Source organism: Pseudomonas sp. SWRI68, assembly GCF_014269165.1.
Lineage (GTDB): Bacteria > Pseudomonadota > Gammaproteobacteria > Pseudomonadales > Pseudomonadaceae > Aquipseudomonas > Aquipseudomonas capeferrum.
Window position 1 is genome coordinate 113,123 of the sequence record NZ_JABWRU010000010.1, and the last position, 103,817, is coordinate 216,939.

Here is a 103,817-nt window from a genome sequence, read left to right on the forward strand (position 1 = left end):
GGCCGTCGGCGCGCTCAAGCAGCTCCCGGGCCACAGGGTTCAGGCGCAACACGCTGCCCGTCTGGTCAAGCACGATGGTGGCCACCGATAAGCGGCTGATCGCCTGGGAGTACAGCTCACTGATGGACTCGCTGCGGTCGAGTAGGTTGTGCACGTGCATGGCCCGCCGAAGGTGCGGCAGGAACATCTCGCAGAGGGTGCGTTCGGCCGCGGAAAATTTCGGCGCGCTTTTCGGCCGGGTGATGCGAAAGCGCAGTTTGCCGCCATCGGGCGTGGAGATGTCGGCGCCCATGACATGGTAGATGTCCTGGCTGATGCAGTAGGTCTTGAAGTAGGCCGACCCCGTCCACTCGGCCTCGGTCATCAGGTCTTCGACGGTGAACACACGGTCCAGCGGCTGGTTGCTGAAGGGCGTGACCGCTTGCGGGTAGGCCCAGTAACTGACCTCGCCTTCGCCTTCGATGTCGCCCACCACAATCATCAAGCCCATGTCGGGCTGCTCGGGCACGCGCAAGATCAAGGTCACATAGTTGGCCTGGAACAGACCGCGGATGTGCCGCAAGGACTTGGCCATCAGCTTCTGGTCTAGCGCACCGTCGTAAAACTCGCCAATCAGCCGATCGTACTCATCAAGCTCCAGGCCCATTTCGGCCAAGGCTTGAACGCTCAAGCTGGCATTTTCCATCGCCCGTCTCCTCGCAGGGCACAGCCCAGGCCGTGCCCGTTTTTATTGTTATGATTCGAACACTTGCGCATGCGGTGTGCGGCCAGGCTTGGCCAGCACGAGGGGTTTACCCTGATTGAACCAGGCGGCCAATGCCGGCAGCAGGAAAATCGCCCCCAGCACATTGACCAAGAACATGAATGAAAGCAAGACCCCCATATCGGCCTGGAACTTCAGCGGTGCGAACGCCCAGGTGCACACGCCGATGGCCATGGTCAGGGCCGTGAACACCGCCGCTGTGCCGCGTTGGCACATGGCTTGGTAAAACGCCTGGCGCAGGTCGGCACCGGCAGCCATTTCGTGCTGAATGCGCTCATAAAGGTAGATGCCATAGTCCACCCCTACCCCGACCCCCAGCGCCATCACTGGCAACGTCGCCACCTTCAGGCCGATACCGAGCATGGCCATCAACGCATTGCACAGCACCGCCACGATCGCCAGCGGCACCAGGATGCACAGCACCGCCCGCAGCGAGCCGAAGGTCAGCCAGCAGAACAGCCAGACCGAGCCGAACAGCGCCACCAGCATCACCACTTCGGCATGTTTGACGGCATCGTTGGACGCCGCCATTACGCCGACGTTGCCCCCGCCCAGCAGGAACGTGATCTGCGGCACCTGCACCTGCGCAATGATGCGCTGGGCCTCCTTGACCACATGGGCCACGGTGGCGCCATCGTGGTCGGTGAGAAACACCAGAATCTGCATGTGCTGGCAGCCATCGGTCACCAAGCCGTCTTCGGGTACATAAGCCCGCGCGCCTTGGCTAAGGCCACGGGCCGAGCCCGGAATGGCCGCCCAGCGCGGGTTGCCTTCGTTGTTACCGGCAATCACGGTCTTGCCAAACCCTGCCACGCTCTGCACCGACTGCACCCCGGTGACGCTGCGCATCTGGAAGTCGAACGCTTCGACCGCGCGCATCACCGTCGGCGACAGGCAGGCCTCTTCCACACCTTGGGCCTGAACGAACACAGCCAATACATCCAGACCGATGGAGTAACTGCTGATGATGTTCGCGTTGTCCTGGTTGTAGCGCGATTCGGCACGCAGTTCCGGCGCCCCGGCGCCGATGTCGCCCACCTCCAGCTGCCGCGCCTTGACCACCGCAACACTCAGCAGCATCACGCTGAGCACCAGCACCGCCAGCGCCGGGCGTGGCTCGGCCAGCGCCGACAGCCGCCACCACAGCGGATGCCTGCCGTGTTGCTGAGCCTGCCCCTTGCGCAACACCGCCGGCTCCAGGCGCAGGTGCGAAATGATGATCGGCAGCATCAACTTGTTGGTGATGATCATCAGCATCACACCAATACAGGCTGTCACCCCCAGCTCATGCACGATGGGGATATCGATCAGCATGATCACGGCAAAGCCCAGCGCATTCATCAACAACGCCAGCGAACCGGGGATGAAGATCTTGCAAAAGGCCGACCGCGCCGCCTGCAGCGAGTCCTTCCCGGCCAGTACTTCCTGCTTCCAGGCGTTGGTCATCTGCACCGCATGGGAGACGCCAATGGAGAAAATCAGAAACGGCACCAGGATCGACATCGGGTCGATGCCCAGGCCCATGAGCGGCAGCAAGCCCAACAGCCACACCACCGGCAGCAGCGCCACCAGCAAGGCCACCACGGTCAGGCGCAGCGAGCGCGAGTACAGCCACAGCAACGCCCCGGTGATCAGGAAGGCGACGGCAAAGAAGCCGATGACCGTCATCAACCCCTCGACCACATCGCCCACCAGCTTGGCGAAACCGACGATGTTGATCTCGACCTGGTCGCTGGCGTACTTGGCGCGAATGGCTTCCAGGCGCTCGGCCACTTCAACGTAGTTGACCGCTTTCCCCGTTTGCGGGTCGATGTCCTGCAGGTCGGCACGCACCATGGCCGATTTCAGGTCATTGGCCACCAGGCGGCCCACTTGCCCGGAACGCGCCGCATTGCTACGCACCTGGGCCAGGTCTTGCGGGGTGCCGGTGAAGCGCGGGGGCACCACCACATCGCCAAAAAAGCCTTCTTCGGTAATCTCGATGTAACGCACATTGGCGGTAAACAGCGAGGTCACGCTCGCCCGGCTGACGCCATTGATGAAGAACACATCATCGGTGACCTTGCGCAGCGTCTCCAGAAACTGCGGGTTGTAGATGTCACCTTCGCCTTTCCACTTCACACTCACCAGAAAGCGGTTGGCGCCGGTGAAGTACTGGCTGAACGTGAGGAAATTGACCATGTACGCGTGGCGCACCGGGATCTGCTTGTTGAACCCAGGGTCGAGTTGGGTGTGCGTGGCGCTGTAGCCCAACCCCAGGGTCAGCAGCATGAACAAGGTCAACAGCAGTTTACGGCGAGCCAGCAGCAAGTCGGCGCAACGCTCGACCTTGCGTTCAACCCAGGAATCAACGCGCTTCATGTACAGCCCCCCGCTTGCCAAGGGCGGCAACGCTGTTACCGTTTCCCTGGAATACACCACGCTCACCGGCCACCAGCACCTGGTCAGCCCCCATGACAATGGCCGAGGTCAACGTCCCCAGACCGGGTTGACGATGAATACCGAGCAATCGGCCCTCCCCATCCAGCCGTACCATCGAGCTGCCCGCACCGACAATCAGCACACCTGCGTTGTCGGGCAGCAGCACATGGCCGTACAGCGGTTGGTTACTGCCCACCTTGAGGGCTTGCCACGACTGACCGAAGTTGTCGGTGACAAAGACATTGCCACGCATGCCATAGGCCACCCAGCGTTCGGCGCTCAGGCGCACCACGCCAAACAGTGAGCCGCTGTAGAAGGCAGGCAGCGGCTGCCAGTGCAGGCCGTTATCGACGCTGAGCATCACCAGGCCCTGCTCGCCCACCAGCATGCGCCGCCCGTCCGGGCCGCCATCCATGGCATTGAGGTGCGCGCGGTCGACAGGCAGCGCCAGCGCCTGCCAGCTGAGGCCCGCGTCATCAGAGCGATAGAACTTGCCATAACTGCCGAAGGCGAAGACCTGCTGGCCGCCAGCGGCCCACACACCGAGCAAGGGCTCGCCGGCATCGGCCTCGATATGCACCTCGTGCCAACTGCTGCCGGCGTCCTGCGAGCGCAGGATCAAGCCGTCCTGGCCAACCGCGATCAGTTGCTCGGTGTTCAGCGCTGCCAGGGCGGTCAGGGAGATATGCCGCTGCGGTTCAACAGTGGCCTGCTGCCAGCTGTGGCCGCGATCATCGCTGATGAGAATGGTGCCGCGCTCGCCGACCGCGACCTGGCGCTTGCCGAGGTTGAGCAGCCCGTTGACCTGCATGCGGCCAGTGTCGAGCTGGGTGTCGGCGATGCTCACGGGCTGGCGAGGCGTGAACGCCAAGGCAACCACCCCGGCGACCGTGATGCACACCAGATAGGCAATCAGCTGGCGCATGGGCGACTCCTTGCAGCAACATCCAGGCGCTCGACATTATCCATACGGCCCACCCTCTTCTTGTAATAGTGAATCAGCGCCCCGAGGTGCAGTGCGCGCAACGGGTCGTGACTGAGGTGTGTAGATAGTCCGTCTGCTTGGCTGCCGGTACATCGTCCAAATGGCCTAAGCCGGCGCCAAGCAGGCAAGTCCTGGTTAGCAGAGCCTGGTCAGCAGACCTCGAACAGCCCCGCCGCCCCCATGCCGCCGCCGATGCACATCGCCACCACCACGTAGCGCACGCCTCGGCGGCGCCCTTCAAGCAGGGCATGGCCGACCATGCGCGCCCCCGACATGCCGAATGGGTGGCCAATGGCGATGGCGCCGCCATTGACGTTCAGGCGTTGCGGGTCAATCCCCAAGGCGTCGCGGCAATGCAGCACCTGACAAGCGAAGGCTTCGTTGATCTCCCACAAGCCGATATCGGCGGCCGACAGGCCAAAGCGCTTGAGCAACTTGGGTACCGCCAGCACGGGCCCGATGCCCATCTCCTCTGGGGCGCAACCGGCCACCGCGATACCTCGGTAGATGCCCAGAGGCTGCAGGCCATGCTCAGCGGCCTGGGCGCGGCTCATCAGCAAACTGGCCGAAGCGCCGTCGGAGAACTGCGAGGCGTTGCCGGCGGTGATGAACTCGCCTTGCGCTACCCACTGGCCGTTCTTCCACACCGGCTTCAATGCCGCCAGGTCTTCGGCCCGGGTCGAGGGGCGGTTGCACTCGTCGCGATCGGCCAGCACCTGCTCGTGGCCGTCTGGCTGGCCCTCCTTGTCGAAGCGCAGCTTGTGCGCCTGTAGGGGCACGATTTCATCCACGAACAGGCCATCACGCTGCGCCGCAGCCGTGCGCTGCTGGCTTTGCAGTGCATAGTCATCCTGGGCGGCGCGGCTGATGCCGTAGCGGCGTGCGACGATTTCGGCGGTTTCGATCATCGGGATGTAGGCGCTGGGCATGCAGGCCAGCACCGCCTCGGACTGGTTGCGATAGGTGTTCTTGTGCTTGTTCTGGGTCAGCGACAACGACTCGACGCCACCGGCCACGACAATGCTCATTTCACCGGCGATGATGTTCTTCGCCGCCACGCCGATACTCATCAGCCCAGACGCGCACATGCGGTCCAGGGCCATGCCGGGCACGCTGTCAGGCAGGCCGCCGGTGTAGGCGCACAGCCTGCCGATGTTGTAACCCTGGGTACCTTGCTGCACGGCCGCCCCCATGATCACGTCATCGACCGCCCCCGGTTCGATACCGGCGCGCTCGACCACCGCACGTACTACATGGCCACCCAGTACCGGCGCTTCGGTGTCGTTGAACGCGCCACGGAAGGACTTGGTCAATGCGGTACGCGCAGTTGCAACGATCACTACGTCATTCATGCTCATGTTCAGGCTCACTCACTCGTGGGGTTGAAGGTGTAGCGGCTGATGGTGTCGACCACGCAGCCGGGGCGCTCGGCGCCCTCGATCTCGATACTGATGCGCACCACCACCTGCACTGCCGTACCGACCCTTTCGGCACTGACGACCTGGCCCTGGCCGCGTACCCGCGCACCCACCTTCACCGCTGCCGGGAAACGCACGCGGTCGGTGCCGTAGTTCACCCCCATGGCCAGGTTGTCGATGGCCATCAGTTGCGGCATGAACAGGTTGGCCAGGGCCAGGGTCAGGTAGCCGTGGGCGATGCAACCGCCGAACGGGCCGCTGGCGGCGCGCTCGGGGTCGACGTGTATCCATTGCTGATCGCCGGTGGCCTCGGCAAACAGGTTGACCCGCGCCTGGGTCATCTCCAGCCAGTCGGTCACGCCCAGGTTCAGGCCCTGGGCCGCCAGCAGCTGCGTGGCATTACTGAATCGTGTGCTCATGGCTTGCCCTCACGCCTGTTGTGAACTGACCGACAGCACTTCGCCGACCATGTACGAGGCGTAATCGCTGGCCAGGAACACCATCACGTTGGCCACCTCCCACACCTCGGCGGCGCGGCCGAAGGCTTCGCGATCGGCCAGCGTGGCCAGCAATGCTTCGCTGGCGGCCTTCTTCAAAAACGCATGCAAGGCAATCGACGGTGCCACGGCGTTGATGCGTACGCCGTACTCGGCGGCCTCCAGGGCACTGCAGCGGGTCAGCGCCATGACCCCGGCCTTGGCGGCGGCGTAGTGGGCCTGCTCCTTCTGTGCACGCCAACCGAGCACCGAGGCGTTGTTGACGATGGCGCCAGTACCGCGCCGTTCCATGTGCGGCAACATCGCGCGGGTCATGCGGAAGGTGCCGGTCAGGGTCACGTCGAGCACCCGCAGCCATTCCTCATCGCTCATGGCAGTGACGCGCTTCTGCCCCCCCAGGCCTGCGTTGTTGATCAGCACATCGACCCCGCCCAGGGCCTGTTCGGCGGCACTCACCAGGGCTTGCACCTCATCCTCGATGGTGACATTGCACAGCTGGCCATACACCGCCTGTAGCCCGGTTTCGGCTTTCAGTTGCTCGACCGCCTGCTCCAGCCGGCGGGGGTGCACATCGGAAATCATCAACGCCCGGCAGCCTTCTTCGGCGCAGCGCCTGGCAGCGGCATAGCCGATACCGGCACCTGCCGCAGCAGTGATGAGTACGGATTTACCGGCCAACAGCTGATGGCCGGGTACATAGGGAGGGGCTTGCTTCACGATGACTACCTCTGACGGAATACAGGTTGCCGACAGGTATAAAGCCCGAGGCCATCGGGCACATCGTCAAAACGGACGGGGGAAGGCATTGCGGGCTGGGTTCTGCAGCGGGCTGACGCACACAGGCGCGGGGTTGCCCCACGCCTGCACCTTTGGGGCTTCAGGCGCCCCAGACCTTCTGCGCCTTGGGCGCTTCGTGCAAGATGGCGGCAACCACTTCGCCCACCTCGCCGACCTGCCAGCGCGCGCCCTTGTCGCGGGTCACCCCGGTTCGCCAACCATCACCCAGGGAAATCCGCCCGCCCTGGCTCTCGAACAGCTGACCGCTGACATGCCCGGATTCAGCACTGCCCAGCCACACCACCAAGGGCGCGACGTTCTCGGCCGCCCAGGCATCGAAGCTGTCGTCGTCGGGCTTTTTGACCATGTCGGGCATGGCACTTTCAGTCATCGACGTGCGCGCCGCCGGGGCCAGGGCGTTGGCAGTGACGCCATAGCGCCCAAGCTCGGCGGCCTGTACCAGCGTCAGTGAGGCGATGCCGCCTTTGGCGGCGGCATAGTTGGACTGCCCGATCGAGCCTTGCAAGCCCGCGCCGGAGCTGGTGTTGATGATCCGCGCCGGTACCGGTGTACCGGCCTTGGCCAGGTCACGCCAGCGCCGCCCGAGAATATTGGCCAGGCAGTAATGCCCCTTGAGGTGCACGCGCATCACCAGGTCCCAGTCTTCTTCCGAGAGGCTGATGAACATGCGGTCACGCAGGATGCCGGCATTGTTGACCAGCACATGCACCTCGCCAAACGCCGCCAGCGCGGCGTCGACGATGTGCTGCGCGCTACTTAGGGTGGTGATGTCGTCATCGTTGGCGATGGCCTGGCCGCCCTGCGTGTGTATCTCCTCCACCACCGCCTCGGCAGCCTCGCGGCGGATGTCGTTGACCACGACATTGGCGCCCTCGGCGGCGAACGCCAACGCATAGGCGCGGCCCAGCCCGCCACCGGCGCCGGTGATAATCACGGTACGGCCTTCACAGATTGCCATGGGAGTGCTCCTGTTGCTGAGTGTTGGCGGCTTCAGAGCCGTTCGATGATGCTGACGTTGGCCTGGCCGCCGCCTTCGCACATGGTTTGCAGGCCATAGCGCCCGCCCGTGCGCTCCAGCGCATGCAGCAAGGTGGTCATCAAGCGTGCGCCAGTGGCGCCCAGCGGGTGGCCAAGGGCAATGGCGCCGCCGTTGAGGTTGGTGCTCGCCGGGTCGTAGTCGAGCTCCTTGGCCCAGGCCATGACCACCGACGCGAACGCTTCGTTGATCTCCACCAGGTCGATGTCGGCCATGCGCATGCCGGCCTTCTTCAACGCCGCGCGGGTCGCGGCAATTGGCGCGGTGAGGTGCCAGATCGGGTCATCGCCCAGTACCGACAAGTGATGAATACGGGCCCTGGGCGTCAGGTTGTAGCGCTTGAGCGCGGCCTCTGACACCACCAGCAAGGCCGCCGAGGCATCGCAGGTCTGGCTGGAGACGGCCGCCGTGATCGAGGGGTATTCCGGGCTAACCGGCTCAAGGCTGGCCATCTTCTCCAGGCTGCTGACACGCGGGGTTTCGTCGTGTGCCAGGCCTTGGCAGGCCACGATCTCGCGGGTGAAGTAGCCGGCATCGGCTGCTGCCAGCGCACGCCGATGGCTTTCCAGGGCGAACACTTCCATGTCGGTGCGGCTGAGCTGCCAGTGATCGGCAATCCGTTGCGCGGCGTAGAACTGGTTGACCGGCTGGCTGCCGAAGCGGGCCTGCCAGCCCTTGCTGCCCGAAAACGGGTCACTGAAACCCAAGGGCTGGCCGGCCAGCATGGCCGACGATATCGGGATCTGGGTCATGGTCTGCACCCCACCCACCGCCACCACATCCTGGGTGCCACTCATCACTGCCTGGGCGGCAAAGTGCAGCGCCTGCTGAGACGAACCGCACTGGCGGTCGACCGTGGTACCCGGCACATTCAGCGGCAGGCCGGCAGCCAGCCAACTGGTGCGGGCGATGTCACCGGCTTGCGAGCCGATGGCATCGACGCAGCCGAAGATCACATCGTCATACTCCTCGGCCGGTATTGCATTGCGCTCGACCAGGGCCTGCAACACATGTGCACCCAGATCGATGGCATGCACATCGGCGAGGCTGCCTTTGCGCTTGCCGGTCGGGCTACGCAGGGCATCGACAATATAGGCTTGGGGCATGGCTCATTCCTCGAAGGTGGCGCCCGGCCCAAGCCGGGCCTGATCGCTGAGTACATAGGCGGCTACGCGGGCCTTGTGGGTGGCGCGGTCACCCCATGACGGGTCAAGCGACCAGACGCGCTTCATGAACATCTGCAGGTCCACCTCCCAGGTGTAACCCATCGCGCCATGCACCTGGATGCCATGGCGCGCCGCCAGCCAACTGGCATCACAACAGGCCAGCTTGGCTTGCGAGACATACACATCGGCGCCCCGCTCGCCGTGGGCCAATGCGTAGGCGGCGCGATAAAGCGCGGGCTTGGCGAACTCGATCTTGCTGGCGATATCGGCCAGGTGATGCTTGACCGCCTGAAAGCTGCCGATCGGCTTGCCGAACTGCTTGCGCTGGGCCACGTAGTCCACCGACAAGTCAAGGATGCGCTGGGCCAGGCCAAGCAACTGGCCGGCAACCGACAAAGCGCCGCGGTTCAAGGTTTCGGCCCACAACACGCGGCCTTGCTCCCCCCCGATCAACAGCGTATCGGGGCTTGGCTGCCAGCTGACCTTTCCGAGCCGGCGCGAGGCATCGATACTGGCGTTGGCCTGCACATCCACCTGTGCACGCGGCACCGCATGTACCTCATCGCCGTGGGCAAGTATCAGCCACTCGGCCACAGGCGCATCGGGCACCAAGGGGTTGATCGGGTGCCCGATGGCCATGCGCACGCTGCCTTCGGCGATGCGCGGCAACAGGCTGGCTTTCACCGGGTGCTCGGCGGGCAGGCCGTTGAGCAGGCCGGTAACCACATAGGCGGTATCGGCCAGTGAATCGGGAATGGCGTAATACCCCAGCTCCTGGGTCATCAACGACCAGGCCACATCGTCCATGCCCAGGCCGCCGAACTGTTCGGGCACCGACAAGGCGGTCAAGCCCTGTTCGGCGATCTTGCCGCGCAGGTCGGCAGAACGGCCCACGTCGGTTTCCCAGATCTCGCGGAGCATCTCCGGCGCGGCTTCGGTCATCAGAAAACGGCTGATGGCCTCACGAAACGTGAGCTGATCATCGGTAAAGGTAAAGTCCATGGCCGGCTCCTATTTCGGCAGGCCGAGCATCCGCTCGGCGATGATGTTGCGCTGGATTTCGTTGGTACCGGCATAGATCGGCCCGGCCTGGGCAAACAGGAAGCCTTCGAGCCAGGCCCCCGCGACCGCTTGCGGGGCGCTGCTCAACAACTCGCCGTGGGCGCCGAGGATGCGCATGGCGGTGTCATGCATCTTCAGGTCAAGTTCGGACCAGACGATCTTGTTGATGCTCGATTCGGCGCCGATCTGCGCGCCACGGCTCAAGCGGCCCACGGTGTGGTAGGAGGACAGCGCATAGCCTTCGGCGCCCAGCCAGGCCTCGACCACCGCCTCACGGATGCTCGGGTCACGGTCTGCGCTTTCCCGGTTAGCGTGGTACAGCTGCACCAACTTGCGCGCCGTGGCCTGGAACCGCGCCGGCGAGCGCAACAGCAAGCCACGCTCGAAGCCGGCGGTGGCCATTGCCACCTGCCAGCCCTGGCCTTCTTCACCAATGCAGTTTTCCACCGGCACCCGCACGTCGTCGAAGAACACTTCGGCGAAGGTGTTCTTGCCGTTGAGTGCCTTGATCGGGCGAATGGTCACGCCCGGTGAGTCGAGCGGTACGGTGATGAACGACAGGCCATGGTGCCGGCTGGAGTGCGGATCGCTGCGGAACAGGCCAAACAGCCAGTCGGCGAACAGCGCCCGGCTGGACCAGGTCTTCTGCCCATTGAGCACGTAGTGGTCACCGTCGCGAATGGCCTTGCTGGTAATCGCCGCCATGTCCGAGCCGGCATTGGGCTCTGACCAGCCCTGCGCCCACATGTCGACGCTGGAGGCCATGCGCGGCAAGAACCGTTGCTTCTGCGCCTCGGTGCCAAACTCCATCAGGGTCGGGCCGAGCATCAACTGGCCGTTCTGGTTGACGCGCATCGGCGCATCGGCGCCGTAGTACTCTTCCTCGAAAATCAGCCACTCGATCAGGTCACATCCCCGCCCGCCCAAGTGCTTGGGCCACATGACCATCGACAGGCGATGCTCGAACAGCTTGGCTTCCCAGGCGCGGTGCTGCTCGAAGCCCTCACGGGTGTCGTAGCTGCCCAGGGGGCTGGTCGGCAGGTTTGCGGCCAGCCATTCACGGACTTCCTGGCGGAAGGCCTTCTGCTTTGCGGTATAGGCTAGTTCCATGGCGCTCTCTCAGAACTTCGCGTCGCGTTTTTCGACGAAGGCGCGGCGGGTTTCGGCGGAATCCGGGCTGGTATAGGCCTGCAGGGTGAAGCCCTGCTCCCAGCGGTACTTGTCTTCCAGGTTGCCGTCTTCGATACCGTTGAGGGCTTCCTTGGCAATACGGATCATCGCCGGGCTCTTGGCGGCTATCTTGGCGGCGATTTCCAGGGCGGTTTCGCGCAGTTGCTCGCGCGGCACCACACGCTCGATAAAGCCGTACTGCGCCGCCTCGCCCGCGCTGATCTTGTCGCCGGTGAAAAACAGGTAGCGCACCTTCTGCACCGGGAACAACCGCTGCAGGTGCGCACCGCCGCCCATGGCGCCGCGGTCCACTTCAGGCAAGGCAAAGCTGGCGCACTCGGAGGCAACGACAATATCGGCCGCCCCGGTGATGCCAATGCCGCCACCCAGCACAAAACCATGCACGGCGACGATGACCGGCACCGGCGTGCGATGCACCGCCTTGAACGCGGCGTAGTTACCGGCGTTCACCGCCACGATCCGCTCGGGGTGGGCATCCAGCTCCTTGATGTCGACGCCTGCGCAAAAGCCGCGGCCCTCGGCACGGATGACGATCACCCGCACCTGCGGGTCGTTGCCCAGTGCCTCGACGTGCCGCGCCAGGTCAAACCACTCCTGGCTGTCGAGGGCGTTGACCGGCGGTTTGGCGAGCACCAGTTCAGCAATGCCCGCCTCGATTTGTGTAGTAAATGCTTGATTCACGGTGGTTCTCTCCAAGGCTCAGCGGGGCAATTCAATTAACGGCTCAGGCAGGTCCTGGTCGCGATGGCGGGCCAGCAACGCCTCCAGGCACTGCTCGGCTTCCTGGACGATCTCGTCGATCACCTGCTGGCAAGTTTTCAGTTCGCCAATCGCGGCCGCGACCTGGCCACTGGGCAAAATGCCCTCGTCCGGCACGCCATCGATCATCGAGCGCTGCAACAGCACTGGCTGATTCGCCGCCATCACCGCCTGCGAGACCGCGCCAGGGTCCTCTGCCAGGGCCTGACGCAGCACCGACACCAGGTGCGCCAGGCTCATGCCGGTGTGTTGCTTCCACTTCCAGGCACTGCGCAGGGCAATGCCCAAGCGCCCAAGCGGCCCGGCCTGTTCCAGTCGGTTGATGTACGGGTTGTCGATCATGCGGTGGCGCATGCCATCGACAGCGGTGGTCACCCGCACCCGCTGCGGGTCGTTGACGTTGAGGTAGTGCACCAGGGTGGTCGAGGGCGTGGGCGAGTCTCGGCTCATCAGAAAACGCGTGCCCATGGCAATGCCCACGGCGCCTGCTGCCAGGGCACCTGCCAGGCCACGGCCGGTGGAATACCCCCCGGCGGCAATGACCGGCACCGTCACGGCGTTCAATACCTGCGGCAGCAGGATCGAACTGGGCACGCCCCCGGTGTGGCCGCCGCCCTCGCCGCCCTGGATGGTGACCATGTCTGCGCCCAGCGCCACGGCCTTGATCGCGTGCTTGAGTGCCCCCACGGTGGGGATGCACAGCACGCCGGCAGCCTTGAAGCGGGCGATGGTCTGCTGGTCTGGCCCACGGCCATAGCTCACGGCACGCAGGCGGTGGCGGATGGCCAGGTCGACGCACTGCGCGGCGTTTTCCTGGAACATGTGGAAGTTCAGGCCAAAGTTGCGGCTACCGGTGGCGGCAATCACCTTGTTGATCTCGCCCTCCAGGGCATGTGCGGCGATGGTGGCCCCGGCCAGAAAACCAAAGCCGCCGGCCTTGGTCGTGGCAATTACCAGGTTGGCATCGGCCACCCAGCCCATGGCGGTTTGCACAATCGGGTAACGACAGCCCAACGCGTCGGTCAATGGCGTGTTCATCCAGCGGCTCATGCCTGCTCTCCACTGGCAGCCTGCTTGTTGGCCTGGGCCATGGCCTTGGCATCGAAGCCGCCCAGCTTGTCGCCACTGAGCAGTTCATTGTGGGCATGGGCAAAGTGGTGCCAGGCAAACGCGGCATCCATCGCCGTACGCTTGCCCTGCAGGTCTTCGACGTGGTTGATCGCCTGCTTGGTCAAGGCCAGCCCCATGCGCGGCTGACGGGCAATGTTTGCCGCCAGCGCGTAGGTGCCCTGCTCCAGCTCTGCGCGCGGCAGCACCCGGTTGACCATGCCCATCTGGTAGGCGCGCTCGGCGCCCATGCGGTCGCCGGTAAACAGAAACTCCTTGGCGATGCGCGGGTTCAGCTCATAGGGGTGGGCGAAATACTCGACCCCCGGGATGCCCATGCGCACCACCGGGTCCTGGAAGAAGGCATCGTCGCTGGCGACGATCAAATCGCACACCCAGGCCAGCATCAGCCCGCCCGCCACGCAGGCGCCGTGCACCATAGCGATGGTCGGTTTGGGCAGTTCGCGCCAGCGCCGGCACATGCCCAGGTACACCTCCTGCTCACGTGCATACAGCTGCTCGCCGCCCGGCTTGTTGGTGTGGTCCCACCACAGGTGGGCGCGCTCGAACGGTCGGTTGATGTCACGCCCGGGCGTCCCGATGTCATGGCCCGCGGAAAAGTGCTTGCCCGACCCGCGCAGCACGATGACCTTGACGCCGTCATCGTCGACGGCCTGGCGCAGCGCCGCATCCAGCGCGTAGGTCATCTGCGAGTTTTGCGCGTTATTGAAGGTTGGCCGGTTCAGGGTCAGCGTGGCAATGCCGTCGGCCACGCTGTACAGCACCGGTTCTTGCGTTTCATAGACCGCGTGGTCTGCACGCTGGACGAATTCACTGTCAGGGCTGTTCATGCTCACCTCCCTCCCCTACACCTGACGGATGCCAGGCGGATTGCCCTTGATCGCCGCGCTGCGGTAATCGTGGGGGTCAAGCCGACGGATCAGGGCCAGTTGCGCAGGCGTCGGTGGTGCGGTTTCCATCAGCGCTGGCGACTTGAGCAGCGGGAAACCGGTCTTCTCCTGCACCTCTTCAAAGCTCACCCCAGGGTGCAAGGTGCGCACCTGCACCGCGCGTTCCGGCCCTTCGAAGTCCATCACGCAGAGGTCGGTGACGATGCGGCGGATATCCATCAGGTCACGGCGCACGCCCTGCGGCCAGCGCTCGGCCTTGAAGCCGACGCCAGACACCATGTCCACCTCGCCGCTGACGAATACGCGGGTGTTATGGTTAGGCACGAAGAACGAGTTGATGTGGTTGATGCTGTTGCCAGGCAGGCCACGCACGCCGAGCATGGCCGCCTTGGGCTGGTGATAGTCGCCCACGCAGGACAAGTTGCTCTGGCCCCACCGGTCGATCTGGGTCGGGCCGATCATGGCGTGGCGGCGCCCGCCCCAGACGCACTCGAACACGCGCTCGAAACTCAGGTAACCCGAGTACTTCGGCACGTAGTCACCGCGCGGCCCCAGCGGGATCGGCTCTTCCACCAGGAAGGCCTCACTGTCGGTCATCAGCAGTTGCGGGCTGTGGCTGAGCTTGGCCAGGCTCGCGCCCAGGCGCGGCACCACGCCCAGGCCCGAAGCCAGCCATTCCCCATTGTCGCGCCAGGCCTCGCTGGCGGCGACGATCAACAGTTCGGCGAGGGTGAAATCACAGGGGTTCGTCATGTTCATACTCCTCAGAACACCGGCAGGGGCAACGCGCCCATGCGTGCGGCACCGCCATTCTTGTCGTGATAAGCCGACTCGCCCGGAACCACGAACGCGTCGACATAGGCCTGCCAGCCCCCCGCCTCTGCGGCACTGGCTGCATACTGCTTGAGGTGGTTGAGGTCCCAGCCGTACTCGGGCTGGCAGCAGGTCGGGTGGGCGCCGAACGGTGCATGAATCACGCCGCTGACCAGGTAACGCTCAAAGGTGTTGCCGCGCGCTTGTTCGGCTGTCAGCTCCAGGCGCTCGTGCAGCTGCTCGCAGGACACGAAGCACTGTTGCGCGGCACGGGCAAACAGGTGATCGAAGTACGGGTCCGGGCCGGTCAGCAGGGTGTTGCCCAAGCGGTCGGCGACATTGACGTGGACAAAGGCCACATCCAGGTTCAGCGCCGGCATGGCCAGCAGCACTTCACCATCGGCATAGGGTGACTGAATGGTTTTCAGCGCAGGGTTGAGCGTTGTCACGTCCGTGGCCAGGCCGCAGCGGGTGGGCAGGAACGGCAGGCGCATGGCTGCGGCACGCAGGCCCCACTGGAACATGCCCTCATCGACCTCCAGCAGCTCCAGCCCGCCGGCTTCACGCGCCTTGCGGTAGTAAGGCTCCAGCGGGATGGCATCGAGCGTGGCAAAGCCGAACACCAGCTTCTTGACCTTGCCTGCCGCGCACAGCATGCCCACCTCGGGGCCACCGTAAGCCACCACGGTCAGGTCCTTGACCGCAGAGCGCAGGATCTCGCGCACAACGGCCATGGGCTTGCGCCGCGGGCCCCAGCCGCCGAAGCCGATCGTCATGCCATCGCGCAGTTGGGCCACCGCATCGGCCGCTGTCATTTGCTTGTTCATTGCGTATCTCCTTGCTGTTGGCCGACCGAAAAATCGTGCCCCCACACGCTCACGCGGGTGAATTCGAAGGCCGAGTGCTCGGCCCAGTCCACTTGCAGGCCGCCGTAGCCGTACTCCAGGTCGAAGCCGGACGGGGTTTTCATGTAGAACGAGGTCATGCGGTCATTCAGGTGCTGGCCGAGGGTGGCCGACAATGGCACCTGGTGGGCCTGGCGCCGGTCATGGGCGCGGCCGACCTCGGTCATCGAGTCGACTTCCACCATCACGTGCACACAGCCCGAAGGCACGGCGAACTCGGCCAGAGCCAAGGAGTGATGGCGGCTGTTCTGGCAGTGCAGGAAGTGAATGCGGATGGGTGCTGCCGCCGGGTCCGGACGGAAGTTGAAGATGTCCGACAGCTCGAAGCCGAGCACGTCCTTGGCAAAGGCCACGGTGGCGTCGAAGTCCGGGGCAGGCAGCACGGTGTGGCCCAGGCCCATGTCGCCGGTGAGAAAGCACGGCACACCTTGTGGCGACACGAACGGCAGGCAATCGGAGCGGTGGCCCCAGCTCAGTTCGTGGCGGTTGCCAGACGGGTCGACCACGCACGCCAGGGCTTGCACGCCACGCTGCTCAAGCTCGGCGGCGCTGCCGGCTTCCCAGTGCACGCCAGCCTCGTCCAGCGAGCGCAGCGCGGCGTTGAACGCGCGTTCGCTGGCCAGCTCCCAACCGGACGCCAGGTAGCCCGCCTCGGCGCCTTCGACGATCAACATGCGAAAGGGCCGCTCATCCATTTTCACGTACAGACCGCCGCCGGGTGCTGGCGTGACCATCATGCCCAGCACGTCTTCGGCATAACGTTGCCATTGACTGAGGTTTTCGATTTGAGCGACGAAGTAGCTCAGACCCCGGATATCCATCATGCCTTGCTCCCCAACGACTGGACCTTTGATGAAGTCCATTGTGCTGAGGGCAAGCCATTGCCTCATCGTCCGTTGAGACTAAGCAACTGATCGGAGTGGGAAAACAAACCGGCGCCGGGCAAAAGCAAAAGGGGCGCAGCGCGCCCCCGTGCCGTCATTGCCGGCGCCTACAGGTACAGGATCACCAGGTCATTGATGACCGAAGGGCGCTCGCTGCCGACAACGTGGGTGTTCACCTCCAGGGTCAGTTGCATGCCACGCTTGCCCTGCGCCACCTGCTTGACCCTGGCCCGCGCGTGGATCCGCGAGCCTGCTGGCACCGGTGCCGGGAAACGCAGGCGGTCGGAGCCGTAGTTGACCAGGGTGCTGAAGCCGGTGATCTCGAAGCCCAACGGCAGTTTCAGCCGCGACTGCAACACCTGCACCAGCGCACCGTGGGCAATGGTGCCGCCAAACGGGCTCTCCTTGCGGGCGCGCTGCGGGTCGGTGTGAATCCAGTAGTCATCGCCCGAGAGGCTGGCGAACGCGTCGATCAACGCCTGGTCGACAACGATCTCGTTGCTCCAGCCGGTGAAGGTTTCGCTGACCAGGCTTTGCAGTGCCGGCTCATCGTCCATGGCCACTTTGCGCACGGGGGGCGCTTCGGGGGTGGCTTCGGCGTGCACCTGCTGGGCGCCTGCCCAACGTTGCAGCGGCAATGGGTCGTTGCCCAGGCCGGTGAAACGCAGCAAGCGCGATCCTTGGGCATCGACTTCGGCAAACACGGGCTTGAGGCGCATGCCGACCTTGATCGCCTGCTCGTCCAGCCCCACCAGCGTGGTGTTGATCCGCACCCCTTCATCCAGCTCGACCACCGCCAGCATCTGCGGCATCTCATCGACGAAGTCCGGCAAGGTGGCAATCCGCGCCACGGTAAAGCTGTACAGGCTGGCGCCACCGCTGACCTCACGCCAGCTCAGGGCATGGCCCAGGCAGCGTGGGCAATGACGGCGTGGGTAGAACACCCAGTGGTCGCAGGCAGTGCACTGCTGGATCAACAGCCGCTGTGCCTTCAGGCCCTCCCAGAACGGTGCCGAAATCTCGGTTGGCACCGGCATTGGCTTATTGTTCGACATGCTGGTCATGCTCCCTGAAGAATCAACGCGGCCTGCTCGCTCATCACCCCACCGGTACCAGAGACATACACGCTGTCGCAGCGCTTGAGCTGCCGCTCGCCGGCCTCGCCACTGATCTGCGTCAGCGCCTCGATCACCTGCGACATGCCCCCCGCTGCCCCCGCCTGGCCGAAGCTGAGCTGGCCACCGTGGGTGTTCATCGGAAAGTCGCCGCGCCAGGTGAGGTCATGTTCACGGACAAAGTGCATGCCCTCGCCCTTGGCACAGAACCCGGCATCTTCCAGGGTCAGCAAGGCGGTGATGGTGTAGCAGTCGTAGATTTGCGCGGCATGCACATCGCCAGGCTTGAGCCCGGCCATGTCGAACGCACGACGTGACGCGGGGCCAATCGGGGTGTCGAGCATGTCCTTGGCATAGGAAGGCGACTTGAACGCCAGGTGTTCACCAAAACCGGTAATGAACGCCGGCCGTTTGCGCGCCCGGGCGGCCACCTCCTTGGAGGCGACGATCAGCGCTGCGCCACCGGCCACCGGCATGACGATTTCCAGAATGTGCAGCGGGTCGGCCACACGCTTGCTGGCCAGCACCTGTTCGATGCTCAAGGGCTGGCCGTGGAACATGGCCTGGGGGTTGGCCAGGGCATTGGTGCGTTGGTCGACCGCGATCTTGGCCAGCGCCTGCGGGTCATAGCCGTATTGCGCGGCGTAGCGCTGGGCGATCATCGCATAGCCGGTGTTCTGGCCCATGTGGCCGTAGGGCAGGTCGAATTCCGCCTCGGGGGCGCCAAACGCCGTGCTGTGCCCGCCGTAGCGCATGGCGCGGGCCATGGCGCCAGGGTCTTCATCCGGCCCCATCGGCGCCAGCCGTGCGGGGAGTACGCACAGTACCGCCTGGCACAAGCCAAGCTCGATGGCGGCAGCGGCGCGCCATACCATGCCCACGGAAGTGCAACCGCCGAGGTCGACCACTTCGGCGAAGTTCACGCTCAGACCCAGGTACTCGGCGGCCATGGCCGGCACGAATACCGACGCCTCGTGGAAATGCGGGCCATTGATCACCAGGCCGTCGAGGTCTTCGGCGCGAAGGCCCGCGTCTTGCAACGCTTGCGCGGCAAGATCGGCGACTTGTTCGAGGTGGAACATTCTCGGCGCGGTGGCGTATTTTTCTGGTTTGTACTGGGCGGCGCCTACAATCGCCGCATGACCTTTCAGACCCATGTATCCCTCGCTCGAAGGCTTGTGAATCAGGTTTTTGTTGTGGGGTGACGATGACACAGTTGGGGGGAGCCGGTAATCGTCCGTTTTGATTAGGGGAAGGTTGGGGATGGTGGGGGGGCTAACTGGGGTTCGCCAATGCATTTTCAGCGCCTGTGAGATCGAGCGCCGCCCCACTGCCCCCCAAGCCAAGCACCTCAGAAGCTGTACTTCACCGAAAACGACCCATAATCACGGTCCGCCAGTAAGCGCTTGACCGGGTCGGCATCCCCCAGGTAGCTGGTCACACGCAGCGCGACTTCCAGGTTGCCCAGGTACTTGAAGGTCGTCCCCACACTCAGCCGACGATCCCCCTGCAGCCCAGAAATGGTGCCTGCCATCGGCGTGGCCCCACTGAACACGTTGGAGAAGTTCACCGGCACCTCCAGGTCCCACCCTTCGAACACGCCCGGGTAACTGAACGACGCACCCACGGTATAGGCGCTGGCCGTCTTGCTACGCCAGCCCGATGCGGTCTTGTAGGTGTAGTCGTCCGACGGCTGCACCAACGGGCGCATGGAGGGGATCAAGCTGTTACCCAAGCCCAGCAGGTTCGGCGCCGCAGACGCCTCATCGACGCTGTCGACCCGTACATGGACGATTTCGGCAGTGAGCGACGTCTGGCTGGCCCACGGCCGGTCGCCGAGGATGCGGATGGCCGAAAGCTGCATCTGCTGGCCCTTGCCACGTGCCGGGGTAGGCCCCAGGCCGGTGTTGACCATCACCGGCGCACCGTCGCGGTACGACCACTCGGCCCCCACCTGGGTCTCGCCGATCTTGGTCGACGCACTGACACCGGTCAGCTTGATGTCCTCGAAGTAGGTGATCCGGTAACCGTCCGGGCTACCGAAAAACACGCCAGGCCCGGCCGGATTGACGCGATACCCCACCAAGGCAGTCGCTGGGTTCTTGTCGTGGTAGTTGACATGGAACAGCGACAGCTCCAATGCCTGCACGGGACGAAACCGCACCTGCACGCCCCACTGCCCGCTATCGCGCGGCTCATCGGTACCCCGGTAGTTGATCCGCGAGCCATCGGCCCCCAGGATAAAGTCGCGCCCCGGCCCGACCACATCGCTGGTGGACAGGTAGCTGCCCACCGGTGGCAGCTCTGTGCCCAGCCACTCGTACTGCACGTAGGCGCCAAAGCTCAGTTGCGGGTTGAGGCGATAAGACGCCGAGACCTGCCCGACCGGCAACAGCACTTCTTTGACCTCGACGCCCGGTTGCGCCGCCTTGACCGCATCGGACGGGCTCTGCACACCGCTTACGCCCGGATAGAACAAGCTCTCGCCCCAGGACTCGACATGCCGGCCCGCCTTCACATCGAGCATCGAGTCATTGGCGAAACGCCAGCCACCGAACACATAGGCATCGAGGAATTTGCTACGCCCGCCGCTGTAGTACTTGGTGTCGCTGGTGAACTCGTTGAAGTCACCGTCCTTGTTCACCGTGCCCGGCGAATCGTTGTCGTTGCTGCGGTGGTACACATCGTCATAGAAGGTACTGGCGCGCAGCACCGCACCGTAGTTGTCCTTGCGCAGGATCATCTCGGCCAGGGCGCCAATGCGGTTGGTGACCAGGCTGCCCTTGTCGAAGTTGCGGTCGCCGTCGTCGGCGTTCAGCGTCAACAGGTCCTTGTCCGGGCTGGCCAGACGCACCCCCAGGCCATAGCTGGTGGTCACGGTCCAGTCCAGCGTTGCACCGTTGTCGAACTCGATGGTTTCGCCCGCCCAGGTTGGCGTCGCCACCAGCCCCATCGCCACCACCAGCCCCGACAACGCGACGCCCGGAACGCGTGGGCCAGCACCTTTCTTGTTGTTTTTATTCGTCACCATGCCTCTCCCGTTTTACGGCCCAGTGGCCGCGCTTGAGTGCAACAACACCACGTCTCGTTCACCCGCTGCTCAGAGCTGCCCCAGCACAGGCCGAGCAACGGCACCCACCGGCGTGCGCCCGTAACGGAACACCCCGTCGATTTCTTCACGCCCCAATTGCCCCTGGGCAATCAGGTAATTGAGGTGCGCCAGGGTCTCGCCCAGGGCCATCAGTTCATCGAATTGCCCGTTCACCTTGGGGAACAGCACCGCCATCAGCTGCACTGCGCTGCGCGGCGCCGTGCAGGCGTCCAGCAGTTGCTGCAGATGCACCAGGTGGTGGTCACGCAATTGGTCAAGGCGCAGGTGCAGGTTAAAGAAGGGCCGCTCGTGCGCCGGCAGTACCAGCACGTCATCCGGTACGCCGCGCAACCCTTCGATGGAGTCGAGCCATTCACGCAGCGGGTTGGCATCCGGCTCGGTCACCTGCACGCAGACACTCGACGTGATACGCGGCAGCACCTGGTCCCCGGCAATCAGCAACTGGTCTTCGGCGCAGTACAGGCAGGCATGCTCCGGCGAATGGCCACGGCCAATGCGCACCTGCCAGCGGCGCCCGCCAATGTTCAGTTCGCTGCCTTCGCTCAAGCGGTGAAAACTGGTGGGCACTTGCGGGCGAAAATGCGCCGAGTTCAGCAACGGGAACAGCGCTTCGGTCTGCTCGGTGCTCAAGCCCGCCCTGCGGTAATGCTCACGAAAGGCCCAACTGCTGCTGGGGTCGTTGTTGGCACCGAGCTGGTGCATGGCCTGGTACTCACTGGCGCTCATGAACACCGGGCAGCGAAAGCGTTCGGTCAGCCAACCGAGCACACCGACATGGTCGGAGTGAAAGTGCGTGCAGATCACCGCCAGCAATGGCAGCCCGCCCAGCACCTGCTCGAACACCCGCTCCCAGGCGTCGCGGGTTTGCCTGTTATTGAGCCCGGTATCCACCGCGACCCAGCCTTGTGCATGCTTGAGCAGGTACAGGTTGATGTGATCGAGCCCGAACGGCAGTGGCATGCGCAGCCATAGCACGCCTTCGGCGACGGCTTGCACTTCACCGTTGGCGGGCGGCGTGGGCCACGGAAAGCGCAGCCCTGCACGCCATTCGTGGCCGTGCGCGTCGAGGCTACTCACGGGCATCACCGGCGAAGGCAGCCAGGCCGAGGCTGGCCAGTACATCGCTGCTGTAGGGCACGTAGCTGCGGCTGCTGTCGTCGCGGATGAACAACGGGTCGCTGAACGCCGAGGGCGCATAGCCCTGGCGCTGCAAGTCGACCTTGCGCAACTTGAAGGTGCTGGTCAGGTCGGCGGCGGCCGACACCCGCACGAACACCGGCGCGGCATAGCGCGGCAGGCGCTGTTCGGTCAAGGCATAGAACGCGGCCGGGTCAAAGCACTGCCCAGGCTGCATCAGTACTGCGGCCATGCCCGCCCGCCCCTCTTGGCCAGGCACGCGCACACCATAGATATTGATCAGTTCAAGGCCGGGGAAATCGCCCAGAGCGGCAGCGACCTCCTGGGTCGAGACGTTCTCGCTCTTCCAGCGGAAGGTGTCGCCCACACGGTCGACGAAATAAAAGTAGCCGTCTTCGTCATAGCGCAGCAGGTCCCCCGAGCTCCAGTAGGCATCACCCTCTGCGAACACGTTGCGACGGATCTTGCTGGCCGTCGCCTCGGCCGAGGTATAGCCCTCGAAACGACCGCCACCGATTTCCGGGTGGTCGATGATAAAGCCCAGGGCCTCGCCGACTTCGCCCACCTCGCACAGCTGGTAGAAACCCTGTTCGTCCCGTGGGTGGCTGTCGGTTTCCACGTCATAGCGCACCAGGCGCAGGTTGCTCTTGTCCCAGAACGGTACCCGTCCACAGGCACCCAGGTAGTTGTCGACGTTGACCAGGTTGGCATTGGACTCGGTCGAGCCCCAGCCCTCGAACACCTGGATATCACCAAAGCGCTGCACCCAGTGTTGCCAGGTGTCGCGTGAAAGCCCTGCCCCCAGCATGCAGCGCAGGCCATGCTCGCGCTCGTCCGCCACCTCAGGCTGGTTGAGCAGGTAGCGACAGATTTCACCGATGTACTGGAACACACTGATCTGGTGCTCGCGTACGTCCTTCCAGAACTCGCGCACGCTGAACCTGCGCCGCACAACGATTGCCGCGCCCGTCTTCAGTGCCGTGGAGGTCACCGAGGTGGCGGCCGCACCGTGGTACAGCGGCAGGCAGCAATAGAACACGTCGTGCGCCGTGGTTTGCAGGGTGACTTCCATGATGTCGCCCGTCGACATCCAGCGCATGTGGCTGTAACGCGCCGCCTTCGGCAAGCCGGTGGTGCCCGAGGTGAAGATCAGCAAGCTGGGCGTTTCTGCCGGCAGGTTGGCGCGCAGGTCACGCGGGAACGGCGTGGCCGGGGCGTTGGCCAAGGCCTGGCTCAAGCCCGTATCGAGGTTGCCCGGCAATGCCCCGGCCCAGGGGCGTTCGCTGTCCGCCGCCAACCACAGGGGCAGCGTCGGCAAGCCTTCGGTGGCGACAAAGTTGCCGAGCACCTCCTCGCCCACGATCACGGCCTTGGCCGCGATGGCGTGCAGCGCGTGCACCAGCGGCTGGCCGCTGACCTGGGTATTGACGAACCCCACCACCACACCCAGCTTGGCCAGGGCGAACCAGCAGCAGAAAAACGCCGGGCGGTTCTCCATGGCCAACGCACACACATCACCCGGGCGCAGGCCGCGGGCGTGGAACACATGGGCCAAACGGTCGGCCTCGGCGTTGACCTGGGCGTAACTCAGCCGCTGTTCGCCATAGATAATGAAGGGCCGGTCCGCATGACGCAGCGCCTGCTCTTCCACCCGGTCGGCCAAGGTGTAGCGGTCGGCCGGTTTGATCCGTGCGCTGGCCTCGGCCCGGCGATCAAGGATGGCCTGCGTCTGCTCGCGCGGCACGGGGCCGAACTCGACACTGGACCGTAGGCTGGCGTTATTGAAATTGTTCATCCCTACCTCCGAAAAACCGGCTGTTCATGCAGGCGCTCAGGCGTGATTCGGGTAGTCCGAATAGCCTCGCGCACCTTTCGTATAAAGTGTCTTGCGGTCGAACCCCGCCAGCGGCAGGCCTGTGCGCAGGCGTGCCACCAGGTCTGGGTTGCCGATGAAGTGCCGGGCAAACGACACCGCCACGCCCTGCCCTGCCTCCAAGGCAGCGGCCGCCGAGGGGCCATCGAAACCGTCATTGAGAACCAGCCCGCTGCGACTGTGGCGCCGCGCCAGGGCGAAGGCGTCCAGCTCGGCCAGGGGCGAGCGCATGATGTGCAGGTAGGCCAGGCCCAAGGGGTCGACGGCCCGGCACAAGGCAGCAGCGGTAGCGGCCGGGTCGGCGTCGCTGATGTCGTTGTAAGGGTTGCCCGGGCACAGGCGCACCCCCACACGCCCGGCACCGATGGCCGCGCTCATGGCCTTGAGCACCTCGACCGGGAAGCGCACGCGGTTCTCGACCGAGCCGCCATAGCCGTCGGTGCGTTGATTGCTGCCCGAGGCCATGAACTGCATCGGCAGGTAGCCGCTGGTACAGTGCAGTTCGACCCCTTCGAACCCCGCCTCACGGGCATCCAACGCCGCACGGCGGTAGTGCTCGATCACCAGGGCGATGTCTTCCGGTGTCATGGCCTGCGGCTCATCGGTGTCCACCAGGCCGGCACTGTCGCTGAACAGCTGGGTCCGTGCGCGTATCGCCGATGGCGCCAGCGTGCGCGCCCCGTCCGGTTTGTTCAGCCAGCTGGCCGCGCGGCCTACATGCATCAACTGCAACACCATCTGCCCGCCCGCCTCGCGCACAGCGCTGGTCACCTTGCGCCAGCCGGCAATCTGCGCGCTGTTGTAGATCGCCGGTGTGCGGCAATAACCCAGGCCATCGGCAGACGGCGCGGTGCCTTCGGCAATGATCAACCCGGCACTGGCACGCTGGCGGTAGTAGTCGACCATTTCGGCCGTGGGTACCGCCTGGTCGGTGGCACGGCTGCGGGTCATCGGGGCCATGACGATACGGTTGGCCAGCGCCAGCTCACCGAGGCGCACCGGTTCGAATAAAAGACTCATCGGGGGTCCTCAGCGCACGCGAATTTTCGGCGCCGAGGCGCCGCGTCGCAGGGTGGCCAGAAAGTGTTCCAGCGGGGCCGCAGCGGCCACGTCCGGCAGCTGTGCCTTGTCGGGGCGATGCGCCCAGAACTCGGCCCAGGACGGGAACAGGTCATGGAAGGTGCCGGCATAGGGCTCACGCCCTGGCCAGCGCATCTTGCGCTCGCCGATCGGCGGTTTGTTCAGGTCGCTGGCATACCAGTAGCACGGCAGGCGGCGGCGAAAGTACCAGCGGCCCTCGATGCGCTCGTAGTCATCCCAATAGAGCATTTGCATGGTGACCCACTCCGGGCCGGTCTCGTGCTCGTTCTTGGAATACACCACACCCACCGCGTGGTCGGCGTCGAGCAGCTCGATCAGGTGCTGGCCCAGGTGGTGCGAGGTGCCGCTGAACTGGCCACGCAGGGTGGTGTCGACCCAGGCCTTGAGGTGCGCACGCCCGACCTTCTCGCGGCCCACGCGGATGTCTTCGGCAAACAGGTTGACGTGTGCGTCGAGGTCGCGCATGTCCAGCGACAGCGAGTACTTAGCGGCCAGCTGGCGGATCTCTTCGATCGACTCGAGGCGCTCGATGCGTGCCAACAACAGGTTCGGCTCCATACTCATCACTCCAGCACCGTGTAGAGTTCCGAGCTGCGCCCGCCATCCACCGGCAGGCAGGCGCCGGTGATATAGGACGCTTCGTCACTGACCAGAAAGACGATCGCGTTGGCCACCTCAAGGGGCAGGCCCACCCGACGCAGGGGGATCAGCTTCTCGGTGTTGGCGCGTGCGCGTGCATCAGCGAGCATGCCCGCCGTCGCCGGGGTGTCGATCACCCCTGGCACCACCACGTTGCACCGCACATCATGGCTGGCGCCCTCGCTGGCGGCCGCGCGGCTGAAGTTGATCACGGCGGCCTTGGCGGCGGAGTAACCGGCCATGCCGGGGGTGCCGAACAGGCCACAGATCGACGCGATATTGACGATCGCCCCGCCGCTGTGAGCCTTCATCAGCGCCATTGCCGTGCGTGTGCCCCAGAACGTGCCGTCGACCGTGGTGCTGAAGTTGGCGTGCCAGTCAGCGCGGGTGGTGGCCTCGATCGGGCCCCAGGTGTAGGCCATGGCATTGTTGACCAGAATGTCCAGGCGCCCATGGCGCTTGGCAGCGGCCTCGATGGCGCCGACAAAGGCCTGTTCATCGCTGACGTCGGCCACAGCCGATTCAGCCTGGCCGCCGGCCTCGCGAATGGCACTGGCCACCGCGTCCAGGGGCGCCAGGGTGCGCCCGCACAGCACCACCTTGGCGCCTTCCTCAGCCATGCGCGTGGCGGTGGCAGCACCGATCCCTGAACCCGCGCCGGTAATGAATGCCACCTTGCCTTGCAGTCGTCTGCTCATGCTCTGCTCCCGGTTCAAATGAAGGCCATGCCGCCGTTGACGGCGAGGTTCTGACCGGTAATGAAGCTGGCGTCCGCGCTGGCCAGAAACACCGCCGCCCGGGCAATTTCATCGGTCTCGCCCATGCGTCCGAGGGGGATGGCCTTGAGCATGTCCTGCAGCCACTGCTCGGGGATGTCGGCCATCATTGGCGTGTTGGTAGGCCCAGGGACCAAGGTGTTGACGCGAATGCCACTAGCCGCCAGCTCCCGCGCCATGCTGCGGGTAAGCCCCATCACACCGGCTTTGGCCGCGCAGTAATGGCCCGGGCCTTCACCGGTCATGGCCGCCGTGCTGGAAATATTGATCAGCGCGCCCTGGGTGGCGTGCTTGTGCATCAGGCGCACGCCTTCGCGGCTGCACAAGAAGGTGCCCGTGAGATTGACGCCGATGACCCGCTGCCAATGCTCATCCGGGGTGTCGACCAGGGTGTCGACCGAGCCCACACCGGCGTTGTTGACCAGAATGTCCAGCCGCCCGAAGCGCGCTTCGATTGCCGCCATGGCCGCCACCACCGAGGCGCTGTCGGCGACATTGCAGGCCAATGCCAGGGCGTTCTCGCCCAGGCCTTCGACCGTTTGCCGGGCAGCCTGCAGGTTGATGTCGGCCGCCACCACCCAAGCGCCGGCCTGGGCAAAGCGCTGGGCGATCGCCCGGCCCATGCCTTGCCCGGCACCGGTGATCAGGGCCACTTTGTTCGCTAACTTCATCGTTGATCTCCCGCATGCCTTGGCTACCTCGATCGCCGGCACGGTAGGCCGGGCGGTCGAGCACGGGACAAATCATCAACGCTGGCCAACACCCCAACATCGTCCGATAAGACTACGCAGCGTCGTTTACCCAGCGCAGGGCACGCGGCTGGTCTGAATGGACGATGCAGGCGGCTGCAAGAAGTGCGAGGCTCCTGCTTACTAGAACAAGACCGGGAGCATCCGTTGTGAACTCATCGATCCGCGTCACCTGGCGCAGCCACTACGCACTGTTCGTGCTGGCCGTGATTTACATCTTCAACTACATCGACCGGCAACTGATGGCGATCCTGATCGAACCGGTCAAGGCCGAATTCGGCATCTCCGATACCGGCATCGGCCTGCTCTCGGGCGTGACCTTCGCGGTGTTCTACACCCTGTTCGGCTTCCCGCTGGGGCGGCTTTCCGACCGCATCGGGCCAAAACCGGTGATTGCCGCCTGTTGCATCGCCTGGAGCGTGATGACCATGGCCTGCGGCCTGGCCACCAGCTTCTGGCTGCTGGTGCTGGCGCGCATCGGCGTAGCCGTGGGCGAAGCCGGAGGCACAGCGCCTTCGGTGGCGATGATCTCGCAGCTGTACCCGGCGAAAAACCGCTCTACCGCGCTGTCCATCCTGATGCTCGGCTCCAGTTTCGGGGCAATCTTCGGCCTGGGTTTCGGCGGCTGGATCGCCCAGCACTATGGCTGGCGTTCGGCGTTTCTGATCATCGGCGTACCGGGCATTCTGCTCGGGCTGCTGCTGTGGCTGACGGTACGCGCGCCGAAAATCGCCAGCCAGGCGCAACTCAAGGTCGAAGTGATTCAGGAAGGCTGGGCCACCACCGTAGCCAAACTGATGGAAACCCCCTCGTTTGTCTGGCTGCTGCTGACCGGTGCTTCCAGCGCGATTGCCGGTTACGCGATCGGTACCTGGAGCCCCAGCTTTCTGATCCGCTCCCACGGTTTGAACTTGCAGGATGCCGGGTTCCTGGTCGGCGTGGTGGGCGGCACAGGTGCCACCTTCGGCACCTTGGCCTGCGGCATCATCTCTGACCGCATGGCCCGCCGCGACGCGGGCTGGCAAATCGGTGTGCCGTTGCTGGCCACCCTGGTCAGCATCCCGTTCGGCCTGGCGTACTTCCTTTGGCCTACCGGCATTCTGTTTCACCTGGGCAACACGCCGGTCCCTACTGCGTTCCTGTTCTATGCAGGCTTTGCCTTCTTCGGCACCTGGTGGGCAACCCCGTGCCTGGGCGCGGTAACCCACCTGTTCCCGGCCGCGCGCCTGGCCCAGGCCACGTCGATATTCGTCATGGCCATGACCTTGCTCGGGGTTGGCGTCGGCCCGCTGCTGATCGGCGTGCTCAGCGACTGGTTCGCCCCGGCCCTGGGCACTGAAGCCTTGCGCTATGCGCTGGCGACGTCGATATCAATGCTGATGCTTTCCACCGTATTCCTGGGCATGGCCCTGCCGCGCTACCGCGCTCGCATGGTGCAATCGGCAGCCCAGCCCGCCGCCCCTGAAACCGCAGTAACCGCCTGATGAATGGAGAACAGAAGATGTCAGAACAAGACCTACCGCTGCCCGTAGGCCACTTCGTCACCCTGGACAACGGCCTGCGCCTGCACTACCTCGACGAAGGCAGTGGCCCCGTGGTGCTGTGGTTGCACGGCAGTGGGCCAGGCGCCAGTGGCTACAGCAACTTCAAAGGCAACTACCCCGACTTCGTGGCCGCCGGCTTTCGCAACCTGGTCATCGACCTGCCCGGCTTCGGTCGCTCGGACAAACCCGATAACATCCAGTACGACCTGGACTTCTTTGTCAGTGCGGTGTCCGCCCTGCTCAAGGCCCTCGACATCCAGCGCTGCACCCTGCTCGGCAATTCCCTGGGCGGCGCCATTGCCATCGGCCTGGGCCTGGCCGAGCCCGCGCTGCTCGACAAGCTGATCCTGATGGCACCGGGCGGTGTCGAAGAGCGTGAAACCTACTTCAAGAAGATCGGCATCCAGCGCATGGTCGAGCTGTTCAATGCAGGCCCGCTGGACATCGACAAAATGCGCCAGATCATGAGCCTGCAACTGTTCGATGCCTCACAGCTGCCCGACAGCCTGCTAGCCGAGCGTGTGGCGGTAGCGGCGCATCAGCCGCGCTGCCTGTTCTCGACCATGATGGTGCCGAACATGACCGAGCGCCTTGAAGAGTTGCAGGTGCCGATCCTCGGTTTCTGGGGCACCAACGACAACTTCAACCCAGTGGGCGGTGCCATGAAAGTGCTCGACAACGCCCCCAACGCCCGCTTTATTGTGCTCAACCGATGCGGCCACTGGGTTCAGGTCGAACACCGTGAGTTGTTCAACCGCGAGTGCCTGGACTTCCTTCGCCACGCATGAGCCCTGTGCGGCAGCGACAGCCTGGTCGCTGCCGCACACGCTCGTTACCTCCAAGGGCTGAGATAACAATGACAAACTTGTCCCACTTGCTTGCACCTGGGCGAATAGGCCCGTTGCAGTTGCGTAACCGCCTGATCATGGCGCCCATGGGCTCCAACTATGCCGAGGCCGACGGCCACTGCGGCGAACGCATCCAGGCCTACTATGAAGCCCGCGCCGCCGGTGGCGCGGGCTTGCTCATCATGGGCGTGTGTGCCATCGCGTTTCCGGCCGGCACTGCCGAACCATACCAGGTCGGCGTCTCTTCCGATGCGTTCATCCCAGGCCTTGCGCGCCTGGCCGAACGCGTGCACAAGCACGGCGCAAAAATCGCCATGCAACTGCAGCACGCGGGCAAGAACGCCATACGCGACATGGCTGCAGGCCGGCCGTTGTGGGTGCCTTCGCTGCCCCCTGCCAGCAGCTCCGACATGATGCAGGCCCTGACCCCGGAAGAGCTGGCCTCGTTTGTCAGCGCCGTGCGCGGGCGCAAGGGCGGTATCGAAATGCGCGTGATGGACCAGGACGACATCGCGCAGATGGTCGAATGGTTCGCCGCCGCAGCCGAGCGGGCACAGCGGGCGGGTTTCGATGGCGTCGAGCTGCATGCCGCGCACAACTACATCCTCGCCGGGTTCCTGTCGCCGTATTACAACCGCCGCGAAGACCAGTACGGCGGTGTGTTGGAAAACCGCGCACGCTTGCTGCTGCAAGTGCTGGCCGCCGTGCGCGCCCGGGTCGGGCCCAGCTTTGGTGTGTGGCTGCGGCTGGATGCCGAAGAAATGCACACCCCTGGCGGTATCACCTTGGCTGACGCGCAGGCAGTGGCGAAGCTGGCCGAGGCCTCTGGGGCGGACGCCATCAGCGTGTCGGCGTATGCCGCCACCACCAGTGGCGTCGCCTTCACGCAAGCGCCGCTGGTGCAGAAACCCGCGGGGTTTCTGGAGTGGACAGCAGCCATCAAGCAGTGTGTGAATGTGCCGGTGATCGCGGTGGGGCGCATCGAGCCGGAGGTCGGCGAACAGGCAATTGCCACCGGCCAATGCGACTACATCGCCATGGGCCGCAAGCTGCTAGCCGACCCCGAGTTGCCCAACAAACTCGCCGCTGGCCAGCTGCAGGCTGTCCGCCCGTGCATCTATTGCTATGTGTGTGTCAGCCAGATCTTCATCAATGAACGTGTGAAGTGCGCAGTCAACCCGCAAACCGGTCACGAGGTCGAGCGGGTGATCAGCCCGGCCACCACCGTGCAGCACGTGGCGGTGGTCGGCGCCGGCCCGGCCGGCCTGGAAGCTGCACGTGTCGCCGCCTTGCGCGGGCACCGGGTGACCTTGCTGGAACGTGGCGAGCGCCTCGGCGGTACCTTGTTCTTTGCCGCCCTCGCCTACCCGGAAAACGGCCGCCTGCTCGACAACCTGCAGCACCAGGTCCGCCAACTGCCCATCGAGGTGCGCCTTGGCACCGCGGTGGATGCAGCGCTGCTGCGTGAGCTTGCGGTCGACCAGGTGATCGTCGCCACCGGCGCCCAGCGCGCAGCCCCCGACATACCCGGCGCCGACCAGGACCATGTGTGGAGTGGCGATGAGCTGCGCCGCTTGATGACCGGAGATCGCGCCGAGGCCATCGCCAAACGCAAACTGTCGCTGGCCCAGCGCGCCATGATGAAGGCCGGCAGCCTGATCGGCGTTACCGACAGCACCGAAGCCATGCAGAAGCTTTCGCATGTCTGGATGCCCCTGGGCAAGCGCGTGACTATCATCGGCGGTGGGCTGGTGGGGCTGGAGCTGGCGGAGTTCCTCATCGAGCGTGGGCGCCAGGTGTGCGTGCTGGAAAGTTCGAGCCACCTCGGCCGGGAACTGGCCATCGTGCGCCGTTGGCGGGTACTGCATGGCATTCGTGAACATGGCGGGCAACTGTTGACGGGGATTACCGTCACGGCGATTGAAGGCAACCGCGTGCGCTATCAAACGGCCGAGGGTGAAGCGGGCGAGGTGCGCGGCGATTCAGTGGTACTGGCGAGCGGTGCAATGCCGGATACCACCTTGAGCGATGCCCTGGGCCGTGCCGGTTTCAAAGTCGTCAGTATTGGTGATTGTGAGAACTTGGGTTATATCGAAGGGGCGATTGCAGCGGGTCACCGGGCGGGGCGCGAAGCTTGATCTCGTTAGTGTGGTGTTTCATTGGCACTTCTGAAACACCACACTAGGCTTGCGCTTCATCAAGCGCAGAGGGATGACGGGTTGCATTCGATATTTGTCGCAGTAGCGGCGTAGCGCTTCGGCGTCGTAGCCCGTGTCAGCAAGCAACCATTTACAGCGTTTGCGCGGGCGGCCACGTTGGGTTGACGGAATGCTGACTTCGTCCAGCAGCAGCTGGGCGTAATTGATGTCTGGCTTGACCGCCAGAGAGTAGGAAGCGCAACGCTATCCCGTTGGCGTCGCAGAGCATGTGGATTTTGGAGGCTCGGGGTACACGTACTGCGGTTGAGTCAATCATCACGTTTTTGCATGTCGATCAAACCTTGATGATTGAGCTTGAGGTGCAGGACGGGAAAGGGCCGCAAAGCGGCCCCAAATGTAACCGGTGCAGGCCCCGTTAACGCCCCATCGCCCGCGCCGCATCAGCGGTGTACATGTCCGGGGTGAACTTGGCTTCGTTGAGGACCGGCCCCTTCTTCGCTTCGTTGGTCATGCCGTAGCCGGTGTACTGGCCCGAGTTCAGGTCCATGAAGAACTGCGAACCCGCTTGCCAGGCGCTCATGTCCGGGTGGTAGTAGTAGTTGACCATCGCATGCTTCCACAATGCGCCACGGCTGTCGTAGTTGTCCGAAAGCACCGAGTTCCAGGTGTCCTCGTCGATGAACAGCACGCGCTTGCCATACACATGGCGATAGCCTTCTTTCAAGGTTGCCTCCAGCACCCACACCCGACGCAACTCATAGCGCATGTAGTCCGGGTTGGGGTGGTTAGGGGTCAGCAAGTTTGCGTATTTCACATCGCCGGCGTTGGGCTTGTACGCGTTGGCGGGTACGTAGATCTCGCGCTTGCCGATCAGCTTCCAGTTGTAGCGTTCGGGCGAGCCGTTGTACAGGCGGTCTTCATCCACGGTCATGGTGCCGTTGGTACCGATCATCGGTTGGTCGTAACCGTACCCGGGCAACTGCCGCACGCGCCGCGTCGAAGGGCTGTAGCTCCAGGCCTGGCGCGGGTTGGCGAGGAAGTTGTAGGGCTCATGCGAGATGCTTACCACACCATTGTCCCGGGCAGGCTTCAAGGTGGTGTTCCAGCTCATCGCCTGGACCGAGTCCTCGGTCTTGGGCTCGACCGTCGGTGAGTTGGCCTGCGACATGTTTCGCGCATGGGCACGCCCCCAGCCGATGCTGCCGTTGGGCAGTACCGACGCCAGGTCGCTGATCTTTTCTTCGGTATAGGCACGCGCCGGAAGTTGGTGATTCCACAGCAGCTCCAGCCCGTTCCTGGGGATCGGGAACGGCACCTGGCCGAGGCCTTCGATGCCCATGCCGTCGTCGACCAGCTTGGCATTCAAGGCGTTGTACTTGACCCGCTCGCAGACGTAGTCCGGGTAGCGGAAGTCGCGATGGCCTGGGTAGATGTTCATCTTGTAGGTGGTGGGGTAACGCTTGAGCAATGCCTTCTGCCCTTCGGTCAGGTGGCTTTCGTACTGGCTCATGTTCTGCGCCGTGATCACCAGGATCGGCTGCTCGTTCGCGTAGGGGTCCACCGGTTGATCACCGGAGAATTTCACATGGTTCCAGCCCGGCACTTCTCCCAGGTACTTACCGGTGTAGGGCGGGATGGTACCTTCGGCGTTGCCGGCTTTTTCTGCACCGACACAGGTGAGTTCCTTACCGAGCTTCGCCGCTTCTTCGGGCGAAACTTGCGCAAGTGCGTTGCCTTGCAGGCCGACATTGACAGCTAATGAAGCTACGAACATCACGCCTTTTGTTATTTTCATCGGGTGGCTCCTTCGCAGACCAGGACTACTGGGGTACTCCATTGTTCCTGATCTGCTGGGGAGAACATCGTCCGGAAAGACTACACAGTCACGCGCCGACCACCAATTGCCTGACCTGCGCCTTGACCAGTTTGCCCGACGCATTACGCGGCAACGGGGTGTACGCCGTATGGACCTCTGCCGGGACCTTGTAGGCTGCCAGGCGCTGGCCAATGAAAGTGCACACCTGCTCGCTGGAGGGCGGTGGCTGCAGCTCGCTGCGCACGACCAGCGCCAGGCGCTCACCCAAAGCCTCGTCGGCTACCGCAAAGGCGGCCGCTTCAAGCACCCCAGGCATCTCGCAGATACAGGACTCCACTTCACTGGCAGAAATCATCTCGCCGGCGCGGTTGATCATGTCCTTGGCCCGGTCGGTGATGAACAGGAAGCCCTCCTCGTCCAGATGGCCAATATCGCCGGTGTCCAACCAGCCGTCCTGCAGCGTCTCGGCGCTGGTCTGCGGCAACTGCCAGTAGGCCGTCATCAAGGTCGGCGAGCGCAACCAGATCAGCCCCGTCTGGCCCGGCGGCAGCGGCGACGTCGGGTGGGGGCCGATGCACACATCGACGATCGGCAGCGGCCAGCCGACCGAGTCAGGTTTGTAGACGAACTGATCGCCGCCCACCGCCGCGCAGATGCCATTGCTTTCGGTCAGGCCGTAGCCACTGCCGCTGATGGCCAGGGGCTTGCACTTGGTGATGTGCGACAGCAGCCGGCCGGACGCCGCCGCACCGCCCAGGCCAAGGCCGTACAAGCTGTCGCTGTCACGGCTGTCGAAGCGCGGCGAGCCGAGCAACTGCTGCATCATCACCGGCGCGCCATTGAACTGGGTGCAACGCTCGTCGCGGATCAGGTCGAAGGCTTTTTCCACGTCCCACTTGTACATCAGCAACAAGCGCCGGCCACTGCGCAGCGCCAGCAAGAACTGCGCATGCAACCCACTGACATGAAACAACGGCACCGCCATCAGGTTGGTCGGCGCCAGGCCGCTGGCGATCACCGCCTTGATCCGCTCGGGCGAGCTCATGGCGCAGAACGCGGCCTGAAACTCCAGCGCTGCCAATGCCTGGCAAATGGCCCGGTGACTGGAAAGCACACCTTTGGCGCGGCTCGTGGTACCAGAGGTGTAGAGGATCAGCGCAGGGTCATCCGGGGCGATGGTGATCGCTGGCAAGCTCAGCGCGGGGGCCTCGATCAGCGCCTCGAAACGCTGGCAGTTGGCTGGCAGCGGTTGCCCTGGCGGCATGCCGACCACAATACTGAGTAGCCGCTCTTCGAGCAGGTCGCCTGCCAGCAGCTGCTGGCGCTGTTCGTCGCACACCAGCACCTGGGCGCCGCTGTCCTGCAGGCCATGGAACAACTCGTCACGCAGCCCCCAGCTGTTGAGCGGTACACACACCGCCCCACAGCGCTGGATGGCGACGAACGCCACCAGCCACGCCGGCTGGTTGCGCATGGCGATGGCTACCCGATCACCTGGGCGCACCGCAAAGCGCTGCACCAGTTGCGCGGCCAGCCGGTCGGCCTGGTCAAAGAACGCAGTGAAGGTCAGGCGCTGCTGCTCCCATACCAGAAACTCACGCTCGCCGTGCGCACGGCCAATATCGATGGCCTCAAGCAGGTTCGCGGCCGCATTGCGAAAATACCGTACCCCACCCTCGGCCGCAGACACCACCTCGTACGGCGAGCCTGGGCCAATCAACTGCTGCCAGGTGGTACGCCACTGTTGCAGGTTCATTGTTCACTTCTCCAAAGACTTGAGGGCGCCATAGCGCGCGCACTGAAAGTCACTGTCACCCAGGCAGGCCTGAGCCACCCGAATGCGCTTGAGGTACAGGCCGACGTCCAGCTCGTCGGTGACGCCGATGCCGCCATGCATCTGCACCGTTTCATTGCTGACCTGCGCCGCGGTTTCACCGGCCTTCCATTTGGCCAGGCTGACCAGGCGGCCACGTTCGCTGGCGCTCAGCGTGCCGTCATCCAGTGCCGACAACCCGGCCATCACCGCGCTGCGGGCCAGCTGCAACTCCACGTACAAGCGTGCCGCCCGGTGCTGCAGGGCCTGGAACGAACCGATCGGCACATCGAACTGCACGCGGGTCTTGAGGTATTCCAGGGTCATGGCAAACAGCTGCTCGGCAGCGCCGAGCATTTCTGCCGCCAGGCACACCCGGCCGCGGTCGAGGGCTTCGTCCAGCGCTGCCCAGGCCGCGCCTGCGCTGCCGAGCAAGGCATCCTCGCCAAGGTGCACGGCATTCAGGCGCAGCCACGCGCAATTGCGTGAATCGATCAACGACAGCGCATTGGCCTGCAGCCCCGGCGTGTCGGCTGGCACCAGGAACAGGCTGATCCCCTGCTCTTCCCCAGCCTGCCCGGCCGTACGGGCCGCCACCAGGTAGGCATCCGCGCCAAGGCCGTCAATCACGAAATACTTGTCGCCATCCAGGCGGTAACCGCCCGGCACGGCCGTCGCCGCCAGTGCGGTGTGGGCCGGGTCGTGCCGTGGCTTTTCATCCAGCGCCAGGGCCAGGCGCCGCTCACCGCTGATCAGCGCCGTCAGCCACGGGTCCTGCTGCGCAGGTGAGCCCACCAAGTGCAGCAGCGACCCCCCCAGCACCACGCTGGACAACAACGGCGACGCCGAGAGGTTCTTGCCAATGGCTTCGAAAATCGGCCCCAGGCCCATGCAACCAAAATCCAGCCCACCCAGGGCCTCGGGAAACGGTATGCCAGTCCAACCCAGGCCAACAGCCTCTTGCCACACCTGCCGGTCATACCCCGGCAGCTGTGCCAGGTCTCGCAGCTGGCGCTGCGCCGCTACCGGGCTGCGCGCCGCCAGAAACTCATGGGCACTGTCGGCCAACAGGCGTTGCTCATCGCTATACACCAGACTCATGGTCAAACTCCCCTTAGGCGCTTGGCAGGTTCAAGACCCGCTTGGCGATCACATTCAACTGCACTTCCGACGAGCCGCCAGAGATGGTCAAGGCATAGCTGTTGAGCCAGCCGCGGGTAATCGCCAGTTCCTGGGCACTGAACGGCTCATCGGCAATACCCAGCGCGCGATAGCCGAGGGCGTCGAGCAGCACCTCGAACTTGTCGCGCTCCTGCTCGGTATGCACCAGCTTCATGATTGCCATCAGCGCGCTGGTGTCCCTGCCGGCCCGCCCCTCCTCGCCCATGCGCTGCACGGTCAGGTTGTAGGCGTGCTCGTTCATCGCACAGGCCTGGGCACGGGCGCGCAACGCCTGGTCGGCGGGTGCCTGGCTGGCGGGCAGGTATTGCTCGATCAGCGGCAGCAGGTGGAAATGCGTCGGCAGGCTGAACTCGCCGAACTTGGACATGGCCTTGCGCTCGTGCTGCAACAAGCGCTTGCCCAGGTCCCATCCGCCGTTGAGCGGGCCGATCAGCTGGCTTCGCGGAACCCGGACATTGTCGAAGAACACCTGGCAGAACGCCGACTTGCCGCTGATCAGGTCGATCGGCGCTACGCTGACCCCGGGGCTTGTCATGTCCAGCACGATCAGGCTGATGCCCTGGTGCTTCGGCGCCTTGGGGTCGGTGCGCACCAGCGCATACATCCAGTCAGATTTGTCACCGTAGGAGGTCCAGATCTTGGTGCCATTGATCACGAAGTCATCGCCCTCGGCGATGGCCGAGGTTTTCAGGCTGGCAAGGTCGGAGCCGGCATTGGGTTCGGAAAAGCCCTGGCACCAGCGCACTTCGCCGCGGCACATCGGCGGCAGCAGTGCCTGCTTCTGTGCCTCGCTGGCAAATTCCAGCAGCACCGGGCCGAGCATCCAGATACCCAGGTTGATTTGCGGCGGCCGGCACTTGAGCCTGCGCAGTTCGCTTTCGAGCACGGCGTTGTACTCGGCACCCAGGCCTGCGCCGCCGTACTCGACGGGCCATTGTGGGCAAAACCAACCTTTGTCGCGCATGCGCTCGAACCACACGCGGGCATCGTCGCTTGGGAAGTCCACTTGACGGCCGCCCCAGACGATCTCCCCGTCGGGGGTAGGCGTGCGCAGCGACGCGGGGCAGTTGGCCTCCAGCCAGTCACGCGTCGCTTGCCTGAATTGCTCGATTGCGCTCATTCGTTCACCTTGCAGGGACGTTATTGTTATTCATCTGGCGGTGGTTCAACGCTGCGCGCGTGGCATGCCCAGTCCAAACTGGGCGATCAACTCGCGCTGGATTTCATTGGTGCCACCACCAAAGGTCAGGTTCACCGAAGCCCGCACTTCATACTCCAGCTCACCCAGCAGGTAGGCGGCTGCTGAGCCTGCCCGGGTCAAGCCACTGGCACCGACGATGGCCGACAACTTGCGCAGGATCTCGATCGCCGACTCCGAGCCATAAACCTTGGTTGTCGACGCGAGCGCGACATCAACCCGGTCGCGCTCAAGGTCGGCGGCGATGCGGAAGTTGATCAGGCGCATGGCCTCAAGCCTGGCATAGCACTCTGCCAGATCACGCCGTACCCAGGCATGGTCGGTGGCACGCTGGCCCTGCTCGTCGGCGCAACGCGCCCACAGGTACACCCGGCTGAACAGGCTGACCACTTTGTCTGACCAGGCGCCCAGGCCCAGGCGCTCGTGATTGAGCTGCGCGGTGATCAGCTTCCAGCCACCGTGCAGCTCGCCCACCAGCATCTCCCGGGGGACCCGTACGTTATCGTAATACGTGGCCGCCGTGGGGTTCCCCGAGGTCGGGATCAACGTGCTGGAAAAACCCTCGGCCTGGGTGTCCAGAATCAGGATCGATATGCCCCTGTGGCGCGGCCGTTCGGGGTCGGTACGGGCGGCCAGCCAGATGTAATCGGCCGAGTCGGCGCCGGATGTCCAAAGCTTGCTGCCATTGACCAGAAAACCCTCGGCATCTTCACGTGCGCTGGTTTTCAGCACCGCCAGGTCGCTGCCGGCGCTGGCTTCGGAATAACCGATGGCAAAGTTGATTTCACCGGCGGCGATACCGGGCAGAAACTTCTCTTTCTGCAGCGCCGAGCCATGGGCCATCAAGGCCGGCCCGACCGTGCTGATGGTCACGAACGGCAGCGGCGCACCGGCAATATTGGCCTCTTCGAAGAAGATCAACTGCTCGGTGGCCGCGTAGCCCTGGCCGCCATAGGCTTTTGGCCAGCCTACGGCGAGCCAGCCGTCACGGCCGATCTGGGCGATGGTGCGGCGAAACAGCTCGCCGCCTTCGGTGCCGCGCATCTGCTGGCGCAGTTCGGGGGTCATCAGGTTCTGGAAATAATCCCGAACCTTCAGGCGCAGCGCTCGCTGCTCGGGGGTAAGGTCGACGAACATGGGGGCACTCCTCAAACCGCGCCGAGAATCAGGCCGCTGGTGGGCACGCCGGTACCGGCGGTGACCAGCACGTTTTCTACATCGGCCACCTGGTTCACGGCCGTACCGCGCACCTGGCGTACCGCTTCGGCGATGCCGTTCATGCCGTGGATGTAGGCCTCGCCCAACTGGCCGCCATGGGTATTGATCGGCAGCTTGCCACCACGGGCATGGTGGCCGGCGCGGATGAACGCCTTCGCCTCCCCGCGTTCGACAAAGCCGAACTCTTCCAGTTGCGGCAGCACGAAGGGGGTGAAGTGGTCATAGATGATCGCCGTCTGAAACGCGTCCGGGCCCAGCCCCGACTGGCCGTACAGCGCCTTGGCAACCACGCCCATCTCGGGCAGGCCGGTAATGTCGTCGCGGTAGTACGAGGTCATGACTTGCTGGCCGGCACTGATGCCCTGGGCGCCGGCCTTGATGATCACCGGTTTTTGCTTCAGATCACGGGCACGCTCGGCCGAGGTGATGACCATCGCCACCGCCCCATCGGACTCCTGGCAGCAATCGAGCAGGTGCAAGGGCTCGCAGATCCAGCGCGAGGCCTGATGCTCTTCCAGGGTAATCGGCTTGCCGTAGAAGAACGCCTGGGGGTTGCTGGCGGCAAAATCGCGCACGGCCACCGCCACCCGGCCGAAGTCTTCGGAGGTGGCGCCGTAAGTGTGCATGTAGCGTTGCGCGAACATCCCCACCCAAGCCGCCGGGGTATGGAAGCCATGCGGCATGTACCAGCCGTAATTGACGTTCTCGAAGGTCGGCGTCGAGGCGAAGCCATAGTTGCCGGTGCCAAAGCGGTACCAGGAGCGCTCGTTCATCGCCCGGTACACCACCACCACCTTGGCCACACCGGTGGCCACGGCCATCGCCGCGTGCATCACCGGCCCGCATGCCGCACCGCCGCCGTGCGGCACCTGGGAGAAGAACTTGACGTCCTTGCAGCCCAGCAAGCGTGCAATCTCGTACTCGGGCACCTTGTCCACCGAGTAGGAGCTGAAACCCTCCACTTCGCCGGGGTCGATACCCGCGTCCTTGAGCGCGGCCAATGTGGCTTCCATGGCAAGGCGCAGCTCGGTGCGCCCGGAGTGCTTGGAAAACTCGGTCGCGCCCAAGCCGACAATGGCGGCGCGCCCGGAAATCGACGAATGCATCATCTGTGTTGTCCCCGCGAATTAAGGCAGAACCAGCGCGACCGTGCCGGTCACGTGATTGCCCATGGAGTTCTTGCCCCGGAGGGTCACTTCCAGGCTGCGCGTCGCGGCATCCTGATGCGTCACTTCACCACTGAAGGTCATGCTGTCCCCGGGGTAGTTCGGTGCCCCCAACTTGATTTTCAGGGCACGAAACTGCACTTCGGGGCCGGTCCATTGCTCGATGAAGCGTTGCACCAGGCCATTGGTGGTGAGGATGTTCATGAAAATATGCGGTGAGCCCAGCGCCTGGGCCGCCTCCAGGTCGTGATGGCCCGGGAAGTAGTCACGGGTGGCAATCGCCCCGCCGGCAATCAGGCCGACGGTGATCGGGATCGTCAGCTCCGGCAGTCGTTCGCCGGGCTGCACGTCGTCAAAGCGCTTGGTGTTCTTCGAGGTCATATTTCCATCCCAAGGTGTCGTTTTCGTTCAGCCAGTCGCCAAGCTGCTCCAGGATCGCCGACGACCCTCCCAAAGCACTGCTCAGGGCGCGGCTCCAGTACAGGAACCGGTGAATCGGGTACGTCAGGTCAACCCCGATGCCGCCATGCACGTGTTGTGCGGTGTGGCCGATACGGTGCCCGGCCTCACACGCCAGGTACGCCGTGGCCAAGGCCTCGCTGGGGGCCGGCAGGCCCGCGTCGAGGCGGTAGCACAGCTGCCAGAGCGCGCTGCGCAGCACCTCCAGTTGCACATGGGTGTCGGCCATGCTCATTTGCACTGCCTGAAAGCTGCCAATGGCGCGGTCGAACTGCTGGCGCTCGCTGATGTAGGCCACCGTGCGGTGCACCTGCTCGGCGCTGACGCCCAGTTGCAACGCGGCCAATGCAGCAATCGCACGCGGCGCCAGCCAGCCCAGGGCCGCTTCAGGCAGCACCTGGCTGGCGCTGATGCGCACGCCCTGCAGGTGTACTTCAGCGTGCGCTTCGCCATGGGTCATCACCCCCGGCACCTTGCAGACACCGGCTTGAGACAGGTCCAGCAGCACCAGCCGCGGCTGCCCCAGCACCCGCGCCGGCAACAGCGCTGCCGCCGATTGTTCGGCCAGTGGCAGCGCTGCAACGCGCCCGCTCAGCTGCCAGTCAGGCCCGTCGGCCGTCGCCAGCAGCTCTATACCGCGCACATTGGTCAGGCCGTCGAGGGTCAGGCTCAGCAAACTGCTGGCCGTCGCCGCTTGCGCTACCCAAGGCGCCAGGGCCGCACCGCCGAATTCAGCCAGGGTGGCCGCCGCCAGCTGATGGCGCCACAGCGGCACCTGCGCCAAGGCACCGCCCTGGGCATCGAGCACCTGGATCAACTCGGTCATGCCCAAGCCACTGCCGCCGGCAGCCTCCGGGATGGCCAGTGCGTGCAGGCCGGTTTCGACACAGCTCGCCCACAGCGCTTGCATGTAGGGCTGCCCCGACAGGTCCCAGTCGCGCAGGCACTCGTCGGTGCAGTAATCGCTCATCAGGCTGCCTGCCATTTCGGCAATGGCGCGCTGGTCTTCATTGAGTTCGAAATCCATGCTGCCCCCTACTCTGCCAGTGGCCGGAACAACGGCAACGCCAAGTCGTCGTCGAAGGTCTGGAACTCGACCTGCACTCGCTGACCGATGCGCAGGTCTTCACGTGCGACCCCAACCAGGCCGGCGATCAGGCGCACGCCTTCGTCCAACTCGATCAGACCGATCGGGTTGGGGTGGTCGAACGGCGCCACTTCGGGGTAGTGCATGACCACGAAGGAATACAGCTGCCCCTTGCCGCTGGCCGCCAGGGTGTCCCATTCGAAGCTGTGACAGGCGATACAGACCGGCGCTGGCGGGTGGCGCAAGGTCGCGCACTGGGTACAACGCTGGATCAGCAACTGGCCTTGCTTGCAGCCGTCCCAGAAGTACCGGGTGTCATCGCTGACCCCAGGCTTCGGCCGCTTGGCCAGCACCGGCTCCGGTTGGGCTGGCTTGTCGGGGGTGTGCGCCTGGGCTGGGCGGAACTTGAACACCCGGAACAGCAGTTCGCCGACTTTCTCGTCACCGCTGGCCTGTTGTGCGTAGTAGTCCATGATCAAGGTGACAAAAAAACCGGTGCCCAGGCCGGTGGTTTTCTCATCGCCGACCGATTCCAGGCGCGTGGTGTAGTAGAGCTTCTCGCCCAGGCGCAGGTTGCGCTCGAAGGTCAGCTCGGAGTTCACCGCCACCACCGAGGGGTAGCCATAACGCTCGATCAGGCCGAGCACCTCGTAAGGGTTTTCGGCAGTCGACCCTGGGGCATAGTTGTTGATATGGAAGCCTTCCATGCACCAGATCTGCAGCATGGGCGGCGGTGCGACAATGCCGTCGTTGCAGCTGTTGGCTGCAGCCACAGGGTCGGTGTAGAGCGGGTTGTCCAGGCCGATGACTTCGCACCACTGGCGAATCATCGGCGCGTTGACCTCGTCCCAGGCATTGACACGCCCGTATTGGCGGCCGATCAGGGCGCGCACTTCGGATAGCAATTGTGGATCAGCCAAGTTCGTCTCCTGCGTGTTCTAAGCGGCGCCCACGACTGCAACGCCGACGTGGGTCGATCAGTGCGGCGCGACCTGCGCCACGCCGAGATAAGCCGGGCGCTCGCCGCCCCCGTGCAGCAACAGGTTGCAACCGCTGGCGTAACCGGCCAGGGGGGATGCGATGTACAAGCAGGCGTTGCCGATATCTTCGGGCGAGGCCATGCGCCCCGCCGGGATGCCGGCACTGACCGCCGCGATACCGGCATCGTCGCCGTAATGCAGGTGGGCAAGCTCGGTGCGTACCAGGCCCGGGCTGACCGCCACCACGCGCACCTTGGGTGCCCATTCCGCAGCCAGCGACTGCACCAAGGCCAATACACCGGCCTTGGCGGCACCGTAGGCGGCCGTGCCTGGGGAGGCGCGCAAGCCGCTGATGCTGCCGATGAAGACGATGCAGCCGCCGTCGGCCTGCGCCTGCATCAACAAGTTGGCCTGCTGGGCAACGTTCAACGGGGCAATCAGGTTGAGGCGGATCACCCCCTCATGAAACCGTGGCGAGGCACTGGCGGCCTCTGCCGACGGGCTGCCGCCGGCGTTGTTGATCAGCACATCCAGGCGCCCGTAGTCCTTGCGCAGGGTGTCGAACAGGCCTTGCAGCGCGGCCAGGTCGCGCACGTCGGCGGCGATGAAATCGGCCTGGGCGTGCCCCACGCGGGGCAATTGCTCGGGCGCTGTGCGGCCACACACGACCACCTTGGCGCCGGCCGCCAGAAAGCTGCGGGCAATGCCTGCGCCGATGCCTTTGGTACCCCCGGTGACCAACACCACCTTGCCTGTGTAATCCAGCCCCGCGTGACTGCTCATGGCGCATTCCTCAGCCTGTATTGAGCTTCACTCTAAGGGCAATGTGCGCCGCCCTCGTCGTCTGAACGGACGATGAAAACCGGGGGCGTGATCGCAACAATCCGCGCAACGGCGCCCGCCCGCTGGCGCCTTCTGCCTGAGGTTGACCATGTCTGACTCACTGAACGCGCCGGTACTGCTGGAGTACCCGGCCCAAGGCGTCGCCCTGGTGCGGCTCAACCGCCCGCACGCCACCAATGCCCTGAGCCTGGCGTTGCAGGCATTGCTGTCGCAGTACTTCAGCGAGCTGGCCAACAACAGCGAGGTGCGCTGCATCGTGTTGACCGGCGGCGACACGGTGTTCGCCGCCGGTGGCGACATCAACAGCCTGGCGGGGGTGGGGCCGATCGACATCTACCAGCGCCATACCGAGCGCGTCTGGGCACCGATCCAGCATTGCCCGAAGCCTGTGATTGCAGCGGTGTGTGGTTATGCCTACGGCGGTGGCTGCGAGCTGGCGATGCTGGCCGACATCATCGTTGCCGGGCGCAGTGCGCGGTTTTGTCAGCCCGAGATTCGCATCGGCATCATGCCCGGCATCGGCGGTACCCAGCGCCTGGTGCGCGCGGTGGGCAAGGTCAAGGCCATGCGCATGGCGCTGACCGGGCAGCCGATCACAGCCGAAGAGGCCTGGGTGGCAGGGCTGGTCAGCGAGGTGGTGGAGGATGACCAGGTGCTGGCGCAGGCGCTGAAGCTGGCCGAGGTGATCGCCGCGATGCCACCCTTGGCGGCCGAGCAGATAAAAGAAGTGATTCTGGCCGGGATGGACGCGCCGCTGGAAGCCGGCCTTGCCCTGGAGCGCAAGGCCAATGCCCTGCTGTTTGCCTCGCGCGACCAGCAAGAAGGCATGCGGGCGTTCATCGAGAAACGCCCGGCACGTTTCGAAGGGCGTTGAAGCCCACGGCAAGGGCGGCGCAACGCCGCCCTTGCCGTTTCAGGCACCCACTGCGTCGCGCAGCTCACCCTTGACCACTTTGTTCGATGCATTGACCGGCAATGCCTGGAAGAAGCGCACATGCCGCGGCACTTTGTAGTTGGCCATGCGCTCCCGCGCCCAGGCGATGAGTGACGGCGCGTCCAGCTGCTGGCCCTGGCGCAGCACCACACAGGCGCAGCCCACCTCCCCCATGCGCTCATCTGCCACGCCGATGACCGCCACCTGGGCAATGGCCGGGTGTTCGATCAGGCCAGCCTCGATCTCTGCCGGGTAACAGTTGAAGCCCCCGACGATGAACATGTCCTTGAGCCGGTCGGTGATCTTCAGGTTGCCATTGGCGTCGAGGTGGCCGATATCACCGGTGTGCAGCCAGCCGTCAGCGTCGATGGCCTGCGCGGTGGCCTCGGGGTCGTTGAAGTAGCCGCGCATCACATGGAAGCCGCGCAGGCAGATCTCCCCCGATTCGCCGGCGGACACCGGTTCGTTGCGCCCCGAGCGGATGCTCACTTGGGTGTCCTCGATCGCCCGGCCGCTGGTGCCCGCGATCACTTCTGCCGGGTCATCAGGGTTGCAGATGGTGGCCAACCCGCCGCATTCGGTCAGGCCGTAGGCAGTGGTCACCACGGCCACGCCGAGCTCATGGCGCATGCGCTCGATCAGCACCGGCGGTATGGTCGACGAGCCGGTGACGGCAATGCGCAGGCTCGACAGGTCGGTCTGGGCCAGGCGCGGGTGCGCCAGCATCGACAGGTACAGAGTCGGTGGCCCGGGCAGTACGCTGATGCGCTCGGCGGCAATGCGCTGAAACACCGCTTCGGCATCGAACACGGCATGCGGCAGGATGGTGGCGCCGGCCAGCAGGCAGGTCAGCCAGCCGGCCTTGTAGCCAAAAGCATGGAAAAACGGGTTGATGATCAGGTAGCGGTCGCCTGGCTGCAGGCCGATGACCTTCACGTACTGGTGAAAGGCGCGCAGGGTTTGCCCATGGGCGCTCATCACGCCCTTGGGTTTGCCGGTGGTGCCGGAGGTGAACAACAGGTCGGACAAGTCCCGTGGGCCGACCCCCGCCGCACGCTGGCGCGCCTGCAAGTCACTGACCGCAGCGCCTTTGGCAATGAACGCCGGCCAGTCCAGGTCTACGCCCGCACAGGCCTGCGCTGCCCCCAGCAACACCCGCTGCTGCAGGCTCACGGGGCACAGTGGCTGCAGCATTGCCGGGTAGTCCACACCCAGAAACTGCCCTTGCATCAGCAACACACGGGCCTCGCTGCGCAGCAGGATGTCGGCCGCCTCGGCGCCTTTCATACGCGTGTTGATCGGGACCAGCACCGCGCCGGCGCAATGCACGCCAAGCGCGGCGATCACCCAGTCGCGGCAGTTGGGCGCCCAGATGGCCACGCGGTCGCCCGCTTCGATGCCCAGGGCCATCAAGCTGCGGCACACCTGCAGGGCCAGCGCGGGCAGGTCACGGTAATCGGTAACAACACCCTGCTCCTCGATCGCCGCCCGGCCGGCGTAACGCTCGGCACTGGCGAACATCAGAGCGGGGATCGATAGGGGCAACGGGTCCCAGGTATTCAGGGTGCCTGGGGAAACGGAACATGCTGTCATGGTCACGGACTCGGCAGTCGGGTTATTCGGGGAAGAGCACGCGCAGATGCTCACTGCGGGCCAGCGACTGGCACGCCAGCGTCCAGCCCTGGTCAATTTCGTGGGGTTCCAGCGCGTCGTTGCGCAGCATCTCGACGGCGCCGCTTTCAACGGTGCACATGCAGGTGGCGCAAGCGCCGACCAGGCACGAACTGGGCGGCCTCAGGCCCGCACGGCGCATGGCATCGAGCAAGGTCTCGCCCTCGGCGCACGGCACCTCGAACTCCTCACCGTCCAGGCGTACCGAAAGCAGGCTGGTGGGGTGCGCGGTGTCGACGACGACAGGCACGGCAACCGCCCCCTCTTCGGGCAACGAGACAAAACGCTCCACATGCACCTTGGCCGCCGGCATACCGAGGGCCTGCAATGCGCTGACCGTCGCATCCATGAACGGCCCGGGCCCACAGATAAAGGCTTCGGCATGGGCAAACGGGCGTGCCAGCTCGGCCAGCTGGCTGGCCGACGGTATGCCTTGCACCGAGTCCAGCCAGTGGATCACCTGCAAGCGCTGCGGGTGGGCGCACGCCAGCAGCTTGAGCTGTTCGCGAAAGATCACCGAGGCTTCATCGCGGTTGGCATAAACCAGCAAGATCCGCCCGCTACCGGCCAACAACGCCGAGCGCAGGATCGACAGCATCGGCGTTACCCCGCTGCCGGCACCGAACAGCAGCAGGTCGGTGTCCAGCTGCGGCGGCACGAAGACACCGGCCGGGGCCAGCACCTGCAGGCTATCGCCGGCTTGCACGGCATCGCACAGCCAGTTCGAGGCGCGCCCGTCGCGAACCCGCTTGATGGTCACCCGCAGCGGCTCATCAAGCAGTGGGGTGCTGGACAGCGAGTAGCAGCGCGGTAACCAGCCGTCACCGCAGGGCACACGCAAGGTCAGAAATTGCCCAGGCCGGTAGCGAAAATGCGCGGCTTGCGCTTCAGGGAGTTCGAACTCCAGCGAACGGCTGTCAGCGGTTTCTTCAATTACGCGCGTGACGCGCAGGGTCAGGTAATTCAGGCTCATATCAGCGGCTCACGGCTGTGGACTGCGCTGCGCGCCACGGCAGCGGCCGCCGCCTGCCCCGCACGCCGTCCGGAAAACACACAATCGGCCAGCGACAAGCCGCTGACGTACAAATGCGAAGGGATACCGATTGCCGTACGGCCCGCCGCGAACAGGCCTGCGATGGCCTGCCCTTGCCCATCAAGCACGGCGCCGTTGTGCTCATCGACCTTGAGGCCGCCGAGGGTCAGCGCGCCCAGCGGAAACAGCGGGTTGCCCACCGAGATGTCGCAGGCATAGAACGGCCCCTGGTCGAGCACTTGCCGGCTTTGCGCAGACTTGCCGAAAGGGTCGCTGGCATCGCCGCGGGCTGCGGCGTTGTAGGCCTGCAGTGCATTGCGCAGTTCATCGCTGCGCATGCCGGTGGCCTGCGCCAGTTGCTCGATGCTCTGGCCCTTGCGCGCCTGCAACAGCATCAGCACCAGTGCTGGCAAGCTCTGGAACCACCAGTAACCGGAGAACAGCGCTTGCTTGATGGACTGCTTGCGCAAGCGGGCGTCGAGCACCAGCCATGCCTTGCCCCCCTGCTCTTCGCACAGCGGCTGGCCCAGGGTGGCGCCGTAGACCTCTTCGTTGACGAAGCGCCGGCCCAGGGTGTTGACCACGATGCCCTTGGGCCAGCACAGCGGCGGGTTGATGAAGCGCCAGGCAGAAACCCGCGCCAGGCGATCGGCCACGGCACCGACACTTAGCCCAAGGCGCAAGCCACTGCCGTCGCAGCCGGTGGCACCTACCTTGAAGTTGCGACGAAACTTCGGCGCATGCTGGCTGATCAGTTCGCGGTTGAAAATGAACCCACCGGTGCTCAACACCACGCCCCGCCTGGCCCGCACCAGCCGTGGCCTGGCAAAGGTGCGCTCGAGGTGGTGCAGGCGCTTGCGCAACGTGTCGCAGTAGCGCGGTGCGAAGTTTTGCAGACGCTCGGCACGTGCTGCCCATTTGCCGTGCAGCCGCGCCTCTTCGCTGCCAGCAGGCAGGCACCAGAGCTCCGCGCCCAGCACACAGCCGCTGCCATCGACCACCAGGCGCCGGGCCGCAGCCTGCACCTGGGCGCGCACACCCTCGCGCAAACATGCAGCCTTCAGGTGCGAATACAGCACCGCGCCGCACTGCCCCTTGCCCACGGTACGGTGGCCACGCGGGGCGGGTGGCAAATCACCGCAGTGCGAAGGCACCGTCTCATTACCGGAGTAATACAGAAAACAGCCATCGGGTGGGTACGAAGTCTTGCCACCGGGCGGCATGCGGTGGTCGTAAGGCGCACCCTGGTGCTCCAGCCACGCCAGGTTGCTGGCGCTGTCCTGGCAAAAGCGCTGCAAGGTGGCGTCCGCCACCACGCCCTGGGTCTCGTGCTTGAGGTAGGCGAACATCGCCTCGGGCGTGTCGTCAAAACCCGCAGCACGCTGCTGGCGAGTGCCACCGCCGGCATAGACTACACCGCCACTCCTGGCGCTGGCGCCGCCGCCGGTGAAGCGGTCGGCGACCAGTACATCAGCGCCCTGGGCGCGCGCTTCAAGGGCTGCGCAGGCACCCGCAGCGCCCCAGCCAATCACCAGCACATCACAGTGCTCATCCCAGCGCAGTGCCTCGGCATCGGCCACCTGCAGTGCGGGTTGGATATCGGTACAGGTTGATTTGTCAGCAGCAGACATGGCGAATCCTCACGCATGGGCGGCAATGTGCCTGGCCGCGATGTAACCGAAGGTCATGGCCGGGCCGAGCGTGCCGCCGGCGCCGGGGTAGCTGGTGCCCATGACCGACGCCGAGCAGTTGCCAATGGCATACAACCCCGGGATCGCTACGCCGTCCTGGCAAACCACCTGGGCATGCTCGTTGGTCAACAACCCACCCTTGGTGCCGATATCGCCGGCGTCCAGGCGCATGGCGTAATACGGGCCCTTGCTCAGCGGTGCCAGGCACGGGTTGGGTTTGACGTTGCTGTCGCCGTAATAACGGTCGAAGACGTTGCCGCCACGGCCGAATTCGAGGTCGACACCGCTTTGCGCGTAAGCATTCATGCGCGCCACGGTCTGTTGTAGCCCCGCTGCATCGACGCCGATCTGCCCGGCCAATGCCGCCAGGCTGTCCGCTTTGAAATACAAGCTATTGAGCCACTCCTTGCGCAAGCGACTGTCGGGCATCACCTGGGCCGGCATCAACGGGCCCATGGCGTAGTTGAAGCGAAAGTGCCCATCGAAAATGACCCAGGCCGGAATGCTCTTGCCGCCGCCCTGGTTGTCGCGGTACATGGCATCGACAAACTCCAGGTACGGCGCGGCCTCGTTGACAAAACGCAGGCCCCGCCCGTTGACCACGATGGCGCCGGGGAAGGCGCGCTCGGCAAACACCCCGCGTGGTTTGTCTTCGCCGGGTACCGCAATGGTCGGTGCCCACCAGGCCCAGTCCATCAAGGCGGTGGCCGCCCCCAGCGCCTGGCCGGCCTGCAAGGCCGCACCGGTGTTGTTGCCCGGTGGCGTGGCGCTCCAGTCGCGTTGGGTGGGTTGCGGCAGGTACTGCTCGCGCAGCGCCTGGTTCTGCTCGAAGCCGCCCGAACCGAAGATCACGGCATGCCGGGCATGCAGATCAAGGGCTTGGCCGTCACGGCGTACCTGCACACCGCTGACGCGGCCGTTTTCGGTCAACAGCGCTTCAAAGTCGGTGTTCAGCCACAGCGGTACCTGGCGGTCCATCAATGAACGGCGCAGCGAAGCGACCAACGCGCTGCCCAATGCCGCACGGCGGTCACGGCGGCCCTTGCGCCGCCACTTGAAGTCCAGCTTGTAACGCAGCATCAGCCCCACGATCAGCAAGCGCCAACCGAATGAGCGCGACATGACTTTATGGGCATGCCGGGCCGTCCAGGCCACCCGGCCCATGAGCAAGGTCGAAGGCGATGGCTTGCGCAGGTTTTCCAGCTCGTCGCCGAGCAGGCTGGTGTCGAACAGCTGCGGGTCTAGGGTGCGGCCGCCTTGCAGTGCGCCGGGCAGTTGCGGGTAGTAATCCGGGTACTTCTCGGCAACGGCGTAGCGCACATGGCTGCTCTGCTCCAGGGCATGGATCATCTGCGGCGCATGTTCAAGGTAGGCGCGCAAGCGCTTCTCGTCGCCGTGTTCACCCGTGGCGGCCTTGAGGTAGCGCAGCGCCAGGTCGACACTGTCGCGGCCGCCCTTGGCAGCAAAGTAGTGGTTGTTGGGGATCCAGATACCGCCGCCGGAAATCGCCGACGTGCCACCAAACTTGTCGCTTTTTTCGACGACCAGTACCGAGAGGCCCTGGTCGGCCGCAAACAGGGCCGACGTCATCGCACCGGCGCCGGAGCCAACGACGATCACGTCATAGTGGGAAGCAGGCTGAGCGTTAGCGTTCATTGTTGTTATGCCTTGGCTGTGTGATCGGATAATCCCGGCGCTGCGGCCAGGGGGCTGCGGGCACGGCTCACACGTAGGGGTCAGGGTTGGGCAGGCCCAGTTGCACCGCCCCCAGGCTGCGGCTGAAGGCCATGTAGTTGTTGGCAATGTGCCCGCGCGCCTGGTGCAGGTCGCGGAACAGCCTGGCCACCGGGTTGGTGTTGTACAGCCCGGACGCGGCCATGCAGCGCAGCAGCTCGTTGACTTTTTCGGCACAGATATTGGTCACATAGGAGGACTGGTAGCGGTACAGCAGACGGGTTTCGACGTCCGGGTACTCGCCCGCCTCGGCCAGCGCCAGCAGGTGCGCGTAGTTGCGCTCCAGCACCAGGCGCAGGCCATCGACGATGATCGTCGCCTCGGCCACCGTGGTTTGCGCCACCGGGTCGTCGGCCGTGCGCATGCCATGCTTGCCAATGTGTGCGGCAGCGTTGGCACGGAACTCGTTGATGGCCCCTTGCAAGGCGCCGATGGCCGATGACGACACGGCACGGGTAAACACCTGGGCAAAGGGAATGGCGTAGATCGGGTTGGTGTTGACCAGGCGCCCCGGTGTCGCCTCGAGGGTGCAGTTGTTGGTGCGCTGCACCCGGTGCGCCGGCACGAAGGCGTCTTCGACCACGATGTCGTGGCTACCGGTACCGCGCAGGCCCAGGACGTCCCAGTTGTGTTCGATGCGGTAGGCACTGCGCGGGATCAGGAAGGTGCCGTGCTCGGCGGGCTGCTCGCCGCTTGCCGGCAATATGCCGCCGAGGAAGCACCATTGGCAGTGTTCACTGCCGCTGGAAAACCCCCAGCGGCCGCTGATGCGGTAACCGCCTTCAACCGGCTCGACCTTGGCCACAGGCATGTAGGTGGACGAGATCAATGTGGCCGAGTCCTGGCCCCATACCTCGCGCTGGGCCTCGACCGGGTAGCGCGCCAGTTGCCAGGGGTGCACACCGATCACCCCGTAGATCCAGGCCGTGGACATGCAGCCTTCGGCGAGGGTCATCTGGATCTCGAAGAAGGTGCGCAGGTCCACTTCGTAGCCACCGAATGACCGCGGCTGCAAGGCCCGCAGCAAACCGGCCTGCTGCAGCTCGAACATCGTCTCGTCAGGTACCCGGAACTCTCGGTCCGCCTGCGCCGTGCGGCTTTTCAGCGCGGGCACCATACGCCGGGCGCGTTCCAGCAGTTCGACTTCTTCGGGCGTTTTTACTCGCATGCTGTCCATCCGTTCGTTCTCCCAATCTCGTTGCGCGGTTGCGCGGGCGGTGATTGATGATCGAACGCAGCAAACGATTATTCATCGTCAAAGCGGACTAGAGCACAGGCCTGGGGCGCCTTCCGTGGCACCGTCTGGTTACACCGGGGCGCGGCGCGCAGCCCAGGGGCGGTCCTGTTCCAGTTGCGAAGCCAGGCGCAGCAGCACGTCCTCGCCACCGAGTCGTGCGGTGAACATCATGCCCACCGGCATGCCGCTGTCGCTCATGCCCAGCGGCAGGGAAATCGCCGGTTGGCCACTGACGTTGGCGAGCACGGTGAAGCCGGCACTGCCCATGGCTTTTTGCGCATAGCTTTCGTAGGGCTGATTCAGCGACAGCTCCCCCAGGGCCGGGGTAAGGCCGGAGGTGACGGGCGACAAGATCACATCGAACCGCTCGAACTGTTGCTCCATGGCCATGCTGATATCTTCGAACGATTGCCGTGCGCGTACCACGCCCTCGCCCGTGACTTTGCTGGCGCGCGCCAACACGCCAAAGGTGATCAGCTCCAGGTCTTGCTGGCCCAAGGCTCGGCCGAGCGCTTTCTCACGGTCATTGACCATGGCCAGCAAGGCATTGCCCATCGCCGCACCATGGGCGCCAAACAACTGCTGGGGCGCAATGGGCAAACGCAGTTCTTCAATCTCATGGCCCAGGTCGAGCAATTGCTTGACGGTTTGTTCGAGCACCTTGGCAACCGCAGGGTCCAGCGCGGCACCGGTCATGGACTCGCGTACCAGGCCCACCCGCAAGCGGCCCGGGTCGCGGCCGAGCTCTTGCACATAGGGCCGTTGCAGCGGTTGCGTCCAGTAGGGGCTGCCAAGCTCGTGCCCCTGCCCGGCGTCGAGGAACAAGGCCGTATCCCGTACGCTGCGCGACACCACGTTGGCGACGCTGGCACCGAACGAGGCTTCCAGGCGCATCGGCCCGCTGGGTGTGCGGTAACGCGTCGGCTTTAACCCCACCACACCGCAATAGGACGCGGGAATACGGATCGAGCCACCGCCGTCGGTGGCATGGGCGACCGGAACAATGCCAGCGGCCACTGCGACACTGGAGCCACCGGACGAGCCGCCGGCACTCATTGCCAGGTTCCAAGGGTTGCGCGTTTGCCCCCAGAGCAGCGACTCGGTGGTGGTGGTCAGGCCAAACTCGGGGCTGGTGGTCTTGCCGAACGGCACCGCGCCGGCCGCTTCATAGCGGCTGATCAAGGTGCTGGTGACACTGGCCGGCGGCGCATCCTTGAACAAGCGGCTGCCGTTACTGGTGCGGGTGCCCTGCAGGAAGGTGTTGAGGTCCTTGAGCAGAATCGGCACCCCTGCCAGCGCGCCCTGGCTCAGGGTGCCCGCCTGGCGCCTGGCGGCAAGCAGCGCCTTGGCGTAATCATCGTGGCGCATATTGACCGCGTTGAGCTTCGGGTTGACCTGCTCGCAGCGCGCAATGGCCGCCGCCAGCAGGTCTTCGGCGCTGAACTGGCCGGCCTGCAGGCCCTTGACCATGTCCCAGGCGTCCAGGCCAAGGTAATCGCTGGCCGACAGGCCCGCCGCCCGAGCATCGGCAAAACGCCCCAGCAGCCCTACCCCCACGGCCACGGCACCGGCCTTGAGGACCTGGCGCCGCGGCCACACCTGCACGGCCCCCTCAGCTGCCAAGCCTGCACTGTCGCCGAGGGGCAAAGAGTTCTTTTCCATGTACTGAATTCCGCTTTTTTGTTGTGATTGTCATGTGGTCAGTGCACCTGCGGGCACAACCGCGCTCAGTCCGGTGTGATCTGCGCCACCATGGCTGCCAGAAAGTGTTCGCTGTACGGCGGCAACAAGCCCCATTCGCGGCGTGGGTCGTGCTCGGGCGCCTTGAGCACCGTGCGCATGTGGCTGAATTCGAGAAAACCTTCACGGCCGTGGTAATGGCCCATGCCAGAGGCGCCCACACCGCCGAACGGGGCGTCATGCAGGGCGGCATGCATCATGACGTCGTTGAGGGTGACACCGCCCGACAGGCTGTGCGACAGCACGTGCTGCTGCTCTTGCGGGTCAGTGCCGAAGTAGTACAGGGCCAGCGGCCGCGGCCCGGCGTTGATCCGGGCCAGCACGGGGTCGACCTCGTCATACGGCAGTATCACCATCGCCGGGCCAAAGATCTCTTCACGCAAGATCAGGCTGTCGGCAGGTGGGTCGATCACCAGTTGCAGCGGACGGCGTCGGTTGCCCGCATCGGCCGCTAGCGCGTAGGGCAGGCTCACCACGCGGGCACCGGCGCCCTGGGCCTGCTGGACCAGGTTTTCGACCCGCGCCAGGTGCCGGGCATTGACCACCGCGACCACATCCGGGTTGTCGCTGACCTCAGGAATCAGCTCGCGGTAGGTACTGGCAAACGCGTCGAGAAACCCTTCAAGCTGCTCACGCGGCACGTAGACCAGGTCCGGGTTGATGCACACCTGGCCACCGTTGGTGGTCTTGGACACGGCAATGCGGTACGCCGCCGTGGCCATATCGGCACTGCGCCCGACAATCACCGGCGACTTGCCGCCCAGCTCCAGGGTTACCGGCACCAGGTTGTCGGCGGCGTGGCGCATCACCGACTTGCCCACCTCGGTGCCGCCGGTGAACACAAGATGGTCGAAAGGCTGCGCGGTAAACGCCTTTGCCAGGTCTTCGCCACCGGTGACCACGGCCACTTCGAGCGGGTCGAACCAATCGCCTATCAGCTGGGCAATGAGCGCGGCGGTATGCGGTACCACCTCCGAAGGCTTGAGGATAGCCCGGTTGCCCGCCGCCAGGGCCGAGGCCAAGGGGCTCAGCAAGGTATACAGCGGGGCATTCCAGGTACCCAGGATGCCCACCGTGCCCTTGGGCTGATGCATCACCCAGGCCTCGGCGCCCAGTTGGTCGTACGGCGTGAAGACTTGCCGAGGCTGATCCTGCATCCAGCCCTCCAGGTGATCGCGCGCATGCTTGAGCGACCCCAGCGAACCCAACACATCGTTCATCAGTGAAAAGCCCTGGGGGCGGCCGCCAAAATCGGCATCCATGGCCTCGGCCAACGCCATGTGGTGCGCAACCAGCATGTCGATCACGCGCTGGATACGGGCCCGGCGCGCCTGCGCGCTAACGGCCCCTGCTGCGGCAAACGCAGCCTTTTGCTCTGACAACAGGGCCGACAGACCGTCGACGGATGAAATTGCACAACCCATTGGTGCCTCCTCAACTGTTCAAAGGCCAGCATGTGCGCGCTGTACCCACCATGGCCGCCCACCTCGACGCCCTCACCGCAAACTAGCCCCAGACCTGCGCCGGGCGCCTCGTCCATGTGGACGAGTAGGCCGCAAACGTTAGTCCATTGAGACGATGTAAAGCCCCGTAACGCTGGGAATACTGCAAACACGCACAACCACTCCATGAGGCCCATCATGGCAACGCCTGCCTGTTTCGACCCCCAAGCGTTTCGCGCCGCGCTCGGCACCTTTACCACAGGGGTGACCATCATCACCACTCAGGCTGAAGACGGCACGCCGGTTGGCATCACCGCCAACAGCTTCAACTCGGTTTCGCTCAACCCGCCGCTGGTGCTCTGGAGCCTGGCGAAGAATGCCAGAAGCCTGCCGGTGTTCAGCGGTGGCCGCCACTGGAACGTGCACGTGCTGTCCACCGAACAGGAATGCCTGTCCGGGCGCTTCGCGCGCCAGGGCGAAGACAAGTTCGCTGAAATCGAGCTGGACACCGGCATCAGTGCCGCGCCCTTGCTGCAGGACTGCACCGCGCGCTTTCAATGCCGCACCGCCTTCCAATACGAAGGTGGCGACCATGTGATCTTTGTCGGTGAAGTACTGGCCTTCGACCACAGCGACCGCGCGCCGCTGGCCTTCCAGAGTGGCCAGTACGCCCTGGCGATGCGCAAGCCGCGCAGCGAACTGCGCCTGGCCACCACCCCACCGCCGCCTGAATGCAGTTACACCGAAGACCTGCTTGGCTACCTGCTCGGCCGCTCGCACTACCAGATGCTGTATGCCTTGCGCCGGCTGTTGAAAAACCAACAGCTCGACGAGCACGCGTTCTTCATCCTTTCGACGCTGTGCATCCGCGACAACCTGAGCCTTGATGAAATCAACGCGTTCGTCGGCTACACCGGCCACGTGGTCAGCGCGTCGAGCATGCGCTTTCTCGAACGGCAGAACCTGGTGGCCAGGGAAATCGACGACAACCAGGTGCGCTATGTGCTGACCGCCGATGGCCGCGCCGCCTCACTGCAGGAAGTGGCACTGGCCAAGGCCGTCGAGCAGGACATCGCCGCGCGCCTGGGCGCCGGCGATGCCCAGGCACTCAAGGTGTTGCTCAAACGCCTGATCGCCACCTCGGACCCAGGCTTGCCGGACCTTTGGGCGCCACGTTGAGCCAGCCCCGGCAGCACCCCGACAGCCCCCTGCATTGAAAGGACAGCCATGAGCATTCTGCAACGTTTCAACCTCACCGGCAGTGTCGCCATTGTCACCGGCAGCGGCCGCGGCATCGGCCGTGCCATTGCCCTGGCCTACGCCGATGCCGGCGCCGATGTGGTCTGTAGCGCGCGGTCACTGGCCGATGTCGAAGCCGTCGCCGACGCCGTGCGCAGCCGAGGGCGCCGCGCCCTGGCGATCAGCTGCGATGTCACCGACAGCGAGCAGCGCATCGCCCTGGTCAGCCAGGCCCGCGAACAACTGGGGCGCGTCACCCACCTGGTCAACAACGCCGGCGGTGGCGGCCCGAACGACCCGCTGACGATGAGCCCCGAGGCCTTCGAGCAGGTGCTCAGCTTCAACGTCAGCGCCGCCTATGCGTTGTCCCAGCTGTGCGTGCCGCTGATGCGCGAAGCCGGCGGCGGCAACCTGATCAACATCACCTCGGTGGCAGCGCGCTATGCCCAGCGCCACTTCAGCGCCTATGGCACGGCCAAAGCGGCATTGACCCACCTGACACGGCTGCTGGCACAAGAGTTTGCTCCGCAGATCCGGGTCAATGCCATCGCCCCTGGGCCGATCCTCACCGACGCCTTGGCCGGCGTGATGCCGGCTGCCATGCGCAGCGCGATGGAAGCCAACACCCCGCTCAAGTGCCTGGGCCAGCCAGAGGACATTGCCGCAGCAGCCCTGTACCTGGCGTCGCCCGCCTCGGCCTGGGTCACCGGCAAGATCATCGATGTCGATGGCGGCGCCGACTCCAGCGTCTGGCCGGGCTGAGCCTCGTTGCCGCGGCTGGCGCAAGCAGGCTGGCCTTTCGTTCACTTGTCACAGAGCGACCTTTCCATGGATGCGCACCTGATTGAAGCCTTGGGCGACGAGTTGTTCAACGCCCTGCAAACACGCAAGAGCGTGGCACCGCTGACCCAGCGCCACGCCGACATCAGTCTGGACGATGCCTACCGCATCTCCCTGCGCCTGCTCGCCCGGCGTGAAGCCATGGGCGAGCGAGTGATCGGCAAGAAGATCGGCGTGACCAGCCGCGCCGTGCAGGAAATGCTCGACGTGCATCAACCGGACTTCGGCTTTCTCACGGACCGCATGCAGGTTGCCGGCGACAGCGACGTCAGCTTTGCCACCCACCGGTTGATCCAGCCCCGTGCCGAAGGCGAAATCGCCTTCGTGCTGGGCGACGACCTGAAAGGCGGCGAGGTCAGTGCAGACGATGTACTGGCGGCCACCGAGTGGGTGCTGCCGTGCTTCGAAATCGTCGACTCACGCATCGACAACTGGCAGATCCGCATTCAGGACACGGTGGCCGACAACGCCTCCTGCGGGGTATTCGCCCTGGCCCAGCAGCGCATCAACCCGCGCGAGCTGGACTTGGCCCAGGTTCAACTGCAGCTGTTCAAGAACGGCCACACCGCCGGCAGCGGCCTGGGCGCCGCCGTGCAAGGTCACCCTTGCAATGCCGTGGCGTGGCTGGCCAACACCCTGGGCAAGCTGGGCATCCCCTTTCGCAAGGGCGAAATCATCCTGTCCGGTGCCCTGGCACCCCTGGTGCCCGTCGCAGCGGGGGATTTCGTCAGCCTGTCATTGAGCGGCATGGGCGTGCTGCACCTGAATTTCGTGCCCTGACCCGCTCGCTTCAACTTCTTCTGATCGAGAACAATGCCATGCGCCAAAAGATCAAATGCGCCCTCATCGGGCCCGGCAATATCGGTACCGACCTGCTGTACAAGCTCAAACGCAGTGAAGTGCTGGAGCCGGTGTGGATGGTGGGCATCGATGCCAACTCCGAAGGCCTTGCCCGCGCCGCCGAACTGGGCCTGAAAACCACCAGCGACGGCGTCGACGGCTTGCTGGCACATGTCCTTGAAGACGGTATCCAGATCGCCTTCGACGCGACCTCCGCGTATGTGCACGCCGAAAACAGCCGCAAGCTCAATGCCCTGGGTGTGCTGATGATCGACCTGACACCCGCCGCCATCGGCCCTTACTGCGTACCGCCGGTCAACCTCGAACATAACCTTGGCCTGGACGTGATGAACGTGAACATGGTCACCTGCGGTGGCCAGGCGACCATTCCGCTGGTGGCTGCGGTATCCAGCGTGCAACCGGTGGCGTATGCCGAAATCATCGCGACGGCAGCGTCCAAGTCGGTCGGCCCCGGCACGCGCAAGAACATCGACGAGTTCACCCGCACCACCGCTGCGGCGGTCGAGCAGGTGGGCGGGGCGAAAAAGGGCAAGGCGATCATCATCGTCAACCCTGCCGAGCCGCCGCTGATCATGCGCGACACCGTGCATTGCCTGACCGAAGGCGAGCCCGACCAAGCCGCCATCAGCACCGCCATTGCGAACATGATCGAGCAGGTGCAGCGCTATGTGCCGGGGTACAAGCTGGTCAACGGGCCGGTGTTCGACGGCAACCGGGTGTCGATCTTCATGGAAGTCGAGGGCCTGGGCGACTACCTGCCCAAGTACGCCGGCAACCTCGACATCATGACCGCTGCCGCCGCGCGCACCGCCGAAATGTTTGCCGAAGCGATGCTCAAGGGCGAACTCGCGCTCCCCCGCCCTGCCCCCCACCCTGCCACCGTTTAAGGAGTGCGCCATGGACCTTCACGGCAAACGCATCACCGTACACGACATGTGCCTGCGCGACGGCATGCACCCCAAACGCCACCAGATCTCCCTGCAGCAGATGAAAGACATTGCCTGTGGGCTGGACGCCGCTGGTGTGCCGCTGATCGAAGTGACCCACGGCGATGGCCTGGGCGGCAGTTCGGTGAACTATGGCTTCCCTGCTCACACCGACGAACAGTACCTGTCGGCGGTCATTCCGTTGATGACACACGCCAAGGTCTCGGCCCTGCTGCTGCCCGGGATCGGCACGGTCGACCACCTGCGCATGGCGTTCGAGCTCGGTGTCAGCACCCTTCGGGTCGCCACCCACTGCACCGAAGCCGATGTTTCGCAGCAGCACATTGCCGCTGCGCGAACGCTGGGCATGGACACTGTCGGCTTCTTGATGATGGCCCATATGAACAGCCCGGAAGGCCTGGCCCAGCAGGGCAAGCTGATGGAAAGCTACGGCGCCAATTGCATCTACATCACCGACTCGGCCGGCTACCTGCTGCCCCACGATGTCAGCGCACGGGTGGCGGCGCTGCGCGCAGCGCTCGAACCCGGGACCGAAATCGGCTTCCATGGCCACCATAACCTGTCGATGGGGGTGTCCAACTCCATCGCCGCCATCGCTGCGGGTGCCACGCGCATCGATGCGGCCTGCGCCGGCCTGGGCGCCGGTGCCGGCAACACGCCGATGGAAGTGCTGGTTGCGGTGTGCGACCGCATGGGCATCGAGACCGGGGTCAGTGTCTTCGGCATCCAGGATGTGGCCGAAGACCTGGTGGTGCCGATCATGGACTTCCCCATCCGCAGCGACCGCGATGCCCTGACGATGGGTTATGCCGGCGTCTATGGCTCGTTCCTGCTGTTCGCCAAACGCGCCGAGCAGAAATACGGCGTGCCGGCACGGGAGATTCTTGTGGAAATGGGCCGCCGTGGCATGGTCGGCGGCCAGGAGGACATGATCGAAGACACCGCCCTGACCCTGGCCAGGCAACGCAAGGCACACGCCTGACCTCCCCTGTCGCCCGGGCGCAGCCTGGGCCTTCGCGCTCGGCACCTGCAGGAGTCACCCATGCGCACTACGCCTGTTTCGCCCCTTGGCTGGCGCAGCCATGGGCTGCTGTTGCTGCTGGCGATGATGTACGCCGACAACTTTGTCGGCCGGCAGATCATTGCCGTGATGATAGAGCCGATCAAACAGGAGTTCGCAGTCAGCGACACCGCCATGGGTCTGGTTTCAGGCCTGGCATTTGCGGCCGTGTATGTACTGCTGGGCCTGCCCGCCGGGCGGTTGGCCGACCACATGCCGCGGACCCGCCTGCTGGCCGCGTCCACGCTGTTGTGGGCGCTGGCGACCGTGGTCTGCGGCCTGGCCGGCAGCTTCGCGATGCTGGTGATCGCCCGCATGGCCGTGGCGGTCTGCGAGTCGCCCAGCACCTCTACCTCGATGTCGCTCATTGCCGACCTCTATCCACCCCACCGACGTTCGTTCGCCATCGCCTGCTACACCGCTGCGCCGACCTTTTCCACGATCATCGCCTTGTGCGTGGGCGCCTGGGTCGTGGATGAATACGGCTGGCGCAGCGCCTTTTTTGCGGTCGCCGTGCCCGCTTTTGTCATCAGCGCGCTGTGCGCCTTTGTCGTGCGCGACCCGGCACGCGGGCGTTTCGACCTCACGGTACAGGCCGCCCATCCCTTGCCGGGCCTGTGGGCCAGCGCCCGTGAACTGTGGGCGCAGCCGCCTTACCGCTGCCTGGTGCTGGCCTGCGGGCTCACCACCTTCAGCGCCTATGGCTATGCGATGTGGAACGCCAGTTTCCTGGTGCGCTCGCACGGTATGCCGCTGCAGTACGCCGGCATCCTCGCGGGGCTGGTGGGCGGCACCTGTGCCGGGCTCGGGGCCTTGTTCAGTGGCTGGCTGACCGACCACCTGGCCGTGAGGAGCCTGCGTTGGCACATTGGCGTACCGGTGATCGGCCATCTGCTGGGCAGCAGTGCGCTGATCATCTACCTGCTGTGGCCCCGCGATATGCTGATGCAGGTGGGTAGCATTCCGGTACCCAGCGCGATGCTCTGGTGCGCACTGACCAGCTTCTTCTCGGTGTGGTGGGTGGGCCCTTCGTTCTCACTGCTGACGCAAATGGTACCGGCCTCGCGCCGGGCAACGGCGGTAGCGTTGCAAACCATTGTCTCGACCTTGTGTGGTGTCGGTATCGGCCCGCTGGCCACAGGGTTGCTCAGCGATGCCCTGATGCCGGTGTTTGCCGAGGAATCGCTGCGTTACGCCTTGCTGCTGGTCAGTTGCACGATCGTCATACCGCTGGCGTTGCTGTGGCGTACCCACCAGCACCTGAACGGCCACGTCCGGGGGGCCAGCTATGCCTAAGCAAGGCAACTTGGCGGCGGATGCCGAATGCGCACGGTTCATCATTGACGCGGCCACCGAACTGCTTGCCGAGGTGGGTTACGGCGCCATGTCCATGCGCCAGTTGGCAAGCCGCGCCGGCTTGCTGCCGGGCAGCCTCTACCACCATGTGGCGAGCAAGCAGGACTTGTTGTCGTGGGTACTCATGGACCTGCTCGAAACACGCGACAGCGCCTGGCGCGCGTTCCAAAAGCGTCGTGGCGTACTGGGTGAATTGCACAGTTTCATACGCTTCGTTCTGGCTTGGCAGGCCGCGCACCCGCTGCACGTCAAGGTGCTGGAGCGCGAACAGCATCACCTGGAACCGCACCTGCAGCAGTGGCTGGCACGCCGCCCGGATAACCTGCGGCTGCAGTTGCAGGCCCTGGTGCACAAAGGCCTAAAGCAAGGGATTTTTGCAGGTATCGAAGCCGAGTCGGCCGCGCTGGCGATCATGGCCCTGGTGGGCACCGCCGACGCGCTGCGCCACACATCGCCGGCGTGGACAGCCTCACGCCTGGAAGCGCACTTCGTACACATGACCCAGCGCCTGCTCCACGTACAGCCCCAGCCGCCCCTCTAGCAGTTGTTCACAGCGTTGAAACTTTCCCAGCGCAAGCCCAGTCCAGACCCCTATCGACCACAGCACGGGAGCAGACAATGACGGGCACGGTAGGCGACTTTCTGGTGGAGCGTTTGTATCAATGGGGGGTGCGGCGCATCTTCGGCTACCCCGGCGACGGCATCAACGGCGTGTTCGGCGCGCTGAGCCGGGCCAACGGCAAGATCCAGTTCATCCAGGCGCGCCACGAGGAGATGGCCGCGTTCATGGCCAGTGCCCACGCCAAGTTCACCGGCGAACTGGGCGTGTGCATTGCCACTTCAGGCCCCGGCGCATCGCATTTGCTCACGGGCCTGTACGACGCGCGCATGGACCACATGCCGGTGCTGGCCATCGTCGGCCAACAGGCACGGGCGGCACTGGGTGGGCACTATCAGCAGGAGCTGGACCTGCTGTCGATGTTCAAGGACGTGGCCGGTGCATTCGTCCAGCAGGCCTCCACACCTTCGCAGGTACGCCACCTGCTCGACCGCGCCGTGCGCACTGCCGTCGGCGAGCGGCGGGTGACGGCGGTGATTCTGCCCAATGACCTGCAGGACCTGCCCTACCACGAACCGCCACGTGCCCACGGCACCGTGCATTCGGGCATCGGCTACAGCAAACCCAAGGTGGTGCCCTATGACAGCGACCTGCAACGCGCCGCCGACGTGCTCGACGCCGGGCGCAAGGTCGCCATCCTGGTGGGCGCCGGGGCCTTGCAGGCAACCGATGAAATCATCGCCATCGCAGACACGTTGGGCGCTGGGGTGGCCAAGGCGCTGCTGGGCAAGGCTGCAGTAGCCGATGACCTGCCCTGGGTGACCGGCGCCATCGGCTTGCTGGGGACCGAGCCCAGTTACCAGATGATGAACGAATGCGACACCCTGCTGATGGTCGGTTCGGGGTTCCCCTATGCCGAGTTCCTGCCCAAGGAGGGCCAGGCCCGTGGCGTGCAGATCGACCTGCAACCCGACATGCTGAGCCTGCGCTACCCCATGGAGGTCAACCTGGTCGGTGACGCTGGCGAGACCTTGCGTGCATTGCTGCCCCTGCTGCAACACAAGACCGACCGGCGCTGGCGCAAGAAGGTCGAGGGCTGGCGCGCACGCTGGGACAACACCCTGGCCAAACGTGCCATGGTCCATGCCGAGCCGATCAACCCGCAGCGCGTGGTGTACGAGCTGTCCCCGCGCCTGCCAGACGACAGCATCGTGACCAGCGATTCCGGCTCTTGCGCCAACTGGTATGCGCGCGACCTGCAGATTCGCCAAGGCATGCAGTGTTCATTGTCCGGCGGCCTGGCCTGCATGGGCGCCGCCGTGCCCTATGCCATTGCCGCGAAATTCGCCCATCCGCAGCGCCCGGTGGTGGCCCTGGTCGGCGATGGCGCGATGCAGATGAACAACCTGGCCGAGCTGATCACCGTGGCCAAGTACTGGCAGCAGTGGGAGAACCCGCAATGGATCTGTGCGGTGTTCAACAACGAGGACCTCAACCAGGTCACCTGGGAACAGCGGGTCATGGAAGGCGACCCCAAGTTCGAAGCGTCGCAGTCGATTCCCGACGTGCCCTACCACCTGTTCGCGATCTCCATCGGCCTGCAGGGCATTTTCGTCGACCGTGAAGAAGACATCGCAGCCGCCTGGGAACGCGCACTGAACGCCGATCGCCCGGTGCTGATCGAGTTCAAGACCGACCCCAACGTGCCGCCCCTGCCGCCGCATATCAAGCTGGAACAGGCGAAGAAATTCGCCAGTACCTTGCTCAAGGGCGACCCTGACCAGGCCGGGGTCATCGTGCAGACGGCCAAGCAGGTGCTCAGTTCGGTGCTACCGGGGAAGAAGTGACGGCAGCTGGGCAGAAACGCTGAACGTTTGCCCGCCAGGGTCAGTCGCACACCGTAGACGCAGTCGACTGTGCGACCCCCAACCGTGAGGACACCCAATGAGCGCAAACTCCCCCCAGAGTGGCGAAGCACATCCCCTCCGCCTGACGATCAACGGCCAGGCCAGGTCGCTGCAGGTTCACCCCTGGACGACACTGCTCGACCTGCTGCGCGAGCAACTGGATCTGATCGGCACCAAGAAAGGCTGTGACCATGGCCAATGCGGTGCCTGCACGGTGTTACGGGACGGCAAACGCGTCAACGCCTGCCTGACCCTGGCCGTCATGTGTGACGGCGCTGACCTGGTCACCATCGAAGGCCTGGCCGAAGGTGACAAACTGCACCCCCTACAGCGCGCATTCATTACCCATGATGCCTTCCAGTGCGGTTACTGCACCCCAGGCCAGATCTGCTCCGCCGTTGGCCTGGCAGAAGAAGGGCGCGCCTGCACGCGCGAAGCCATTCGCGAGCAGATGAGCGGCAACCTCTGCCGCTGCGGGGCCTACAGCAACATCATCGCGGCGGTGGAAGAAGCACTGCCGCTGATGCGCGCCAAGGCCAACCTGCAGGGAGGGCCGCGCGCATGACGCCGTTCAGCTACCACAAGCCGGCATCGGTCGGCGAAGCCGTCGGCCTGGCCGACGTGTCCTCACGTTTCATCGCCGGTGGCACCAACCTCGTCGACCTGATGAAAGAAAACGTGGTGCGCCCCGAGCGCCTGATCGACATAACAGGCCTCGGGTTGAACGGTATCCAGCCCACCGCGAACGGTGGCGTGCTGATCGGCGCACTGGTCAGCAATGCCGAGCTGGCCTGGGCCTCTGTGATCGAACAGCACTATCCCCTGCTGGCCGAGGCCATTCTGGCAGGCGCCTCGCCGCAGTTGCGGAACATGGCCAGTACCGGCGGCAACCTGTTGCAACGCACCCGCTGTTACTACTTTTATGACACCGGCACACCCTGCAACAAGCGCGCGCCAGGCAGCGGCTGCCCGGCGCGCACAGGCCTGAACCGCATCCACGCCATCCTCGGTGCCAGCGATGCCTGCGTTGCGACACACCCTTCGGACATGTGTGTGGCGCTGGCAGCGCTCGAGGCCGTGGTCCATGTTCAGGGCCGGGCCGGCAAACGCCAGATACCCTTCGCCGACTTTCACCGCCTGCCCGGGGACGCACCGGAGCGCGACAATCAGCTGGCCGCCGATGAGCTGATAACCGCCCTCGAACTGCCGCCCCCCACGTTCGAAGACCACTACCGCTATTTGAAGATCCGCGATCGGGCGTCTTATGCGTTTGCACTGGTATCGGTTGCCGCCGGGTTGAACCTCAATGGCGGCGTGATCCAGGACGCACGCCTGGCGCTGGGTGGCGTGGCCCACAAGCCCTGGCGAGACCCGGCTGTCGAACGCACGTTGATCGGCCAGGCGCCCACGCAGGCGCTGTTCACCCAAGCGGCCGACGCCCTGCTGCAGGGGGCAGAACCCTTGGCCCACAACGGCTTCAAGGTGCCCCTCGCGCAACGTACCATCGTGCGCGCATTAAGCGATGCGGCGCTCGGGGCAAAAGCCAGGGGGGCAACTTCATGAACATCAAAACAGCGGTAGTGGGCACGGCCATGGACCGTGTCGACGGTGTGGCGAAAGTCACCGGGCAGGCGCGCTATGCGGGCGAGTACCCACAGGCCGGGTTGCTGCATGGCAGCGTGGTGTCCAGCACGATCGCCCGTGGGCGGGTGCTGAGCATCGACACTGCCCAGGCACTGAGCGTGCCGGGGGTAATCGCCGTGCTGGACCATGCCCATCGCCCTCGCGTTTCCAGCTACGACGACGATTACAGTGACGCCGACTCGGCCGAGGGCACGCCCTTTCGGCCGTTGTTCAACGATCGCGTGCTGTACAGCGGCCAGCCCCTGGCGCTGGTGGTCGCGCAAAGCCTGGAGCTGGCAAGGTATGCAGGCTCGCTGGTGAAGGTCGAGTACCTCGAAGAACCCCATGAAACCGACCTGGCCAGCGTACTCGACAAAACGCACCCGGCACCCGCCGAAACGCCTGACCCTCGCGGCGATTTTGCCGGGCAGTTTGCCAACGCCGCGGTGCAGGTAGACGCGACCTACCTCACTGCCAACGAACACCACAACCCGATGGAGCCCCATGCTTCGACGGTGCTGTACCAGGCCGACGGCAGCCTGGAAATCCATGACAAGACCCAAGGTACGCAAAATTGCCAGGACTACCTGCACAAGGTATTCGACCTGCCCAAGGAAAAAGTCCGGGTGCTGGCAGCGTTCGTCGGCGGTGCCTTCGGCTCGGGGTTGCGCCCGCAGTACCAGCTGCCCCTGGCGGTGATGGCGGCCTTGCACCTGCAACGTTCGGTGCGTGTCACGCTGACCCGCCAGCAGATGTTCACCTTCGGCTACCGGCCCCGCACCCAGCAACGGCTGCGCCTGGGGGCCGATTCGCAGGGGCGGTTGCTGGCGATTGCCCATGACGCGCTTGGCCAGACCTCACGCTTCGAGGACTTCACCGAGCACCTGGTGGAATGGAGCGGCATGCTCTACCAGTGCGACAACGTTGCCCTGAGCTACCGCCTTGCGCCCCTGGATGTGTACACCCCGCTGGACATGCGCGCACCAGGCGCCGCGTCCGGGATGATCGCCCTGGAATGCGCCATGGATGAGCTGGCGTGCGCAGCCGATATCGACCCGCTAGAGCTGCGCCGTCGCAATTTCGCTGCCATCAATGGCAACGAGGGCAAACCCTATTCGAGCAAGGAGCTGTTGGCCTGCTATGACCAGGGTGCCCAGCGTTTTGGCTGGGGCAACCGCCGCCCACAACCCCGCAGCATGCGCCATGGGCAGCAGTTGGTTGGCTGGGGCATGGCAGGCGGGGTCTGGGAGGCCATGCAGATGAAAGCCAGTGCCAAGGCGCGCATCGATGGCGCAGGGCATTTGACCGTCAGCAGCGCGACTACCGACATCGGCACCGGCACCTACACCGTCATGACGCAGATCGCGGCCGACGCCGCTGGCGCCCGTGTGCAAGACGTGACCTTTGTGCTGGGGGACTCTTCGCTGCCGACCGCGCCGCTGCAGGGTGGGTCTTTCACGGTGTCGTCGGTAGGTTCGGCCGTCCGCCAGGCGTGCCTGGCCCTGCGCAACAAGGTGCTTGCGCATGCACGCCAGCATTACCCTGAGGTCGGCAACACGCCGGTGGAAGCAATCGCGTTCGCTGACGGCTACCTGCTGGCAGGTAACCACCGCCTTGCACTCGCGGACATCGTCGCCAGTGCCCCCGAGGGGTTTTTCGAGGTGCAGGTCGAAGCAGCGCCCAGCGCCAAGCGCAAACCCTTCGCCACCGCGACCCATTGCGCCGTGTTCGTCGAAGTGCAAGTGGATGAAGACCTGGGCTCGGTCAAGGTCACCCGGGTGGTCAGCGCTGTGGCAGCGGGCCGCGTCGTCAACCCCAAGACCGCACGCAGCCAGATCCTCGGCGGTGTCATCTGGGGTATCGGCATGGCATTGCACGAAGCGACGCAAACCGATCACCGCTTGGGGCGAATCCTCAACCACAACCTGGCGGAATACCACATACCGGTACACGCCGACAGCGGTGAAATCGAGGTCATCTTCGTCGAAGAGCACGACGACATCGTCAACGAACTGGGCTCCAAGGGCGTGGGGGAAATCGGCGTGGTCGGGGTGGCAGCGGCGGTGGCCAACGCCATTTACCACGCCACCGGCAAGCGGGTGAGGGAATTTCCGATCACGCTCGATAAACTGCTGTAGCACGCCCTCAGCTCAGGCAGGCCAGCGTTGTCAGGGCATTGCCCAAGGCTGCGCCCGAAGCGGTATTGTCGAAGATGCACCAGGTTTTGCATCGGCCTCAAACCGCGCCGGGCTGGCAGCCACTCAGGCGATCTGAAAATCAATCATCCTGGTGTTCCTGAATGAGGTGCCGGCGCTGTAACACGCCCGTATGCATGCACAACGGGGGTATGAAAAGCATGATAATCCAGGCCCGCCACCGCCTTGAGAAAGGCCCAATCGGCCAGGCGCCGCAAGTCACGCCACTCTTGCCATTCGATCAGGTGCAAGCGGTCCATCTCATCGGCCTGGCGTAGCAGCTGCTCGTGGTAGCTGCTGGGGCAATCGCGGCGCAATTGGTGGTCATCGAAATGCTGGAACCATCGGTTGATGGCTTCGAGGCGGCGCTGCGCCAGCCCTGTCTGCTGTGTAAACGCATTCATCCCGGTCATCCCGCGCGCTTCTGACAATCGAGCCGTCGGCAGCACGATAGGTTCATTCAGAACTATCAACGGTCGAAGTCGCCGCTGAACCTGTTGGTCTGAACTTTGCCGTGCCCGCCAGTTTCCTCTGCTTAGCCTCGTACATCCACCACTGCAGGAGATGCATACCATGAGAGCGTTGACCTATCACGGAGCCAACGATGTCCGGGTCGATACCGTGCCTGACCCCAGCCTTCAGGAGCCGGACGACATCATCCTCAGGGTGACGGCTACCGCCATCTGCGGCTCGGACCTGCACCTCTATCGGGGCAAGATCCCGCAGACTGAATCGGGCGATATCTTCGGCCACGAATTCATGGGCATCGTCGAGGCCACCGGCAAGGACGTCACCCACCTGCAGGTTGGCGACCGTGTGGTGATCCCCTTCGTCATCGCCTGCGGCAGTTGCTTCTTCTGCCAGCACGATTTGTTTGCCGCGTGCGAAACCACCAATACGGGGCGCGGCTCCATCATCAACAAGAAAGGCATCCCACCGGGGGCAGCCTTGTTTGGCTACAGCCATCTGTATGGCGGCATTCCTGGCGGGCAGGCCGACTATGTGCGCGTGCCCAAAGCCAATGTCGGCCCCTTCAAAGTGCCCACCGACCTGGCCGACGACAAGGTACTGTTTCTCTCCGATATCCTGCCGACCGCCTGGCAAGCGGTGGTCAATGCTGAAGTCGGCCCGGGTTCGTCGGTGGCAATTTACGGTGCCGGGCCGGTGGGGCTGCTGAGCGCTGCCTGTGCGCGAATGCTTGGGGCACAGACCGTGTTCATGGTCGATGACAATGACTACCGCCTGGCGTATGCCCAAGAGGCTTACGGGGTTGTCCCGATCAACTTCGAGCAGGATGACGACCCGGCCGACAGCATCATCCGCCACACACCGGGGATGCGCGGTGTGGATGCCGTGATCGATGCAGTCGGCTTCGAGGCCAAGGGCAGCACCGCAGAAACCGTGATGACGGCGCTGAAGATCGAGGGCAGCAGCGGCAAGGCCTTGCGCCAAAGCATCGCTGCCGTGCGTCGCGGCGGCGTGGTCAGCGTGCCCGGGGTGTATGCCGGCTTCATTCATGCCTTCATGTTCGGTGACGCGTTCGACAAGGGCCTGACATTCAAGATGGGCCAGACCCATGTGCACAAGTACTTGCCTGAACTGTTGGAGCATATCGAGGCCGGGCGCTTGCAACCGGAGATGATCGTTACGCACCGACTTGCCCTGGAAGAAGCAGCCCTTGGCTACAAGCTGTTCGACCAGAAACAGGACAGTTGCCGAAAAGTCATTCTTGTTCCGGGGGCGGCACCCGGAACCCTGGGCAGCGAGTTGGCATAGCGCTGATGAGGGCGGTGCAATCAGGCCCCGCCCTCCCCAACCGATCAGGCCAGCTGGATGTACACCGCGTAAGTGCCCAGCAACACCCAGAAGCCAAGAAAGATCCAGGGCGTGCGAAGTGAGAACAGCAGGGATTTGCGATGCCCCGCCCGGGAGGTTTCAGCCTCACAGAACAGCGGCGATTCATCGTAGGCCAAGCCCATCATCGGCTCACTGCGCAGCAGGTGGCTTTGCTTGAGCTGCCAGTGATCGATGATCCGATAGGCAGCGCGAATACCCGGCCAGGCATTGAGCGAACTCAGAACACCCAGCAGCGCGAGAAAGGCAGGCACGATCAGGGTGAACATCTCACCCCAGCTCTGGTTCAGGTTGCCCATGGATGACACGAACGCAATCACCAGAAAAGACTGTGCAGCAAGATAGGCGTCGGTCCGGTTGGCCAGGATGGTGGTTTCGTACTGGATTTCCCTTCGATAGAAATCAAGACGTTCCTTGGCGGTACCAAACATTCTTGCATTCTTTTCCTCGACCTCATGTTCAGGCGTCGATGGCGTGATGATACGAGGCACTTGCAGGCTCCGGTGTCGTTAAGCCTTGCGCGAAATGCGGGCTGTTCAGCGATAGAGCCATCAAGCGAGCGAAAAATTCAGTGTATCCGCGTGGCCTGACCGTCCGTCGTTGAAACCCGGCATCCACTCCAACACTCGCGATACGACCCTTTCGAATCGGTATGAACGTTCTCAACTGAAGGAGCTTCTGCCATGCGCGACTACCCCACCCCACCCTTCCCGTCACAGCCGCAAAACGTGCCAGGCGCTCAACGCAAGATGGAGCCCTACCCCGATTGTGGCGAGCAGACGTACACCGGCAGCGGCCGCCTCGATGGCAAGATCGCGCTGATTACCGGTGCCGACAGCGGCATCGGCCGTGCGGTGGCCATTGCCTATGCCCGCGAAGGGGCAGACGTTGCCATTGCCTATCTCGATGAGCACGACGATGCGCAGGAAACCGCGCGCTGGGTCGAGGCCGCAGGCCGGCAATGCCTGCTGCTGCCCGGTGACCTGCGGCAAAAACAGCAGTGCTACGACGTCGTCGACAAGACCGTGGCGCAATTTGGCCGTATCGACATCCTGGTCAACAACGCGGCGTTTCAGATGGCACATGAGTCGCTTGATGAAATCGACGATGACGAGTGGGTGATGACCTTTGATGTCAATATCACTGCTATCTTCCGCATTTGCCAACGGGCTTTGCCGTCGATGCCCAAAGGCAGCTCGATCATCAACACCAGTTCGGTCAACTCCGATGACCCCTCGCCCAAGTTGCTGGCCTATGCCGCCACCAAAGGCGCCATCGCCAACTTCACTGCAGGCCTGGCGCAATTGCTGGCAGACAAGGGCATCCGGGTCAACAGCGTGGCACCTGGGCCAATCTGGACGCCGCTGATCCCAGCGACCATGCCCGATGAGGCTGTGAAGAACTTTGGCTCGGGCTACCCGATGGGCAGGCCGGGGCAGCCCGTCGAGGTGGCGCCGGTGTACGTATTGCTCGGGTCCGATGAGGCCAGCTACATCTCTGGCGCGCGCTACGCAGTAACGGGCGGCAAGCCTGTGCTGTGAAATGCCCTGGCCCTTGCCAGCTCAACCGCTGCCGGCGAAGTTCACATCATGGGCATCGTCGTAAGTGTTGCGGGTTGCACATTCGAACTCAGCTTCGGCGCGTGTTGGAAAACTCAAACTGAGGCGGATCTTGTCTTGTGTGTCGTATAAGTCGTAGCCCTCACCCAGGGCACTGGGGAAACCGATGCGCCGAGGCAAGATCTCTTGTTGACGAGGTACGGCGGGAACCACAACAAAGCGCCTGTGCATGATCAGCCCTCTTCCGGCAGTTCTTTAGTATTAGTCCGACTATGACAAAGACTCAAGACGACTCATGCAAAGTTTTTTATTTCGCAGCATCCAATGCCAACAGCACCGAGGCTATTGGAGCCACAAATGCCGCTCCCCCAGTTGTTCAGGCGTTTTGTCTGAAACTGGCGCGATAAATGAACAGCCTCAAACGGTCACGGAGTCACAACTGAACACAGACCTTCCTGTGTTCGAATAGAGGTATGCGGTCATGGCTAACAATCAGGACAGGGGCGCAAATCAAGGCGACAACGCCGACTCCAAGGCCGGCGATGCAGGCCAAAGAGGTGGCCAGGGTGCAGGCGGTGACATGCCCGACAAACAAAAAGGCAGCCAGCAACCTGGGCAAAAGCCTGAAGACAAGATGAACAAGGATTGGGAACGCTCCAGCGACACCGGCAGCCAGGGTGGGCAGGCAGGTACTGATCAATCCACCGGGCAAAACCCGTCTGGCCCTGGCCGTATGGGCGGCGGTCAAGCCGATCAAGGCGATACGCAGCACCAGGACAAAAATCGTTGATGCCATTGGCCCCGGGGTGGCATTGCTGCCCTGGGGCCAGAACGCAGGCGCATGTCGCTAGAGTTTGAAGCGCACGTGAATCGTGCTTTTACGTTCACTGCGATCCACCGTGATCGCCAGGCTGCCATAGCCCGAATAGCTTTTTACCAGGCGCATGCCCAGCCCGGTACCGGTAGGTTTGGGGTAAGACTCCGGAAAGCCATCGCCCTCGTCCGAGACCGTGATCAGGGCATGATCACCGTGGCCCATTACGCTGACGTCCACCGTGCCTCTTCCATACTTCAGCGAGTTGGTGATCAGTTCGGATATCACCAGGCCCAGGGGCGCCATTCTTTCGGGCGCAAGAATGAACGTGTCAGCATGCAGCACTATCTTGCGGTCGGCCAATGCCTTGCCCAGATCACCCAGCAGCGCCTCTAGATAATCCGAAACGCGCACGTGTTGCGTTTCAGCATTCTGATAAAGACGCTCATGGACGCTGGCAATAGTCAGTACGCGGGTCGCGGCTGTTTCCAGTTGCAGTTTGACCGCTTCATCAGCGGCCATGTTTGCCTGCAACAGCAATAAGGTGTTGACCAAGTGCAGGCTGTTCTTCACCCGGTGGTGGATTTCTTCCAGGTGCAGGTCGGTTTTATTCAACTTGGTATTTTGTGCATCGATCAACGATAACAATTGGGCTTCATGATGCCGACGTTCGGTAATGTCACGCGACACGGCGATAATCTTTGCAAATTCGCCCTGCTCGCCAAATATTGGCGCCACCGTCACATCCCACCATTTCGGCTCATTCTGCAGGGTTGGGCAGAACGCCTCGAAGCGCGCTGACTCCCCACCCGTTACTCTTCTGATAGCGTCCAGCACCACACTGCGGGATTCATCTGGCCAGATCTGCGGCCACGCCACCCCACGTATCTGAGCGAGGTCGCCGATGTGCAACAGGCACATGCCGGCCTCGTTCATGAACTCGATGTCGCCGCTCGCCGAGAGGATTATCACGCAGTCGGGGCTGGCGTTCAGCACACTTTCGGAATACGGGTCCGTAGACTGCATGTCTGCGCCTGCCGTGATCCTTTCCACCGCCATGGAGATGACATTGGCAATGCCTTCCAGGAACACCAGGTCGCTTTCGATGAAGTCCTCGCCATTGCTGCTGTCCGCTTCGAGTACACCGAATGGGGCGGTGGTGCCTCGAATAGGCACGTTGATCGCTCGCTCGATGCCGTATTTCTTGAGCAGCGAGGGGGTTCTGAAACGTTGCTCCTGCCCCAGATGGTTCGACAGCACAGGCCTGTAGGTCGAGATGGCGTAGCCCGCAGGGCTGGCGATATCCCCCCCCACCGTGGCGTGCCCGATATCAGCGTCATCCCAACCCACACCATGGGACAGCAAAAACTCATCGCTGTCGGGTATCGGCGTAAGCACCTTGGCAAAGCGGGTGTCCATGCCCTTGGCCACGGCAGAGCAGGCTTGGGTCAGCAACGTATCCAGGTCAGACGACTTGAGTGACATGACGCCGTACTCGACCACCAGTTCATGCTGGCGATGAAGCCTGGCGTGCGACTTCTGCAACGCGGCGCGAATCGTTTCGTCAGGGGTTTGATGCATGGGGACGATATCCAAAGCTGGTTGAGATGCACGCTGAAACGGTTGCGCCGCTGTGCCAGACGTCACGTAACATAGCAGCAGATGCCAAGCTAAGAACATGGCTGACAGACGTGAATTCAGCTATCTGGTTTATCACCGCTCATCGCCTGGGCGCAACGACGAAAACAGTCTAACTGCGCGGCAAGCAGATGCGCCCTGCGCTACCCAAGGCCTGTTCGCACCTTATGGAGCAGGTCACTGACCTGAAACGGTTTGATCAGCAGGTCCATCCCGGTATCCAGGAACGCCTGACGATCCAGCGCAGTCTCGGCGTAGCCGGTCATGAACAGCACCGGTAGCGCCGGGCGGTAACTACGTGCCATATCCGCCAGCTCGCGGCCGCTCATGCCTGGCAGCCCGACATCGGTCAAGAGCAATTCGATACTGGCGTCTTCACGCAGGCAGTCCAGCGCTTGTTCGGTGGTCTCCGCCAAGGTGCAACGATAACCCGCATCGGCCAGCACTTCTGCCACCGACAGGCGTACCGAGGCCATGTCTTCGACAACCAGCACATGCTCGCCGGCGCCCTGCTGGTTCAACGGCGACGCTTGCTCCTCACAGGCCACCTGACGGCTACTGGCCGGCAACATCAACGTCACCTCGGTGCCCTGCCCTGGCACGCTGCGGATCGACACATGCCCGCTCGATTGGCGGGCAAAGCCGTAGATGGTCGACAACCCCAGCCCGGTACCTTGGCCGACCGGTTTGGTGGTGAAAAAGGGGTCGAAGACCCTTTCCAAAACCTCAGGCTCGATGCCAGCGCCATCGTCGCGTACGGTCACCGCCACATAGGGGCCGTCTTGCAGGTAGGCATTGCCGTGCGACCAACTCGCGGCAGTGTTGACCCAGATATGCCCACCCTGGGCCAAGGCATCACGGGCGTTGATCACCAGGTTGAGCACTGCGCTCTCCAGCTGGATCGGGTCGACCAGGGCAATCGTCGGCTCGCTGGAAAGCGCCAGCTGCAGCACGATACGTTCGCCAATGGTGCGGGTGATCAGCTCTTCAAGCGAGCGAACCCGTTCGTTGACGTCCACCGGGCGGGTGTCGAGCGGTTGCTGACGTGCGAACGCCAACAGCCTGTGGGTCAGCGATGCTGCGCTCATGGCCGAACTGAGCGCAGCGTCTGCGTAGGTGGGGATTTTCTCCAGTTGGTTTTGCCCCACCCGTTTGCGGATCAGTTCCAGGCTGGTAATGATACCGGTCAGCAGGTTGTTGAAATCATGGGCGATCCCGCCTGTGAGGCTGCCCAGGGCATCCATCTTCTGCAATTGCAGCAATTGCGCCTCGGTCTGCGCCCGCTGCGCCATTTCCCGCGCCAGGCGGGTATTGGCGTCGTCCAGGCGCGCCAGGTGCGAGCGCTCGCGGTGGCGATGCTCGGTGACGTCCTCGACAAACACCAGGCATAACCCCGGCGCCCGGTAGGGCGAGAGCTGCCATTCGGTGTCGCGTTGCAGGCCGCGCACGCTCATGCCCAGGGTGCCACGCCAGCGCCGGCCATCGGCCATGTGCTGGCGCAAGGCGACAATGGCGGCTTGCTGGCCGTCGACAAAGCACTCCTGCAGTGTGTCGGGGTTGCGGTTGTCCTGGATCAGCTGGGCAAATGCACGGTTGCACTCATGCACCTTGAGCCCGGCATCGAGCACGGCGATCGGTGCCGACACATTGTTGAAAATTTCCCGGAAGTTGGCCTCGCTTGCGCGCAGCGCCCGCTCGGTATCGCGCACCCGCATCAGGGTCCGAAGGGTGGCGACCAGTACATCCGGGTCCACCGGGTGCACCAGGTAGGCGTCGGCACCGGCATCGAGCCCGGTAATGATGTCGCCGGTCTGGATCGACGCCGCCGACACGTGAATCACCGGCAGCAAGGCGGTCTCAGGGTCGGCACGGAGCAACCGGACAATATCGAAGCCGCTCATGTCGGGCAGGTTGACATCCAGGATCAACCCATCGATCTGCTCACTGTGGATCAGTGCCAACCCGTCGCCACCGGTGCCCGCTTCAAGGATCTGGTAGCCATGCAACGCCAGGCGCCGGCGCAGCGCATAGCGGGTGGCTGCGTTGTCGTCGACGATAAGCAGGCGAATGTCAGGGTTCATCAGCGCTCTCCTGGGCCAGAGCCAGCGGAATGATGACAAAGAACGTGGAACCGGCGCCCGGTACGCTCTCCACCCCCACCTCGCCGCCCAACAAGGCCGCGAAGCGTTTGCACAGTGACAAGCCAAGGCCGGTGCCGCGCAGGCGTTTCTGCAGCGGCGAGTCGATCTGGGCGAAGTCTTCGAACAAGCCACCCAGCAGCTCAGGGGCGATGCCGATGCCGGTGTCGGTGACAGCAAAACGGATCTGGTCGTTGCCCAGCAGTTGCGCCGACACCCGCACCTCTCCGCGGGTGGTGAACTTGAGCGCATTGGCGATGAAATTGCGCAGGATCTGCGCCAGCTTCTTGTCATCGGTGTAGATCTGCGGCAGCCCCTCTGGCTCTTCGAAGATCAGGTCCACGCTACCGGTGTCGACGATTGGCCGGAACATCCCGCGCAAGGCGGCGAACAGGTCGAGCATGTCGAACCAGGCTGGCGAGATGGTGATACGGCCGGCCTCGATCTTGGCCAGGTCGAGCAGGTCGTCGACCATGTCGCTGAGTTCGCGCGTTGCAATGCTGACGAAGGCCACCTGCAATTGCTGCTCCTTGCTCAGCGGCCCGTCCACCTCATCGGCGAGCAGGCTGGTGATGCTCAGGATCGAGCCCAGCGGCGTGCGGAACTCATGGCTCATGTAGGAAAGGAAGCGGCTTTTCAGGTCCGATGCCTGGCGTAACTGCTCGGCTTGGGTGTCCAGCTCTGCATAGAGCGCCAGCACCCCCTGGTTGGTTTCTTCCAGTTCTGCGCGCAGCGCTTCATTTTCGGCCTGCAGGCGTGCCACACAGGCAGCCTGCGCGGCGCGGTTTTCGGGCGTTGACTCAGGCATGCACGGTCTCCAGGTCGAGCACCAGCACAGTCACATCGTCCCGCCCACGACAGAAGTCGCGATGCAGTACCGCAGCGATCACGGCCGGGTGGCGGTGTAGCAGGCCCGGGTAGGCTTGGAGGTTCCAGCGCGATTGCAGGCCGTCACTGAACATGATCAACAGATTCCCCTTCACATGCGCGTAGTCGAACACTTGCCCCTTACGGTATTGCCCGCCGACGATGCCCGGGTGAGAGGCCAGGCCACGCGGTCTATCGCCACCGACCAATGTTGCGCCAATGTTACCGATGCCGATGAACTTCACGCTGTCGTGCCCCCCTTCATACTGGGCAATCGCAACAGCCCCACCGCGCGTACCTGCCATGGCCTGGTGCAATTCGCCCAGCAGATGTAGCGGTGCACTGAACGGGCTCTGGGCGAACGCCTGGGCACCGGCCTTGGCGGCGCGTTCAGCCTCCTCGCCATGGCCCAGGCCGTCGATCAGCAACGCACTCAAACGCTGCTCGCCGAGCGTCACGTGCCACGTATCACCGCAGGCCGGGTCGTCATGCAGCGAATGCTGGCTGATACCCAGGCGAATGTCCCTGGGCGTATCAGCCTGTTTATAAAGGCGCGCCAGCACCACGGCCCCTTGGGCATCGCTGTGCACATCGAATACCTGCGCCAAGCGGCTGACAGCGCCCAGGCCAATACCCGCGGTTGCGCCGGTGGAGTAACCGTCGACCAGGCAATGGTTGAGGTCGAAACCTTGGCCGCGATCCACCGCCAGCAGTTCGATGCCAGGCTGGCTGGCAGGGCCAAGCACGCGCAGGTGCAGTTCGCCGCATTTGGCATGCTTGAGCACATTGCTGGCCAGTTCGGTCGCGACAATGGCCGCCCGGCCCGCATCGGTGGCGTCAAAGCCCTGCTGTTCGGCGAGTTTCTGCGCGACCCGTCGGGCGTGCCCGACCTGGGTGCCATCATCAATGCGCAGGACCTGGGTCAGGCTTGCGGTCAGGTTCATATCCATCGGGTGATCATTACCCGGGTGCCTTGCCCGGGCGCGGTATTCAGTTCGAACTCATCGACCAGGCGTCGCGCCCCGGTCAGGCCAAGGCCCAAGCCACTGCCGGATGTCCAGCCATCGGTCAAGGCCAGTTTGATGTCGGCAATGCCTGGCCCCTCATCCCGGAAGACCAGACGTACACCCGTACGCCCAGCCTCTTCGATGACCTCCCAGTCCATGTCGCCGCCCCCGCCGTACACCACGGTGTTGCGGGCCAGCTCACTCACGGCCGTGACCAGCTTGGTCAGGTCGACCAGGCGCATGCCGCAGTCACTGGCGAGCTTGCGCGTCAATTGGCGGGCCAGCACGACGTCCTGTTCGATGCGTACCGGCTGGCTGCCATGCTCGCGAATGGTCATGGGCGGCCTACCCGCTTGCGCAACAGGTGCATGCCCCGGTCGACATTGAGTGCAGTGCTGACCCCGGGCAGGGTTAGCCCGAGCTCCACCAGAGTGATCGCGACCGCTGGCTGCATGCCGACCAGGACGGTCTCGGCATCCATGATCCGTGACAACCCCGAAATAGTGGCGATCATGCGGCCGATGAACGAATCGACCATGTCCAGCGCCGAGATGTCGATCAGCACGCCCCGGGCGCTGGTGTGTTCGATGCGATCGGTAAGATCGTCCTGCAGGCGCAGTGCCAGTTGGTCATGCATGTCGACCTGGATGGTCACCAGCAGGAACTCGCCCATTTGCAATATGGGGATACGCTCCATTGCCTCACACTCGCTCGCCAGCAGTGGTACCCAGGCGCGACAACGCCAGTTTCAGCGCATCGGCCAGGTTGGACTTGGTGGTCAGGGTGCCCAGGTCCAGGCCCAGGTGCACGATGGTTTGCGCAATTTGCGGGCGCACGCCGCTGATGATGCAGTCGGCGCCCATCAGGCGGATGGCGGTTACGGTCTTGAGCAGGTGCTGGGCCACCAGGGTATCGACCGTCGGCACACCGGTGATGTCGATGATGGCGATTTCCGAGCCTGTGTCGACGATGCGTTGCAACAACGACTCCATCACCGTCTGGCTGCGCTGGGAGTCAAGCGTGCCGATCAATGGCAGCGCCAGTACGCCCTCCCACAGTTTCACCACCGGGGTGGACAGCTCCAGCAGTTCCTCTTGCTGACGCTTGATCACTGCCTCGCGGTTTTTTTGGTAGGTGCGGATGGTGTGCAGCCCGAAGGCATCGAACAGTGAAGATATTTCCCATAGCTGTTCGGCCAGCAGCGCGGGCTGCTCGCGGTAATGGGCTTGAAGCAGGTCGAACAGCGGCCCTTTCAGGGCAAAGATGAAGAACGCGGTCTGGTGGGATTCCTGACCGACCTGCGCACGGCTGGCAGAGAGTTTTTCCAGGAAGCGGCGCGTCTCCTCCCAGCCTTCGGCGCCAATGTGGGTGCCGCTCTCACGGCCCAGGCCGTCGATCACCAATTGCAGGAAATCACGGGTCTCCTGGCGCAGGTCCTGTTCACGGATATTACGCGCCGCCCCCTTGGCTTCGAGTGCTTCAAGCCAACTACGCTGCAACTGCGCCTGATTGGCGACAATCGCTTCCAACGTACTGCTTTGCAGTGCTGCCATGTCAAGTTCGCTCCGATATGCCTCGCCGGTGCCTCGAGAATCGTGCCGGCTCCGGAAAGTGACATTTGCCAATGAAAATAGTTGTGGCGATCGGCAATTAATTGCATTGCGCCGCCATGCGTGCCGCTAACTCTAGGCCATGTTTACGGCCCGCGTTGGCGACGACCGGCTTGAGATAGGGTGGAGGCGGCTAGGTGCCTGGCGCAGTGCATCGATACCTGGGCGGTAGCCACGGTCGAACTGCCACACGAAATTCAGGAACGTCAGGAACGCCCGGTCGAGCTTCTCTGCATTGATGAATGCGTTCAGCCCGCTCATGCCCCCATGTGCATCTCGCGAATCAGCTTCTTGTTGATCTGCCCGCAGTCGACGAACTGCTTCAGGTGCGCCTCGAGCATCGGCTGGTCAAGGCTGCCGTCTGATGCACGCACCACCAGGGCGATAGGCCGCTCGCCCCACTGCTCGTCAGGGATGCCAACCACCGCCACGGCGCTGACCGCCGCATGCTGGCTGATCAGGTTTTCCAGGATCAACGAGCTGATCCACTCCCCGCCCGTCTTGATCACGTCCTTGATCCGGTCCTTGATCTCCAACACCCCGTGGCGGTCGATCGAGCCCATGTCACCGGTGTGCAGCCAGCCGTCCTGCCACAGTTCGGCGCCTTTGAGCGGCTCGTTCAGGTAGCCCTGGGTCACACCGGTGGATATCCGCGTGATTGCCGCCACCCATTGCGACTTGCCTGCGCGCATCGCCAGCGGGCAGTTTCGCGCCGCCCTGTGTGCCCCCGCCCTGGAGGGCGCCGATGGCATCGCCCTGGCCAGCCTGTTCCCGGAGTTTTTCCAACAGCCGCAGGCCCCCACCCAGCCACTGGCCTTCAACGACAACCTGCGCAGCCTGGGCAAGGCCGCCGAGGCGGCGCATGCCCGGCGTACGCTGGCCAGCTACGACGGCAACATGGAGCAAGCCGCACGTAGCCTGGGTGTCAGCCGCAGCACCCTGTGGCGGCGGCTGCGGGCGCAGCCCTGAGCGGCGGGCGCAGCCATGCTTAGCTTACGGATGACTTATCGCGTAACGCCCGATACCCTTGGCTTCTGCAGGCCTGAGGGTTTCAGGCTCAATTACTTCCCCCGCAGACGAACATGCCATGAAAACTGCCGCAGGTTTGCTGCTGTCGGCCATCGAGCTGGACCGCGCCAGCACCCTTCCCCTGTACCGCCAACTGTACCTGCAGATTCGCAAGCAGATACTCAACGGCAGGATGCAGGGCGGCGTCCGCCTGCCCTCGACCCGCACGTTGAGCCACGAGTTGGGGCTGTCGCGAATCACCATTCTCAACGCGTTCGATCAGTTGATTGCCGAAGGTTTCCTGGCCTCGCGCACCGGCGCCGGCACCTATGTCGGCAGCGAGTGGGAGAGCCGGGGCGGCCAGGCCGAGCAACAGCAGCCGCCACCGCGCCTGTCCGACCTGAGCCAGTCGATGCTGTCGCTGCGTAGCGACCATTTTCGCGGCATTTCGTACGCCGATTGGGACCCCGCCACACCGACGTCTTTCCTGCCCAGCCACAGCACCTATGAAGCGTTCCCCCAGGCGGTCTGGCGACGCCTGATGAACCAGCACCTGCTCAAACCCACCAAGGCGATGCTGGGGTACGGCGAGTTGCAAGGCTTGCACGCCCTGCGCAGCGCGATCGCCGAGTACGTATTCGATGCCCGTGGCATTGACTGCGAGGCCGGGCAGGTGGTGATCGTGTCCGGCGCGCAGCAAGCGTTCAACCTGCTGGGCATGCTGTTGCTCAACCCTCAGGACAGCGTGTGGATGGAAGACCCGGGGCACATCGCCGCGCGCATTGCGTTGCAGGCGCAAGGGGCACGGGTGACGGCGTTGCGTGTCGACCCTGACGGAATCGATGTTGAACAAGGATTGTGCGAGTGCCCTGAGGCGCGGCTGGTGTTTTGCACACCCTCGCGCCAGCACCCGCTGGGCGTCACCTTGAGCTATGCGCGGCGCCAGGCACTGATCGACTGGGCCGCACAGCAACAGAGCTGGATCATCGAGGACGATTGCGACAGCGAGTTGCGCTACAGCGGCCGCCTGCTGCCCGCGCTGTACGCACTGGACCAGATGGCCCGGGTGATCTATGTCGGCACCTTCAGCAAAGTGCTGTTTCCATCACTCAGGCTGGGCTACGTGATTCTGCCGCCGGCGCTGGTCGAGCCCTTCTGCACCCTGCGTGCAGTCATGGACCGCAGCCCGCCGACGCTGCTGCAGGCAACCACCGCAGACTTCATGGCCCAAGGTCACTTCATTGGCCACATCCGCCGCATACGCGGCCTGTACAAGGCGCGCCAGCAGGCGTTGATCGAACAACTTGAACTGCAGGTTGGCGGCTTCTTCACCCTCACCCCGGCCGATGCCGGCATGCACTTGATCGCCTGGTTGCCCACCCACCTCAGCGACGCAGACATCGCCCGGCAACTGGCCGAGCATGGCATCCACACCTACCCCTTGAGCGACTACAGCATCGCCCATGCGCAACCGCCGGCGCTGCTGATCGGCTTTGCCGGCACGCCTGAAAACCAGGCCGCGACGCGGGTCGAGGCGCTGGCCCGGGCCCTGCGCGCACTGGGGTATCTGCCCGGCAACGCTTGAGGCCGGGCAAGTGGTCCTATCGATTGATGGATAATGGATCTATCGAACGTTCCTGACTGGCGCGATAAAGGCTGGGCCGGCAAAACCCGGCGTCTGAACCAGGAACGACGCTAATGAACAATAAGATCCAGGAACGTTTCAACGCCTTGCTCAGCCACAACGTGGTCGAACACACGGCAGCCCCCATGCTGACGCCCGCCTTGGCCCAACGGTTGCTCGAACGCCTTGCACAGGTGCGCCTTTTTGCCCACGCCTATCCGCTGTTGACCAACCTCACCCACGGCCACGTCACCCCCGCCGACCTGCTGGACTTCGCCTATCGCCACGAACTGCAAGGCCTGAGCCTGCACGTGCTCGACGGCGAGCAGAACAGCCTGAGCCAGATGTCCCCCGGCCAACTCCAGGCGTTTGCCGACAAGGCCCAGGCACTGGGGCTGGACGTGCACGTGGAAATCAGCAGCACGCTGAAACAGGATGTCGACCAGGTGATCGCCATCGCCAAGGCCCTGGGGATACGCAACATCCGCGTCTACTCGCGTTACGAGGGCACGCTGTCGCGGGTCATGGACATCATCGAGAGCGACCTGCACTACCTGGCGCAACAGGCCGACGCCCACGACCTGTACTTTGACTTCGAGCAGCACGAAGAGCTCAAGAGCGACGAGATCGCCCAACTGCTCAAGCGCCTCGACCACCCACGCCTGCATGCCCTGTTCGACTTCGGCAACATGATCAATGCCTGCGAACAGCCGCTGCAAGCCCTGCGTAACCTGGCGCCGCACATCCGCCAAAGCCACCTCAAGGGGGTGCGCATCGTCGCCGAACAGAACGGCTTCGGCCATTACGGCGTGCTGCAGGGCAGCGCCGAGGACGACCTGCCCAGTGCACGCATGCTGTACGAATTGCTGATGCTGGGCGACACAGCCCCGCAGGTGATCGCCTTCATCCTCGAACAGGAAAACCACTACGTGGCCCCGGCCTTCCGCCAGCAGCAGGAAGCGGCCGACCCCTTCATCGCTTATCGGGAAATGAGCGAAACACCGCTGCCTGCCGGTTTCACCCTGGCGCGCATGCTGGCCGACGAACACCGTTGGGCCAACAACCAGGTGGCCTACGTGCGCGGCCTGCTGGGCGAATTTCGCACCCTGGCCGAGCTGACCTTGGCCAACGCTTGACCCTGGCGACCCGATTACCTGCGGAGAACAACAATGACATCCCAGAACAAAGCCAAATGGCTCCGATTCCTGATCCTCATCCTGGGCGGCGGCACCGTCTACAAGCTGGCGAACCTGAAGGACGCTTTCTACGTTCCCATGCAGGAATTCATGGGCCTGAGCCACACTGAAATCGGCCTGCTGCTCAGTGCCAACGCGGTCATCGCCACAGCCCTGTTCGTGGTTGGCGGCCTGCTCGCCGACCGCTTCGAGACGCGCAAGTTGATCCCCCTCGGGCTGATCGGCACCGGTTGCCTGGGCGTGTACCTGGCGACCTTCCCCCCGTTCAGCAGTTTGTTGATCGTGTTCAGCCTGCTGGCCGTGTGCGCCGATTGCCTGTTCTGGCCCTCGCTGCTCAAGGCTATCCGCAACCTGGGTAACGACCAGGAGCAAGGGCGCCTGTTCGGCCTGCTCGAAGGCGGGCGTGGCGTGGTGGATACACTGGTCGCCTTTGCCGCACTGGGGGTGTTCGTTGCCATGGGCTCGGGCGAAAACGGCCTGAAGTCGGCGATCCTGTTCTACTCGGTGATCGACTTGCTGGCCGGCACCCTGACCTGGTTCCTGCTCAAAGGCGGCAACGCGCCGTCGGTGGCCAAACCGAAAAACAGCCTGGCGAACCTGATGGAAGCGATCAAGGTACCGGGGATCTGGCTGGTCAGCCTGAACGTGTTCATGGTCTACATCGTCTACTGCGGCCTGACCTACTTCATCCCCTACCTTAAGGAAATGTACGGTTTGCCCGTGGCGTTGGTGGGTGCCTACGGCATCATCAACCAGTACTTCCTGAAGATCCTGGGCGGGCCTGCCGGCGGTTTCATTGCCGACAAACAGTTCAAAAGCACCAGCCGCTACCTGAAATGGGCATTTCTGGCGCTGTTGCCAGTGATGGCGGTGATCCTGCTGATCCCCAAAAGCCCAGGCTTCATCTATGCCGGCATGGCCGCCACCCTGTCCTTTGCGCTGATCGTGTTCTCCATGCGCGGCGTGTTCTGGGCGCCCATGGGTGAAGTCGGCATACCCCAGCACATCACCGGGTCCGCCTTCGGCATCGGTTGCCTGATCGGCTATGCACCCGGCATGTTTGCCTACGTCATCTACGGCGCGATCCTCGACCACTTCCCTGGCCAGCAGGGTTATACCGTCGTCTTCACCTTGATGAGCCTGCTGGCCCTTGCAGGGTTCATGGTGTCCAGCCTGCTCTATCGGGCAGTGCGCAAGCAATCCGTGGCCTCTGATGGGATGCGTGCGGCGCAGGCCTGACCCGCGCAGCGCATGGGCCAGTGGCAAGCCTGAGGGGTTCGGTTTCCATGCCGGTCTGGCATCTGACGCCAGCGCGCGGTACAACTGAACCTTTTGGGAGCCCACCATGCTTGGTGTTTTTGAACGACGGCTAGACCCCTTCCCACCCGACGAGGCGCCACCCCCACCGGTCGGCCTGCTGCGCTTCCTGTGGGCGTGTACGCGTGGTGCCCGTGGCTATGTGCTTGCGCTGGCCTTGCTCAGCGCGGCGGTGTCGATCTACGAAGCCTGGTTGTTTTCCTTCCTTGGCCAGGTCGTCGACCTGCTCTCGACCTGGCAGGCCGGCGGCGCTGCAGCCGGGCAGGAACGCCGCGTGCTGTGGGGTATCGGCATCGTGCTTATGACCAGTATCGGGCTGGTGGCACTGCGCACGATGGTGCAGCACCAGGTGTTGGCGATCAATTTGCCGCTGCGCCTGCGCTGGGACTTCCATCGCCTGATGCTGCGGCAAAGCCTGTCGTTCTTTTCCGACGAGTTCTCTGGCCGGGTCACCACCAAGGTGATGCAGACGGCGCTGGCGGTGCGCGAAGTGCTGTTCACCCTCATCGAGATCGCCCCCGGTATCGGTGTGTACTTCATCGCCATCATCGCCCTGGCGGGCGGCTTCGCCTTGAAGCTGATGCTGCCGTTCATTGCCTGGGTCGCGCTATTCGGGCTGGCGATGGTGTACTTTGTGCCACGCCTGGGCAAAGTCGGCCAGGAACAGGCCCATGCGCGCTCATCGATGACCGGTCGAATTTCCGACGCCTACACCAATATCACCACCGTGAAGCTGTTTTCGCACTCCAAGCGCGAAGCGCACTTCGCGCGTGCGGCGATGGAGGATTTCAAGCAAACCGGCTTTCGCCAGATGCGCCTGGTGAGCCAGTTCGAGATCGTCAATCAGGCCCTGGTGGTCGGTTTGATCCTTGGCGCAGGCGGCTATGCCCTGTGGCTCTGGCACCAGGGTGAGGTAGGCACCGGCGCCGTGGCGGCGATTACCGCCATGGCCTTGCGTGTCAATGGCATGTCGCACTGGATCATGTGGCAGATGACCGCGCTGTTCGAGAACATCGGCACCGTGCAGGACGGCATGGCCACCTTGACCCGCGGCCCCAAGGTGCAGGATGCGCCGAACGCGAGCGTGCTGGAAACCCGCGGCGGCGCAGTGGCCTTCGACAAGGTCAGCTTCAACTACAACGGTGAACGGCAGGTGCTCGACGGCCTGAGCCTGAACATCCGCGCGGGCGAAAAAGTCGGCCTGGTGGGGCGCTCCGGCGCCGGCAAGTCGACGCTGATCAACCTGCTGCTGCGGTTCTATGACGTGGACAGCGGCGAGATTCGCATCGACGGGCAGAACATCGCCCAGGTCACCCAGGACAGCCTGCGCAGCGCCATCGGCATGGTCACGCAAGACACTTCCCTGCTGCACCGCTCGATCCGCGACAACATCGCCTACGGCCGCCCCGACGCAACCGACGCGCAAATCCGCACGGCTGCGGCCAATGCCCAGGCCGATGGTTTCATCGAACAATTGAGCGACCGGCAAGGCCATAGCGGCTACGACACGCTGGTGGGTGAACGCGGTATCAAGCTCTCCGGTGGCCAACGCCAGCGCATTGCCATCGCCCGGGTGATGCTCAAGAACGCGCCGATCCTGTTGCTCGACGAAGCGACCAGCGCGCTGGATTCGGAAGTCGAAGTCGCCATCCAGGAAAGCCTCAACGAGATGATGCAAGGCAAGACCGTCATCGCCATCGCCCATCGGCTGTCCACGATCGCGGCCATGGACCGGCTTATCGTCATGGATGAGGGGCGCATCATCGAGCAAGGCACCCACGCCGAACTGCTGGCCCGCAACGGCACCTACGCCAGGCTCTGGCAGCACCAGAGTGGCGGGTTCCTGGGTGAGGACCAGGGGGTGGCGGAGGCTATGGAGTAAGCCTGAGCGGTGGCAGCCGGTTGCTAAGGCTGCCCCTCACCCGGAAGGTGGCGCTGTTTGCAGGCGCTCGGCATCGGTTATACTTGTTAATCATTTTTTCCCTACCCCCTGACACACGAGACCGCATGAAGACTTCCCCTGCACTCCAATCGGGCGCCGACGGCAGCGAGGCCAGCGCGCCGGCAGACCTCAATGACCTGGTTGGCTACGCCTTGCGTCGCGTGCAGATGAAGGTGTTCCAGCACCTTGTCGATTGCCTGACACCGTACGAGCTGCGGCCCGCACAGTTCTCCGCGTTGGCGATCATCGCGCAGAACCCCGGCCCCACGCAGGCCGAGCTGGCCAAGGCGCTGAACATCGAGCCGCCCCAGGTCGTGCCCCTGCTCAACAAACTGGAAGAAGCCGGGCTGGCCCTGCGGGTGCGCAGCAAGGCAGATAAGCGCTCGTATGGCCTGTACCTGAGCAAGGCGGGTGAGAAGCTGCTGAAAACGCTGTACGGCGTCGCCGAAGAAAGCGACCGCGCCGCCACTGCCAACCTGAATGATGACGAGCGCCAGCAGTTGCTCGCCCTGCTGCGCAAGGCTTATTAGGCTGCCGGAAGGGTTGCCCAGCCCTTTGAACTGCGCTGTCGCGCAGAGAACCTGTGGGAGCGGGCTTGAAGGGGGGTGTCAGCCCACGAACGGCAATGGCAGCTGCGCCGCGTGCAGCCGCTGCAGCCGATAGGCAAAACGCAACCACAGATGGTCAAAGAAATACGCCGCCGTCTGGCGTTTGCGCCGGTAGAACGGTTGATCCGCGTGCACCAGTGCCAGGCGCGCCGACCGGGCCCAGGCATGGCCCAGCAACAACATTGCCAATGCCTGGAGAAAATCACCCGCAGCGCGGTAGGCGTACTCCTGGTCATCGTGCTCGACAAGCCCACCCACCCACGCCTGCAAGCCGTCGCTGGCAACGCGCAGCTGCTGCGCCCAGCGCATGCCTTCAGCGTCGCTGGCCAGGCCTGCTTCTTCCAGCACGTGGGCCAACAGTGCTTGCAGGGCCTCGCCACCATCGCCCAAGACCTTGCGCAGCAACAGGTCGTTGGCCTGGATCTCGTTGGTGCCCTCGTAGATCATCGCCACGCGGCTGTCGCGCACGGTTTGCTCGATGCCCGACTCGGTGACATAACCGTAACCGCCGAACACCTGCAGCGCGTCACTGGCCAGTTGAAACCCTTGCTCGGTGAAAAAGGCTTTGACCACCGGGGTGAGCAAGGCGATGCGCGCCTCCAGCGCTTGCCGGGCCATGCCTTGCGCCTGTTCGGCAAGGTCAATCAGGTGGGCGCTCCAATAACCGATGGCCCGCATGCCTTCGGTCATCGCCCGAGACTGCCAGAGCACCTGGCGCACGGCCGGGTGAAAAGCCACAGGGTCCGCCGCAGCGGCCAATGCACCTTCGGGGCGTAGCACCGCGCGCATCTGCAGGCGCGCCTGCGCATACGCCAAGGCGCGCTGGCCGGCGCTTTCGGCATGGGCCAGGCCCTGCAGGCCCACGTAGGTACGGGCACTGTTCATCATCACGAACAACGCTGCCAAGCCACCCTGCGGCTCGCCGACAAGCCAGCCTTCGGCCTGGTCGAAACTCAGGCTGCAGGTGGCGCTGGCGTGAATACCCATCTTGTGTTCGATGCCGGTGCAATGAACGCCATTAAGCCGGCCTTGCTCAGTCAGCTTGGGTACCAGAAACAGCGAAATCCCACGGCTGCCTGCGGGCGCATCGGGCAACCGCGCCAGCACCAGGTGCAGGATATTGTCGGTCAGGTCGTGCTCGCCGCCGGAAATGAATACTTTGTTGCCGGTCAGCCGATAAGCCCCAGCTTCATCTACCCGCGCCTGTGTGCGCAGCAGCCCCACATCGCTACCGGCCTGGGGTTCGGTCAGGCACATGGTGGGCAGGCACTCACCGCTGACGATTTTGCCAAGCCAGGCCTGGCGAAGCTCGGCAGAGCCAAACTGACGCAGGCATTCGTAGGCGCCATGGGCAATGCCGCTGTACATGGCCCAGCCATGGTTGCAGGCGTAGATCACTTCGTGCAGCGCAGCGCCGAGCAGCAGCGGCAGGCCCTGCCCGCCGTGCGCCTGCGCGCAGGCCAAGCCTGGCCAGCCGCCGTCCACATAACGCTGGTAAGCCTGGCGAAACCCGGTTGGCGTGCTCACATGGCCGTCCTGGAACCGGCAGCCTTCGCGATCACCTGGCCTGTTCAGCGGCACTAGTTGCTGTTCTGCAAAGCGCGCGCCCTCCTCCAGCAACTGTTGCGCCAGGGCACTGTCGACGCCAGCGAAGCGCTCGCATTCGGCCCACGCCGCCGGTGCCTGCAGCCAATGATCGATCACAAAACGGATGTCTTGCAGCGGAGCGCGATAGCTGTGCACGTGAAACTCCTTGTCAAACCATGGCCAGCGGGTTTTCCAGCAGCAAGGCCATGCCCTGGCCGCCACCGACGCAGGCCGAGACCACACCAAAACGCTGGCCACTGGCGCGCAGTTGCCGGGCCACACTGATGACCAGGCGCACGCCGGTAGCGGCCAGCGGATGGCCCAAGGCGATGGCGCCGCCGCAGGCATTCAAACGCTCAGGGGCAATGCCCAATGCGTGCTGCACCGCTACGATCTGCGCCCCCTGGGCCTCATTGATTTCAAAGCAGGCAATGTCGTCCAGCGCCAGCCCCGCCCGCGCCAGCAGCAAGCGGATGGCCGGTACCGGGCCCAGCCCCATCACCTCGGGCGCCACGCCAACCACGCTACTGGCCCGCAACCAGGCCAAAGGCGTACGCCCGGCCAGCGCGTCGGCCGAACACATCAACACCGCCGCCGCCCCATCCACCACCGCACAGCTGTTGCCCGCAGTCTGTACCCCCTGCGGGTAAAGGGCGGGCAGTTGCTGCAGACGTTCGAACGCGGTCGCGCGTGGGTGGCTGTCTTCAGTGACGGCTTCAACGCCACGCGGCAGGCGAATACCGCGCGGCAGCAAGCCGGGCGCTTCGAACACTTCGCTGCAGACGTTGACGCATTCGTCGCTGAACCACCCGCGCGCCCGTGCCTCCATGGCCCGCGCAAAGCTCATGGCAGCCCAGGCGTCTACGGCCTCGCGGGGGATGCGGTATTGCCGGGCGATATTCTCGGCGGTCTGGATCATGCTGATGCCCACCGCAGGGTCGAACAATGCCTCCCACAGAAAGTCCTTGAAGCCGACCTCGCCGCCCAGCTTGAACCCGCCACGGTGGGTGTAGGCGACAATCGGGTTACGCGACATCGACTCGGCGGCCACGCACAGCACGGTGCCCGCCTCCCCCGCCTGAATCTGCTCACCGGCCTGGCGCAGCAGCTCGAAACCGGTGGCACAGATCCGTTGCACCATCAGCGCCGGCACTGCCTGGTCGACACCGCAATAAAGCCCGATATGCCTGGGCAGCATGTAGGCATCGAAGTCTGCCTGGGCCATGGAGCCGGCCAGTACGCTGTCGACTTCACCGGCATCGAGCCTGGCACGCTGCAACACCGCGCGGCCGGCCTTGATGCCCAGGTCGGTCGGCGAGACCAGGCCGAATGCGCCATTGATATCGACCCACGGCGTACGGATGCCCTCGAGCAACGCGGTCGCCGCAAACGTGCGGAACTGCCCCCGGGCCGTCATGGTGCGTCTACACGCAACGGCCCAGGCCCTGCATACAGGCTGTCGATCAGGCCGTGCCGCAATTGCAGGACCACGCGCTGGTTGAGCGAGCCCTTGTCGGTGATCTCACCACGGTCGATGGACGGTGCGTCGGCGGCCAGGCCGGCGAAGCGGATATAGCTGGCGTTGCCTGTCGCGCCCCGGTTGAGCGTGGCCAGCAGGCTGGCCAGCCAGTCACGCACGGCGGGCGATGCCAGCACCTGGGCGTCACTGGCCTGGGCGCCAAGCCCGGACAACTGCCGGCATTCCGGCAAGCGCGGGAAGATCAGCAAACCCAGGCATTCGCGGTCCGGGCCCAACACCACCACATCCAGCACATAGGGCGCACCCTGCAAGATCACCTGGGTACGCATCGGCCCAACGCTGACGAACACCCCGGAGGACAACTTGAAGTCCTCGGCAATGCGCCCGTCGAACATCAGACCCAGCTGCGGGTTGCCGGGGTCGCACAGGCGCACCGCATCACCGCTGCGGTAGAACCCCTCTTCGTCAAACGCCTCCTGGGTCTGCTGCGATGAGCGCCAGTACCCCGGCATCACGTGGGGCCCGCGAAACCTCGCCTCGAGCTTGCCGTCCACCGGCACCAGCTTGACCTCGCACCCCGGGGCCGGCAGGCCGATGTAGCCGGCCACCGACAGCGGCCCGGTGGTGAAGGTGCACGACGGCGAAGTCTCGGTCATGCCCAGCCCCGCCATCATGCGGATGCGTTCGCCGCAGTGGGCCACGGCCACGGCGTCAAGGCGGTCCCAGATGGCCTGGGACAACCCGGCACCGGCGAAAAAGAACAGCTTCATGCGCTGGAAGAACCGCTCGCACAGGGCGCTGTCCTGCTCCAGTGCCTTGACCAGTTCCTCCCAGCCTTTGGGCACGGTCAGGTACGCCGTGGGGGAAATGTCCTTGAGGTTGAGCAGCGTCTGGGCAAAGCCCTGCGGCGTCGGCTTGCCATCGTCGATGTACAGCGTGCCGCCGTTGTACAGCACGATACCGACGTTGTGGCTGCCGCCAAAGGTGTGGTTCCACGGCAGCCAGTCAACCAGCACCGGCGGCACTTCGGCGAACTCCGGGAAGGTCTGCAACAGCATCTGCTGGTTGGCACACAGCATGCCCTGGGTGGTGACCACCGCCTTGGGCAGCTTGGTGGAGCCGGAGGTGAACAGGAACTTGGCCAGGCTGTCCGGGCGCAAGGCGGCAAAAGCCTGGTCGGCACAGGGTTGGGCGACGGTGGCCAGTACCTCGGCGAATGGCGTGCTCGCCCACCCCGCCAGCTCGTCCTGGCCCAGCACCAGGGTAATCGAGGGTTCGAACACCGCATTGATGGCCCTGCCGTAGGCGGCATCAGCCGCGAAGACCAGGCCCGGTTGCAGTGTCTGGACGATATGGCGCAGCTTGCCAAAATCCTGGGACAACAGTGAATACGCTGGCGATACCGGGCAATAGGGAATGCCGGCATACAGCGCGGCCGTGGCCAGTTGCACGTGCTCAAGGTCGTTGCCCGAGAGGATCAGCAGCGGGCGTTCGGCGCTCAGGCCTTGGCCCAGCAACCACGTGGCGATACGTCGAACACGCTGCAACATGGCGGCGTAAGTGATGTGCTGCCACTGCCCGTCGGCAGCGCGGCGTGCGACAAACGTCTGCTCGCTGCGCTGCTGCGCCCAATGCAGCAAGCGCTCCATCAGCCGTGCCGGGTAGGCGTCGAGCGTTTCCACGGGGTCCAGGTACAGCACGTCGCCCTGTTGGCGCACCTGTACCTGGGGCTGCCCGATCTTGACGGCGCGCAACGGCGCACGCTGGGCAACGGAGAGGGTTTCGCAGTCCATGAAGGCTACCTCTGCGTGAGTGCGCCAAGGGCCGAGGGGCCGCCAGGCGCATTCGCTATTGTTGTTGTGAGGTTGTGGGTCAAATCGGGTAGTGCCGCGCGCCATGCTGCACGGTAACCCAACGCAACTGGGTGAAGGCATCGATGGCCGCCGTGCTGCCGAAGCTGCCGTAACCGCTGGCCTTGACCCCGCCAAACGGCATCTGCGCTTCGTCATGCACCGTCGGGCCGTTGATATGGCAGATGCCCGACTCCAGGCGCTGGGCAAGGGCCAGGGCACGTTGGGTATCACGGCTGAAGATCGCCGCGCTGAGGCCGAACTCGGAGTCGTTGGCCAGGGCCAGCAGCGCTTCGTCGCCGCTGGCGCGCAGCACCACTGCCACCGGCCCGAACGACTCTTCGCGGTACAGCCTCATGCCCGCATTGACGTGGTCGAGCAGTACCGGCTGCATGACGCTGCCCGTACGTTCGCCGCCTGCCACCAGGGTCGCACCCTTGCCGACGGCGTCATCGACCAGCGCCTGTATGCGCTCACCGGCCCCGGCATCGATCAATGAGCCCAGCGGCGCGTCGGGTTGCGAGGGGTCTGCCGCACGCAAGCGGCGCACCTTCTCACCCAGCTTGGCCACGAACTCATCGGCCACCGCCTGGTCGACGATCAGCCGCTCGGTCGACATGCAGATCTGGCCCTGGTTGAAGTAGGCACCAAAGGCCGCCGCATCGACCGCAGCCTCCAGGTCGGCATCGGCCAGGACCAGGAACGGTGCCTTGCCACCCAGTTCGAGCACTGCAGGCTTGAGGTGACGCGCCGCCAGTTGCCCAACGATGCGCCCCACATGGGTAGACCCGGTGAAATTCACCCGCCGCACCGCCGGATGGGCGATAAGACGCTCCACCACTGCCGGTGCATCGTGCGGGGCATTGCAGATGACGTTGACCACACCGTCGCCCAAACCGGCCGCCTGCAATACCTGACCGATCAGGCCATGCACCGCCGGGCTGGCTTCGGAGGCCTTGAGCACCACGGTATTACCGCACGCCAGGGGCATGGCAATAGCGCGTGTGGCCAGAATCACCGGGGCATTCCAGGGAGCGATACCCAGCACCACCCCACAGGGTTGGCGCAGGGCCATGGCAAAGCTGCCGGGCACGTCGGAGGGGATGACACTGCCCTGTATCTGCGTGGTCATCGACGCCGCTTCACGCAGAATATTGGCCGCCAGCATCACATTGAAACCGTACCAGTTGGCCTTGGCCCCGGTTTCCCCGGCCATGGCCAGAAATTCGTCGCGCCGGGCATCCAGCGCATCGGCTGCCTTGAGCAAGCGCGCACGGCGCTCGCCCGGCCCCAGCGCGGCCCAGGCGGGGAACGCCGCCTGCGCCGCTTCGACCGCCGCGTCGGCGTCGGCCAGGGTGGCGGCGGCCACCACCGACACCACTTCGCCGCTGACCGGATGGCGACGCTCGAACGTGCCGCCGTCGCTGGCCGCACGGGCCTTACCGCCAATTAACAAGGGCACCTCGAACATCGGGCATTCCTCTTTTCTGATTGTTCGGGAATGAAAACCGCGGCCGCTCAGCGCTTGTAGGCTTGCAGGCCTGGCTTGATGCTTTTGTCGTCGAGGAACTGCTTCAGGCCTTGCGCGCGGCCGTGCTCCGGGTCACGCAGCTGGGCCTGGTCCAGCTTGGCGTACAGGTAGTCCTCGTTCTGCTCCCAGGTCAACTCGCGGCAGCGCTTGAAGCCGTTTTTGGCGGCACGCAGCACAACCGGGTTCTTGTCGAGAAGGTCCTGGGCGAGCAGCACCACTTCATCGCGCAACTGCGCCAACGGCACGCTCTTGTTGACCAGCCCCATCTGCGCGGCTTTGTGCCCGTCGAAGGTCTTGCCGGTCATGATGTAGTACAGCGATTCACGGTGGCCCACGGTGTCGGCCATGGCCTTGCTGACCAGGTTGCCCGGTGGAATACCCCAGTTGATTTCAGACAGGCCGAAGGTGGCCTCGTCGGCGCAGATGGCCAGGTCGCAAGCGACCAGCGGGCTGAAACCACCGCCGAAGCACCAGCCGTTGACCATGGCGATGGTGGGTTTGCTGTAGAAGCGTAGCAGCTTCCACTGCCATTCCGAGGCATCGCGGCGGATGCGCTCCTGAAGGATCTCGGGGCCTGCGTCCACCTCGCGGAAGTACTCCTTGAGGTCCATGCCGGCGGTCCAGGCGCTGCCCTCACCGGTCAACACCAGCACGCGTGCGTCGGCGTCCTGCTCGACGGTTTCCAGTACATCGCGCATTTCACGGTTGAGCGTTGGGCTCATGGCGTTGCGCTTTTCAGGACGGTTGAAGCTGACCCAGGCGATGCCTTGCTCGACGGTGACTTTCACGGTCTGCCAGCGGTTTTCGTATTGGCCCATCACACACCTCTTGTACTGATTGTTCGTTGTGGTTGGCCGAACATTAGCCCGGCCATATAGTTAAGTCAATTAACCATTAATAAAATTATCTATTTTACTTCGAATGCGTCGTAGACCACGGCGTTGCCCAGGCGCATGGCGCTGCCCACGCCCACCGTGCGGTTCAGCCAGGCGTATTGCGGGGCCGAGGTTTCAAAGCGCAGCGTGATGCGGAACTGGTACAGGCTGGGGTCGACGTCCTCGCCGGCGGCGACTTTCTTCATTACCTCGGGCGGGCCGAAGCGGTAGCCCTCGGTGCGCAGGTAGATCAACGCACCGTCATCGGTCTGCAGCAGGTAACGGGTGTCGATAATGGCCACCCCCTCTGGGGTGACCACTTGCCAGTCCGCGCCGTTGTTGAGGATGGTGCCCTTGAGCCGAGCGCCCTCGAAATGCCCACCCGTGATGGGGATGATGCGCCGCTTGCCCTGCCCGCTGGTGCTGCCCAGCTCCCAGATGGGTGCCACCAGGTCGACACTGAAGCGCGCCAGTGGCTCAAGCTTGAGCGGCGGCGGTTCATAGCTGGCCGCCTGGGCCAGTGCGGCGCAACCGCTCAACAGCATGACGGCAAGTGCTTTACCCAGGCTCATGGCGCAACACCTCCCGAGGCTGCAGCTTCGGCCTGCGCTGCACCGCGCCCCAGCAGTGCCATCGCCGCCACGGCAGCCACCACCAGCCCCGGTGAGGCCGCCAGCAACAAACCGCCTACGCCTGCGCCGGCAGCGAGGATCTGCCCGGCCGCCAACGGCCCGGCCATCGACCCCAACCGGCCCACGGCCACCGACGCGCCCACCCCCGTGGCGCGCACGTGTGTCGGGTACAGCGTGGGGGCCAGCGCATACAGCACCAACTGGCCGCCGATGGCGCAATAGCCTGCGGTAAAGCCCGCCAGCAGGAGCAAGCCGAAGCTGGTGGAGAGGCCCAGGCCCGCCAACGAGGCGAGCATGCCGGCATAGGCGATGCACACCGCACGCCCCGCATGGCCACGGTCCATCATGCGCCCGGTGAGGAATGACCCCGCCGCGCCGCCCAGGTTGAACAGGATCTGCACCGCGCCGGCCTGCGGCCGCGTATAGCCCTGGCCAATCAACAGCGAAGGCAGCCAGTTGAGCAGCATGTACAGCACGGTCAAGGTAAAGAAACACGCCAGCCACAACAGCAGCGTGCGGCTCGCCCGGCCTGGGCCGAACAGTTGCGCTGCCAGCCCGTTCTGCGTGCCCGTGGTCGCAGCCTGGGCCCGAAACGCCTGGGATTCAGGCAGCCAGGCCATCAGCACGAAGGCAATCGCGATCGGTGCGAAACCGCCGACATAGAACACCAGGCGCCAGCCCTCACCCAAGCCTGCCATGCCAATCACCGACGCGATGGCGCCGCCCAGGGGGACGCCGCAGTAAGTCAGGCTGACGGCCGTGCTGCGCAAGCGTTCGTGGGCCGCTTCACTGGCCATGGCGATGAGGATCGGCAATGCTGCCCCCAGCCCCAGCCCGGTCATCAGCCGGGCAACCAGCAGCGAGGCATAGTCCCAGGCATGTGCGGTGCCCAGGGAGAACAGCCCGAACAGCAATACGGCCATGATCAGGTTGCGTTTGCGGCCCAGGCGGTCGGCCAGCCAGCCGCCAACGAAGGCGCCAGGCAACAGGCCGAGCAAGCCGGCACTGAACACCCACCCCAGCATCGCCGGGGTCAAGGCGAATTCCTTGGCCATGTGCGGCGCCGCAATACCGGTGGCTTGCAGGTCGAGCCCTTCGAGCAGGGCGACGAGAAAGCACAAACCGATAGTCAGTACCGGTCGGTGCGAATGTGCGATTGAACCACTCATGTGCAGCCCTCTTGTTGTTATGCGTAAGGTAATCAGAGCCTGAAGGTGGCGCGCATGGACACGAACGAGGCGTCGTCGCCCCCGGCATCGCGAATGGCAGCGCCTATGTCGTAGTACTTCAGGTCCAGGTCGAGCGTCAGGTTAGGCGTTGGCAACCATCGGGTGTTGACCCGGTAGATGGTGCCCACGTGTCGGCCAGTGCCGCGGGTGTTGGCAAGTACGCTCATGCCAGGCATGTATACCCCGTCGCTGGTGTTCTGTTTCCACACTTCGAACACCCCGGGCTCGAAACGCAGGTTGCGCCAAGGTGAAAAACCGAAGGTCGGGCCAATGACGATGACGTTGCTCAAGGTGGTCAGGCTGGCCTCGCCGTAGACGCCATTGCGCGGGTACAACGGGTCGAAGGTACCGACCTTGCCATCGCCCACCTCGCTGTCACCACTGGCGGCGTCCAGGCGCATGGCCAGGCGCGGGTTCCACGGATGGCTGAAGGTGTACCCGGTGTCGCTGGACACCGCCCAGGCCCGAATGTCGGCGTTGCCCAGGTGCCCGCGCTGGGCCGCCAGGTCCCAGCTCCAGTCGATGGCCTGGTAACGGCCGAACACGCGGGTGCCGAAGGTGTAGCGTTTTTCGTCACCGGTTTCCCCCGCCAGGGTGCGGTCGTCGGTTTCCAGGCCGAAGGCGAACAGGTCGATGTTCCACGCCTGGGTCAGCGGCTGCGTGCCATACAGGCCATAGAACTTGACTGCATTGTTGCTGCCGTCATCCCAGCTGTCCTCGCCGGTTTCCACGGGCCGTACGGCAAAGGCATCGAGCTTGCGCCCGTCCTTGAGGTTGAGGCTGGCGCGCAGCCCATCGAAAGTCTGGCGGATGTTGGGCGAATCGCGGTAGGTCACGAACACCTGGTTGCCATAGGCCATTTCCTGGCGGCCGACGCGTGTGGTGTAGCGCCCACCGGTAAAGTCATGGTTCAGGTCGATAAAGGCCTGGCGCACTTCATTGCGGCTTTCGTCATTGGGCGAGTACAGGTCCTTGCCGAAGGCGCGGGTGTTCTCGACCTGCACGAAGGCGCGCAGCGCATCGTCGAACAGGTGCAGGTCGGCGTGCGCCTGCAGGCGTTGCATCAGGTAGGAATCGTCCTTGATGCCGCGCAAGCCGAAGAACGGTTTGTCCATTGCATCGGCGCGGTAGCGCGCCTCTGCGCCCAATTGCAGCCAAGCGCTGTCGGACAAGCGATGGTAGCGCAGGCCATCGAACGGATCGGTGGCTTTGCCCGGTGCATCCAGAAAGCGGTAGTCCTCGACCCAGCGCGGCGCGCCGGGACGCCCCGGCCGACTGTCCTCCAAGGGGCTGGCAGCCTGTGAAAGCGGAGCGATTGATAACAGCGCCAGGGACAGACATGCCCCCGTCAACGGCTTGGTCATCAGAATATCCTTTCTTGTTGTTGTGAAAATGGATAACTCTGTTAACGATTATTTTGATTAACGATGATGCCGTCAATAGGCGCCAGCGCATATCACCGCTGCGGCTGTGCGATCAGTGTTCGCTGATCGAACACTTTTGAAACCCCCGATTCAGGGCCGTTGCCTGGCAAAGCCCGTAAAGAAGCGTTTCAGCCACGGGCGCCTGCGGTTTGCATTCCTTGACAAGATCATTAAATAAAAAAATCATGTGGCGCATTCCACCCACAATAATAAAGAGAACCCCATGACACCCTCGAAGCCCTTGCTTGCTTTCGGCCTGCTTCTGCTCGGCGCGAGCCAAGCGTTCGCCGCGCCAACCGTTAAACAACCCAACATTCTGCTGGTGGTCGCCGATGACCTGGGGTTTTCCGACCTGTCTGCGTTGGGCAGTGAAATCGCTACCCCCCACCTGGACAAGCTGCTGGCGGAAGGGCGCCTGATGCTGGACTTTCACGCCGCACCCAGCTGCTCCCCCACCCGCGCCATGCTGATGTCCGGCAACGACCCGCACCTCTCCGGGGTTGGCATGATGGCCGAGTCGCGCGGGCGCCTGCCGGCGGGCAGCGAAGTGCAACCGGGGTATGAAGGTGTGCTGGGGGCCAACGTGGCCACGCTCGCCGAGTTGTTGCGCGATGCCGGCTACCGCACCTACATCGCCGGCAAATGGCACCTGGGCATGACCCCGGCGCAGCAGCCGCACAACCGCGGTTTCGACCAGGCTTATGTACTGCTCGAAGGGGGCGCGGCGCACTTCAAGCAAACCAACATGGGCCTGCTGCCCAACTACAGCTGGACCTTCCGCCACAACGGCGAGCCGGTGGAGCTGCCTAACGATTTCTACTCGACCCGCTGGTTCACCGACCGCCTGATCGACGCCATCGACCAGGGCAAGGCCAGCCACAAGCCGTTCTTCGCCTTTGCCGCCTACACCGCACCGCACTGGCCGCTGCAGGCACCCGACGCGTACCTGGCGCAATACCGCGGCCGCTATGACCAAGGCTATGAGCAGATTGCCCGCGAACGGCTTGAGCGCCAGCGCAAGGCGGGGTTGGTGCCCGCCGACTTCCCGCTGGAGCCGCAACTGGAAGGCGTGCCGGCCTGGGCGTCGCTGAGCCCTGAGCAACAGCAGCAGTCAGCCCGCACCATGGAGGTTTACGCAGCCATGGTAGCGGCGCTGGACGCCGAGGTCGGACGCTTGGTGGAGCATCTGCGGGCCACGGGCGAACTCGACAACACCCTGGTGTTGTTCATGTCCGACAATGGCCCGGAAAATGCCAACCGTGTAGACCCGGCGTGGATCAAAAGCAACTTCGACAACCGCCTGGAAAACTACGGTCGGCCCGATTCGTTCCTGATGATCGGCTCGGCCTGGGCCCAGGTCAGCGCCCTGCCCAGCCGCCGCTACAAGATGACCACCTACCAGGGCGGCATTCGCGTACCGGCCTTCGTCCACTACCCGGCGACGATAAAACCCGGGCGCAGCGAAGCGCTCGCCAGCGTCCGCGACATCATGCCTACCTTGCTGCAGCTGGCCGGTGCGTCCTTGCCAGGCATCAAGTACCGCGACCGCGATATCGTGCCACCCCAAGGCACATCAGCTTTGGCTTACCTCGAAGGCAAGGACACCCAGATCCACCCCCGCGACGAGGCCCTGGGCTGGGAAATCAACGGGAATGCCTCCTTGCGCAAGGGCGACCTCAAGCTGTTGTTCGATACCACCGACGCAGCGCCGGCCTGGCGTTTGTTCGATTTGAGCAAGGACCCAGGCGAACGCCATGACCTGGCCCCGCAACAGCCCATGCAAGTGGCCGAACTGTTGCGCGACTGGAAAAGCTACGCCCAGCGCAACAACATCGTGACCACGGCCGAGGGGCGGCCTGTTTCCCCCGCGTTGGTCCGCACGCCATGACCCCCCGGAGGCTCGGGGGTGTGGTACTCGCCCTCGGCGTGCTTGCCGCCGCGTATGCCGCCTGGCCGGTGCCCCCTGCACCGGCGCTGCTATGCAGCAGTTACAGCGGCGTGCCAGAGCCCCACCAGGGGCCTTGGCGAGACGGTATGGTCCGCGTTGCCGGGGGCACGTTCAGCTTCGGCTCAGACCGCTTCTACAGCGAAGAAGGCCCGCCGCACCAGGCCAAGGTCTCGGCCTTCTGGGTCGACGTGCACCCGGTCACCAATGCCCAGTTCGCCCGCTTCGTACAGGCCACCGGCTACGTGACCCAGGCCGAACAGGGCATCGACGCACAGGCCGCCCCCGACCTGCCAGACCCGCTGCGGGTGCCAGGCGCAATGGTGTTCAAGCAAGGCGCGCAGGTGTTGCGGCCCGGCTGGCAATTCGTTGCCGGGGCGAACTGGCGCCACCCCCTGGGGCCCGGCAGCCACTGGCACGAGCGGGCCAACCACCCGGTGGTGCAGGTGACCCTGCGCGATGCCCAAGCCTACGCCCGCTGGGCCGGGCGCACACTGCCCAGCGAGGCGCAGCTGGAATACGCGATGCGCGGTGGCCTGCAGGATGCGGACTTCAGTTGGGGCACGGCTGAGCGGCCCAACGGCAACCCCATGGCCAATACCTGGCAGGGCCAGTTCCCGTATCACAATCAAGCGCTCGACGGTTTCACCGGCACCTCCCCGGTGGGCTGCTTCGTGGCCAATGGCTTTGGCCTGTTCGACGCGGGCGGCAACGTCTGGGAGCTGACGCGCAGCGGCTATCGCCCCGGGCATGATGAGGCACGCGACGCCGCCCTCGACCCCACGGGCCCGGCGCTGGGCGACAGCTACGACCCCGTACAACCCGGTACGCCGGTGGTGGTGATCAAGGGGGGGTCACACCTGTGCTCGGCAGATGCCTGCATGCGCTACCGGCCTTCGGCACGGCAGCCGCAGACGGTGTACCTGGCAACGTCTCATGTGGGGTTTCGGACGGTGCGGGCAGCTGCGGCCGACTGAGGCTGCCCAGCTCGCTTGCCGCCTGTGCCAGCCGCTGGGTGGCACGGCGGATCTCGTCCACATCGAGCGAGGCAAAGCCCAGGCGCAAGGCATTTTCGCGGTGGCCGAACGGTGAAAACTGGCCGCCGCCGCGCAGCACCAGGTCCAACTGCAACGCTTTGGCCGCCAACTGGTCGACATCGATCGCATCGTCGAACGTCACCCACAGTGCCAACCCGCCTTCCGGTGCCTGCACCGCTATCTGCTCGCCAAAGGCATCGCGCAGGCAATTCAACAAGGTCTCCCGACGCCGACGGTACTCGCTGGACACCCGCCGCAGGTGCTTTTTCAGCTCGCCGTCATTGATCAGGTCCGCCAGCATCCGTTGCATGACCGCATCCCCCTGCCCCAAGGTCAGCACCGCGGTACGCTCAAGCACCTCGATCACATTCGGCGGCGCCACGATAAAGCTGCAACGAAAGGTGCTGCCCAACGACTTGGACAGCGAACCGATGTAGATCACATGGCGCTGCGAAGGGTCGCTGGCCAGCGGCAAGTAGGGGCGCCCGGCAAAGTGATACTCGTGGTCGTAGTCTTCTTCGATCACGCAAAAATCATGCAGCCTGGCCAGCTCCAGCAATTGCTGCCTGCGTGCGGCATGCAGGCTGACTGTGGTCGGGAACTGGTGATGCGGGGTGAGGTACATCATGCGAACGTCGTGTGCCCGGCACAACGCGTCGACCTGATCGACCCGGCAACCCTCCTCGTCCAGGTCGACGGTAACCAGCCGCGCCCCCAACTGGCGGAAGATCTCCCACGCCGGCGGGTAGCTCAGGCGCTCGACCAGCACCACATCACCCGGCTTGAGCAATGCGCTGGCCGTCAGGTACAGCGACATCTGCACGCCTTGGGTCAGGCAGATGTGTTCTGCCCCCACGTTCAGGCTGCGGTTATGGCGCAGCATGTCGGCCAATGCGCTGCGCAGGTATTGGCTGCTGCCCTCGCAGCCATGGCGCACGGTGTTGGTGGTGAAACTGGTGCGCAAGGCCTTGCGGTAATAGCGATGCAACACAGCCTGGGGCAGCAGGCGATGGTCACAGGCGCCGTTATCGAAAAACAGCGCGCCCGGCCGATGGTGCAGCGTCGTCACCTGCTCGCTGTGGGTGAAATACGCCACCGCTGGCGCGTCGTTCAGCGCCAGGGCGAAGGCCGGCGGCGCGCCGCGCGCAGGCAGCGTGCCCGCCGCGAGCCGGGTACTGACGAAGGTGCCCCGGCGCTGCACGCTCTCCAGCCAGCCTTTGGTGACCGCCTCTTCGTAGGCGAGGATCACCGTCTTGCGATTGACGTCGAGCAGTTGCGCCATCTCCCGCGTGCCGGGCAACAGTGTGCCGGGGCACAGGCGGCCCTCGACGATGGCGGTCACCAGGCCTTCGACGATCTTGCGGTACGAGGCCTGCGGCTGAGCCCCATCGAGCTTGAGCAGCGGCCGCCATTTGCGAAGCTGGACCATGTGAATTATCCAGAACTGGAGGTTCTTGTGGTCCTAGTCTAAACGCAACAATCAGGCCTCTCCAGCCCACCCTTGCGCCCTGAGGTCTGTATGCACGATCGCCATGTCATTGAACTCTCGCCCTCGGGCAAGCGCTTCGAAGCCGCCGAAGGCTTGCTGCTCGATGCAATGCTCGCCAGCGGCCTGTCCGTGCCCTTCTCGTGCCGCCGCGGCGCCTGTGGGTCGTGCAAGGTCAAGGTGGTGGCGGGCCAGTATCGGGCCAAACAACGCAGCGACGACACGCCCCCGCCCTGCTACCCCCTCGCCGCCAACGAGATGCTGCTGTGCCAGAGCCATGCCTGCAGCGACATGCGCCTGGAAATCCCCGGCTGGTCAGTGGACACGCCGCCCCTGCAGATCAGCGCCCATGTGCTGAGCAAACGCGCCCTGAGCGTGGACATCACCGAACTGGTGCTGCAACCCACGCAGCCCCTCGAGGTACGCGCCGGCCAGTACCTGAGGTTTTGCCTGGCCAACGGCGACAGCCGCTGTTTCTCCATCGCCAACCTGCCAGCGCAGGACCAAGGGCGGTTGGTGTTTCATATTCGCACCCTCAGCGGCGGGCTGTTCACCGCAGGCACCCTGCCGTCCCTGCAGGTGGGCGACGCGCTGCAGCTCGAAGGGCCCGTGGGCGCCTGCACCTGGCAACACGAAGGTGAACGCCCCGTGGTGTTGTTCGCCACCGGCACCGGCTATGCCGGCATCAAGCCGTTATTGCTGACGGCCCTGTCTGGCACTGCCCAGGTCACGTTGTATTGGGGCGGTTCAGCGCAGGCCGACTTCTATGACAGCGCGTTTCTCGACCAGGCCAGCCAGGCACATCCACGGTTTCGCTGGCACCGGGTGCTGTCGGCACAAGCCCGCGTGCAACAGGTTGCGCTGACGCATGCTCACCCGTGGGCCGACACCCAGGTCTATGCCTGCGGCAACCCTGCGATGATCAGCCAGGCCCGCGCACTATGCCTTGCAGCGGGCGTGCAGGCACACCGTTTTGTCGCCGAGGCGTTTGTGCCCAGCGGCGCATCGGTGCCGGCGACCGCGATGCTCGACACGCTTGACCCGGTACTGGAAAAAGTCGGCCCGCGCTACTCGCTGGACGGCATGCTCGCCGCCCGCGAGCAGTCGGTACGGGCCCTGGCGGCCATCGCCAGCCAGCTGAAAGTCGGCATGACCACCGCCGAGGCGTTGCACATGGCAGGCCAGACGTTGCAGGCAATGGGCGCGTCGCACACCTGGCACCCGACCTATATCCGCTTTGGCGACGACACCATCCGCACACCGCGCCAGGGCATCGACCTGCAGCGTCGGCTGCGTGCCACCGACATCGCCGTGGTCGACCTCGGCCCGGTGTGGGATGGTTATGAAGGCGACTATGGCGACACCTTCGTGTTCGGCGAGCACCCGCTGTATCAGGCCTGCGTCACCGCCCTGCACGAGGTGTTCGAAGAGACGCGCCAAGCCTGGTGCGACGGGCTGACCGGCCGTGAACTGTACGACGTCGCCGAGCGCAGCGCCCTGGTCAAAGGCTGGCAGCTGGAGCGCAACCTGGCCGGGCACCGCATCGCCGACTTCCCCCATGCGCTGTTCGGCCAGGACAAACTGGCCGATCTGGACATCGTACCGAGCGAGATGGTCTGGGTACTGGAGATTCAGCTGTGCCACCCCACGGAGCCGGTCGGGGCGTTTTTCGAAGACATTCTGGTTGGGCAAGCCAGGCCGGCCAAACTTGTGGTGCTTCAGAAACACCAATGAAACGCCTGGAGATTCTATTCGGGGCCACCAGGTGCCTGGCTTGGCATTTTCAGCGCCTATCAGATCGAGCGCCGCCCGCGCGGCGCATCGCGACGCAAGGCCGCTCCTACATTTTGGACTGCCCCCAAGAAGTTGGACAAAAAATCCAACCCTTGGGGGGACCGATGGGCAAATACACAGAGCAGTTCAAACTCACAGCCATCTCAGCCTACCTAGATGGTAGCG

The 103,817-nt window shown here is 64.3% G+C and carries 88 protein-coding genes and 4 pseudogenes (1 of these 92 cut by a window edge); 28 read left to right on the plus strand and 64 right to left on the minus strand.

Translation table 11 applies throughout. The features are described 5' to 3' along the window. From HU770_RS16485 to HU770_RS16605, 25 genes are all read right to left on the minus strand, one after another. Positions 1-685 carry the 5' portion of a helix-turn-helix transcriptional regulator gene (locus tag HU770_RS16485; protein ID WP_186664289.1) on the minus strand. 566 nt of this gene lie to the left of the window's left edge, so 685 of the gene's 1,251 nt are visible here — the first part of the coding sequence; the start codon lies at positions 683-685; its stop codon lies beyond the left edge, outside the window. Positions 686-733: 48 nt separating this feature from the next. Continuing rightward, positions 734-3,124 (minus strand): MMPL family transporter, encoded by a 2,391-nt coding sequence (locus tag HU770_RS16490; protein WP_186664291.1) that lies wholly within the window; start codon positions 3,122-3,124, stop codon positions 734-736. Continuing rightward, a complete protein-coding gene (locus HU770_RS16495; RefSeq protein ID WP_186664293.1) occupies positions 3,111-4,109 on the minus strand; it encodes a YCF48-related protein in 999 nt (332 codons plus the stop codon). Before HU770_RS16495 ends, HU770_RS16490 begins: the two co-directional genes overlap by 14 nt. 209 nt (positions 4,110-4,318) lie before the next feature. Continuing rightward, positions 4,319-5,527, minus strand: a complete 1,209-nt coding sequence (locus HU770_RS16500; protein ID WP_186664295.1) for an acetyl-CoA C-acyltransferase — start codon at positions 5,525-5,527, stop codon at positions 4,319-4,321. 8 nt (positions 5,528-5,535) lie between these two features. Continuing rightward, positions 5,536-6,006, minus strand: coding sequence for a MaoC family dehydratase (locus HU770_RS16505; RefSeq protein WP_186664297.1), 471 nt, complete (start codon positions 6,004-6,006; stop codon positions 5,536-5,538). Positions 6,007-6,015: 9 nt separating this feature from the next. Next, positions 6,016-6,801, minus strand: a complete 786-nt coding sequence (locus HU770_RS16510) for an SDR family oxidoreductase (RefSeq protein WP_186664300.1) — start codon at positions 6,799-6,801, stop codon at positions 6,016-6,018. A 160-nt stretch (positions 6,802-6,961) separates the two neighbouring features. Beyond that, positions 6,962-7,840, minus strand: coding sequence for an SDR family oxidoreductase (locus HU770_RS16515; RefSeq protein WP_186664302.1), 879 nt, complete (start codon positions 7,838-7,840; stop codon positions 6,962-6,964). Between the two features lie 32 nt (positions 7,841-7,872). Next, the gene (locus HU770_RS16520; RefSeq protein WP_186664304.1) at positions 7,873-9,024 is read right to left on the minus strand and encodes an acetyl-CoA C-acetyltransferase; all 1,152 of its coding nucleotides are present in this window, start codon (positions 9,022-9,024) and stop codon (positions 7,873-7,875) included. Positions 9,025-9,027: 3 nt separating this feature from the next. Then, positions 9,028-10,086, minus strand: a complete 1,059-nt coding sequence (locus HU770_RS16525; RefSeq protein ID WP_186664306.1) for an acyl-CoA dehydrogenase family protein — start codon at positions 10,084-10,086, stop codon at positions 9,028-9,030. A 9-nt stretch (positions 10,087-10,095) separates the two neighbouring features. Continuing rightward, on the minus strand, positions 10,096-11,256 hold the full coding sequence (locus HU770_RS16530) for an acyl-CoA dehydrogenase family protein (RefSeq protein WP_186664308.1): 1,161 nt from the start codon (positions 11,254-11,256) through the stop codon (positions 10,096-10,098). Between the two features lie 9 nt (positions 11,257-11,265). After that, positions 11,266-12,018: an enoyl-CoA hydratase family protein gene (locus HU770_RS16535; protein ID WP_186664311.1), complete on the minus strand. Its 753-nt coding sequence runs from the start codon at positions 12,016-12,018 to the stop codon at positions 11,266-11,268. Between the two features lie 18 nt (positions 12,019-12,036). Beyond that, positions 12,037-13,146, minus strand: coding sequence for a nitronate monooxygenase (locus tag HU770_RS16540; RefSeq protein WP_186664313.1), 1,110 nt, complete (start codon positions 13,144-13,146; stop codon positions 12,037-12,039). Beyond that, positions 13,143-14,054, minus strand: a complete 912-nt coding sequence (locus tag HU770_RS16545; RefSeq protein ID WP_186664315.1) for an enoyl-CoA hydratase — start codon at positions 14,052-14,054, stop codon at positions 13,143-13,145. Before HU770_RS16545 ends, HU770_RS16540 begins: the two co-directional genes overlap by 4 nt. 15 nt (positions 14,055-14,069) lie before the next feature. Next, positions 14,070-14,867 carry a ketoacid CoA transferase gene (locus HU770_RS16550; RefSeq protein ID WP_186664317.1) on the minus strand — a complete coding sequence of 266 codons (798 nt, stop codon included), beginning with the start codon at positions 14,865-14,867 and terminating at the stop codon, positions 14,070-14,072. An 11-nt stretch (positions 14,868-14,878) separates the two neighbouring features. Continuing rightward, positions 14,879-15,754: a CoA transferase subunit A gene (locus tag HU770_RS16555; RefSeq protein ID WP_186664319.1), complete on the minus strand. Its 876-nt coding sequence runs from the start codon at positions 15,752-15,754 to the stop codon at positions 14,879-14,881. Next, positions 15,751-16,656, minus strand: coding sequence for a VOC family protein (locus HU770_RS16560; RefSeq protein ID WP_186664321.1), 906 nt, complete (start codon positions 16,654-16,656; stop codon positions 15,751-15,753). Before HU770_RS16560 ends, HU770_RS16555 begins: the two co-directional genes overlap by 4 nt. Positions 16,657-16,823: 167 nt before the next feature. Then, positions 16,824-17,771, minus strand: a complete 948-nt coding sequence (locus HU770_RS16565; RefSeq protein ID WP_186664323.1) for an OB-fold domain-containing protein — start codon at positions 17,769-17,771, stop codon at positions 16,824-16,826. 5 nt (positions 17,772-17,776) lie between these two features. Further along, the gene (locus HU770_RS16570) at positions 17,777-18,988 is read right to left on the minus strand and encodes a thiolase family protein (protein ID WP_186664326.1); all 1,212 of its coding nucleotides are present in this window, start codon (positions 18,986-18,988) and stop codon (positions 17,777-17,779) included. A gap of 194 nt (positions 18,989-19,182) precedes the next feature. After that, the gene (locus HU770_RS16575; protein ID WP_186664328.1) at positions 19,183-20,862 is read right to left on the minus strand and encodes a DUF1302 family protein; all 1,680 of its coding nucleotides are present in this window, start codon (positions 20,860-20,862) and stop codon (positions 19,183-19,185) included. 69 nt (positions 20,863-20,931) lie between these two features. Next, positions 20,932-22,020, minus strand: coding sequence for an MBL fold metallo-hydrolase (locus tag HU770_RS16580; protein ID WP_186664330.1), 1,089 nt, complete (start codon positions 22,018-22,020; stop codon positions 20,932-20,934). Beyond that, on the minus strand, positions 22,013-23,875 hold the full coding sequence (locus tag HU770_RS16585) for a long-chain-acyl-CoA synthetase (RefSeq protein ID WP_186664332.1): 1,863 nt from the start codon (positions 23,873-23,875) through the stop codon (positions 22,013-22,015). Before HU770_RS16585 ends, HU770_RS16580 begins: the two co-directional genes overlap by 8 nt. Before the next feature lie 36 nt (positions 23,876-23,911). Then, positions 23,912-24,973 carry an alkene reductase gene (locus tag HU770_RS16590; RefSeq protein ID WP_186664334.1) on the minus strand — a complete coding sequence of 354 codons (1,062 nt, stop codon included), beginning with the start codon at positions 24,971-24,973 and terminating at the stop codon, positions 23,912-23,914. A 9-nt stretch (positions 24,974-24,982) separates the two neighbouring features. Further along, on the minus strand, positions 24,983-25,612 hold the full coding sequence (locus HU770_RS16595) for a nuclear transport factor 2 family protein (protein ID WP_186664456.1): 630 nt from the start codon (positions 25,610-25,612) through the stop codon (positions 24,983-24,985). 5 nt (positions 25,613-25,617) lie between these two features. Further along, positions 25,618-26,391, minus strand: coding sequence for an SDR family NAD(P)-dependent oxidoreductase (locus HU770_RS16600; RefSeq protein WP_186664336.1), 774 nt, complete (start codon positions 26,389-26,391; stop codon positions 25,618-25,620). Between the two features lie 14 nt (positions 26,392-26,405). Next, complete coding sequence (locus HU770_RS16605) at positions 26,406-27,140, minus strand: 3-oxoacyl-ACP reductase family protein (protein ID WP_186664338.1); 735 nt, start codon at positions 27,138-27,140, stop codon at positions 26,406-26,408. Between the two features lie 227 nt (positions 27,141-27,367). Here HU770_RS16605 and HU770_RS16610 point away from each other — a divergent pair, with 227 nt between their 5' ends. From HU770_RS16610 to HU770_RS16620, 3 genes are all read left to right on the plus strand, one after another. Next, positions 27,368-28,702 (plus strand): MFS transporter, encoded by a 1,335-nt coding sequence (locus HU770_RS16610; protein ID WP_186664340.1) that lies wholly within the window; start codon positions 27,368-27,370, stop codon positions 28,700-28,702. Positions 28,703-28,719: 17 nt separating this feature from the next. Further along, a complete protein-coding gene (locus HU770_RS16615) occupies positions 28,720-29,550 on the plus strand; it encodes an alpha/beta hydrolase (RefSeq protein WP_186664342.1) in 831 nt (276 codons plus the stop codon). A gap of 68 nt (positions 29,551-29,618) precedes the next feature. After that, positions 29,619-31,748 carry an FAD-dependent oxidoreductase gene (locus HU770_RS16620; RefSeq protein WP_186664344.1) on the plus strand — a complete coding sequence of 710 codons (2,130 nt, stop codon included), beginning with the start codon at positions 29,619-29,621 and terminating at the stop codon, positions 31,746-31,748. A 45-nt stretch (positions 31,749-31,793) separates the two neighbouring features. On the opposite strand, the pseudogene HU770_RS16625 reads toward HU770_RS16620, so the two are convergent. The 11 genes and pseudogenes from HU770_RS16625 to HU770_RS16675 all read right to left on the minus strand — a co-directional run. Then, a pseudogene (locus HU770_RS16625) lies at positions 31,794-32,134 on the minus strand (transposase); the annotation flags it as partial. A 50-nt stretch (positions 32,135-32,184) separates the two neighbouring features. Continuing rightward, positions 32,185-33,564 (minus strand): DUF1329 domain-containing protein, encoded by a 1,380-nt coding sequence (locus HU770_RS16630; RefSeq protein WP_186664346.1) that lies wholly within the window; start codon positions 33,562-33,564, stop codon positions 32,185-32,187. Between the two features lie 88 nt (positions 33,565-33,652). Next, positions 33,653-35,341 (minus strand): class I adenylate-forming enzyme family protein, encoded by a 1,689-nt coding sequence (locus HU770_RS16635; protein WP_186664348.1) that lies wholly within the window; start codon positions 35,339-35,341, stop codon positions 33,653-33,655. A gap of 3 nt (positions 35,342-35,344) precedes the next feature. Beyond that, a complete protein-coding gene (locus tag HU770_RS16640; protein WP_186664351.1) occupies positions 35,345-36,499 on the minus strand; it encodes an acyl-CoA dehydrogenase family protein in 1,155 nt (384 codons plus the stop codon). Positions 36,500-36,512: 13 nt separating this feature from the next. Then, positions 36,513-37,700 (minus strand): acyl-CoA dehydrogenase family protein, encoded by a 1,188-nt coding sequence (locus HU770_RS16645; protein ID WP_186664353.1) that lies wholly within the window; start codon positions 37,698-37,700, stop codon positions 36,513-36,515. Positions 37,701-37,745: 45 nt separating this feature from the next. Then, positions 37,746-38,915 carry an acyl-CoA dehydrogenase family protein gene (locus HU770_RS16650; protein ID WP_186664355.1) on the minus strand — a complete coding sequence of 390 codons (1,170 nt, stop codon included), beginning with the start codon at positions 38,913-38,915 and terminating at the stop codon, positions 37,746-37,748. A gap of 11 nt (positions 38,916-38,926) precedes the next feature. Beyond that, positions 38,927-40,105: a lipid-transfer protein gene (locus tag HU770_RS16655; RefSeq protein WP_186664357.1), complete on the minus strand. Its 1,179-nt coding sequence runs from the start codon at positions 40,103-40,105 to the stop codon at positions 38,927-38,929. A gap of 18 nt (positions 40,106-40,123) precedes the next feature. After that, on the minus strand, positions 40,124-40,543 hold the full coding sequence (locus tag HU770_RS16660) for a MaoC family dehydratase (RefSeq protein ID WP_186664359.1): 420 nt from the start codon (positions 40,541-40,543) through the stop codon (positions 40,124-40,126). Next, positions 40,515-41,648 (minus strand): acyl-CoA dehydrogenase family protein, encoded by a 1,134-nt coding sequence (locus tag HU770_RS16665; protein ID WP_186664361.1) that lies wholly within the window; start codon positions 41,646-41,648, stop codon positions 40,515-40,517. Before HU770_RS16665 ends, HU770_RS16660 begins: the two co-directional genes overlap by 29 nt. A gap of 8 nt (positions 41,649-41,656) precedes the next feature. Next, a complete protein-coding gene (locus HU770_RS16670; RefSeq protein WP_186664363.1) occupies positions 41,657-42,628 on the minus strand; it encodes an OB-fold domain-containing protein in 972 nt (323 codons plus the stop codon). Between the two features lie 57 nt (positions 42,629-42,685). Continuing rightward, on the minus strand, positions 42,686-43,471 hold the full coding sequence (locus HU770_RS16675) for an SDR family oxidoreductase (RefSeq protein WP_186664365.1): 786 nt from the start codon (positions 43,469-43,471) through the stop codon (positions 42,686-42,688). A 148-nt stretch (positions 43,472-43,619) separates the two neighbouring features. Here HU770_RS16675 and HU770_RS16680 point away from each other — a divergent pair, with 148 nt between their 5' ends. Continuing rightward, positions 43,620-44,405 carry an enoyl-CoA hydratase gene (locus HU770_RS16680; protein ID WP_186664367.1) on the plus strand — a complete coding sequence of 262 codons (786 nt, stop codon included), beginning with the start codon at positions 43,620-43,622 and terminating at the stop codon, positions 44,403-44,405. A gap of 39 nt (positions 44,406-44,444) precedes the next feature. On the opposite strand, the gene HU770_RS16685 is transcribed toward HU770_RS16680, so the two are convergent. The 7 genes from HU770_RS16685 to HU770_RS16715 form a co-directional block, all read right to left on the minus strand. Continuing rightward, positions 44,445-46,058: a FadD3 family acyl-CoA ligase gene (locus HU770_RS16685; RefSeq protein ID WP_186664369.1), complete on the minus strand. Its 1,614-nt coding sequence runs from the start codon at positions 46,056-46,058 to the stop codon at positions 44,445-44,447. A 22-nt stretch (positions 46,059-46,080) separates the two neighbouring features. Continuing rightward, entirely contained in the window at positions 46,081-47,109 is a 1,029-nt protein-coding gene (locus HU770_RS16690) for a ferredoxin--NADP reductase (RefSeq protein ID WP_186664371.1), read from the minus strand. Beyond that, positions 47,106-48,800, minus strand: coding sequence for an FAD-binding protein (locus HU770_RS16695; protein WP_186664373.1), 1,695 nt, complete (start codon positions 48,798-48,800; stop codon positions 47,106-47,108). The genes HU770_RS16690 and HU770_RS16695 overlap by 4 nt, the downstream gene beginning before the upstream one ends. A gap of 9 nt (positions 48,801-48,809) precedes the next feature. Further along, positions 48,810-50,516 carry an FAD-dependent oxidoreductase gene (locus HU770_RS16700; RefSeq protein WP_186664375.1) on the minus strand — a complete coding sequence of 569 codons (1,707 nt, stop codon included), beginning with the start codon at positions 50,514-50,516 and terminating at the stop codon, positions 48,810-48,812. Between the two features lie 67 nt (positions 50,517-50,583). After that, a complete protein-coding gene (locus tag HU770_RS16705; protein WP_186664384.1) occupies positions 50,584-51,771 on the minus strand; it encodes an acyl-CoA dehydrogenase family protein in 1,188 nt (395 codons plus the stop codon). A gap of 129 nt (positions 51,772-51,900) precedes the next feature. Further along, positions 51,901-53,493, minus strand: a complete 1,593-nt coding sequence (locus HU770_RS16710) for an amidase family protein (protein WP_186664386.1) — start codon at positions 53,491-53,493, stop codon at positions 51,901-51,903. 65 nt (positions 53,494-53,558) lie between these two features. Continuing rightward, on the minus strand, positions 53,559-54,995 hold the full coding sequence (locus tag HU770_RS16715; protein WP_186664388.1) for a coniferyl aldehyde dehydrogenase: 1,437 nt from the start codon (positions 54,993-54,995) through the stop codon (positions 53,559-53,561). Between the two features lie 216 nt (positions 54,996-55,211). Between HU770_RS16715 and HU770_RS16720 the strand changes: the two genes are divergently transcribed. From HU770_RS16720 to HU770_RS16770, 11 genes are all read left to right on the plus strand, one after another. After that, positions 55,212-56,192, plus strand: a complete 981-nt coding sequence (locus HU770_RS16720; RefSeq protein ID WP_186664390.1) for a flavin reductase — start codon at positions 55,212-55,214, stop codon at positions 56,190-56,192. 48 nt (positions 56,193-56,240) lie between these two features. Continuing rightward, the gene (locus HU770_RS16725) at positions 56,241-57,014 is read left to right on the plus strand and encodes a glucose 1-dehydrogenase (RefSeq protein WP_186664392.1); all 774 of its coding nucleotides are present in this window, start codon (positions 56,241-56,243) and stop codon (positions 57,012-57,014) included. 66 nt (positions 57,015-57,080) lie between these two features. Then, entirely contained in the window at positions 57,081-57,872 is a 792-nt protein-coding gene (locus tag HU770_RS16730) for a fumarylacetoacetate hydrolase family protein (RefSeq protein ID WP_186664401.1), read from the plus strand. 38 nt (positions 57,873-57,910) lie between these two features. Beyond that, on the plus strand, positions 57,911-58,840 hold the full coding sequence (locus tag HU770_RS16735; RefSeq protein WP_186664403.1) for an acetaldehyde dehydrogenase (acetylating): 930 nt from the start codon (positions 57,911-57,913) through the stop codon (positions 58,838-58,840). A gap of 10 nt (positions 58,841-58,850) precedes the next feature. Next, on the plus strand, positions 58,851-59,882 hold the full coding sequence (dmpG, locus tag HU770_RS16740) for a 4-hydroxy-2-oxovalerate aldolase (RefSeq protein WP_186664405.1): 1,032 nt from the start codon (positions 58,851-58,853) through the stop codon (positions 59,880-59,882). A gap of 60 nt (positions 59,883-59,942) precedes the next feature. Then, positions 59,943-61,256 (plus strand): MFS transporter, encoded by a 1,314-nt coding sequence (locus HU770_RS16745; RefSeq protein WP_186664407.1) that lies wholly within the window; start codon positions 59,943-59,945, stop codon positions 61,254-61,256. After that, the gene (locus HU770_RS16750; RefSeq protein WP_186664409.1) at positions 61,249-61,857 is read left to right on the plus strand and encodes a TetR/AcrR family transcriptional regulator; all 609 of its coding nucleotides are present in this window, start codon (positions 61,249-61,251) and stop codon (positions 61,855-61,857) included. Before HU770_RS16745 ends, HU770_RS16750 begins: the two co-directional genes overlap by 8 nt. Positions 61,858-61,934: 77 nt before the next feature. Beyond that, positions 61,935-63,722 (plus strand): thiamine pyrophosphate-requiring protein, encoded by a 1,788-nt coding sequence (locus HU770_RS16755; protein ID WP_186664411.1) that lies wholly within the window; start codon positions 61,935-61,937, stop codon positions 63,720-63,722. A gap of 97 nt (positions 63,723-63,819) precedes the next feature. Beyond that, on the plus strand, positions 63,820-64,347 hold the full coding sequence (locus HU770_RS16760; RefSeq protein ID WP_186664413.1) for a (2Fe-2S)-binding protein: 528 nt from the start codon (positions 63,820-63,822) through the stop codon (positions 64,345-64,347). Continuing rightward, complete coding sequence (locus HU770_RS16765; protein ID WP_186660890.1) at positions 64,344-65,345, plus strand: xanthine dehydrogenase family protein subunit M; 1,002 nt, start codon at positions 64,344-64,346, stop codon at positions 65,343-65,345. Before HU770_RS16760 ends, HU770_RS16765 begins: the two co-directional genes overlap by 4 nt. Further along, positions 65,342-67,543: a xanthine dehydrogenase family protein molybdopterin-binding subunit gene (locus HU770_RS16770; protein WP_186664415.1), complete on the plus strand. Its 2,202-nt coding sequence runs from the start codon at positions 65,342-65,344 to the stop codon at positions 67,541-67,543. Before HU770_RS16765 ends, HU770_RS16770 begins: the two co-directional genes overlap by 4 nt. A gap of 143 nt (positions 67,544-67,686) precedes the next feature. Here HU770_RS16770 and HU770_RS16775 read toward each other — a convergent pair whose 3' ends face one another. Then, positions 67,687-68,013 carry a hypothetical protein gene (locus HU770_RS16775; RefSeq protein ID WP_309475599.1) on the minus strand — a complete coding sequence of 109 codons (327 nt, stop codon included), beginning with the start codon at positions 68,011-68,013 and terminating at the stop codon, positions 67,687-67,689. A 160-nt stretch (positions 68,014-68,173) separates the two neighbouring features. Here HU770_RS16775 and HU770_RS16780 point away from each other — a divergent pair, with 160 nt between their 5' ends. Beyond that, the gene (locus tag HU770_RS16780) at positions 68,174-69,376 is read left to right on the plus strand and encodes a zinc-dependent alcohol dehydrogenase (RefSeq protein ID WP_186664417.1); all 1,203 of its coding nucleotides are present in this window, start codon (positions 68,174-68,176) and stop codon (positions 69,374-69,376) included. 44 nt (positions 69,377-69,420) lie between these two features. On the opposite strand, the gene HU770_RS16785 is transcribed toward HU770_RS16780, so the two are convergent. After that, positions 69,421-69,945 (minus strand): hypothetical protein, encoded by a 525-nt coding sequence (locus HU770_RS16785; RefSeq protein WP_186660899.1) that lies wholly within the window; start codon positions 69,943-69,945, stop codon positions 69,421-69,423. A 192-nt stretch (positions 69,946-70,137) separates the two neighbouring features. Here HU770_RS16785 and HU770_RS16790 point away from each other — a divergent pair, with 192 nt between their 5' ends. After that, positions 70,138-70,995 carry an SDR family oxidoreductase gene (locus HU770_RS16790; protein ID WP_186664419.1) on the plus strand — a complete coding sequence of 286 codons (858 nt, stop codon included), beginning with the start codon at positions 70,138-70,140 and terminating at the stop codon, positions 70,993-70,995. Between the two features lie 21 nt (positions 70,996-71,016). Here the strand turns inward: HU770_RS16790 and HU770_RS16795 are convergent, their stop codons facing one another. Further along, a complete protein-coding gene (locus HU770_RS16795; RefSeq protein ID WP_186664458.1) occupies positions 71,017-71,250 on the minus strand; it encodes a hypothetical protein in 234 nt (77 codons plus the stop codon). A 343-nt stretch (positions 71,251-71,593) separates the two neighbouring features. Between HU770_RS16795 and HU770_RS16800 the strand changes: the two genes are divergently transcribed. After that, positions 71,594-71,803, plus strand: a complete 210-nt coding sequence (locus tag HU770_RS16800; protein WP_238347534.1) for a hypothetical protein — start codon at positions 71,594-71,596, stop codon at positions 71,801-71,803. 57 nt (positions 71,804-71,860) lie between these two features. On the opposite strand, the gene HU770_RS16805 is transcribed toward HU770_RS16800, so the two are convergent. The 9 genes and pseudogenes from HU770_RS16805 to HU770_RS16845 form a co-directional block, all read right to left on the minus strand. Continuing rightward, positions 71,861-73,408, minus strand: a complete 1,548-nt coding sequence (locus HU770_RS16805) for a histidine kinase dimerization/phosphoacceptor domain -containing protein (protein WP_186664423.1) — start codon at positions 73,406-73,408, stop codon at positions 71,861-71,863. Positions 73,409-73,608: 200 nt separating this feature from the next. Further along, complete coding sequence (locus HU770_RS16810) at positions 73,609-75,546, minus strand: response regulator (protein ID WP_186664425.1); 1,938 nt, start codon at positions 75,544-75,546, stop codon at positions 73,609-73,611. Continuing rightward, entirely contained in the window at positions 75,536-76,411 is an 876-nt protein-coding gene (locus HU770_RS16815) for an ATP-binding protein (RefSeq protein ID WP_186664427.1), read from the minus strand. Before HU770_RS16815 ends, HU770_RS16810 begins: the two co-directional genes overlap by 11 nt. Beyond that, the gene (locus tag HU770_RS16820; protein WP_186664429.1) at positions 76,404-77,420 is read right to left on the minus strand and encodes an anti-sigma regulatory factor; all 1,017 of its coding nucleotides are present in this window, start codon (positions 77,418-77,420) and stop codon (positions 76,404-76,406) included. Before HU770_RS16820 ends, HU770_RS16815 begins: the two co-directional genes overlap by 8 nt. Beyond that, the gene (locus HU770_RS16825; protein WP_186660907.1) at positions 77,411-77,815 is read right to left on the minus strand and encodes an anti-sigma regulatory factor; all 405 of its coding nucleotides are present in this window, start codon (positions 77,813-77,815) and stop codon (positions 77,411-77,413) included. Before HU770_RS16825 ends, HU770_RS16820 begins: the two co-directional genes overlap by 10 nt. Beyond that, positions 77,812-78,174, minus strand: a complete 363-nt coding sequence (locus tag HU770_RS16830) for an STAS domain-containing protein (protein WP_033698520.1) — start codon at positions 78,172-78,174, stop codon at positions 77,812-77,814. The genes HU770_RS16825 and HU770_RS16830 overlap by 4 nt, the downstream gene beginning before the upstream one ends. A 4-nt stretch (positions 78,175-78,178) precedes the next feature. After that, on the minus strand, positions 78,179-79,030 hold the full coding sequence (locus HU770_RS16835; protein ID WP_186664431.1) for an STAS domain-containing protein: 852 nt from the start codon (positions 79,028-79,030) through the stop codon (positions 78,179-78,181). A gap of 195 nt (positions 79,031-79,225) precedes the next feature. Beyond that, positions 79,226-79,318: pseudogene (locus tag HU770_RS16840) on the minus strand (AAA family ATPase); the annotation flags it as partial. Positions 79,319-79,344: 26 nt separating this feature from the next. Next, a pseudogene (locus HU770_RS16845) lies at positions 79,345-79,725 on the minus strand (fatty acid--CoA ligase); the annotation flags it as partial. A gap of 16 nt (positions 79,726-79,741) precedes the next feature. On the opposite strand from HU770_RS16845, the gene HU770_RS27285 reads away from it, so the two are divergent. From HU770_RS27285 to HU770_RS16875, 6 genes are all read left to right on the plus strand, one after another. Further along, entirely contained in the window at positions 79,742-80,056 is a 315-nt protein-coding gene (locus HU770_RS27285) for a helix-turn-helix domain-containing protein (RefSeq protein ID WP_238347533.1), read from the plus strand. A 118-nt stretch (positions 80,057-80,174) separates the two neighbouring features. Then, on the plus strand, positions 80,175-81,680 hold the full coding sequence (locus tag HU770_RS16855; protein WP_186664435.1) for a PLP-dependent aminotransferase family protein: 1,506 nt from the start codon (positions 80,175-80,177) through the stop codon (positions 81,678-81,680). 113 nt (positions 81,681-81,793) lie between these two features. Continuing rightward, positions 81,794-82,855 (plus strand): TIM barrel protein, encoded by a 1,062-nt coding sequence (locus HU770_RS16860; protein WP_186664437.1) that lies wholly within the window; start codon positions 81,794-81,796, stop codon positions 82,853-82,855. 33 nt (positions 82,856-82,888) lie between these two features. Further along, a complete protein-coding gene (locus HU770_RS16865) occupies positions 82,889-84,154 on the plus strand; it encodes an MFS transporter (RefSeq protein ID WP_186660924.1) in 1,266 nt (421 codons plus the stop codon). 106 nt (positions 84,155-84,260) lie between these two features. Continuing rightward, positions 84,261-86,114, plus strand: coding sequence for an ABC transporter ATP-binding protein (locus HU770_RS16870; RefSeq protein WP_186660926.1), 1,854 nt, complete (start codon positions 84,261-84,263; stop codon positions 86,112-86,114). 125 nt (positions 86,115-86,239) lie between these two features. Continuing rightward, entirely contained in the window at positions 86,240-86,704 is a 465-nt protein-coding gene (locus HU770_RS16875; RefSeq protein ID WP_033698571.1) for a MarR family transcriptional regulator, read from the plus strand. Between the two features lie 78 nt (positions 86,705-86,782). Here the strand turns inward: HU770_RS16875 and HU770_RS16880 are convergent, their stop codons facing one another. The 8 genes from HU770_RS16880 to HU770_RS16915 form a co-directional block, all read right to left on the minus strand. Then, entirely contained in the window at positions 86,783-88,525 is a 1,743-nt protein-coding gene (locus HU770_RS16880) for an acyl-CoA dehydrogenase (RefSeq protein ID WP_047583395.1), read from the minus strand. Positions 88,526-88,538: 13 nt separating this feature from the next. Continuing rightward, a complete protein-coding gene (locus tag HU770_RS16885) occupies positions 88,539-89,786 on the minus strand; it encodes a thiolase family protein (RefSeq protein ID WP_186664439.1) in 1,248 nt (415 codons plus the stop codon). After that, on the minus strand, positions 89,783-91,642 hold the full coding sequence (locus HU770_RS16890) for a feruloyl-CoA synthase (protein ID WP_186664441.1): 1,860 nt from the start codon (positions 91,640-91,642) through the stop codon (positions 89,783-89,785). Before HU770_RS16890 ends, HU770_RS16885 begins: the two co-directional genes overlap by 4 nt. Before the next feature lie 79 nt (positions 91,643-91,721). After that, positions 91,722-93,170, minus strand: a complete 1,449-nt coding sequence (locus HU770_RS16895; protein WP_186664443.1) for an aldehyde dehydrogenase — start codon at positions 93,168-93,170, stop codon at positions 91,722-91,724. Positions 93,171-93,217: 47 nt separating this feature from the next. Then, complete coding sequence (locus HU770_RS16900) at positions 93,218-94,048, minus strand: p-hydroxycinnamoyl CoA hydratase/lyase (protein ID WP_186664445.1); 831 nt, start codon at positions 94,046-94,048, stop codon at positions 93,218-93,220. An 89-nt stretch (positions 94,049-94,137) separates the two neighbouring features. After that, on the minus strand, positions 94,138-94,677 hold the full coding sequence (locus tag HU770_RS16905; RefSeq protein WP_033698580.1) for a DUF3237 domain-containing protein: 540 nt from the start codon (positions 94,675-94,677) through the stop codon (positions 94,138-94,140). Continuing rightward, entirely contained in the window at positions 94,674-95,906 is a 1,233-nt protein-coding gene (gene mhpT, locus HU770_RS16910) for a 3-(3-hydroxy-phenyl)propionate transporter MhpT (RefSeq protein ID WP_186664447.1), read from the minus strand. The genes HU770_RS16905 and mhpT overlap by 4 nt, the downstream gene beginning before the upstream one ends. A 32-nt stretch (positions 95,907-95,938) precedes the next feature. Continuing rightward, positions 95,939-97,330 (minus strand): alginate export family protein, encoded by a 1,392-nt coding sequence (locus tag HU770_RS16915; RefSeq protein WP_033698582.1) that lies wholly within the window; start codon positions 97,328-97,330, stop codon positions 95,939-95,941. Between the two features lie 283 nt (positions 97,331-97,613). On the opposite strand from HU770_RS16915, the gene HU770_RS16920 reads away from it, so the two are divergent. Together HU770_RS16920 and HU770_RS27110 are read left to right on the plus strand one after the other, a co-directional pair. Further along, positions 97,614-99,278 carry an arylsulfatase gene (locus tag HU770_RS16920; RefSeq protein WP_186664450.1) on the plus strand — a complete coding sequence of 555 codons (1,665 nt, stop codon included), beginning with the start codon at positions 97,614-97,616 and terminating at the stop codon, positions 99,276-99,278. A gap of 20 nt (positions 99,279-99,298) precedes the next feature. After that, positions 99,299-100,312: a formylglycine-generating enzyme family protein gene (locus HU770_RS27110; RefSeq protein ID WP_339469009.1), complete on the plus strand. Its 1,014-nt coding sequence runs from the start codon at positions 99,299-99,301 to the stop codon at positions 100,310-100,312. Positions 100,313-100,316: 4 nt separating this feature from the next. On the opposite strand, the pseudogene HU770_RS16930 reads toward HU770_RS27110, so the two are convergent. Next, positions 100,317-101,801 (minus strand): annotated as a pseudogene (locus HU770_RS16930) (PLP-dependent aminotransferase family protein); the annotation flags it as partial. Between the two features lie 90 nt (positions 101,802-101,891). Between HU770_RS16930 and HU770_RS16935 the strand changes: the two are divergent. Next, the gene (locus HU770_RS16935) at positions 101,892-103,592 is read left to right on the plus strand and encodes a M24 family metallopeptidase (protein ID WP_186664454.1); all 1,701 of its coding nucleotides are present in this window, start codon (positions 101,892-101,894) and stop codon (positions 103,590-103,592) included. Next, the coding region (locus HU770_RS27115; protein ID WP_238349550.1) for a hypothetical protein at positions 103,589-103,817 on the plus strand (229 nt) is incomplete at its 3' end. The genes HU770_RS16935 and HU770_RS27115, both read left to right, overlap by 4 nt.

Coding starts and splice junctions, on each gene's coding strand:
- HU770_RS16490 (WP_186664291.1), bottom strand. CDS start 3,124: ATGAAGCGCGTTGATTCCTGGGTTGAACGCAAGGTCGAGCGTTGCGCC.
- HU770_RS16495 (WP_186664293.1), bottom strand. CDS start 4,109: ATGCGCCAGCTGATTGCCTATCTGGTGTGCATCACGGTCGCCGGGGTG.
- HU770_RS16500 (WP_186664295.1), bottom strand. CDS start 5,527: ATGAGCATGAATGACGTAGTGATCGTTGCAACTGCGCGTACCGCATTG.
- HU770_RS16505 (WP_186664297.1), bottom strand. CDS start 6,006: ATGAGCACACGATTCAGTAATGCCACGCAGCTGCTGGCGGCCCAGGGC.
- HU770_RS16515 (WP_186664302.1), bottom strand. CDS start 7,840: ATGGCAATCTGTGAAGGCCGTACCGTGATTATCACCGGCGCCGGTGGC.
- HU770_RS16520 (WP_186664304.1), bottom strand. CDS start 9,024: ATGCCCCAAGCCTATATTGTCGATGCCCTGCGTAGCCCGACCGGCAAG.
- HU770_RS16525 (WP_186664306.1), bottom strand. CDS start 10,086: ATGGACTTTACCTTTACCGATGATCAGCTCACGTTTCGTGAGGCCATC.
- HU770_RS16530 (WP_186664308.1), bottom strand. CDS start 11,256: ATGGAACTAGCCTATACCGCAAAGCAGAAGGCCTTCCGCCAGGAAGTC.
- HU770_RS16540 (WP_186664313.1), bottom strand. CDS start 13,146: ATGAGCCGCTGGATGAACACGCCATTGACCGACGCGTTGGGCTGTCGT.
- HU770_RS16545 (WP_186664315.1), bottom strand. CDS start 14,054: ATGAACAGCCCTGACAGTGAATTCGTCCAGCGTGCAGACCACGCGGTC.
- HU770_RS16550 (WP_186664317.1), bottom strand. CDS start 14,867: ATGACGAACCCCTGTGATTTCACCCTCGCCGAACTGTTGATCGTCGCC.
- HU770_RS16555 (WP_186664319.1), bottom strand. CDS start 15,754: ATGAACAAGCAAATGACAGCGGCCGATGCGGTGGCCCAACTGCGCGAT.
- HU770_RS16560 (WP_186664321.1), bottom strand. CDS start 16,656: ATGATGGATATCCGGGGTCTGAGCTACTTCGTCGCTCAAATCGAAAAC.
- HU770_RS16565 (WP_186664323.1), bottom strand. CDS start 17,771: ATGTCGAACAATAAGCCAATGCCGGTGCCAACCGAGATTTCGGCACCG.
- HU770_RS16570 (WP_186664326.1), bottom strand. CDS start 18,988: ATGGGTCTGAAAGGTCATGCGGCGATTGTAGGCGCCGCCCAGTACAAA.
- HU770_RS16575 (WP_186664328.1), bottom strand. CDS start 20,862: ATGGTGACGAATAAAAACAACAAGAAAGGTGCTGGCCCACGCGTTCCG.
- HU770_RS16585 (WP_186664332.1), bottom strand. CDS start 23,875: ATGAACAATTTCAATAACGCCAGCCTACGGTCCAGTGTCGAGTTCGGC.
- HU770_RS16590 (WP_186664334.1), bottom strand. CDS start 24,973: ATGAGTCTTTTATTCGAACCGGTGCGCCTCGGTGAGCTGGCGCTGGCC.
- HU770_RS16595 (WP_186664456.1), bottom strand. CDS start 25,612: ATGGAGCCGAACCTGTTGTTGGCACGCATCGAGCGCCTCGAGTCGATC.
- HU770_RS16600 (WP_186664336.1), bottom strand. CDS start 26,391: ATGAGCAGACGACTGCAAGGCAAGGTGGCATTCATTACCGGCGCGGGT.
- HU770_RS16605 (WP_186664338.1), bottom strand. CDS start 27,140: ATGAAGTTAGCGAACAAAGTGGCCCTGATCACCGGTGCCGGGCAAGGC.
- HU770_RS16615 (WP_186664342.1), top strand. CDS start 28,720: ATGTCAGAACAAGACCTACCGCTGCCCGTAGGCCACTTCGTCACCCTG.
- HU770_RS16620 (WP_186664344.1), top strand. CDS start 29,619: ATGACAAACTTGTCCCACTTGCTTGCACCTGGGCGAATAGGCCCGTTG.
- HU770_RS16630 (WP_186664346.1), bottom strand. CDS start 33,564: ATGAAAATAACAAAAGGCGTGATGTTCGTAGCTTCATTAGCTGTCAAT.
- HU770_RS16635 (WP_186664348.1), bottom strand. CDS start 35,341: ATGAACCTGCAACAGTGGCGTACCACCTGGCAGCAGTTGATTGGCCCA.
- HU770_RS16640 (WP_186664351.1), bottom strand. CDS start 36,499: ATGAGTCTGGTGTATAGCGATGAGCAACGCCTGTTGGCCGACAGTGCC.
- HU770_RS16645 (WP_186664353.1), bottom strand. CDS start 37,700: ATGAGCGCAATCGAGCAATTCAGGCAAGCGACGCGTGACTGGCTGGAG.
- HU770_RS16650 (WP_186664355.1), bottom strand. CDS start 38,915: ATGTTCGTCGACCTTACCCCCGAGCAGCGAGCGCTGCGCCTGAAGGTT.
- HU770_RS16655 (WP_186664357.1), bottom strand. CDS start 40,105: ATGATGCATTCGTCGATTTCCGGGCGCGCCGCCATTGTCGGCTTGGGC.
- HU770_RS16660 (WP_186664359.1), bottom strand. CDS start 40,543: ATGACCTCGAAGAACACCAAGCGCTTTGACGACGTGCAGCCCGGCGAA.
- HU770_RS16665 (WP_186664361.1), bottom strand. CDS start 41,648: ATGGATTTCGAACTCAATGAAGACCAGCGCGCCATTGCCGAAATGGCA.
- HU770_RS16675 (WP_186664365.1), bottom strand. CDS start 43,471: ATGAGCAGTCACGCGGGGCTGGATTACACAGGCAAGGTGGTGTTGGTC.
- HU770_RS16680 (WP_186664367.1), top strand. CDS start 43,620: ATGTCTGACTCACTGAACGCGCCGGTACTGCTGGAGTACCCGGCCCAA.
- HU770_RS16685 (WP_186664369.1), bottom strand. CDS start 46,058: ATGACAGCATGTTCCGTTTCCCCAGGCACCCTGAATACCTGGGACCCG.
- HU770_RS16690 (WP_186664371.1), bottom strand. CDS start 47,109: ATGAGCCTGAATTACCTGACCCTGCGCGTCACGCGCGTAATTGAAGAA.
- HU770_RS16695 (WP_186664373.1), bottom strand. CDS start 48,800: ATGTCTGCTGCTGACAAATCAACCTGTACCGATATCCAACCCGCACTG.
- HU770_RS16700 (WP_186664375.1), bottom strand. CDS start 50,516: ATGAACGCTAACGCTCAGCCTGCTTCCCACTATGACGTGATCGTCGTT.
- HU770_RS16705 (WP_186664384.1), bottom strand. CDS start 51,771: ATGGACAGCATGCGAGTAAAAACGCCCGAAGAAGTCGAACTGCTGGAA.
- HU770_RS16710 (WP_186664386.1), bottom strand. CDS start 53,493: ATGGAAAAGAACTCTTTGCCCCTCGGCGACAGTGCAGGCTTGGCAGCT.
- HU770_RS16715 (WP_186664388.1), bottom strand. CDS start 54,995: ATGGGTTGTGCAATTTCATCCGTCGACGGTCTGTCGGCCCTGTTGTCA.
- HU770_RS16720 (WP_186664390.1), top strand. CDS start 55,212: ATGGCAACGCCTGCCTGTTTCGACCCCCAAGCGTTTCGCGCCGCGCTC.
- HU770_RS16725 (WP_186664392.1), top strand. CDS start 56,241: ATGAGCATTCTGCAACGTTTCAACCTCACCGGCAGTGTCGCCATTGTC.
- HU770_RS16730 (WP_186664401.1), top strand. CDS start 57,081: ATGGATGCGCACCTGATTGAAGCCTTGGGCGACGAGTTGTTCAACGCC.
- HU770_RS16735 (WP_186664403.1), top strand. CDS start 57,911: ATGCGCCAAAAGATCAAATGCGCCCTCATCGGGCCCGGCAATATCGGT.
- dmpG (WP_186664405.1), top strand. CDS start 58,851: ATGGACCTTCACGGCAAACGCATCACCGTACACGACATGTGCCTGCGC.
- HU770_RS16745 (WP_186664407.1), top strand. CDS start 59,943: ATGCGCACTACGCCTGTTTCGCCCCTTGGCTGGCGCAGCCATGGGCTG.
- HU770_RS16750 (WP_186664409.1), top strand. CDS start 61,249: ATGCCTAAGCAAGGCAACTTGGCGGCGGATGCCGAATGCGCACGGTTC.
- HU770_RS16755 (WP_186664411.1), top strand. CDS start 61,935: ATGACGGGCACGGTAGGCGACTTTCTGGTGGAGCGTTTGTATCAATGG.
- HU770_RS16760 (WP_186664413.1), top strand. CDS start 63,820: ATGAGCGCAAACTCCCCCCAGAGTGGCGAAGCACATCCCCTCCGCCTG.
- HU770_RS16765 (WP_186660890.1), top strand. CDS start 64,344: ATGACGCCGTTCAGCTACCACAAGCCGGCATCGGTCGGCGAAGCCGTC.
- HU770_RS16770 (WP_186664415.1), top strand. CDS start 65,342: ATGAACATCAAAACAGCGGTAGTGGGCACGGCCATGGACCGTGTCGAC.
- HU770_RS16775 (WP_309475599.1), bottom strand. CDS start 68,013: ATGACCGGGATGAATGCGTTTACACAGCAGACAGGGCTGGCGCAGCGC.
- HU770_RS16780 (WP_186664417.1), top strand. CDS start 68,174: ATGAGAGCGTTGACCTATCACGGAGCCAACGATGTCCGGGTCGATACC.
- HU770_RS16790 (WP_186664419.1), top strand. CDS start 70,138: ATGCGCGACTACCCCACCCCACCCTTCCCGTCACAGCCGCAAAACGTG.
- HU770_RS16800 (WP_238347534.1), top strand. CDS start 71,594: ATGCCCGACAAACAAAAAGGCAGCCAGCAACCTGGGCAAAAGCCTGAA.
- HU770_RS16805 (WP_186664423.1), bottom strand. CDS start 73,408: ATGCATCAAACCCCTGACGAAACGATTCGCGCCGCGTTGCAGAAGTCG.
- HU770_RS16810 (WP_186664425.1), bottom strand. CDS start 75,546: ATGAACCCTGACATTCGCCTGCTTATCGTCGACGACAACGCAGCCACC.
- HU770_RS16815 (WP_186664427.1), bottom strand. CDS start 76,411: ATGCCTGAGTCAACGCCCGAAAACCGCGCCGCGCAGGCTGCCTGTGTG.
- HU770_RS16820 (WP_186664429.1), bottom strand. CDS start 77,420: ATGGATATGAACCTGACCGCAAGCCTGACCCAGGTCCTGCGCATTGAT.
- HU770_RS16825 (WP_186660907.1), bottom strand. CDS start 77,815: ATGACCATTCGCGAGCATGGCAGCCAGCCGGTACGCATCGAACAGGAC.
- HU770_RS16830 (WP_033698520.1), bottom strand. CDS start 78,174: ATGGAGCGTATCCCCATATTGCAAATGGGCGAGTTCCTGCTGGTGACC.
- HU770_RS16835 (WP_186664431.1), bottom strand. CDS start 79,030: ATGGCAGCACTGCAAAGCAGTACGTTGGAAGCGATTGTCGCCAATCAG.
- HU770_RS16855 (WP_186664435.1), top strand. CDS start 80,175: ATGAAAACTGCCGCAGGTTTGCTGCTGTCGGCCATCGAGCTGGACCGC.
- HU770_RS16860 (WP_186664437.1), top strand. CDS start 81,794: ATGAACAATAAGATCCAGGAACGTTTCAACGCCTTGCTCAGCCACAAC.
- HU770_RS16865 (WP_186660924.1), top strand. CDS start 82,889: ATGACATCCCAGAACAAAGCCAAATGGCTCCGATTCCTGATCCTCATC.
- HU770_RS16870 (WP_186660926.1), top strand. CDS start 84,261: ATGCTTGGTGTTTTTGAACGACGGCTAGACCCCTTCCCACCCGACGAG.
- HU770_RS16875 (WP_033698571.1), top strand. CDS start 86,240: ATGAAGACTTCCCCTGCACTCCAATCGGGCGCCGACGGCAGCGAGGCC.
- HU770_RS16885 (WP_186664439.1), bottom strand. CDS start 89,786: ATGACGGCCCGGGGGCAGTTCCGCACGTTTGCGGCGACCGCGTTGCTC.
- HU770_RS16890 (WP_186664441.1), bottom strand. CDS start 91,642: ATGGACTGCGAAACCCTCTCCGTTGCCCAGCGTGCGCCGTTGCGCGCC.
- HU770_RS16895 (WP_186664443.1), bottom strand. CDS start 93,170: ATGTTCGAGGTGCCCTTGTTAATTGGCGGTAAGGCCCGTGCGGCCAGC.
- HU770_RS16900 (WP_186664445.1), bottom strand. CDS start 94,048: ATGGGCCAATACGAAAACCGCTGGCAGACCGTGAAAGTCACCGTCGAG.
- HU770_RS16905 (WP_033698580.1), bottom strand. CDS start 94,677: ATGAGCCTGGGTAAAGCACTTGCCGTCATGCTGTTGAGCGGTTGCGCC.
- mhpT (WP_186664447.1), bottom strand. CDS start 95,906: ATGAGTGGTTCAATCGCACATTCGCACCGACCGGTACTGACTATCGGT.
- HU770_RS16915 (WP_033698582.1), bottom strand. CDS start 97,330: ATGACCAAGCCGTTGACGGGGGCATGTCTGTCCCTGGCGCTGTTATCA.
- HU770_RS16920 (WP_186664450.1), top strand. CDS start 97,614: ATGACACCCTCGAAGCCCTTGCTTGCTTTCGGCCTGCTTCTGCTCGGC.
- HU770_RS16935 (WP_186664454.1), top strand. CDS start 101,892: ATGCACGATCGCCATGTCATTGAACTCTCGCCCTCGGGCAAGCGCTTC.